The 115,343-nt window shown below is 73.2% G+C and carries 89 protein-coding genes and 2 tRNA genes (1 of these 91 only partly in view); 30 read left to right on the top strand and 61 right to left on the bottom strand.

Annotated features, from left to right (window positions below; genetic code table 11):
• Positions 1 to 31: 31 nt before the first annotated feature.
• From PCC79_RS09550 to lysA, 16 genes are all read right to left on the bottom strand, one after another.
• Positions 32 to 826: a F0F1 ATP synthase subunit delta gene (locus PCC79_RS09550; RefSeq protein ID WP_232547742.1), complete on the bottom strand. Its 795-nt coding sequence runs from the start codon at positions 824 to 826 to the stop codon at positions 32 to 34.
• Entirely contained in the window at positions 823 to 1,368 is a 546-nt protein-coding gene (locus PCC79_RS09555; RefSeq protein WP_232547741.1) for a F0F1 ATP synthase subunit B, read from the bottom strand. Before PCC79_RS09555 ends, PCC79_RS09550 begins: the two co-directional genes overlap by 4 nt.
• Before the next feature lie 14 nt (positions 1,369 to 1,382).
• Complete coding sequence (atpE, locus tag PCC79_RS09560) at positions 1,383 to 1,616, bottom strand: ATP synthase F0 subunit C (protein WP_232547740.1); 234 nt, start codon at positions 1,614 to 1,616, stop codon at positions 1,383 to 1,385.
• Between the two features lie 50 nt (positions 1,617 to 1,666).
• A complete protein-coding gene (atpB, locus tag PCC79_RS09565; protein ID WP_232547739.1) occupies positions 1,667 to 2,479 on the bottom strand; it encodes a F0F1 ATP synthase subunit A in 813 nt (270 codons plus the stop codon).
• A gap of 177 nt (positions 2,480 to 2,656) precedes the next feature.
• Positions 2,657 to 3,100 (bottom strand): hypothetical protein, encoded by a 444-nt coding sequence (locus PCC79_RS09570; protein ID WP_342371683.1) that lies wholly within the window; start codon positions 3,098 to 3,100, stop codon positions 2,657 to 2,659.
• The gene (locus PCC79_RS09575; protein ID WP_342371684.1) at positions 3,093 to 4,193 is read right to left on the bottom strand and encodes an MraY family glycosyltransferase; all 1,101 of its coding nucleotides are present in this window, start codon (positions 4,191 to 4,193) and stop codon (positions 3,093 to 3,095) included. The genes PCC79_RS09570 and PCC79_RS09575 overlap by 8 nt, the downstream gene beginning before the upstream one ends.
• Positions 4,194 to 4,934, bottom strand: a complete 741-nt coding sequence (locus tag PCC79_RS09580) for an L-threonylcarbamoyladenylate synthase (RefSeq protein ID WP_232547736.1) — start codon at positions 4,932 to 4,934, stop codon at positions 4,194 to 4,196.
• Positions 4,931 to 5,770, bottom strand: coding sequence for a peptide chain release factor N(5)-glutamine methyltransferase (gene prmC, locus PCC79_RS09585; protein ID WP_342371685.1), 840 nt, complete (start codon positions 5,768 to 5,770; stop codon positions 4,931 to 4,933). The genes PCC79_RS09580 and prmC overlap by 4 nt, the downstream gene beginning before the upstream one ends.
• Position 5,771: 1 nt before the next feature.
• The gene (gene prfA / locus PCC79_RS09590; RefSeq protein ID WP_232547734.1) at positions 5,772 to 6,845 is read right to left on the bottom strand and encodes a peptide chain release factor 1; all 1,074 of its coding nucleotides are present in this window, start codon (positions 6,843 to 6,845) and stop codon (positions 5,772 to 5,774) included.
• A gap of 102 nt (positions 6,846 to 6,947) precedes the next feature.
• The gene (gene rpmE, locus PCC79_RS09595; protein WP_232547733.1) at positions 6,948 to 7,157 is read right to left on the bottom strand and encodes a 50S ribosomal protein L31; all 210 of its coding nucleotides are present in this window, start codon (positions 7,155 to 7,157) and stop codon (positions 6,948 to 6,950) included.
• A 127-nt stretch (positions 7,158 to 7,284) separates the two neighbouring features.
• Positions 7,285 to 9,186, bottom strand: coding sequence for a hypothetical protein (locus PCC79_RS09600; protein ID WP_342371686.1), 1,902 nt, complete (start codon positions 9,184 to 9,186; stop codon positions 7,285 to 7,287).
• A 112-nt stretch (positions 9,187 to 9,298) separates the two neighbouring features.
• Entirely contained in the window at positions 9,299 to 11,275 is a 1,977-nt protein-coding gene (rho, locus tag PCC79_RS09605; RefSeq protein ID WP_332836143.1) for a transcription termination factor Rho, read from the bottom strand.
• A gap of 84 nt (positions 11,276 to 11,359) precedes the next feature.
• The gene (locus tag PCC79_RS09610; RefSeq protein WP_232547731.1) at positions 11,360 to 12,616 is read right to left on the bottom strand and encodes a glycosyltransferase 87 family protein; all 1,257 of its coding nucleotides are present in this window, start codon (positions 12,614 to 12,616) and stop codon (positions 11,360 to 11,362) included.
• The gene (gene thrH, locus PCC79_RS09615; protein ID WP_232547730.1) at positions 12,606 to 13,214 is read right to left on the bottom strand and encodes a bifunctional phosphoserine phosphatase/homoserine phosphotransferase ThrH; all 609 of its coding nucleotides are present in this window, start codon (positions 13,212 to 13,214) and stop codon (positions 12,606 to 12,608) included. Before thrH ends, PCC79_RS09610 begins: the two co-directional genes overlap by 11 nt.
• 3 nt (positions 13,215 to 13,217) lie before the next feature.
• Positions 13,218 to 14,516 carry a homoserine dehydrogenase gene (locus PCC79_RS09620; RefSeq protein WP_269779116.1) on the bottom strand — a complete coding sequence of 433 codons (1,299 nt, stop codon included), beginning with the start codon at positions 14,514 to 14,516 and terminating at the stop codon, positions 13,218 to 13,220.
• A 31-nt stretch (positions 14,517 to 14,547) separates the two neighbouring features.
• Entirely contained in the window at positions 14,548 to 15,957 is a 1,410-nt protein-coding gene (gene lysA / locus PCC79_RS09625; RefSeq protein WP_232547729.1) for a diaminopimelate decarboxylase, read from the bottom strand.
• Positions 15,958 to 16,089: 132 nt separating this feature from the next.
• Here lysA and PCC79_RS09630 point away from each other — a divergent pair.
• A tRNA-Arg gene (locus PCC79_RS09630) sits at positions 16,090 to 16,164 on the top strand.
• A gap of 16 nt (positions 16,165 to 16,180) precedes the next feature.
• Here the strand turns inward: PCC79_RS09630 and PCC79_RS09635 are convergent.
• Complete coding sequence (locus PCC79_RS09635) at positions 16,181 to 17,218, bottom strand: lytic transglycosylase domain-containing protein (protein WP_342371687.1); 1,038 nt, start codon at positions 17,216 to 17,218, stop codon at positions 16,181 to 16,183.
• A 159-nt stretch (positions 17,219 to 17,377) separates the two neighbouring features.
• On the opposite strand from PCC79_RS09635, the gene PCC79_RS09640 reads away from it, so the two are divergent.
• From PCC79_RS09640 to galK, 3 genes are read left to right on the top strand one after another with little or no spacing between them, the layout of a single operon-like run.
• The gene (locus tag PCC79_RS09640; RefSeq protein ID WP_342371688.1) at positions 17,378 to 21,445 is read left to right on the top strand and encodes a multifunctional oxoglutarate decarboxylase/oxoglutarate dehydrogenase thiamine pyrophosphate-binding subunit/dihydrolipoyllysine-residue succinyltransferase subunit; all 4,068 of its coding nucleotides are present in this window, start codon (positions 17,378 to 17,380) and stop codon (positions 21,443 to 21,445) included.
• The gene (locus PCC79_RS09645; RefSeq protein ID WP_232547726.1) at positions 21,446 to 21,622 is read left to right on the top strand and encodes a DUF6104 family protein; all 177 of its coding nucleotides are present in this window, start codon (positions 21,446 to 21,448) and stop codon (positions 21,620 to 21,622) included.
• Positions 21,615 to 22,730 carry a galactokinase gene (galK, locus tag PCC79_RS09650; protein ID WP_232547725.1) on the top strand — a complete coding sequence of 372 codons (1,116 nt, stop codon included), beginning with the start codon at positions 21,615 to 21,617 and terminating at the stop codon, positions 22,728 to 22,730. The genes PCC79_RS09645 and galK overlap by 8 nt, the downstream gene beginning before the upstream one ends.
• 3 nt (positions 22,731 to 22,733) lie before the next feature.
• Here the strand turns inward: galK and PCC79_RS09655 are convergent, their stop codons facing one another.
• A complete protein-coding gene (locus PCC79_RS09655) occupies positions 22,734 to 23,150 on the bottom strand; it encodes a hypothetical protein (RefSeq protein ID WP_232547724.1) in 417 nt (138 codons plus the stop codon).
• A 164-nt stretch (positions 23,151 to 23,314) separates the two neighbouring features.
• Here PCC79_RS09655 and PCC79_RS09660 point away from each other — a divergent pair, with 164 nt between their 5' ends.
• On the top strand, positions 23,315 to 23,563 hold the full coding sequence (locus tag PCC79_RS09660) for a WhiB family transcriptional regulator (protein WP_232547723.1): 249 nt from the start codon (positions 23,315 to 23,317) through the stop codon (positions 23,561 to 23,563).
• 20 nt (positions 23,564 to 23,583) lie between these two features.
• Here the strand turns inward: PCC79_RS09660 and PCC79_RS09665 are convergent, their stop codons facing one another.
• Both PCC79_RS09665 and PCC79_RS09670 read right to left on the bottom strand, forming a co-directional pair.
• Positions 23,584 to 24,219 (bottom strand): hypothetical protein, encoded by a 636-nt coding sequence (locus PCC79_RS09665; RefSeq protein WP_232547722.1) that lies wholly within the window; start codon positions 24,217 to 24,219, stop codon positions 23,584 to 23,586.
• Between the two features lie 145 nt (positions 24,220 to 24,364).
• The gene (locus PCC79_RS09670) at positions 24,365 to 25,825 is read right to left on the bottom strand and encodes a sensor histidine kinase (protein WP_342371689.1); all 1,461 of its coding nucleotides are present in this window, start codon (positions 25,823 to 25,825) and stop codon (positions 24,365 to 24,367) included.
• A 125-nt stretch (positions 25,826 to 25,950) separates the two neighbouring features.
• On the opposite strand from PCC79_RS09670, the gene PCC79_RS17405 reads away from it, so the two are divergent.
• Positions 25,951 to 26,025, top strand: a complete 75-nt coding sequence (locus PCC79_RS17405; RefSeq protein ID WP_416046553.1) for a 50S ribosomal protein bL37 — start codon at positions 25,951 to 25,953, stop codon at positions 26,023 to 26,025.
• Positions 26,026 to 26,104: 79 nt separating this feature from the next.
• On the opposite strand, the gene rsrA is transcribed toward PCC79_RS17405, so the two are convergent.
• Entirely contained in the window at positions 26,105 to 26,377 is a 273-nt protein-coding gene (rsrA, locus tag PCC79_RS09675) for a mycothiol system anti-sigma-R factor (RefSeq protein ID WP_342371690.1), read from the bottom strand.
• Entirely contained in the window at positions 26,377 to 26,997 is a 621-nt protein-coding gene (locus PCC79_RS09680; protein WP_342373612.1) for a sigma-70 family RNA polymerase sigma factor, read from the bottom strand. Before PCC79_RS09680 ends, rsrA begins: the two co-directional genes overlap by 1 nt.
• A 157-nt stretch (positions 26,998 to 27,154) precedes the next feature.
• On the opposite strand from PCC79_RS09680, the gene PCC79_RS09685 reads away from it, so the two are divergent.
• Genes PCC79_RS09685 through PCC79_RS09700 form a run of 4 tightly spaced genes read left to right on the top strand, consistent with a single transcriptional unit; the run spans position 27,155 to position 30,913 of the window.
• Complete coding sequence (locus tag PCC79_RS09685; RefSeq protein WP_232547718.1) at positions 27,155 to 27,757, top strand: DoxX family membrane protein; 603 nt, start codon at positions 27,155 to 27,157, stop codon at positions 27,755 to 27,757.
• A complete protein-coding gene (gene aroA / locus PCC79_RS09690; protein ID WP_342371691.1) occupies positions 27,754 to 29,016 on the top strand; it encodes a 3-phosphoshikimate 1-carboxyvinyltransferase in 1,263 nt (420 codons plus the stop codon). Before PCC79_RS09685 ends, aroA begins: the two co-directional genes overlap by 4 nt.
• Complete coding sequence (gene rsgA / locus PCC79_RS09695) at positions 29,013 to 30,041, top strand: ribosome small subunit-dependent GTPase A (RefSeq protein ID WP_232547716.1); 1,029 nt, start codon at positions 29,013 to 29,015, stop codon at positions 30,039 to 30,041. Before aroA ends, rsgA begins: the two co-directional genes overlap by 4 nt.
• 50 nt (positions 30,042 to 30,091) lie before the next feature.
• A complete protein-coding gene (locus PCC79_RS09700) occupies positions 30,092 to 30,913 on the top strand; it encodes an inositol monophosphatase family protein (protein WP_342371692.1) in 822 nt (273 codons plus the stop codon).
• 156 nt (positions 30,914 to 31,069) lie between these two features.
• On the opposite strand, the gene serA is transcribed toward PCC79_RS09700, so the two are convergent.
• From serA to PCC79_RS09730, 6 genes are read right to left on the bottom strand one after another with little or no spacing between them, the layout of a single operon-like run.
• Complete coding sequence (serA, locus tag PCC79_RS09705) at positions 31,070 to 32,260, bottom strand: phosphoglycerate dehydrogenase (RefSeq protein WP_342371693.1); 1,191 nt, start codon at positions 32,258 to 32,260, stop codon at positions 31,070 to 31,072.
• Positions 32,257 to 33,075 (bottom strand): ATP-binding cassette domain-containing protein, encoded by an 819-nt coding sequence (locus tag PCC79_RS09710; RefSeq protein ID WP_342371694.1) that lies wholly within the window; start codon positions 33,073 to 33,075, stop codon positions 32,257 to 32,259. Before PCC79_RS09710 ends, serA begins: the two co-directional genes overlap by 4 nt.
• The gene (locus tag PCC79_RS09715) at positions 33,072 to 33,917 is read right to left on the bottom strand and encodes an ABC transporter ATP-binding protein (RefSeq protein ID WP_342371695.1); all 846 of its coding nucleotides are present in this window, start codon (positions 33,915 to 33,917) and stop codon (positions 33,072 to 33,074) included. Before PCC79_RS09715 ends, PCC79_RS09710 begins: the two co-directional genes overlap by 4 nt.
• Positions 33,914 to 34,726 (bottom strand): ABC transporter permease, encoded by an 813-nt coding sequence (locus tag PCC79_RS09720; protein WP_232547713.1) that lies wholly within the window; start codon positions 34,724 to 34,726, stop codon positions 33,914 to 33,916. The genes PCC79_RS09715 and PCC79_RS09720 overlap by 4 nt, the downstream gene beginning before the upstream one ends.
• On the bottom strand, positions 34,723 to 35,676 hold the full coding sequence (locus PCC79_RS09725; protein WP_232547712.1) for an ABC transporter permease: 954 nt from the start codon (positions 35,674 to 35,676) through the stop codon (positions 34,723 to 34,725). Before PCC79_RS09725 ends, PCC79_RS09720 begins: the two co-directional genes overlap by 4 nt.
• Positions 35,677 to 35,687: 11 nt before the next feature.
• On the bottom strand, positions 35,688 to 37,247 hold the full coding sequence (locus PCC79_RS09730; RefSeq protein WP_342371696.1) for an ABC transporter substrate-binding protein: 1,560 nt from the start codon (positions 37,245 to 37,247) through the stop codon (positions 35,688 to 35,690).
• Positions 37,248 to 37,546: 299 nt separating this feature from the next.
• Here PCC79_RS09730 and PCC79_RS09735 point away from each other — a divergent pair.
• From PCC79_RS09735 to PCC79_RS09750, 4 genes are all read left to right on the top strand, one after another.
• A tRNA-Met gene (locus tag PCC79_RS09735) sits at positions 37,547 to 37,620 on the top strand.
• 688 nt (positions 37,621 to 38,308) lie between these two features.
• The gene (locus PCC79_RS09740) at positions 38,309 to 39,181 is read left to right on the top strand and encodes a hypothetical protein (RefSeq protein WP_342371697.1); all 873 of its coding nucleotides are present in this window, start codon (positions 38,309 to 38,311) and stop codon (positions 39,179 to 39,181) included.
• 3 nt (positions 39,182 to 39,184) lie between these two features.
• A complete protein-coding gene (locus tag PCC79_RS09745; protein WP_342371698.1) occupies positions 39,185 to 40,480 on the top strand; it encodes a pitrilysin family protein in 1,296 nt (431 codons plus the stop codon).
• Positions 40,480 to 41,820, top strand: coding sequence for a pitrilysin family protein (locus PCC79_RS09750; RefSeq protein WP_342371699.1), 1,341 nt, complete (start codon positions 40,480 to 40,482; stop codon positions 41,818 to 41,820). Before PCC79_RS09745 ends, PCC79_RS09750 begins: the two co-directional genes overlap by 1 nt.
• A gap of 61 nt (positions 41,821 to 41,881) precedes the next feature.
• Here PCC79_RS09750 and PCC79_RS09755 read toward each other — a convergent pair whose 3' ends face one another.
• Entirely contained in the window at positions 41,882 to 42,466 is a 585-nt protein-coding gene (locus PCC79_RS09755; protein ID WP_342371700.1) for a hypothetical protein, read from the bottom strand.
• Positions 42,467 to 42,593: 127 nt separating this feature from the next.
• On the opposite strand from PCC79_RS09755, the gene PCC79_RS09760 reads away from it, so the two are divergent.
• Entirely contained in the window at positions 42,594 to 44,267 is a 1,674-nt protein-coding gene (locus PCC79_RS09760) for an MFS transporter (RefSeq protein WP_342371701.1), read from the top strand.
• A gap of 19 nt (positions 44,268 to 44,286) precedes the next feature.
• Here PCC79_RS09760 and PCC79_RS09765 read toward each other — a convergent pair whose 3' ends face one another.
• From PCC79_RS09765 to PCC79_RS09775, 3 genes are all read right to left on the bottom strand, one after another.
• Positions 44,287 to 47,154, bottom strand: a complete 2,868-nt coding sequence (locus tag PCC79_RS09765) for a UPF0182 family protein (RefSeq protein WP_342371702.1) — start codon at positions 47,152 to 47,154, stop codon at positions 44,287 to 44,289.
• Positions 47,155 to 47,228: 74 nt separating this feature from the next.
• Positions 47,229 to 47,741 carry a PPA1309 family protein gene (locus tag PCC79_RS09770; RefSeq protein ID WP_425325630.1) on the bottom strand — a complete coding sequence of 171 codons (513 nt, stop codon included), beginning with the start codon at positions 47,739 to 47,741 and terminating at the stop codon, positions 47,229 to 47,231.
• Positions 47,738 to 48,787, bottom strand: a complete 1,050-nt coding sequence (locus PCC79_RS09775; protein WP_342371703.1) for a PDZ domain-containing protein — start codon at positions 48,785 to 48,787, stop codon at positions 47,738 to 47,740. The genes PCC79_RS09770 and PCC79_RS09775 overlap by 4 nt, the downstream gene beginning before the upstream one ends.
• A 102-nt stretch (positions 48,788 to 48,889) precedes the next feature.
• On the opposite strand from PCC79_RS09775, the gene PCC79_RS09780 reads away from it, so the two are divergent.
• Entirely contained in the window at positions 48,890 to 50,248 is a 1,359-nt protein-coding gene (locus PCC79_RS09780; protein ID WP_342371705.1) for a zinc-dependent metalloprotease, read from the top strand.
• 168 nt (positions 50,249 to 50,416) lie between these two features.
• On the opposite strand, the gene PCC79_RS09785 is transcribed toward PCC79_RS09780, so the two are convergent.
• Entirely contained in the window at positions 50,417 to 50,944 is a 528-nt protein-coding gene (locus PCC79_RS09785) for a M48 family metallopeptidase (RefSeq protein WP_342371706.1), read from the bottom strand.
• A 250-nt stretch (positions 50,945 to 51,194) separates the two neighbouring features.
• Between PCC79_RS09785 and PCC79_RS09790 the strand changes: the two genes are divergently transcribed.
• Positions 51,195 to 51,356 (top strand): DUF5679 domain-containing protein, encoded by a 162-nt coding sequence (locus PCC79_RS09790; RefSeq protein ID WP_232547702.1) that lies wholly within the window; start codon positions 51,195 to 51,197, stop codon positions 51,354 to 51,356.
• A gap of 210 nt (positions 51,357 to 51,566) precedes the next feature.
• A complete protein-coding gene (locus PCC79_RS09795) occupies positions 51,567 to 52,409 on the top strand; it encodes a hypothetical protein (protein WP_342371707.1) in 843 nt (280 codons plus the stop codon).
• On the opposite strand, the gene PCC79_RS09800 is transcribed toward PCC79_RS09795, so the two are convergent.
• The gene (locus PCC79_RS09800) at positions 52,367 to 54,415 is read right to left on the bottom strand and encodes an ATP-dependent DNA helicase UvrD2 (protein ID WP_342371708.1); all 2,049 of its coding nucleotides are present in this window, start codon (positions 54,413 to 54,415) and stop codon (positions 52,367 to 52,369) included. The two genes, PCC79_RS09795 and PCC79_RS09800, sit on opposite strands and share 43 nt — an antisense overlap.
• 94 nt (positions 54,416 to 54,509) lie before the next feature.
• On the opposite strand from PCC79_RS09800, the gene PCC79_RS09805 reads away from it, so the two are divergent.
• Genes PCC79_RS09805 through recD form a run of 3 tightly spaced genes read left to right on the top strand, consistent with a single transcriptional unit; the run spans position 54,510 to position 62,676 of the window.
• Positions 54,510 to 57,605 (top strand): exodeoxyribonuclease V subunit gamma, encoded by a 3,096-nt coding sequence (locus PCC79_RS09805; protein WP_342371709.1) that lies wholly within the window; start codon positions 54,510 to 54,512, stop codon positions 57,603 to 57,605.
• On the top strand, positions 57,602 to 61,024 hold the full coding sequence (locus tag PCC79_RS09810; protein ID WP_342371710.1) for a UvrD-helicase domain-containing protein: 3,423 nt from the start codon (positions 57,602 to 57,604) through the stop codon (positions 61,022 to 61,024). Before PCC79_RS09805 ends, PCC79_RS09810 begins: the two co-directional genes overlap by 4 nt.
• Positions 61,021 to 62,676 (top strand): exodeoxyribonuclease V subunit alpha, encoded by a 1,656-nt coding sequence (gene recD / locus PCC79_RS09815; protein WP_342371711.1) that lies wholly within the window; start codon positions 61,021 to 61,023, stop codon positions 62,674 to 62,676. Before PCC79_RS09810 ends, recD begins: the two co-directional genes overlap by 4 nt.
• Here the strand turns inward: recD and nudC are convergent.
• The 3 genes from nudC to PCC79_RS09830 are packed head-to-tail and all read right to left on the bottom strand — an operon-like array spanning position 62,669 to position 69,843.
• The gene (gene nudC, locus PCC79_RS09820; protein WP_342371712.1) at positions 62,669 to 63,565 is read right to left on the bottom strand and encodes an NAD(+) diphosphatase; all 897 of its coding nucleotides are present in this window, start codon (positions 63,563 to 63,565) and stop codon (positions 62,669 to 62,671) included. The two genes, recD and nudC, sit on opposite strands and share 8 nt — an antisense overlap.
• A gap of 42 nt (positions 63,566 to 63,607) precedes the next feature.
• Positions 63,608 to 66,778: an ATP-dependent DNA helicase gene (locus PCC79_RS09825; protein ID WP_342371713.1), complete on the bottom strand. Its 3,171-nt coding sequence runs from the start codon at positions 66,776 to 66,778 to the stop codon at positions 63,608 to 63,610.
• Positions 66,775 to 69,843, bottom strand: a complete 3,069-nt coding sequence (locus PCC79_RS09830) for an ATP-dependent DNA helicase (RefSeq protein ID WP_342371714.1) — start codon at positions 69,841 to 69,843, stop codon at positions 66,775 to 66,777. Before PCC79_RS09830 ends, PCC79_RS09825 begins: the two co-directional genes overlap by 4 nt.
• A 62-nt stretch (positions 69,844 to 69,905) precedes the next feature.
• Here PCC79_RS09830 and ligD point away from each other — a divergent pair, with 62 nt between their 5' ends.
• From ligD to PCC79_RS09845, 3 genes are all read left to right on the top strand, one after another.
• Positions 69,906 to 70,817, top strand: a complete 912-nt coding sequence (ligD, locus tag PCC79_RS09835; protein ID WP_342371715.1) for a non-homologous end-joining DNA ligase — start codon at positions 69,906 to 69,908, stop codon at positions 70,815 to 70,817.
• Positions 70,818 to 70,917: 100 nt separating this feature from the next.
• Complete coding sequence (locus PCC79_RS09840) at positions 70,918 to 71,148, top strand: DUF3107 domain-containing protein (protein ID WP_232547692.1); 231 nt, start codon at positions 70,918 to 70,920, stop codon at positions 71,146 to 71,148.
• Positions 71,149 to 71,270: 122 nt separating this feature from the next.
• Positions 71,271 to 72,842, top strand: a complete 1,572-nt coding sequence (locus PCC79_RS09845; RefSeq protein WP_342373613.1) for a DEAD/DEAH box helicase — start codon at positions 71,271 to 71,273, stop codon at positions 72,840 to 72,842.
• Between the two features lie 34 nt (positions 72,843 to 72,876).
• Here the strand turns inward: PCC79_RS09845 and PCC79_RS09850 are convergent, their stop codons facing one another.
• From PCC79_RS09850 to PCC79_RS09870, 5 genes are all read right to left on the bottom strand, one after another.
• A complete protein-coding gene (locus tag PCC79_RS09850) occupies positions 72,877 to 73,752 on the bottom strand; it encodes a hypothetical protein (RefSeq protein ID WP_342371716.1) in 876 nt (291 codons plus the stop codon).
• Complete coding sequence (gene trpS / locus PCC79_RS09855; protein ID WP_232547690.1) at positions 73,752 to 74,924, bottom strand: tryptophan--tRNA ligase; 1,173 nt, start codon at positions 74,922 to 74,924, stop codon at positions 73,752 to 73,754. The genes PCC79_RS09850 and trpS overlap by 1 nt, the downstream gene beginning before the upstream one ends.
• A 142-nt stretch (positions 74,925 to 75,066) precedes the next feature.
• Positions 75,067 to 76,395, bottom strand: a complete 1,329-nt coding sequence (locus PCC79_RS09860) for a Na+/H+ antiporter family protein (RefSeq protein WP_232547689.1) — start codon at positions 76,393 to 76,395, stop codon at positions 75,067 to 75,069.
• A 46-nt stretch (positions 76,396 to 76,441) separates the two neighbouring features.
• On the bottom strand, positions 76,442 to 77,290 hold the full coding sequence (locus tag PCC79_RS09865) for a PHP domain-containing protein (protein WP_232547688.1): 849 nt from the start codon (positions 77,288 to 77,290) through the stop codon (positions 76,442 to 76,444).
• A 66-nt stretch (positions 77,291 to 77,356) separates the two neighbouring features.
• Positions 77,357 to 82,114, bottom strand: a complete 4,758-nt coding sequence (locus PCC79_RS09870) for an NAD-glutamate dehydrogenase (RefSeq protein ID WP_342371717.1) — start codon at positions 82,112 to 82,114, stop codon at positions 77,357 to 77,359.
• A 131-nt stretch (positions 82,115 to 82,245) separates the two neighbouring features.
• Here PCC79_RS09870 and PCC79_RS09875 point away from each other — a divergent pair, with 131 nt between their 5' ends.
• Positions 82,246 to 82,719, top strand: a complete 474-nt coding sequence (locus PCC79_RS09875; protein ID WP_342371718.1) for a DUF2505 domain-containing protein — start codon at positions 82,246 to 82,248, stop codon at positions 82,717 to 82,719.
• Positions 82,720 to 82,738: 19 nt separating this feature from the next.
• Here PCC79_RS09875 and pruA read toward each other — a convergent pair whose 3' ends face one another.
• From pruA to PCC79_RS09890, 3 genes are all read right to left on the bottom strand, one after another.
• Positions 82,739 to 84,367 (bottom strand): L-glutamate gamma-semialdehyde dehydrogenase, encoded by a 1,629-nt coding sequence (gene pruA, locus PCC79_RS09880; protein ID WP_342371719.1) that lies wholly within the window; start codon positions 84,365 to 84,367, stop codon positions 82,739 to 82,741.
• 92 nt (positions 84,368 to 84,459) lie between these two features.
• Positions 84,460 to 85,263: a Ku protein gene (locus PCC79_RS09885; protein WP_342371720.1), complete on the bottom strand. Its 804-nt coding sequence runs from the start codon at positions 85,261 to 85,263 to the stop codon at positions 84,460 to 84,462.
• A gap of 5 nt (positions 85,264 to 85,268) precedes the next feature.
• The gene (locus PCC79_RS09890) at positions 85,269 to 85,736 is read right to left on the bottom strand and encodes a DUF6912 family protein (RefSeq protein ID WP_342371721.1); all 468 of its coding nucleotides are present in this window, start codon (positions 85,734 to 85,736) and stop codon (positions 85,269 to 85,271) included.
• A gap of 52 nt (positions 85,737 to 85,788) precedes the next feature.
• Between PCC79_RS09890 and PCC79_RS09895 the strand changes: the two genes are divergently transcribed.
• Positions 85,789 to 86,583, top strand: coding sequence for a helix-turn-helix domain-containing protein (locus PCC79_RS09895; protein ID WP_342371722.1), 795 nt, complete (start codon positions 85,789 to 85,791; stop codon positions 86,581 to 86,583).
• 16 nt (positions 86,584 to 86,599) lie between these two features.
• Positions 86,600 to 86,992, top strand: a complete 393-nt coding sequence (locus PCC79_RS09900) for a VOC family protein (protein WP_342371723.1) — start codon at positions 86,600 to 86,602, stop codon at positions 86,990 to 86,992.
• A gap of 81 nt (positions 86,993 to 87,073) precedes the next feature.
• Here the strand turns inward: PCC79_RS09900 and PCC79_RS09905 are convergent, their stop codons facing one another.
• Both PCC79_RS09905 and PCC79_RS09910 read right to left on the bottom strand, forming a co-directional pair.
• Positions 87,074 to 87,340: a hypothetical protein gene (locus PCC79_RS09905; protein WP_342371724.1), complete on the bottom strand. Its 267-nt coding sequence runs from the start codon at positions 87,338 to 87,340 to the stop codon at positions 87,074 to 87,076.
• A 191-nt stretch (positions 87,341 to 87,531) separates the two neighbouring features.
• Complete coding sequence (locus PCC79_RS09910) at positions 87,532 to 88,056, bottom strand: DoxX family protein (RefSeq protein ID WP_425325631.1); 525 nt, start codon at positions 88,054 to 88,056, stop codon at positions 87,532 to 87,534.
• 61 nt (positions 88,057 to 88,117) lie between these two features.
• Between PCC79_RS09910 and PCC79_RS09915 the strand changes: the two genes are divergently transcribed.
• A complete protein-coding gene (locus PCC79_RS09915; protein WP_342371725.1) occupies positions 88,118 to 88,555 on the top strand; it encodes a MarR family transcriptional regulator in 438 nt (145 codons plus the stop codon).
• 52 nt (positions 88,556 to 88,607) lie between these two features.
• On the opposite strand, the gene PCC79_RS09920 is transcribed toward PCC79_RS09915, so the two are convergent.
• The 13 genes from PCC79_RS09920 to hrcA all read right to left on the bottom strand — a co-directional run bounded on the left by PCC79_RS09920 (position 88,608) and on the right by hrcA (position 113,080).
• Positions 88,608 to 93,026 (bottom strand): FtsK/SpoIIIE domain-containing protein, encoded by a 4,419-nt coding sequence (locus PCC79_RS09920; RefSeq protein WP_342371726.1) that lies wholly within the window; start codon positions 93,024 to 93,026, stop codon positions 88,608 to 88,610.
• Positions 93,023 to 95,413: a transglutaminase-like domain-containing protein gene (locus PCC79_RS09925; RefSeq protein ID WP_342371727.1), complete on the bottom strand. Its 2,391-nt coding sequence runs from the start codon at positions 95,411 to 95,413 to the stop codon at positions 93,023 to 93,025. Before PCC79_RS09925 ends, PCC79_RS09920 begins: the two co-directional genes overlap by 4 nt.
• On the bottom strand, positions 95,413 to 96,687 hold the full coding sequence (locus PCC79_RS09930) for a DUF58 domain-containing protein (RefSeq protein WP_232547676.1): 1,275 nt from the start codon (positions 96,685 to 96,687) through the stop codon (positions 95,413 to 95,415). Before PCC79_RS09930 ends, PCC79_RS09925 begins: the two co-directional genes overlap by 1 nt.
• A gap of 8 nt (positions 96,688 to 96,695) precedes the next feature.
• The gene (locus PCC79_RS09935; protein ID WP_232547675.1) at positions 96,696 to 97,664 is read right to left on the bottom strand and encodes an AAA family ATPase; all 969 of its coding nucleotides are present in this window, start codon (positions 97,662 to 97,664) and stop codon (positions 96,696 to 96,698) included.
• 30 nt (positions 97,665 to 97,694) lie between these two features.
• The gene (locus PCC79_RS09940; protein WP_342371728.1) at positions 97,695 to 103,856 is read right to left on the bottom strand and encodes an Ig-like domain-containing protein; all 6,162 of its coding nucleotides are present in this window, start codon (positions 103,854 to 103,856) and stop codon (positions 97,695 to 97,697) included.
• Between the two features lie 25 nt (positions 103,857 to 103,881).
• A complete protein-coding gene (locus tag PCC79_RS09945) occupies positions 103,882 to 104,580 on the bottom strand; it encodes a hypothetical protein (protein WP_232547673.1) in 699 nt (232 codons plus the stop codon).
• Positions 104,577 to 106,217 (bottom strand): serine/threonine-protein kinase, encoded by a 1,641-nt coding sequence (locus PCC79_RS09950; protein ID WP_342371729.1) that lies wholly within the window; start codon positions 106,215 to 106,217, stop codon positions 104,577 to 104,579. The genes PCC79_RS09945 and PCC79_RS09950 overlap by 4 nt, the downstream gene beginning before the upstream one ends.
• On the bottom strand, positions 106,214 to 107,827 hold the full coding sequence (locus PCC79_RS09955; protein WP_342371730.1) for an FHA domain-containing protein: 1,614 nt from the start codon (positions 107,825 to 107,827) through the stop codon (positions 106,214 to 106,216). Before PCC79_RS09955 ends, PCC79_RS09950 begins: the two co-directional genes overlap by 4 nt.
• Positions 107,827 to 108,627 carry a PP2C family protein-serine/threonine phosphatase gene (locus tag PCC79_RS09960; protein ID WP_232547670.1) on the bottom strand — a complete coding sequence of 267 codons (801 nt, stop codon included), beginning with the start codon at positions 108,625 to 108,627 and terminating at the stop codon, positions 107,827 to 107,829. Before PCC79_RS09960 ends, PCC79_RS09955 begins: the two co-directional genes overlap by 1 nt.
• Before the next feature lie 218 nt (positions 108,628 to 108,845).
• Complete coding sequence (tgt, locus tag PCC79_RS09965) at positions 108,846 to 110,075, bottom strand: tRNA guanosine(34) transglycosylase Tgt (RefSeq protein WP_232547669.1); 1,230 nt, start codon at positions 110,073 to 110,075, stop codon at positions 108,846 to 108,848.
• Complete coding sequence (locus PCC79_RS09970; RefSeq protein ID WP_232547668.1) at positions 110,072 to 110,818, bottom strand: 16S rRNA (uracil(1498)-N(3))-methyltransferase; 747 nt, start codon at positions 110,816 to 110,818, stop codon at positions 110,072 to 110,074. Before PCC79_RS09970 ends, tgt begins: the two co-directional genes overlap by 4 nt.
• Positions 110,819 to 110,866: 48 nt before the next feature.
• A complete protein-coding gene (dnaJ, locus tag PCC79_RS09975; RefSeq protein ID WP_342371731.1) occupies positions 110,867 to 112,045 on the bottom strand; it encodes a molecular chaperone DnaJ in 1,179 nt (392 codons plus the stop codon).
• 18 nt (positions 112,046 to 112,063) lie between these two features.
• Positions 112,064 to 113,080 carry a heat-inducible transcriptional repressor HrcA gene (gene hrcA / locus PCC79_RS09980; protein WP_342371732.1) on the bottom strand — a complete coding sequence of 339 codons (1,017 nt, stop codon included), beginning with the start codon at positions 113,078 to 113,080 and terminating at the stop codon, positions 112,064 to 112,066.
• 128 nt (positions 113,081 to 113,208) lie between these two features.
• Here hrcA and PCC79_RS09985 point away from each other — a divergent pair, with 128 nt between their 5' ends.
• A complete protein-coding gene (locus tag PCC79_RS09985) occupies positions 113,209 to 113,859 on the top strand; it encodes a hypothetical protein (RefSeq protein ID WP_232547665.1) in 651 nt (216 codons plus the stop codon).
• Positions 113,860 to 113,863: 4 nt separating this feature from the next.
• Positions 113,864 to 114,715, top strand: a complete 852-nt coding sequence (locus PCC79_RS09990; protein ID WP_232547664.1) for an MBL fold metallo-hydrolase — start codon at positions 113,864 to 113,866, stop codon at positions 114,713 to 114,715.
• A 69-nt stretch (positions 114,716 to 114,784) separates the two neighbouring features.
• On the opposite strand, the gene PCC79_RS09995 is transcribed toward PCC79_RS09990, so the two are convergent.
• Positions 114,785 to 115,343 carry the 3' portion of an inositol monophosphatase family protein gene (locus tag PCC79_RS09995; RefSeq protein WP_232547663.1) on the bottom strand. It continues 212 nt past the right edge of the window, so the window shows 559 of its 771 coding nt (coding positions 213–771); its start codon lies off the right edge, out of view; the stop codon is at positions 114,785 to 114,787.

The following is a 115,343-nucleotide window of genomic DNA, read 5'->3' on the forward strand; positions in this document are numbered from 1 at the left end:
CTTCTTCGGATGGGTTGGTACGTGAGTGGGGTCAGCCCAGCTTGCGGTGGGCGTCGTGCAGGCGTCCGGCGACGGTGCCCTCGATGACCTCGTCACCGAGCGTCACCCGTGCCCCGCCGATCACCGACGGATCGACGACCACCCGCACGGTGACGTCGCGCCCGGCCTGGCGGCTGAGCGCGGTGGTGAGGCGGTCAAGCTGCTCGTCGGTGAGGGGTCGCGCCACCTCGACGGTCGCCACGGCCCGCGAACGCAGGTCGGCGGCGAGGGTGAGGTACTCCTCCACCGTCAGCGCGAACGTCCGGCGGTGGGCGGCGACGGCGCGCCTCGCCAGTTGCGCGACGACGGGGAGAACTCGCCCGTCCACCAGACCGCCGATCAGGTCGGCCCGGGCGGTGAGGCTGCTGCGTCGGTCGCTGATCGCCGAGCGGAGGTCGGGGTGCGCGTCCACCAGCCGCTCGATGTGGAACAGCTGGTCCTCCACCTCGTCCAGCTCGCCGTTGCCCTGCGCCGTCACGAGCAGGGCCCGGACGGCCTGGCGCTCGAGAGCGGCGACGAACTCCCGCGGCGTCGACCAGCGCGTCCGCGCGGTCTCGGCGAGCACGGCCACGGCGTCCGGCCCCGTGCGGGGGCCGAACAGCGCCCCCACCAGGTCGGCACGCGCGTCGTCCGGCGTCCCGGGATCGGTCAACGCACGCCGCAGCGCCGGCTGGACGGCGATGGCGTCCGCCAACTCGAACAGCTCCAGGGCGAGCGTGACGCTGGGCGTCCGCGCGTCCAGGACGCCGTCGAGGGCCGAGAGCCGGGAGGCGGCGGCGGCGCTCATGCGTGCTCCACCCCGGCGGGCTGCTGCTCGAGGTCGGCGATGAAGCGGTCGACCGTGCGGCGGGCGCGCTCGTCGTCGTCGAGGGACTCCCCGACGATCCGGCCGGCCAGTGTGGTGGCCAGCCCGCCCACCTCGGTGCGCAGCGCGTTGACGGCCGCGGCGCGCTCGGCGTCGATCTGTGCCTTCGCGTTGGCGAGCATGCGATTCGACTCGTCGGCCGCCTGCTGGCGCATGTCGGCGATGATCGCCGCACCCTGGGTCTTGGCCTCCTCACGGATGCGGGAGGCCTCGTCGCGAGCGGTGGCGAGCTGGGCGCGGTACTCCTCGAGCGCGGCGGACGCCTCGGCCTGCGCGGCCTCCGCCTTCTCGATGCCGCCCTGGATGGCGGCGGTGCGCTCCGCGTACGTCTGCTCGAACTTCGGGACGATGAACTTCGCGATCGCGAAGTACACGATCGCGAAGAGCGCCAGCCCGATCCAGAACTCCTCCCAGTGTTCGGGGAGGAGCGGGCCCAGCGGTGATTCTCCTGCAAGGGGCAGCATGGGCGATCCTCAGATCACTGCAGCACGAAGGCGAGGGCGATGCCGATGATGGCGAGCGCCTCGACCACGGCGAAGCCGATCCACGCGGTGCCCATCATGGCGCCACGGGCCTCGGGCTGACGCGCCGTGCCGTTGATGACCGATGCGAAGATCCACGCCACGCCGATGGCCGGGCCGAGGGTCGCCAGCGCGTAGCCGATCATGTTGATCGAGCCGTTGATGTTGATCTCCAGCAGAGTGGGGAGCATGGGTGTTGGTTCCTTTCGGACGGTTTCTTTCGGGCGAAAGACGGGTTGGGTCAGTGGTCCTCGGCGATCGCCGAGGCCACGTACTGGGCGGTCAGGACGGTGAAGATGTACGCCTGGATGGCACCGATGAGGAGCTCCAGGGCGAAGATCGCGAAGCTGAACAACAACGAGACGACGCCGGCGGTGGTCAGCAGCGGCACGGAGAACCCGGCCAACGGTTCCGTCGCCGTCAGCAGCAGCGTGCCACCCACGACGAACACGACGATGACCAGGTGGCCGGCGAACAGGTTGGCGAACAGACGCAGACCGAGGGTGAGCGGCCGGACGATGATGTTGGACAGGAACTCCAACGGGATGATGAGCCACCACAGGAACTTGGGGACCCCCGCCGGCAGCGTCGCATGCTTGAGGTAGCCGAAGAACCCGTGCTTGCGGATGCCCGCGCCGTTGTAGACCAACCACGCGATCAGCGCCAACGCCCAGACGTAGCCGATCTTCGACATCGTCGGGAACATGAACAAGAAGAACTGGCCGAACAGGTTGTTCACCCAGATGAACGAGAACAGCGCCACCAGGAAGGGCAGATAGGCGCGGAACTGGGGGCCGAGAATGTCACGCGCGATGCCGTTGCGGATCAGGTCGTAGAGCATCTCGCCCACCGCCTGCTTGCGCCCGGGGACGATCGTCTGACGACGCGTCATCCACCACCAGAACAGAATCACGAGGACGACGCTGAAGACGGCCTGGAACGCGTGGTTGTTCACCCAGTCCGGCAGCACGCCGGGCAGCAGGGGGCGTGAGTCGAAGCTGTGCTCCCCCGGCGGCCAGAACTCCGCCTCCAAGGGAGGGATCACTCCGCCCATGCTGCCTCCTCGACCCTCGTGGTGTGCGCGCCCAACCGAGCGCAACTCTGAGCGCCCTGCCTGGAGCAGGCGGTGCATGCGCGACACCCGCGCGGCGGGCGTGCGGGCAGACCGCCCGTCCATCGGGAGAAACCCTAGCAGCGCCCCGGAGCGGAGTCACATCAGCCGGGCGGAGATTCAGCCATCGTGGCGAGGCTCGTGGTAGGTGGGGATGCGGAGGCGGGAGTACACCCACACCTCGGCCACCAGCCAGCCCAGCAGGGCCCCGATGGTGCCCACCACCAACGCCACGTCATCCACCCAGGCCAGGGCGTCCACCCGGGTGAGCGCGACGCCGAGGAGGAGGCCGAACACGCTCACGCGCAGCACGTAGGACGCCAGGGATGCCCACAGCACCGTCCGCGGTGGGGCGTCCGCGACGGCGACCTGGACGCCGAGCCCGACCGTGTAGAACACCAGCGTGGCCCCCGCCCCCAGCAGGGCCGACGCCGCCGCGGAGGCCCCACCGGCCACGGCGAACCCCGCCACCACGGCCAAGGCGACCAGGTGGCCCCCCGCCAGCCCGCCCACCAGCAGACGCTGCGCGCGCCGGGCGGCGGGGCTCATCGGCTTGTCAGACACCCGCACCCACCTCGCGTCGGCGGAACGTCAACCCGGCCGCGAGGACGATGCCGCCCAGCAGCAGGGCCCAGGCCCACCACGCCTCGGTGATGCCGATCGCCACGACCCCGAACGCAATGACGGCCGACCACAGCCACAACAGCGCGACGGCGGCACCGTGGGAGTGCCCGCGCTGGAGCATCCGGTGGTGCAGGTGCTGCTTGTCGGCCTGGAACCACAGCTTGCCGGCGATCGTGCGACGGACGTACGCGCTCACCAGGTCGATGAACGGCAGCGCCATGGCGGCGACAGGCAGGATGAGGGGCAGGTAGGCGCTGGTGAACGCGGCCTCGTGGGCGTCGATGCGGGACGGGTCGAGCTGCCCCGTGAGCGAGATCATCGAGGTCGCCAGCAAGAAGCCCAACAGCATCGACCCGGAGTCGCCCATGAACATGCGGGCCCGGTGCACGTTGTGGGGCAGGAACCCCAGGCAGACTCCCACGAGCCCCACGGTGAGCAGGGAGCTGGTCGTCGCCCGCACGAGACCCTGTTCGAAACTCAGCAGGTACGCGTAGACGAAGAACGCTGCGGCGCCGATGGCGACCACCCCGGCGGCGAGCCCGTCGAGGCCGTCCATCAGGTTGATGGCGTTCACGCAGAAGACGATGACGAAGACGGCCAGGGCGATGGCGCTCACGTCGTCGAGGGAGATGATGCGGCCGGGCAACGGGATCCAGTAGAACTTCACGCCGTTGAGGACGACGATGCCGGCGGCCAGCACCTGCCCCGACATCTTCGCCAGCGCGCCCAGCTCGAACATGTCGTCGACGACGCCGACGGTCACGATGAGCACGCACGCCCAGAACACCGCCCACGCGTCGCGCTGCACCAGCTCGAACCGCCCCAACCAGGGGAGGTTCGTGGCCAGCACCAGCGACGCGGTGGTGCCGGCCAGCATCGCGATGCCGCCGAAGTACGGGATGGGCTTGGTGTGCACGTCCCGGTCGCGCACCAGCGCGACCGCCTGGTAGCGGAAGGCGACGCGGCGGGCCAGGCTCGCCGTGACGTAGGTGACCCCGGCGGCCACGAGGAGGACGAGCAGGTACTCGCGCACTCAGGCGCTCCCCTCCTCCGGTGCGGCCTCCCCCTGTGCGACCTGTTCGGGTACGGCCTCTGCGGGCACGGACGCCTCCGGCTCAGCCGCCCCCGGCTCGGGTTCGGGGATGAGCCCCGGTACGGCGTTGTTCAGGTCGGCCACGGTGATGCGCCCCTCACGAAGCACCCGCGCCTGCTCGCCGGTGAGGTCGACGATCGTGGACGGCACCGGCCCACTGCCGGGGCCCCCGTCGAGGTAGACCGCCACCGCATCGCCGAGCTGGGCGGCGGCGTCCTCGGCGGTGAGCGCGGCGTCCGCGCCGTGGACGTTGGCGCTGCTGACCGCGAGCGGGCCGGTGCGGCGCAGCAACTCCCGCGTGAGGTCGTGGTCGGGCACGCGGACGGCGATGGTGTCGCCCCGATCCCCCAGATCCATCCGCAAGGTGGGGGCCGACCGCAGGACGAGCGTCAGCGCGCCCGGCCAGAAGGCCTCGGCCAGCGCCCGGACGCGGTCGTCCACGCCCTCGGCGAGCGCCCGGAGCATGGGCACCTCCGCCACCAGCACCGGCGGGGGGAACTCCCGGCCACGCTGCTTGGCGTCCAACAGGCGCTGCACCGCCTCGGCATTCAGGGCGTCTGCCCCCACCCCGTAGACGGTGTCGGTGGGCAGCACGATGACCTGCCCCGCGGCCACGGCGTCCGTGGCGGCGTCGTAGGCCGCCTCGAGATCGGCCCCGGTGCTCCAGATGCGGTCGTTCACGGGGCCATCCTGCCAGCCCGGACGGCCGTGACGAACCGCGGCCTGCCGAGCAGGTCGCGCTCATCGCGCACGCGGACGAAGCCGCCGTGGCGCACGAACACCTCCGGCGCCGAGCGCTCCTGCACCTCCGCGTGCTCGGCACACACCCAGCCGCCGGGCCGCAGCAGGCGGGCCGCCACCCGGGCCACCACCCGCATCGCGTCCAGGCCGTCCTCACCCGAGACGAGCGCCTCGAGGGGGTCGTGGTCGCGGACGTCGGCCGGCATGTCGGCCCAGTGCCCGACCGGGACGTAGGGCGGGTTGGCGATCACGAGGTCCACCGTGCCGTCGAGCTCGCCGAACGCGTCGGCCATGTCACCGTGCGCCACCGTGACGCCCGTCCCGGCCAGGTTGCGCCGCAGGTAGCCCACGGCGTCCGCGCTGAACTCGACGGCATGCGCGTCGAGCCCGGGTCGCTCCGTGACCAACGCGAGGCTGATCGCGCCGGAGCCCGCGCACAGCTCCACCACGCGGGGTACGGCTGTATTCCCTTCGGCGAGCCGGTCGAGCGCCCAGCCGGTCATCACCTCGGTCTCGGGCCGGGGCACGAACACCCCGGGCCCCACCGCGACGCGCACGGTGCGGAAGAACGCCTCCCCGGTGAGGTGTTGCACCGGCTCCCCGGCGTGGCGGCGTCCGACCAGCGCGTCGAGCCGGTCGATCTGGGCGGGGGTGGCGTCCGGGGCCAGCGGAAGGCGAGCGGGCTCCGTGCCCAGCGCGTGGGCGACGAGCGTGCGCGCCTCCGCGGCCGACCCCAGCGCGGCGCTCACCCGGGCGACCAGGGCGGAGGGGCGCACCTCAGCCCTCCACGGCGCCGAGCCGCTCGGCGAGGTCGGCCGCCTGCAGGGCATCAATGACGGCCTGCAGGTCGCCGGCCAGCACCTGGTCGAGGTTGTAGGCCTTGTAGCCGACGCGGTGGTCGGCGATGCGGTTCTCGCCGAAGTTGTAGGTGCGGATGCGCTCGCTGCGATCCACCGTGCGCACCTGAGAGCGGCGGCTCGCGGACGCCTCCGCAGCCGCCTGCTCCTCGGCGTGGGCCACCAGCCGGGCGCGCAGGATGCGCAGCGCCGAGGCCTTGTTCTGCAACTGGGAGCGCTCGTTCTGGCACGTCACGACCACGCCCGTGGGTAGATGGGTGATCCGCACCGCGGAGTCGGTCGTGTTGACGCCCTGCCCGCCCTTGCCGGAGCTGCGGTACACGTCGATGCGCAGGTCGTCGGGGTCGATCGCGACCTCGGTGTCGTCCTCCAGGTCGGGCATCACGAGGACGCCGGCGGCCGAGGTGTGCACGCGGCCCTGGGTCTCGGTGACGGGAACCCGTTGCACGCGATGGACGCCGCCCTCGAACTTCAGCACGCCGTAGGGGCGCGGCCCCGCCCCCGAGCCGGTTGCCTTCACCACCAGGGTGAGCGACTTGTAGCCGCCCAGGTCGGTCTCGACGGCGTCGAGCACCTCGACCTTCCACCCCTGTTGCTCGGCGTAGCGGGCATACATGCGGAACAGGTCGCCGGCGAAGAGCGCCGACTCCTCACCGCCCTCGCCCGACTTGATCTCGAGCAGGGCATCGGCGCTGTCGTGCGGGTCGCGGGGGGCCAACAGGGCGGCCAGCCGTTCGGTGACACCGTCGAGGGCAGTCGCCAGCGAGGCTGCCTCGTCGGCGAACGCGGCGTCTTCGGCGGCCAGCTCCCGGGCCGCCGCCAGGTCGGCGGTCACCTGCTCGTGCTCGGCCAGGGCCGAGACGATGGGCGTGAGCTCGGCGTAACGACGCCCCGCGCGGCGCGCCACCGCCAGGTCGGCGTGGGTCGCGGGGTCGGCGAGCTGGCTCTCCAGGGCCGCGTACTCCTCACGCAGCCCGGCCGCAGCCTCGAACATGACCCCTCCTGTGTGTCGCTCGGCTCCCGATGGCGTGCGCCCGGTCGCGCAAAGCGCCGGGGGTGGGGATGCTCCCCCACCACCCGGCGCCCAGACGACGGCTTACTTCTTGTTGCCGTAGCGCTTCTCGAAGCGGGCCACGCGGCCGCCCGTGTCGAGGATCTTCTGCTTGCCCGTGTAGAAGGGGTGGCAGGCGGAGCACACCTCGGCGCGGATGGTGCCGTCGCCCTTGGTGCTGTGCGTGGTGAAGGTGTTGCCGCAGGTGCACGTGACCTGCGTCTCGACGTACTCGGGGTGGATACCCTGCTTCATGATTTCTCCTGGTGTCTCGTGCGGCCCGGGTCGCCTCAGTCGAGCTGGGCCCTGCGGAGAGCCGCGGCGTGAACCGGAACCGACCTCCCATTGTGCCGCACGCCGCGGCATTACCCAAACGCGCCGCTCACAGCTGCGGCATGCGGCGCAGGACGGTCAGGGGACGCGGCGCGGCGGTCAGATCCGCGACGCCCTCGGCGTGCTCGGGCGCGCCCACCGCGTCCGCCCCAGCCCCGAGCACCTCATCCAGCTCCGCGGCGAGGCGGCGCCCCGATCGCGCCAACCGGTAGCTGGGCGGATCACCGGGGTCCAGGTCGGCCATGGCGGCCCGTCCCGCCCCCCAGGACGTGAGCCAGCGCGGCAGCGTCCCCAGCAGCGCCCGGTAGCGCACCCAGCGGTGGTTGTCCCACCCCGTCGTACCCCCCGCGTAGTGGGGCTCGGTGAACATGCCCACCAGCCCGTCGGCCGCCGCCCCCCCCCGCGCGGCGAGGGAGGCGATGGCGGCGTCCGGCATGTGCAGATTGAGGCCGCCCTCCGCCGGGGTCTGCAGCACCCGCACGATGCGATCCCGCAGCCCGGGCGTCCCGAGCTGGCTCGCATCGGGCCACTCCCGCGACGTGGCGAACGCCGCGGCGAAGAAGGCCGTCAGCCCGGCCCAGCCGGCGGCGGGGATGGGGCGGTGGCTCGGCAGCAGCGGCCGGTTGTCGGTGGCGTACTCGATGTTCGCCGACTCGTCGGCGTCGGGCTCCCGCCCGGGCAGGAACGTGCCCAGGTGCACGGCGAAGGTCGGCCGGGTGGGCAGCGCCTCGTCGAACAGGTGGACGGGAAAGTTGCTGGTGAAGCCGCCGTCGGTGAACCACAGCTCGCAGAACTCCGGCGCCGGGCCGACGGCACCGCGCCGGAACGCGGCCACCGCCTCGGTGGTGACAGCCGATCGGCGGTCGACCGTCCACAGCGGCACGGCGGAGACCAGCAGGGGGAAGCTGACGCTGAGCCGCACCGAGACGACGACGGGCAGGTGGGCCGGATCCGGCAACCGGCGCAGCGGACGCGGCCGCGCGGCGGCCGCCGCGTCCTCGAAGGCCCAGGCGTCGTGGCGGTCGGCCGCCGCGGGGCGCGCGGGCGGCGCGGCATCGAGGGCGGCCATGACGTCGGGGCCGAACAACCGCTGCCAGGCGGCCGGCTCGTAGAAGAAGGCGCGCGACTCCCACGGCATCTCGTAGGGGCGCCCCTGGCTCAGGCAGGTGCTGACGGTGCGCAGATCGACCTCGCGCTGCCCCGGCGGCCGGAAGGCGGCCTCGTCCGAGCCCGTCCACAGGTGGCCGTGGAGCAACGGCCCCCGCCCCGTCCGGCCGGCCAGGGCGTCCAGGCGTTCGGCGAACCAGTCGGTGAAACCGGGCCCGTCGTGGGCAGCCTCGCTGCGCCCCGTGCACACCCCGAAGAGGTTGGCCGGCACCGCGCGCCCCAGCGTCGCCGCTGCGCCGACACCCACGACGACCACGACACCCGCCACGAGCACCACGCTCGCCAGCGCGGCCGTGCCCACCGTCGCCCAGCCGGTGGTGGCAGCCAGCGCCAACCACCAGCCGAGCAGGCCGGGAACGGCACCGAGGACGGCGTGCAGGGGCCACCCGGCCAGCAGGGCCAGCGACGCGCTCCCCCACCGCGCCAGACCGGACGTGCGGCGTCCGTCGCGGCCGTGCCCGCTCAGGGCGAGCAGCACCGGCAGCAGCGGGCGCGTGGCGGGCTGTGGCTGGAACAGGTCGGCCAGGCGCCCGCCGGCCAGCGTGTCGGGCAGCGCAGCGAGCCCGGCGAAGCCGCTGCCGGGAGCCCCGCAGGCGCGGCCATGTTCGGCCGCGGCGGCGAGGGCCGCCGCGATGCCGCCCGCCGACGAGCCACCCAAGCAGCGCAGCCGGTAGGTCTGGGCGAACCGGGCGAGCGCGCGGGGGTAGACGACGCCGGAGGTGACGCCGCCCTGCATGATGACGTCGCACTCGCGATCGGGGGCGGCCGGGCTGTCGGGGTCCATGCCGGCGATCCTGTCACGGGGCCCCGACAAAACCCGCCCGGACGCCAGCGCGCCCGCCCCCGGAGGATCGGGAGCGGGCGCGCTCAACCGGCGCGGCGGGCGCCAGGTCGCTTCACTCGGCGCTGGGCGTCGTGCGGCTGATGACGTGGAGGAACTCGAGGTTCGTCTGGGTCTTCTTGAGCCGGTTGATGAGCATTTCGAGGGCCGCCTGGTCCTCCAGCCCACTCAACACGCGGCGGAGCTTCCACATGATCGCGAGTTCCTCGCGGGTGAGCAGCTGCTCCTCCCGCCGCGTGCCGGAGGCGACCGCGTCGATGGCGGGGAAGATGCGCTTGTCGGCCATCTCGCGCCGCAGGCGCAGCTCCATGTTGCCCGTGCCCTTGAACTCCTCGAAGATCACGTCGTCCATCTTGGAGCCGGTCTCGACCAGCGCCGTGGCCAGGATCGTCAGCGACCCGCCGTTCTCCACGTTGCGCGCCGCGCCGAAGAAGCGCTTCGGCGGGTAGAGCGCGGCCGAGTCGACACCGCCGGACAGGATGCGGCCGGACGCCGGGGCGGCCAGGTTGTAGGCACGCGAGAGGCGGGTGATGCCGTCCAGCAGGATCACCACGTCGCGGCCGCTCTCCACGAGGCGCTTCGCGCGCTCGATCGCCAGTTCGGCGACGGTGGTGTGGTCGTCGGCCGGCCGGTCGAACGTCGACGCGATGACCTCGCCCTGCACCGAGCGCTGGAAGTCGGTGACCTCTTCGGGGCGCTCGTCCACGAGCACCACCATGAGGTGCACCTCGGGATTGTTCTGCGCGATGGCGTTGGCGATGGACTGCATCACCATCGTCTTGCCGGCCTTCGGCGGGCTGACGATCAGGCCACGCTGGCCCTTGCCGATGGGGGCCACCAGGTCGATGATGCGGCCGGTCATGTTGGTGGGCGTCGTCTCCAGCCGGAGGCGTTCCTGGGGGTAGAGCGGGGTCAGCTTGTTGAACTCGGGCCGGTCCTTGCCCGACATGGGGTCACCGGCGTTGACCGTGTCGATGCGCACCAGCGGGCTGAACTTCTGCCGCTCCCCCTCGCGCTGGGCGCGCATGGCACCGGTCACGATGTCGCCCTTGCGCAGGCCGTGCTTGCGCACCATCGACAACGACACGTACGCGTCGTTGGGGCCGGGCAGGTAGCCCGAGGTGCGCACGAAGGCGTAGCTGTCCAGCACGTCGAGGATGCCGGAGACGGTCACGAGGACGTCGTCGTCGGTGACGGTCGGGTCGGATTCCATCCGGTCGAACTGCCCCGCGCTGCCGCCCCGGCCGGTGCGCCGGTTGTTGTTGCGGTCGCGGTTGCGGCGCCGACGGTTGCGGCGGCTGTTGCCCCCGAGGTCATCGTCACGCCCGTAGTCGTCGTTCGCCCCCGCGTCGGACGCGGTCGCCTCCGTCCGCGCCTCACGGCTCTCGCGGTTGTTCTCGCCGCGGCCGCCCTCGGAGCGGTTCGCATCCGACCGGGCGTTGTCGGAGCGGTTGTTCTCCGAGCGGTTGTTCTCCGCGCGATTGCTGTCGGATCGGCCGTTCTCGGACCGCCCGTTTTCGGTTCGGGCGTTGTCGGAGCGCCCCCCACCGTCCCGGCCGCTCTCCCGGCCGCCGTCACGCTGCGCGTCGTCGCGCTGGTTGCCCTCACGCTGACCACCGTCGCGGTTGCGGCGTCCGCCCTTCTCCAGGGCGGCCAGGCGGGACGCGACGTCGTCGCCGGCACCGTCGGCGGGGGCGTCCCCACCCTCGGAGCGGGAACCGAGCCGGTCGAGGCCTGCCAGGCGGGAGGCGAGGTCATCGGTGGAGCGGTCGTCGGCGCCGGATCCGGGGGCACCCTGCTCGCGGCGGGCTCGGCGGCGGCCCGACGGCGCGTCCTCACGCTCGGCGACGGCCACGGTGCCGGCGGAGGTGGCCTGTTCGCGCGAGCCGTCGTTGTCGCGGGCACCGCCCCCCTGGGCGGAGCGGATCGCGGAGACGAGCTCGGCCTTGCGCATCCCGCTGGCGCCGCGCAGGCCCAGCGATGCGGCGACCTTCTTCAGGTCGGGCAGGAGCATCGAGTCGATGTTGGTCACGAAAGTCCTTTCGGGCACCGGCGTGGCCGGGCGAGGTGGAGGGGTTCCACCCGGGGGTAGTGGATCAGATCTTCGGCCGCGTCGTCAGGGCCGGCCGGGCCCGATCTGTGGGGCACCGCGCTCGTGCGCTCGCCCCGATGCTAGCACGGGCCTCCGCAGCGCCGTCGAATCACCCCGGCGCGCCCGAACGGCGAGCACACCGCACCACCCGATGAAGACCAACCCCAGCACCACCCCGAGGTTCACCACCACCTGCTCCCCGACCGAGTACGCCAACTCGGCACCGTCGCCCCCCGGGAGCCGGTGGAACGGCGCGTTGCACACCCACAAGGCGTAACCGAGGCCGAAGACGCGCAGGCCCGCGTTCAGCCCGGCATCGGTGAGCAATAGCGCGGCCAGCGGCACGATCCACACGTAGTGGTGCGACCAGCTGATCGGGCTGGCCAGCAGACTGGTGAGCCCTGCGACCAGGATCCCCAGCCGCTCCTCGGACGCCTTGTGCAGCAGCACGGCGATCGCGATCCCCAGCACCGCCACCACGGCGCTGACCACGAGCCCGCCGCGGCTGAGCTCACCGAAGAGCCGAGCCCACACCCCCATCACCGACTGGTTCGTCTTGAACAGGATCCCGCTGTTGATGCCCGAATCCCCGGCCAACAACCCACCCCAGTAGTGGAGTGAGCCGGCCGGCATGAGCGCCACCCCCAGCGCGGTCGCGCCCACGAAGGTGGCGAACGCCACCAGACCGGGGCGGCGGCGTCCGGCGAAGAACTGGTAGGCCGCCACGGTCGCCGGGGTCAGCTTCACCGCGGTGGCCACGCCCACCCAGAATCCCTCGGGCAGGAGACGGCGCCGGAAGACGCGGGGGCCGGGCATGACGTCGAGCACGGCGGCCGCCACGAGCAGACCGCCCAGCTGGCCGAAACCGAGGGTTTCGCCGACCGGCTCGGCCAGGAGCACCGCTGCCGTCGTGGCGAGCGAGAGCGGCCAGCCGCTGAGGCCCATGCGGTACAGGATCGCCATGAGGAGCACCACGGTCAGGGTGATCCACACCACCTGCGCCGCCGCCAGCGGCAGGAGCGTCAAGGGGACGGCGAAGAAGGCGGCGAACGGCGGGTAGATCCAGGGCAGCCCCTCGGCGTCGTAGATGTCCGTGCCCGCGAGGACGCCCTCGCCGGCGCGGCGGTAGACGTCGAGATCGATCATCCCCGGCGCCCACGGGAAGGCGGACCCCCCGGCGATGGTCGTCGCCCCCACCCACAGCCCTGCCACGAGCGGGGGCAGCAGCAGAATGACAGCCGCGCCCCACGCGCGCCGGGTCAGGCCCGCCTCACCCGACACGCCTGGCCGCCTCGTCGAAGGCCGCGCGCAGAGCGGCGTAGTCCCGCGCCACGGGGTACTGCGGGAACTCGGCCACGACATTGTCCGGCGGGCTGAAGAGGATCCCCGCCTCCGCCTGGGCCAGCATGCCCGTGTCGTTGTAGGAGTCCCCGGTGGCCACCACCGTCAGGTTCAGCGACTGCAGCGCGGCCACCGCCTTCGTCTTCTGGTCGCGCTGCCGCAGGCGGTAGCCCACGATGCGGTCGTCGGCCACGTCGAGGTCGTGGCACAACAGCGTGGGGTGCCCCAGCTGCGCCATGAGCGGCATGCCGAACGGGTAGAAGGTGTCGGACAGGATCACGACCTGGAACCGCGCGCGGAGCCAGTCGAGGAAGTCCGCCGCCCCGGGCAGCGGCCCCATGCCGGCAATCACGGTCTGGATCTGGCTCAGCGTGACGCCGTGGGCATCCAGCGTGCGCAGGCGGTGCCCCATGAGCTCGTCGTAGTCGGCGATGTCGCGCGTGGTCAGGCGCAGCGCGTCGATGCCGGTCGCCTCGGCGACGTTGATCCAGATTTCCGGGACGAGGACCCCTTCGAGATCCAAACAGGCCACCAGCACGGTTCACTCCCCCTCGACGCGCAACACGCGGATGCGTCCGGAGACGTCATCGGACGCCTCGAGCTCGGCCACGACGGCGCCCAGGTCGGCCGTCGACGCCACGTGGGTGGTGATGCTGAGACGCGCGTGCGCCCCGTCACCGGGCAGCGGCACCTGACGCACCTCCTGGATCGAGACGCCGCTGTGGGCCATGGCCGCGGCGACACGGGCCAGCACGCCCGGCTCGTCGCGGACGACGAGCGCCAGGTGGTGGCGGGAACGGACGCGTCCGGGGTCGGTGATGCCGGGGGTGCTGTAGGCGGACTCCCCCGGCCCGGCGACACCGCGGACACGGTTGCGCGCGGCGGTCACCACGTCGCCCAGCACCGCCGACGCGGTCGGCGATCCACCGGCACCGGGCCCCATGAACATGAGCTGACCGGCATTGATCGACTCGACGAAGACGGCGTTGAAGGCACCCCGGACGCCGGCCAGCGGGTGGGTCGCGGGCACCAGCGTGGGGTGGACGCCCACGGCGATGGTGCCGTCGGCGCTGAGCGTGCAGCGCGCCAACAGCTTGACCACACAGCCGATCTGCTCGGCGGCCTCGATGTCGGCCGCGCCCACCTCGGCGATGCCCTCGCAGTCGACGTCGTCGAGGTGCACGCGGGTGTGGAACGCCAGCGAGGCGAGGATCGCCGCCTTCGCCGCCGCGTCGTGACCCTCGACGTCCGCGGTCGGGTCCGCCTCGGCGTACCCCAACGCCTGCGCGTCGGCGAGCGCGTCGGCGTACTCGGCGCCGGTGGTGTGCATCTGGTCGAGGATGTAGTTGGTGGTGCCGTTCACGATGCCGGTCACGGCCGTCACCGCGTCCCCGACCAGCGACTCACGCAGCGGCCGGATGATGGGGATCGCGCCGGCGACGGCCGCCTCGTAGTAGATGTCGACGCCGGCCCGCTCCGCGGCCTCGAACAGCTCCCCGCCGTGCTGGGCGAGCAGCGCCTTGTTGGCGGTGACCACGGACTTGCCGGCGGCCAGGGCGTCCGTCAGCAGTTCCAGCGTGGGGTGGATGCCGCCCATCAGCTCCACGACCAGGTCGACATCGGGCCGCGCGACCAGCGCTGCGGCGTCCGTGGTGAGCAGCGCCGGGTCGACGCCGGGCCGCTCGCGTACGGTGCGTGTCGCGATGCCCACGAGGTCGAGTGGACGCCCCACGCGGGCGCGGAGATCGGCGGCCTGCTCCACGAGGATGCGCGCCACCTGGGAGCCGACAGTGCCGCACCCGAGCAGCGCAACCCTCACCGGAGCGCCCGGAGAACTCATCATGTTCGGTCTGGTTCCTTCGTCACAGTGGTCAGTCCTGCAGGCCGGCGTCGAGGGCCAGCAGGTCGTCCAGGGTCTCGCGGCGGACGAGCGGTGTGATCCTACCGTCCCGCACCGCGACGACGCCCGGGCGCGGGGTGTGGTTGTAGTTGGACGCCATCGAGCGGCTGTAGGCACCCGAGGCCGGCACCGCGAGCACATCACCGGGCGCGACGTCGGCGGGCAGGAACACGTTGCGGACGAGGATGTCGCCCCCTTCGCAGTGCAGCCCCACCACCCGGGAGAGCACGGGGGCGGCGTCCGACGTGCGGTTGGCGAGCACCGCCGAGTACTCCGCGGCGTAGAGCGCGGGGCGGATGTTGTCGCTCATGCCGCCGTCCACGCTCACGTAGCGGCGGGTCTGGCCCCCGCCGACCTCCACGGACTTCGTCGTCCCCACGGTGTAGAGCGCCGTGCCGGCCGGCCCGCTGATCGCGCGGCCGGGCTCGATGGAGAGGTGGGGCCGCTCCAGCCCGAAGGCGCGGCACTCGTGCTCGACGATGTCGGTGAGGTTCGTGGCGAGGTCGTGCACCGTCGCAGGCGTGTCGTCGATCGTGTAGGCGATGCCGAAGCCGCCGCCGAGATCGAGCTCGGCCAGCATGAGGCCGGTGGCCTCACGCACCTGGGCCATCAGGCGCAGGGTGCGACGGGCGGCGACCTCGAACCCGTTGGTGTCGAAGATCTGGCTGCCGATGTGGCTGTGGATGCCCCGCAGGTCGATGTGCGGGCTGTGGAAGCACCGGACGAGCGCCACCAGCGCCTGCCCACCCGTGATCGAGAAGCCGAACTTCTGGTCCTCGTGGGCGGTGGCGATGTACTCGTGCGTGTGGGCCTCGACGCCCGTGGTGACCCGCACCAGCACCTGGGCGTGCACGCCCAGCTCACCGGCCAGGCGTTCGAGGCGCCCGATCTCGTCGGAGGAGTCCACGATGATGCGGCCCACCCCCGAGGAGAGCGCGAGCCGGAGCACCTCCTCGGACTTGTTGTTGCCGTGCAGGCCGATGCGCTCGGCCGGGAAGCCGGCGCGCAGGGCGACGGTGAGCTCCCCGAGGCTGCTGACGTCGAGGTTCAGGCCCTCCTGCTCCACCCAGCGGGCAACGGACGCGCACAGGAAGGACTTGGCGGCGTAGTAGACGCCCCACCCCGCGAACGCCGATGCCCACGTGAGCGCGCGGCCACGGAAGTCGAGTTCGTCGATGACGTAGACCGGCGAGCCGCACTGCGCGAGGATCTCGGCTGCCGCGAGGCCACCGATCCGCACCTGCCCGTCCTCCTGACGTGCGGTCGTGGAACTCCACAGGCCATCCGCGAGCACGTTGGCGTCGGTCGGCTTCACCAGCCACACCGGCGCGGCGGACGTGGCGTCGGCGTGGATCGAGCCGGCGACGTGCATGTGGGTCATGGCCGTCCACTCTGCCAGACACGCCGGGCCCCTCGTGACGCACGTCGCCCGGCGGACGCCCGGTCCGGCCCGTTCCCGCCCCCCCCCACCGCAGTGCTAGTCTGGCCCACGGCCCGCTCGCGCGAGCAGCCGGCCCCCATAGCTCAGGGGATAGAGCACCGCCCTCCGGAGGCGGGAGCGTAGGTTCGAATCCTACTGGGGGCGCCATCGGCGCATGCTGGGGTCAGCCCTGGCTGGCGCGGGCGTAGCGGGTCGCCACCTCGGCCACGTTGGCGACGTAGGCATCGGAGCGGTTGTAGGTGAGAATCGCGCGGCGCCAGGACTCCGAGGTCGTCAGATCCCCGCTCGCGCAGAGGTAGCGCGCCGCGGCGAGCGCCGCATCGTCGATGTTCTGCGGGTCGGCCACACCGTCGCCGTTCGCGTCCGCACCCCACCGTGCCCACGTCGCGGGAATGAACTGCATCGGGCCCACGGCCCGGTCGAGCGCCGCGTCACCGTCGAGCCGCCCGCCGTCGCTGTCGGGGATGTGGGCCACACCCCCACCGTCGAGCGCCACGCCGACGATGGGGGGACGCACGACGCCGTCACCCCCCAGGACGGAGCCTCCGAAGGAGCCGTGCCGGGACTCGATGAAGCCGATACCGGCCAGCGTGTTCCACCCGAGCGAGCAGTTCGGCCGCTCGGTGGCGACCGTGAGGTCGGCCGTCCCGTAGGCGTCCAGGGCCCGCGCGGGGATGCCGGTGGCCGCCGCCGTGGCGAGGAGCCACCCCTCGTCCACGAGCAGCACCGGCCCCGACGTGGCCACGGGTTGGGTCGGTGCGCCCGTCGAGGCCGGTCCGCCGGGCAGGGGGGCACCGGTCGCCGCGCTGGTGGGCGTCCCGACGGTGCCTCCGGGCGCCACCGGGGTGCCGGGGGTGGATCCGGGAACGGGGGCGCCGCCGTCACCGGCCTCGCCATCTGACGCCTCGGAATTCCCCGCCGACTCCTCGCCCTCGCCCGCGGCGGCAGGTTGCGGCTCGTCGGGCAGCGGTGGCCGCTCGGGTGGCGGCGGCGCAGGCGTGGCCGACGAGGGAGTTGGCGACGGTGCGGGCGTGGCCAGGTCGGTGGGGCCGGGCGCCTGCAGGGCGAGCGCACCCCCCAGCAGCACCACGAGCGCCACCACGCCGACCACCACGCCCCCGCGCTGGGCCGCGGCGCGCCGCCGGGTCGACCGCGCGGCACGGGGGGGCTGCGCCTCGGCTCGTCGAGCGTGGGGGTGCATGGGCCCGACACTACCGCGGCGCGTCCCTCGCACCGGATCGGCGCTGGGCGGCTGGGCCGGGTCGGTTGGGGCGGGGGCGTCCGCCTCGCTAAGCTGCTCGGGAAGGAAAGCGCATCCGCGGTGCGTGCCATCCGACTCACGACACGGAAGAAGGCGAAAGTGGCGACGGCGCCCGGCGAGAGCCCACGAGACGACCTGTCCGAATTCGGTGCCAACGACTGGCTGATCGAGGAGATGGAGGCGCAGTACCGCACCGACCCCGACTCGGTCGACGAGGCGTGGCGCACCTTCTTCGAAGGGCGCGCCGGCGATGGCCCGGACGCCCCGGAGACCACCGACGGCGCCACCCGTGTGGGAACGGACGAGCGCCCGTCCCCGGCCGGCGCGACCCCCGATGCCGCACCCGCGGCCCAGACAGAGGCCGGGGCCCCGGGCGAGGAGGAGACCGCAGAGGAGGGGGAGACCGCGGCCGAGGAGGAGGAGCCGAGCACCGACACCACCGACCCGGATCTCGCCGTGGCCACGCAGGCCGCCACCGGCGAGGGGGATCCCCCGGCCGAGAGCGAGGGCGAGGAGGCACGCAAGCCCGCCCCGTCCGACCGGCAGCGCCCCGCACCGGCGAGCTCGCCCGCCTCCCCCGCGCCAGCCCCGGTGGCACCTCCGCGGGTCGCTCCCCCGGCGGGCCAGGACTCCGACTTCGTGCAGCACCTGGGCACCGCCCCGTCCGCGCCGCCCTCCACCCCGCAGCCCACCCCGCGAGCGGAGCCGTCCGCGGGGCCGCGCAACCCCGGCTCGGGCGGCAAGCTCTCGGCCAACCGGCCGTCCCCGACCGGCCCCGTCGGGGAGGACACCGAGCCCACGCGCACGGTGCTCAAGGGCGCTCCCATGCGTACGGCACGCAACATGGAGGCCTCACTCGCGGTTCCCACGGCGACGAGCGTCCGCAACATTCCGATGAAGCTGGTGATCGACCAGCGCGACATCATCAACAAGCACCTCGCCCGCACCACCGGCGGCAAGATCTCGTTCACCCACCTCATCGGGTACGCGATGGTGAAGGCCGTCGCGATGGTGCCGGAGATGAACAACGGCTACCTCGAGGTCGACGGCAAGCCGACGCTCATCACCAACCACCAGGTCAACCTCGGCCTCGCCATCGACCTGCCGAAGCCGGACGGCACGCGCCAGCTGCTGGTGCCGAACATCAAAGGCGCCGACCGGCTGAAGTTCCGGGAGTTCTGGCACGCCTACGAGGCACTGGTGCGGCGCGCCCGCGCCGGTGAGCTCACGGTCGACGACTTCGCGGGCACCACCGCATCGCTCACCAACCCCGGTGGCATCGGCACCAGCCACTCGGTGCCGCGCCTCATGGCCGGCCAGGGGCTGATCCTCGGCGTGGGCTCGATCGACTACCCGCCCGAGTTCCAGGCGGCGTCCGACCAGCGCATCCTCGAACTCGGTGTGTCCAAGATCACCACCTTGACGTCGACCTACGACCACCGCGTGATCCAGGGCGCGACGTCGGGCGAGTTCCTCAAGGTGATGCACGAGCTCCTGATCGGTGAGCACGGCTTCTACGACGACGTGTACCTCAGCCTCCGCGTCCCCTACGTGCCGCTGCGCTGGGCGTCGGACGACTCCGCCCACCGGCCCTACGAGGTGAGCAAGGGTGCCCGCGTCCTGCAATTCATCAGCGCCTACCGCGCCTGGGGTCACCTCATGGCCGACATCGACCCCCTGGAGTACCAGCAGCGCTGGCACCCCGACCTCGACCTGGACGCCCACGGCCTGAGCATCTGGGATCTCGACCGCGACTTCCCCGTCGGTTCGTTCGGGGGCCACTCGAAGGAGACGATGCGGCTGCGCGACGTGCTCTACACCCTGCGGGGAAGCTACTGCGGCCACGTCGGCGTCGAGTACATGCACATCCAGGAGGCCGAGAAGCGCCGGTGGCTGGAGGCCTACTTCGAGTCGCCGTTCGTGCGCTGGGATCGCGACGAGCACCTGCGGATCCTGGACAAGCTGAACGAGGCGGAGATCTTCGAGACGTTCCTGCAGACCAAGTTCGTCGGTCAGAAGCGGTTCAGCCTCGAGGGGGCCGAGTCCACGATCGTGCTGCTCGACGAGATTTGCGACATGGCCGCCAACTCCGGCCTCGACGAGGTCGCCATCGGCATGCCCCACCGTGGCCGCCTCAACGTGCTCGCGAACATCGTCGGCAAGAGCTACGGGCAGATCTTCCGCGAGTTCGACGGCCGCGTCGACATGACCCAGACCATGGGCACGGGCGACGTGAAGTACCACCTGGGCGCTGAGGGCCAGTTCACCTCGCTGGCCGGCAACACGATCCGCACCTCCGTGGCCGCCAACCCGAGCCACCTGGAGGCCGTCAACCCCGTGGTGGAGGGCATCGCGCGGGCGAAGCTGGACGCGAGCAAGGAGCCCGGCCGCTTCGGTGTCCTGCCCGTGCTGCTCCACGGCGACGCGTCCTTCGCCGGGCAGGGCGTGGTCTACGAGACGTTGCAGATGAGCCAGCTGCGCGGCTACACCACGGGCGGCACCATCCACATCGTGGTGAACAACCAGGTCGGCTTCACCACCGCGCCCAGCGAGTCGCGCACGTCGGTGTACTCCACCGATGTGGCCAAGGCGGTCGGCATCCCGGTCTTCCACGTCAACGGCGACGACCCCGAGGCCGTCGCCCGCATCGGACGCCTCGCGTTCGACTACCGCGAGAAGTTCCACTCCGACGTGGTGATCGACCTGGTGGCCTACCGCCGCCGCGGCCACAACGAGGGCGACGACCCGAGCTTCACCCAGCCGAACATGTACGACCTGATCGAGCAGAAGCGCAGCGTCCGCAAGATCTACACCGAGTCGCTGATCGGGCGCGGCGACATCTCGACCGAGGACGCCGAGGCGGTGATGGCGAAGTTCCGGGCCCGCCTGGAGGGCGTCTTCACCGAGGCACGGCAGGCCGAGGAGGACGACGAGGCCTACGCGCGGGTGCCGTTCTACCCCGCGAAGCTCGGCAAGAGCCAGGGAACCGCGGTGGACCACGCGGTGCTCGAGCGGGTCGCCCGGGCCCAGGTCACGTTCCCCGAGGGGTTCACCGTGCACCCGAAGGTGCTGCCGCAGATGCAACGGCGGGCCGAGGCGATCGTGGACGGTCCCATCGACTGGGCGACCGCCGAGCTGCTGGCGTTCGGCTCGCTCCTCCTGGAGGGCCGCACGGTGCGCCTCACCGGTCAGGACAGTCGCCGCGGCACATTCAGCCAGCGGTTCGCGGCGATCATCGACCGCAACACCAACGAGGAGTTCATCCCGCTCAAGTACCTCTCGACCGACCAGGGCCAGTTCCACGTGTTCGACTCGCTGCTCAGCGAGTACGCCGTCCTGGGCTTCGAGTACGGCTACTCCATCGCCTCCCCGCAGGCGCTGGTGTTGTGGGAGGCCCAGTTCGGCGACTTCGCCAACGGCGCCCAGACCATCACCGACGAGTTCATCAGCTCCGGCAACGCGAAGTGGACCCAGAAGTCCGGCGTCGTGCTGTTGCTGCCGCACGGGTACGAGGGCCAGGGCCCGGACCACTCCTCGGCGCGCATCGAGCGGTGGCTGCAACTGTGCGCCGAGAACGCCCTCGCGGTGTGTCAGCCGTCGACGCCGGCGTCCTACTTCCACCTGCTGCGGACGCACACGTACGTGAACTGGCACCGCCCACTGGTGATCCTGACCCCGAAGTCGATGCTGCGCCACAAGCGGGCCGTGTCGATGCCGGAGGACTTCACCGGTGGGTCCTGGCAGCCCGCCATCGCGGACGCGTCCATCACCGATCCGGCGGGGGTGCGCACCGTGCTGCTGTGCTCGGGGAAGATCAGGTGGGATCTGGAGGCCGAGCGGGAGCGGCGTGGGCTGGAGGGTGCGGTGGCGATCGTCCCCGTGGAGCGCCTCTACCCGCTCGCGACCGACAGCCTCGCCGCGGAGTTCGACCGATTCCGCCACGTCGACGACGTGCGATGGGTGCAGGACGAGCCGGAGAACCAGGGCGCCTGGCCGTTCCTGTGCCTCAACCTCCCCGGGCCGGTGAACGAGGCCGTGGGCGAGGGGTACGAGCTGCGCATGCGTCCGGTCGCGCGTCCCGCGTCGTCCTCCCCGTCCGTCGGCATGGCGTCGGTGCACAAGGCCCAGGAGGCCGACCTGCTCGACCGGGCCTTTGAGGGGCTGTAGATGTATTTCACCGATCGGGGCATCGAAGAGCTCGAGTCGCGCCGCGGGGCCGAGGAGGTCACGCTCGGCTGGCTGGCCGAGGAGTTGCGCACCTTCGTCGACCTGCACCCCGATGACGAGGACGCCGTGGAGCGGCTCGCCACGTGGCTGGCCCGAGGGGATGATGACGATGAGTGAGCCGATGACCGGTGAGGGAGCGCTCGGTGTCGCGCCGGGCCGGGTCAACCTGATCGGCGAGCACACCGACTACAACGACGGATTCGTGCTGCCGATCGCGCTGGGCGCGCGCGCCCGCGTCCGGGCCGTGCCCCGCCGCGACGACACGGTGGTCGTGTCGTCGACGCAGCTCGGGGAGACGGTGCAGCTGACCGACCTCTCCCCCACCCCCGGCCAGTGGTGGGGCTACGTGGCCGGCGTCGTCTGGGTGCTGCGGCAACGCGGCCACGCCACCGGGGGCGTCGAGCTGCACCTCGACAGCCGCGTGCCGCTCGGCGGCGGTCTGTCCAGTTCGGCCGCCATCGAGGCCGCCTCCGCGTTGGCCCTCGACGCGCTGTGGGGGTTGGGCCTGGACGCCGACGCGCTGGCCGAGGTCGCCCAGGCCACGGAGAACGACTTCCTCGGCATCCCCACCGGCCCGATGGACCAGCGGGCGTCCCTGTGGTGCACCGCCGGCCATGCGCTGCTGCTCGACTGCCGCACCCTGCGCGGCACGCAGGTGCCTTTCGCGCTCCCCGATGACCTGACCCTCGCCCTGGTCGACACCCACAGCCCGCACGTGCTGGCCGACGGCGCCTACGGCGAGCGACGCGCGGCCTGCGCCCGAGCCGCCGAGCGGCTGGGGGTGACCGCGCTGCGCGACATCGACGACCTCGACGCGGCGCTGGGCCGCTTGGACGACGACGTGCTCGTGCGGCGCACCCGCCACGTCGTGGGTGAGAACGCCCGCGTGTGGGACGCGGTGGCGGCCCTGGAGGCTGCTGACTGGCCCCGCTTCGGGGCGCTGATGACGGCCTCGCACGCCTCGATGCGCGACGACTACGAGATCACCGTGCCGACGGTGGACCAGGCCGTCGACTCCGCGTTGGCCAGCGGCGCTCTGGGCGCCCGCATGACCGGGGGTGGGTTCGGCGGCACGGTGCTGGCGTTGGTGCCGACCGGGGCCATGGCCGACTTCACCCGGCGCGTGGCCGACGACTACGCCGCACGCGGCTTCGACGCCCCCAGCGTCAGCACGAGCGTCGCCGAGGCCGGCGGTCTGGAACTCCGGGACGCCGCCGACGCCTGAGCCTCACCGGTTCCTCGGCCGGCTGCCCCGCCTCCGCTCCACCAGGGGCGTCACCGCCGGCCACAGCGCACCCACGACGGCGGCGAGACCCGCGGCCGCCCCCAGGACGGCCCAGGGCTGCACGAGCGTCGACTGGCCGAACGCGAGCAGGTGCAACAACCCGGCCGCGACCACGGGGCCCCGCGACCACCATGCCCGGCGCAGCCAGGCGATCCCCAGACCCACCACGACCGCGCCCCACACCGCGAGGCCCACGGCCACGTGACCGCTGAACTCGCCGTGGCCACTGGTCAGGGCGAGCAGCGCCAGCACGACGAAGAAGACGCCGAGCGCCAACGTCGCCCCACCGGCGACGAGGGCGCTGGCGGGGCGGCGGGCGGGGCCGGGGTCGGGGGGCGTCGTCGATGCGGGTGTCGTCATGGCGGGCCCACTCTAGCCGGGGGAAATCGGGGCCGCAGACCGGGCAATACGCCGCTGCCCCTTGTTTTCGGTGCCCGATCTTGGCAGCCTTGACAGGCGCACCGCTCCCCGCCCCGGGTGCGCAGATTGTTTTTCATCATCCGCACTCAAGGAGTGGTATCACCATGGACTGGCGCCATCGCGCGGCATGCCTGACCGAGGATCCCGAGCTGTTCTTCCCGGTCGGGAACACCGGCCCGGCGATCATGCAGATCGCCGAGGCCAAGAAGGTGTGCGCCCGCTGTGACGTGCGCGCTGAGTGCCTCGCCTGGGCCCTGGAGGCGGGTCAGGACCACGGAGTGTGGGGAGGACTGTCGGAGGACGAGCGTCGCGCCATGAAGCGTCGCAACGCCCGAGCCCGCGTCCGCGGCTGACCTGCCCGCCGGGGCGCGTCTCAGAAGCCGCCGCGTCCCCCGGGCCCCCCGGGGCCGCGGCCGCCGCCGTGCGGGCCGCCCCGCGGGGGCCGCTGACCCAGGAACCCCCCGAACCCGTTGCCCTGCCCGAACCCGTTGCCCTGCCCGAACCCGTTGCCCTGCCCAAACCCGTTGCCCTGCCCAAACCCGCTGCCTCGCCCGAATCCGTACCCGGAGCCAACACCACCAGGCCCCCAGCCGCCACCCGTCATGGTGCGCCGCCGCCCGAGTCCGAGCAGCCTGCTGAGCAGACCCGGCCGGCCGCCCAGACCGTCGCCCCCGGTGAGAGCGCTGAAGATGCCGGCTCCGATGAAGCCACCGGCGACGGACGTCAGCAGCGTGCCGCCCGCGGTCTGCTGGGCACCGAACAGACGCTGGAGCACCCCGGGTTGCTGCATCTCCAGGCGGGTCGCCGAGCGCGCGAGGCCGGACGCCGACGTGTCGGTGGGGGTGGCCCCCGCGCGACCCAGGGCCGCGAGCACCGTCTGCCGCTCGGCCGGCGTCATGGCGGCGAAGGCCTCGGTGTGGGCCTGCTCGATCTCGTCCGGGGACGCCGTGCGAAGCAGGTACTGGTAGCGCGCCACGGGGTCCTGGGCGCCGTACGCGGGTGCGTTCATCGTGATTCCCTTCGATCGGTCACCACTCCAGCATCGGGCTCCGACCTCGACGGCACCCCGGTGGTCGCTGTGCGCTTCCTGTGGGTGTTTCGCCCACGGCACCACGGCACCACGGCAGCACGGCGCCGGGCCCCGGGGCGGGCGGTCAGCTCAACGGCAGGGTGATCCGCGCCAACGTTCCGGCGGTGTCGGGCAGCGCGCTGAGCTCGAAGGTCCCCGACAGATCCTTGACGAGCGCCGTCACGATCGACAACCCCAGGCTGTGCGACGACGCCAGGTCGAACCCGTCGGGCAGCGGCAGGCCGTCGTTGGTCACGTCCACCACCAACATCTCGCCGCTGCGCCGTGGCTGCACCACGACATGCCCGGCGGATTCCCGGACGCCGTGCTCCAGGGCGTTCTGCAGCACCTCGGTCAGCACCAGCGACAGGTGCGTGGCGACATCCGCGGGCACCAGGCCGAACGACCCCCGGCGCTCCATGGCCACGGCGACGCCCGTGTTCGCGACGTCGCGCACCATCGCCATCAGCCGGTCCGCGACGTCGTCGAACCGCACCGAGGCGTCGAACCCCTGCGAGAGGATCTCGTGGACCACGGCGATCGCGGAGACGCGCTTCTGGGCGTCCGACAGGGCCCCGATGGCTTCGGCGGACGACGTGCGGCGCGTCTGCAGCCTCAGGAGGGCGGCGACGGTCTGCAGGTTGTTCTTCACCCGGTGGTGGATCTCGCGGATCGTGGCGTCCTTGGTGACGAGCTGCCGCTCGCGCGTCCGCAGGTCCGTCGTGTCGCGGCACAGGACGAGCCAGCCGTGGGGGGCGTCGTGGACGCACAGCGGCATGCTGCGCAGACGCACGATGCCGGCGCGCGTCTCCACCTCGGTCTCCCGCGCGCGGCGCGCTCCGAGCAATGGCCCCGTCACCTCTTCGACCGGTTCACGCCGCGACGCCATGAGGGCGGTCAGCATGCCGGTGAAGTTCTCGCCCAGGACGTCACCCGCCCAGCCCAGACGTCGGAAGGCGCTCACGGCATTCGGGCTGGCGAACGTCACGGTCCCGTCCTCCGAGACGCGGAAGGCGCCGTCGCCCACGCGCGGGCTGCTGAAGGGAACCGGGGCGTGCCCCACCACCGGGAACTCGGCGCGGTGCACCATGGCCAGCAGCAGACCGGCCACCTCGAGGTAGGTGTCCTCCAGGGCGCCCGGCGCGCGGACGCCCATGCGGTTCGTGTGGAGTTCGACAATGCCGATGCAGCGGCCCTCCCGCAGGACCGGCACCGCGTGCACGTCGACCGGGATGCCGGCGTGCAGCTTGTTGCCGCTCGTCATCGCGATCTCCCGGCTGAGGTAGGCCTCGGTGACGAGATGTTCGGGGTCGTAGGCGATCTCCTCGCCGACCACATCGTCCTCCAGGGCCGTGGGGCCGGTGGTGGGCCGACACTGGGCGGCCGCCCAGAACACGTTGTCGTCGACGTCGGGCACCCAGAGGATGAGGTCGGAGAACGACAGGTCGGCCAACATGTCCCACTGGTCGGTGAGCCCCACGAGCCAGCCGGTGTCGTCGTCGGACAACGCACAGTGCTGGGCCACGACGTCCGTGAGGCTGAGCATGCGCGCCATGATAGGACGTCCGCCTGGTGCCGCCCGCACCGCGCCACGTCGATTTCGCGGGCCCGGACGGGCATGACACAATGGCTCCTTGCGCCGTTCGGCGCGATCGACGTGAGGAGGCCCACATGGGTAAGGGTGGCCGCAAGCGCAAGGCCCGCAAGAAGAACGCAGCCAACCACGGCAAGCGTCCCAACTCCTGAGGCGACAGCCCGGGACGACGACGAAGGCCCCTCCCCGTGCGGGGAGGGGCCTTCGTGCGTCCCGGGTGTGTCGCGCGGGTCAGCGCGGCTCGTGGAACTCGATGCGCGTGTAGCTGACCTGGGTGATCTGGGTGACGATGCGGGCGCGCAGCGCGGGCGGGGCCACCTGGCCGGTGCAGGAGCGGTGCACGATCCGCTTCAGGGCGTCGACAAGATCGGCGACCTCCAGACAGTGCTCGCAGGCGTCGATGTGGTGGCGCAGTTCGTCGGCGGCCGTGTCGTCCAGCTCACCGTCCAGCAGGGCTTCGACGCGCCGGGCCACGGCGCGACAGTCGACGGGTTCCTGCGTCATCAGCGGCCCCCCGTCCCGATGCCCAGGGAGGCGGCGTGGTCGGCGAGCATGGAGCGCAGCTGCGTCCGGCCGCGGTTGAGGCGGCTCATCACGGTGCCGATCGGCGTCCCCATGATCTCGGCGATCTCCTTGTAGGAGAACCCCTCGACGTCGGCGAGGTACACGGCGAGCCGGAAGTCGTCCGAGAGCGCGTTCATCGCGTCCGTCACCACCGAGTCGGGCATGCGGTCCAGGGCATCCATCTCGGCGCTGCGCAGGCCGGTGGACGTGTGCTGCTCCGCGCGGGCGAGCTGCCAGTCCTCGACGTCCTCGCCGAACGCCTGCTGCGGTTGGCGCTGCCGCTTGCGGTAGGTGTTGATGTAGGTGTTCGTCAGGATGCGGTACAGCCACGCCCTGAGGTTCGTACCGGGGCGGAACTGGTGGAACGAGGAGAACGCCTTGGCGTAGGCCTCCTGGACGACGTCCTCGGCGTCGGCGGGGTTGCGCGTCAGTCGCAGGGCCGCGCCGTACAGCTGGTCGAGGAAGGGCAGCGCATCGCGCTCGAACCGGGCGGCGCGCTCGGCGTCGGTTTCCGTCTGGACGTCGACCACGGGGGTCTCGTCGGTGCTCGGGAGGTCCATCAGGTACGAGACTACCCCGGAGGTCGGCACCGGCGCGCGCCCCGGCGCGGCGGTGGGTGCGGGTGCCAGCGTCATCACGCCTGTCGCAACGGCCACGGGCACGCGGATATTCCGTTCGGTGTTCCCGGTCGTCAGTGACGGATGGTAGGAATGGGGCATGAACCTTCTGCGTGGTGTCGGCCGCATGTTGCTCGGCGGCTTCTTCATCGCGAACGGCGTGAAGGCCGTTCGCGACCCCGGTCCCTTCGTCGAGGCCGCCCAGCCGCTGGCCGACCGGGTGGTCCCGCTCGTCCAGGGCGCCCTGCCCCCGGAGGTGTCCGCCTACGTGCCGCAGGACACCAAGACGCTGGTCCGCGTCAACGGCGTCGCCCAGGTGCTCGGCGGCCTCGGGATGGCGACGGGCATCTCCAGCAAGGGGGGCGGCACGCTCGCGGCCCTCTCGATGCTGCCGCACGTCGTGGCGGCCAAGGAGGCCGGCGCGGACGCCGCGACCTCGCGCAGCCTGTTGGTGCGGAACCTGGCTCTGCTCGGTGCCGCCCTCGTCGTGTCGCAGGACACCCGCGGCAAGCCCAGCCTGCTGTGGAAGGCCAACGCGACCCGCGTCCAGCTCTCCCGCGACGCCGAGCGGGCCAAGAAGTCGCTGGCCAAGGACGCCTCGCACGTCGCCGAGCTAACCATGAAGGACTTCAAGCGCCTCAAGCGCGAGGCCCAGCTCCAGGCGAAGGCCGCCCGCAAGAGCATCGAGGGCGCTCTTCCGTGAGGCCCTGGGTCGCGCCGACCCCGGCCGGCCCGGTGACCGGGAGCCTCACGGTGCCCGGCTCGAAGTCCGCCACCGCGCGCGGCTACGTGTTGGCCGCGCTCGGTGACGGCCCGTCGGTGCTCACGGGCGTCCTCGACGCCCGGGACACGCGGCTGATGCGCGCCGCCCTCGCGTCGCTGGGCGTGGACGTGACCGACCTGGCGCCCGGCGTGGTGCGCGTCGCACCGCCGGCGGTCTTCACCCCCGGTGACATCGACTGCGGCTTGGCGGGCACGATCATGCGGTTCGTGCCCGCGCTGGCCGCGCTGGCCGACGGCCCGACCCGGTTCCGCGGCGATCCTGAGGCCTCCGCCCGCCCGGTGGCACCCCTGTTGGACGGCCTGGGGCAGCTGGGCGTCCGGGTCGACCACCCGGCCTCCGTGCCCTTCACCGTGCACGGCACCGGTGCGGTTCCGGGCGGCACGGCGCGCATCGACGCGTCCGCGTCCAGCCAGTTCGTGTCGGGGCTGCTGCTGGCGGCCGCCCGGTTCGACGCCGGGCTGGAACTGGTCCACGCGGGCGCGCGGGTGCCCTCGCCGCCGCACATCCGGATGACCCTGGCCATGCTGGCCGACCGCGGGGTCGTGGCGTCGGCGTCCGCGAACGACACCGCGTGGCGCGTGGCCCCCGGCCCGATCGCCGCCCGCGACGAGACCATCGAACCCGACCTGGTGAACGCCGCGACCTTCCTGGCCGCCGCGCTGGTGACCGGCGGTGCCGTGACCGTGCCCTGGCCGCGGCACACCGTGCAGGCCTCGGACGCGATCCTCGGCACCCTCGCCGCGCTGGGCGGGGAGGTCGACGCCCGCACGGACACGGTGACGGTGAGCGGCACCGGCACCGTCACGGGCGCCGATGTCGACCTCACCCTGGCCTCCGAGCTCACCTGCGTGGTGGCCGCGCTGCTCGCGCTCGCCGACCGACCGGGCAGCATCCGCGGGGTGGGGCACGTCCGCCACCACGAGACCGACCGGCTGGCCGCCCTCACCGCCGAGCTCGGCGCGCGGGGGGCCCGCGTGGCCGAGACCGCCGACGGGCTCACCATCGCCCCGGGCCGGCTCACCGGCGGGCCGTGGCGCACCTACGCCGACCATCGCATGGCCCACGCGGGTGCCGTCCTCGGGCTGGCCGTCGCCGGCGTGGAGCTGGACGACGTGGATGCCACCACCAAGACCATCGCCGACTTCGGCACCCTGTGGCACACCTTGGTGGCGGCGTGAGTCGCCGCCGCGCCGAGCGGGACGAGCAGGACGGCTACGGCCGCCCGCCGCGGCGGACGCGTCCCCGCACGAAGGACCGGCCCGACTACTCCGAGGCCGCGGTGGGGACGGTCGTCGGCGTCGACCGGGGCCGGTACACGGTGGTGCTCGGTGCCGAGGACGGGGGCGGGGACGGGGACGCCCCACGCACGGTGCTCGCCACCAAGGCGCGTCAGCTGGGGCGCAAGGGCGTCATCGTCGGTGACCGCGCCCGCGTCGTGGGCGACACCTCCGGCGAGGAGGGCACGCTGGCCCGGGTCGTGGAGGTGGTCGACCGCACCACGGTGCTGCGGCGGACCGCGGACGACAACGACCCGTTCGAACGCCCCATCGTGGCGAATGCCGACCAGCTCGCGATCGTCACAGCGCTGGCCGACCCACCGCCACGGATGGGCATGATCGACCGGATCCTCGTCGGCGCGTACGACGCGGGGCTGGAACCGTTGCTGGTGCTCACGAAGGCCGATCTGGCCTCTCCGGACGCGTTGCTGGCGGCCTACGACGGGCTCGACGTGGGCGCGGTCGTCGTCGAGCCGGGAGCCGACCTCACCGATTTGCGCGGCCTGCTCGCCGGTCACACCACGGTGCTGGTGGGCCACTCGGGGGTCGGCAAGTCCACCCTCGTCAACGCGCTGATCCCGGACGCGGCCCGTGCCGTCGGGCACGTGAACGAGGTGACCGGACGCGGGCGGCACACCTCCACCTCGGCGGTGGCGCTGGCGCTGCCCGAGCCGGGTGGTTGGGTGATCGACACCCCGGGCGTCCGGAGCTTCGGCCTCTCCCACGTCACGACGGAGTCGGTGCTCGCGGCCTTCGACGACCTCGCCGCGCTCGTGACCGAGTGTCCGCGCGGTTGCCGGCACGACTCGACCGCCCCCGAGTGCGCCCTCGACGAGGCGGTGGCCGACGGGCGGTTGCGGGCCGAGCGGCTGGCGTCCTTCCGGCGCATGGAGCAGGTCTGGATGGCCGAGCCGACCTACACGTAGGTCCGGGAGCCTCCCGCGGCGCGGGGGCGTCCGTGCGTAGGCTGGCGGCCATGCCCGAACGAAGCTACGTGGACGACCTGCGGCTGGGCCATGTGCTCGCCGACACCGCCGACCAGATCACCACCGCCCGCTTCCGTGCCCAGGATCTGCAGGTGTCGACCAAACCGGACCTGACGCACGTCACGGACGCCGACACGGCCGTGGAGGACGCGCTGCGCAAGGTGCTCTCGCGCTCCCGGCCCCGCGATGCCGTGCACGGCGAGGAGCGCGCCGACACGGGCTGGGGGCCGCGCCGGTGGGTGATCGACCCCATCGACGGGACCGCGAACTTCGTGCGCGGCGTCCCGGTGTGGGCCACCCTGATCGCCCTCATGGAGGGTGACGAGGTGGTGGTCGGGGTCGTGTCGGCGCCGGGGCTGCAGCGGCGCTGGTGGGCAGCCCGGGGCGCAGGGGCGTTCACGGGCAAGTCGCTCGCGAGCGCGACCCGGCTGCAGGCGTCGTCGGTGGGTGCGGTGTCGGACGCCTTCTTGTCCTACAGCTCGGTGCGCGGCTGGGTGGAGTCGGGCCGCGGGCAACAGTTCGTCGACCTGATGCGCGACGTGTGGCGGACGCGCGCCTTCGGGGACTTCTGGAGCTACCTGCTCGTCGCCGAGGGCGGCGTCGACATCGCCACCGAGCCCGACCTGGCGCTGCACGACATGGCGGCGCTGGACGTGATCGTCCGGGAGGCCGGCGGCCGGTTCACCAGCATCGACGGGACGCCCGGCGTCGCGGGCCCGGGGGCGCTGGCGACGAACGGGCACCTGCACGACGCCGTCCTGTCCGCCCTGGCCCCGGTGGAACCCACCCAGCCCCTCGAGCTCTCCGACTGACCGGTGCGCCGGCTGCGCCGGGCAGGCGCCGGGCAGGCGCCGGGCAGGCGCCGGGCAGGCGCCGACACGCTCACTTCGGCCCGACACGCCGGGTTGTAACCCGGCGTGTCGGGCCGAAGTGAGCGTGTCGCGGCCCCCTGCGGGACGCGGGAGGCCTCAGGAGACGTCGACGCGCACCGTCGCGGGCATCGCCCGGAGGGCCGCGAGGACGGCGTCCGACGGGGTGTCGGCGATGTCCAGGACGACGTAACCCACGTCCCCCCGCGTCGCGAGCGTCTGGTGCTCGATGTTCGTGCCGTGCTCGGCGAGAATCGTGTTGATCGTCGCCAGCACGCCCGGCACGTTGCGGTGCAGGTGCCGGATGCGGTGCGCCCCCGCGCGCGGAGCGGGGACCCCGGGCAGGTTCACGCTCAGCACCGTCGAGCCGTTCTCGGCGAAGTCGGAGAGCTTGCCGGCCACGAAGGAGCCGATGTTCTCCTGTGCCTCCTGGGTCGACCCGGCCACGTGGGGGGTGAGGATGACGTTGGGGGTTCCTCGCAGCACGTGCTCGAAGGTGTGGCCGTTGCGCCGCGGCTCGGTCTCGAAGACGTCCACCGCCGCCCCCGCGAGATGGCCCGAGTCGAGGTGCCGCTTGAGCGCCGCGGTGTCCACCACGAACCCGCGCGACAGGTTCAGGAACAACGACCGCGGGCGCATCATCGCGAACTCGCGCTCGCCGAAGAAGCCGCGGTTCGTGGGCCGGCCGTCCACGTGGAGGCTGATCGTCTCGGCCTCGGCCAACAGCTCAGCCAGGGAGCCGCACCGCACCGCGTTGCCCAGGGCGAGCCTGTCGACCACGTCGTGGAACAGCACGCGCATGCCGAGCGACTCCGCGACGACGGAGAGCTGCGAGCCGATGTTGCCGTAGCCGACGATGCCCAGCGTCCGCCCCCGCACCTCGTGGCTGCCGATCGCCGACTTCACCCACTCCCCCGCGTGCATCCGCGCGTTGTGGTCGGTCAAGTGCCGCGCCATGCCGATGATCTCGGCGATGGCCAGCTCCACCACGCTGCGCGTGTTCGAGTAGGGCGCATTGAAGACGGCCACGCCGGCCGCGGTCGCGGCGTCCAGCGCGATCTGGTTCGTGCCGATGCAGAAGGCACCGATGGCACGCAGGTCGGGGGCGTTCTCCAGCACGCGCGGCGTCACGTGGGTGTTGGACCGGATCCCCAGCAGCGACACCCCGTCCAGGGCCGCGATCAGGTCGTCCTCCGCCAGGGCGGATCCGACGGTCTCCACCTCGAAGCCGCGCTCGGTCAGCAGATCGACGCCGGACGGGTGGATGTTCTCCAGCAACAGGGCTTTCACTGCCCTGATTCTAGGGCCCGCCCGCCGAACCGGGGAATCGCGCCCACGAGCGCCCGGGTGTAGGGGTGCTGCGGCGCGGCGAACACGGACGCCGCCGGCCCGGCCTCCACAAGCCGCCCGGCCTGCAGCACCACCGCGTCGGTGCACACATGCCGCACCACGGCGAGGTCGTGGCTGACGAACACCAGGGTCAGGTCGAGCTCGGCCACCAGGTCCATCAACAGGTTGAGCACCTGCGCCCGGACGGACACGTCCAGCGCGCTCACGGCCTCGTCGGCGATGAGCACGTCCGGCCCCGGTGCCAGCGCCCGGGCGATCGCGATGCGCTGCCGCTGCCCCCCGGAGAACTCGTGCGGGTAGCGGGCCGGCGCGTCCGCGGGCAGCCCGACGGCGTCCAGCAGCTCCGCGACGCGGGCGCGGGCGTCCACACCCCCCAGCTCGCGGCGGACCGACCGGGCCCGCAGCGGCTCGGCGATGATGTCGCCCACGTTCATGCGGGGGTTCAGGGACGCCCGCGGATCCTGGAACACGATCTGGACCCGCGAGCGCAGGAACCCCAGCTCCCGCTCCGGCACGCCCGTGACGACGCGGCCATCGAAACGGACCTCGCCCGCCGTCGGCGTGTCCAGCCCTGCCATCAGCCGGATGAGCGTCGACTTGCCCGAGCCCGACTCCCCCACGATCCCCAGCCGCTGCCCGCGCCCGACCTGCAGGCTCACCTCGTCCAACGCGACCACCCGGCGCACTCCCCGGCCGTACACGCGACGCAGCCCGCGCACGTCGAACAGCGCGTCGGACGCCTCCGCCCCGCTCATCGCGGCCCTCGGCTCCGGGCGCGTCCGACGTGGTCGGCCACCGTCGGCAACCGCGAGCCGGGTACCACCAGGTCGAGCCGGGAGGTGGCGACCAACCCGGCGGTGTAGGCGTGGGCGGGGGCGTCGAACACCTGCTGGGCGCTCCCCCGCTCCACGACCGTCCCGTCCAGCATCACCGCCACGTCGGAGCAGAGTTGGGACACCACCGCCAGGTCGTGACTGATGAACAGGCAGGCCGCACCCTCGGCGTCCAAGACCTCATCGAGCACGCGCAACACCGTGGCCTGCACGGTGACGTCGAGCGCCGTCGTCGGCTCGTCGCAGAGCACCAGCCGTGGCGAGTTGATCAGGGCCATCGCCGTCATCACCCGCTGGCGCTGGCCCCCGGAGAGCTGGTAAGGGTAGGAGTCGGCGATCCGCGCCGCATCGGTGAAGCCGACGGCGGTGAGCATGGCGAGCACCGCCTCGCGCGCGCGGCCGGCGTCCGCGCCGCGGTGCAGCCGGAACGCCTCCGCCACCTGGCGGCCGGTACGCATCGTCGGGTCGAGCGCCGTCATGGGCTCCTGGAAGATCATGCTCACCAGATCGCCGCGCAGGCGGGCCATCTCCTTGTCGCGCAACCCCACCAGCTCCCGGCCACCCAACCGGATCGATCCGCGGACGCGTGCCGTGTCCGGCAGCAGCCCCATGACGGCCAGCGCCGTCACCGTCTTGCCCGAGCCGGACTCCCCGATCAGGCCGAGCCGCTGACCGTCCTCGACCACGAGGTCGACCCCACGCAGGGCCGGTGGGCGGCGTCCGAACGCCACGGTCAGGTCGGTGATCTCCAGCAGGGCGCTCATGCCACCTCCGCCAGCCGCGGATCGAGAAAGTCGCGCAGCCCGTCGCCCACCAGGTTGAACCCCAGCACCGCCACCGCGATCGCCACGCCCGGCCACCACGCCTGCAGGGGGTCGCTGAAGAGGAAGGTCTGGGCGTCCAGCAGCATCCGCCCCCACGACGGGGTGGTGGGCGGGGTGCCCAACCCCAGGTAGCTCAGGGCCGCCTCGGCGAGAATCGCGAGCGCGAACGACACCGATGCCTGCACCCCGATCAGCGGGGCCACGTTGGGCAGCACGTGGCGCACGGTGATGGCCGGGCGCGACGTGCCGCAGGAGCGCGCCGCCAGCACGAAGTCGGACGCCAGCACCGTCACCGCACCGGCGCGCGTCACCCGCAGGAAGGCGGGCACGGACGCGATGCCGATCGCGGCCATCGCCGTCTCGGTGGAGCCGCCGAGGGCGCTGGCGAACAGGATGGCCAGCAGCAGCGCGGGGAACGCGTACATGATGTCGGTGGCCCGCAGCACCACCTCGGCCGCGGCGCGCGGGAGCTGGGCCGTCAGCAGGCCAAGGGGCACCCCCACCAGCGCGGCGACCCCCACGGCGATGACGCCGACGTACAGCGCGGAGCGGGCGCCGACGAGCAGCCGGCTGGCGATGTCGATGCCCATCCCGTCCGTACCGAGCACGTGCGGCCAGCCGGGACGCTGCAGCGGCGGGGCCGACAGCACGGCGGTGGGGTCGAACGGCGTCCAGACGAACGAGACCAGGGCCATGGCCACGACGAGGCCCACCAGCGCACCGCCGATCATGAGCTCGAGGCGTTTCACCGGTCGGCCCCCGTCCGCAGCCGCGGGTCGATGAACACGTAGCTGATGTCGACCAGCGCGTTGATGAGCAACACCGCCAGCACCAGCAGCATCACGATGCCGCGCACGACGACCAGGTCGTTGGAGATGACCGAGGTCAGCAGCAGCGACCCCAGGCCGGGCAGCACGAACACCCGCTCGATGACGATCGCCCCCACCAGCACCGACGCGAGCTGCAACCCGATGACCGTGACCAGCGACACCGCGGCGTTCCGCAGGCCGTGCCGGGCAAGCGCGCGCCACGGCGTCCAGCCGATGGAGCGGGCGGTGCGGAAGTGGTCCTCCCCCAGCACCTCCAGGAAGGCCGAACGCACGTAGCGGATCAACACGGCGGCCTGCACGAGGCCGAGCGAGACGACCGGCAGCACGAGGTGGGACGCCCACTCCAGCGGGTCCGAGCGCAGCGGCACGTAGCCGTTGGCCGGCAACCAACGCAGCCCGATGGCGAAGACGACGACCAGCAGGATGCCCGCCCAGAAGGCCGGCACCGCCATGCCCACCTGCGCGAGGGCCGAGGTGAGGAAGCCGGGCCAGCGCCGCCGCTTCAGCGCCGCGAGGGCGCCCAGCGGCAGGGCGATCGCCGCCGCCAGCAGCAGGCCGAGGCCGGCCAGCCAGGCGGTCACGCCGACCCGCGGGCCGATGAGGTCGCGCACCGGCAGCCCCGAGAGCCACGACTGGCCGAAGTCGCCCCGCACCATGCCCCCCACCCAGGCGAGGTACTGCTCGGGCAGCGGACGGTCGAGCCCCAGCTGGGCCCGCCGCGCAGCGACCTGGTCGGCCGAGGCACCGTCGCCCAACAGCACGCGCGCGATGTCACCGGGTAGGGCCTGGGTGATGGCGAAGATCACGACGGACGCCACGACCAGGCCGAGCGCGAAGACGCCCAGCCGGACGCCGATGGTCCGCAGCACTCCGGCCGACCTCAGGCGCTCGCCATGGTGGTGACGTCGAACGACAGGGTCGTGGCATTGGGCGGCACGCCGGTGATCCCGGCTCGGGTGATGACGAGGTTCGGCAGGACGAACAGCCAGATCGCGGCGGCGTCCTCGCCCAGGAAGCGGGCCGCGGCGCGCATGCCGTCGACGTAGTCCGCCGGGTCGGCCTCGTCGGCGGCCCTGACGAGCGCGTCGAACTCGGGGTTGGCGTAACGCCAGTAGTAGTCGGGGTTGGCGAACGTGATGAGGTCGCGGGCCTCCACGTGGGAGACGATGGTGAGGTCGTAGTCGGCGTTGCCGTACACCGTCTCGATCCAGCGGGCGGGGAACTGCACCTCCTCGACCTGGGCAGTGACGCCGACCGCGGCCAGCTGGCTCGCCACGAACTGGGCGGCGCGGGTGGCGTACGGCAGCGCGGCGGGGCGCAGCCGCAGGGTCAGGGCGGGGTGGCCCGCCTCGGCGAGCAGCGCCCGGGCCGCGTCGGGATCATAGGCGTGGAGGCCGGAGAGGTCCTCGTAGTAGGGGTCGGTCGGCACCGACATGGTGCCAATGACCGTGCCCTTGCCGGCCCACACCGTGTCCACCAACGCCCGCTTTTCGATCGCCATCGTGAGCGCCTTGCGCACGCGGGGGTCGGCGAGCACGGGGTTGGCGTTGTTGACGCCCAGCACCACCTCGCCGTTGGTCGTCCCTTCCACCACGGTGAAGCGCGCCGGGTCGGCGAACTGGGGCAGCGCGTCGGGCGCCTGCAGGTTGGCGATGACGTCGATCTGCCCCGACAGCATCGCGGCGTTGAGTGCGTTGGCGTCGAGGATGTAGCGAATCGTCACCTCGTCGAAGTTGGCCGGGGTGCCCCAGTAGTTCTCGTTGCGGGCCATGACGATGGCGTCCCCCGGCGTCCAGCGCGTGACCGTGAAGGGCCCCGAGCCGGCGGTGGCGCTCGCGGCGCCACCGAAGCCGGCGGGATTGATCACGACCCCCGGCGTGGAGGACATCTCGTACAGCCACAGGTTGGACGGCCGCGCGAGCCGCACCTGGAGCGTCCCGGCGTCGACCGCGGTCACCTCCTCCACCACGGCCATGACGCCCTTGAGCCGGGACGCGATGCCGGGATCGGTGCGAATCCGGTCGATGTTCTGCGCCACCGCCTCCGCGGTGACGGGGCTGCCGTCGGAGAAGTGCGCGGCCGGGTTGAGGGTGAAGGTGTAGGTGAGCCGGTCCGGCGTCAGGTCCCACCGTTGAGCGAGCAGCGGCCGGAGCGCGCCCTCGGCGTCCACCCGCAGCAGCGTCTCGTACACGTTGTACAGCAGCGCCTGCGGGATCGCCGCGGCGGGGCTGGCGGTGGGGTCGAGCGTCGGCGGCTCGGCGGTCGCGCCGATGACCAAGGTGCGACCGCCGGCTCCGGGCGCGGACGTCTGGCCCGGGGCCGGTGACTCCGACGGGCGGGCGGAGCACGCTGACGCCGTGGCCGCGGCGATGATGCCGGCGACCAGGGGCAGCGACCGGCGGGAGAACCGCACCGGATCCTGGGGCGCTGACGGGGCCATGTGATCTCCTTGGACGAGAGCGTGGCGAGCGCGGTCAGCCTACCGTGCAGCGCGACCCGGCCGACGCACCGGCGAGAGGGGCTTGCAGGACGTGGCGCCGGCTCCCGGCCACCCGGCTGTCCGGCTGCTCTGGCCCCCTGCTGCCGGACCCCTGCTGCCGGCCTCCTGCTCCTGGCCCCCGGCTCTTGCCCCGCTCCTGTCGCCCCGCCGGGCCGGCTGGCCCGCGGGGGTCACTTCCAGCATGCATCAACGCGCCGATTTGGTGTGGGCGGGGATGGGGAGTAACGTTGCTCCAGCACCGCGGGGTGGAGCAGCTCGGTAGCTCGCTAGGCTCATAACCTAGAGGTCACAGGTTCAAATCCTGTCCCCGCTACGAAGATCGGAACGGCCCGCCCCCACCAGGGCGGGCCGTTTCGGTGTGAGCAGGGAATTTCCGCTCCCCCGCGTGCCCATGGTGCAATGTCGGTGTCCCCCGTGGGGGTGAACGACACCAACATCGCGGGGACTTAGGCTGGGCGGGCACATGTGTACGTCTGGGGTGGACGAGAGACTCGGGGGTCGAGGCGCCGGTGACTGGGGCAAAGGCACGTACCCGCACGCGGGTTCTGCTGGCTTCGTCGACGCTTGCCGCGTGCGGCGCGTTCTGTGTTGCCGCGCCCGTTCTGGCGGCCGGCACCGAGCCGACGCCCCCCCTCACCGCTGCCGCCCCCACCAGCCCCACCACGGACGAGTCGGCTTCCTCACCCACGCCCTCACCCTCCCCCACGCCCGAGCCGACGCCCACGGTCGACCCCGCGCGTGCGCCCTCCCCCAAGCACGTCCCCCCGCCCGCCAGCACGACCTCCCCACCGACGCCTGCACCCACCCCCACACCCGCCAGCCCCACGACGTCGGCGCAGCCCGACCCGGGGCGCCCTGCGTCGCCCGGGGACGGTGAGCCGGAGCCGGAGGCCGAGCCCACGCAGACCCCCGAGCCCGACGCTGGGGCTGAGCTGGGCGGGGACTTCGTCGCGCGTCCGTCGGCCCAGCTGGCCATCCCGGTGGAGGATCCTCGAACCGGGGTGGCGATCGCGATCGGCCCGCCGGCGGGTCTCGACCCCGCCCAGGAGTGGCCGCAGGTCACGGTCATCGACCGCGACGGCGACGAGCTCGCGCGGGCCGTGGTCGATTTCCGGGTGTGCGCCGCCCTGGACGCCCAGGAGCTGTGCGCGCGCGCCTCCGGCGCGCTCAGCAGCGACGTCCGCACGATCACCGGCCACAGCGACCTGATCGGACGCACCGTCCGCATCGCCGGCGCGGCAACGGGGTTGCGCGTCTGGGCCGGGGTGCAGTGCGGCCCCCCCCCCCCCACCCACCTGAAGGTCCAGGCGCACTGGATCGCCGGTGAGGGCTGGAGTGACAACGATTCCACTCCCCGCGACGGCCTCCTGACCCTGGTCAGCGACTGCCCGTCACCGTCCGTGATCGATCCCGAGCCCGAGCCCCCGCAGCCCACCCCGACGGTGACCCCCCGGCCCCCGGACCCGGCGCCGACCACCGCGGCGCCACCCCCGGTCACCACCCAGGGCGTCGGGCCCGCACCGGCCCCGACCACATCCGTGCCGCAGGATCCCCGCACGCCCGATCCGGCTCTGCCCACCTCCCCCGAGCCGGACGCCCAGGAGCCGACCCCGGCGCCCGCCCCGGCCCCCGTCGACGAGGGGACCGCTCCCGCACCGGCCACCCCGGCTTCCCCCGCTCCTGCCCCCACCGACTCCCCGGCGCCCACCCCCGTGGCCCCGACCCCCAGCCTGCCGCCGGGGGGCCCGGCCGCCCCCGGCTCCCTCCCGGACCAGTTCGCGAACTCACCCCTCATGCCCGTGCTGAGCGGCGGCATCGTCATCGCCGGCCTCCTGCTCGCGCTCGCCCCACCCCTGCGACGGCCGACCCCCTGAGGCATGACGGTTCCCGCGCGCCTCGGCTACCCCATCCACACCGCAACCCTCCCCAACGGCCTGCGGGTGGTGGTGAGCCCCGACCATGCCACCCCGGTCGTCGCGGTGAACCTGTGGTACGACGTCGGATCGCGCGACGAGGAGGCCGGGAGCACGGGCCTGGCCCACCTGTTCGAGCACGTCATGTTCCAGGGCTCGGAGCGCGTCGCCAGCGGCGAGCACCTCAACCTGCTGCAGACGGCGGGGGCCACCTGCAATGCGACGACCTGGTTCGACCGCACCAACTACTTCGAGACCGTCCCCACGGGCGTCCTCGACCTGGCCCTCTGGCTCGAGGCCGACCGGATGGGTCGCCTCCTGCCGGCCCTCACCCAGGAGAATCTCGACAACCAGCGCGACGTGGTGAAGGAGGAGAAGCGGCAGCGCTACGACAACGCCCCGTACGGCGATCTCATTGAGCGCCTCCTGGCCCTGTCGTTCCCCCCCGACCACCCGTACGCGCACCCGGTCATCGGGTCGATGGACGATCTGGATGCGGCCTCACTCGAGGACGCGCACGCGTTCTTCACGCGATGGTACGCCCCGGGCAACGCCGTGCTGACGCTGGTGGGCGACATCAAGCCCGCCGACGGCATCGCACGGGCCCGCGCCTGCTTCGGTGACGTGCCGGCGCGGCCGCTGCCCCCGCGGCGCCGCGCCGAGCCGCTGCCGCCGCACAGCGGGGTGCCGCGGGCCACCACGGTCGCGCCGGTCCCGGCCTCCACGCTCTATGTCGCCTGGCGGACGCCGGCGCTCGGCTCGCGGACCAGCGACGCGGTCGAGCTCGCGCTGGAGGTGCTGGGCGGGTCGGACACCTCACGCCTGCACCGCCGGCTCGTCCGGACCGATGCCACCTGCTCGGCCGCCGGCTCGGGCGTCATCGGCCTCGCCCGGGGCAACTCCCTGGGGTTCGCGCTGGCCCGCGCGCTCGAGGGCGCGGACCTCGCAACCATCGAGGCGTCCTTCTGCGACGAGGTCGACCGGCTGTGCGACGAGGGGCCCAGCGAGGCCGAACTCGCGCGCGTGCGCGTCCAATACGAGCGAGCCTGGCTGGCCGAGTGCTGCCGCGTGGAGGCGCGCGCCGACCTCATCAGCGCGAGCATGCTCCAGTTCGATGACCCGGATCGGATCAACCGTCGCCTCGCCGACATCGCCTCACTCGGGCCCGACGAGGTGCGCGATGCCGCCCGCGCCCACCTCGCCAGCAGCCAGCGCGCCGTGCTGGAGTACCACCGGGGCGCCCTGGGAGGGGGGTCCTGATGGTCGGACGCCCCCGCATCCGCGCGCCGCGCCGCTGGTCGCTGCCGCCCGGCCGCGCCCTGCGCCTCGACAACGGCCTGCAGGTGCTGGTGTACGACCGTCCGGGCCAGTACGTCGTCTCCGCAGCGCTCGTGCTCGACGCCCCGCTGACCAGCGAGCCCGCCGACCGGGAGGGCGTCGCCGCGCTCGTGGCCGCAACCCTCGACCAGGGCACCGCGCTCCACCCCGGCACCACCTTCGCCGACGCGGTGGAGGCCTGTGGGGCCCTGATCGGCGCCACCGCCGCCCACACCCACACCGTCGTCCACCTCGACGTGCCTGGGGCTCGGTTGGCGGACGCCGCCCCCCTGTTCGCCGAAGCCGTGATGGCACCGCAGCTCGGCGACGATGACATCGCCCGGCACGCCCGCCTGCGGCTCGCCCACCTCGACCAGCTGCTGGCCTCGTCCTCCGACCGGGCCAGCCTGGGGCTGCGCCACGCGGTGCTGGACCCGTCCAACCGCGCCCAGCGGCTGGCCGCGGGCGAGCGCGGCACGGTCACGGCCGTCACCGGGGCGGACGCCCGCGCCCACCATGCCCGCTGGTACGGCCCGAGGGGGGCGACGCTGGTGGTGGCCGGCGACTTTCCCGCAGCGGGCCTCGACGCCCTCCTGGCGGCGTTCGCGCCTTGGCAGAACCCCGGGCAGCCGGCCCCGCTGCACGAGACGCTGCGCCCCGGTCAACCCGGCGCGTTCCTGCTCGACCGGCCCGGGTCGGTGCAGGCGGACATCCGGTGGGGCTGGTTCACCGTGGATCGGCTCGATCCGCGCTGGTTCGCCCTGCAGATCGCCTCCCACGCCCTGGGTGGGGCCTACCTCAGCCGGTTGAACAAGGTGCTGCGCGAGGAACGCGGGTTCACCTATGGGGCGGGGCTGATGAGCTCGCCGCAGCGCGGGGGCGGGTTCACGACCACCCACGGTTCCTTCCGCAACGAGGTCGTCGGGCCGACGCTGGAGCTCCTCGGGCCCCTCCTGGACGTGGGCGCGGCTCCGATCACGGCGGCCGAGGTGGCCCGGGCGCGCGACTACCTGGTCGGCGTCACCCCCCTGCGCTACGCGACCGCCGGTGGCCTCACCGACGCGGTCGTCACCCTGCTGGGCGCCGGCCTCGGGCCGAACTTCATCGACCTCCAGTTGGACCGGTGGCGCAGCGTCACCCCGGAGGATGCCACCCGCGCCGCCCACGAGCTGGTGCGCCCGGACGGCGGCACGCTCGTCGTCGTCGGGGACGCCGCGGCGCTCGCCGCGCCGATCCGTGCGGCCGGCTGGAACCCCGTCGTCCTGGGCCCCGACGCCGCCTGATCGGGCCCACCGCCCCACGTCGGTCGATCCCCGAGGTCGCTGCCCGGCGCTGGGCGGGCGGTCACGCGCCGCCCCGGCAAGCCAGTACGGACTCGACGGCATCGATCGTGAACGCGATGATTCGTTCGGGCGCCTCGCCCCGGTCGAGGGCGCTCACGCCGGCGCTGAGCAGCGCGCCGATCGCGCTGCGCACAAGGTCGGCATCGCCCACCCGCAGGTCATCGAGGGCGGCGCGCACGAGGCTCTCCACCTCGGCGTGGCGGGCGGCGATGCGGGCCCTCGCCTGCGGTGAGAGGGAGGCGCTGGCCAGGGCGGCCCGCCAGGCGTGGCGGCCGCCGACCGCCTGCTCGAGGTTGACTCGCACGTAGGCGCGGATCCGGGCGCGGGCGTCCTCCCCGGCCTCGGCGACCGCGCTCGAGACGGCCCCGACCCACTCGGGCAGGTGCCTGGTCGCGACCGCCTCGATGAGATCGTCCGGGCCGTTGACGTACTTGTACATCCCGTTGCGGGAGAGGCCGACGCGCTGCGCGACGAGGGCCACCGTCAGCCGCCCCGACTCGAGGAGCAGCTCCTCGGACGCATCGATGAGCGCACTCTCCATGCTGGCGCGGTGCTCGCGCACCGTGGGGCCCGTGATGCTCGGCATGCCCGCCCCCTCATCCGGTCGTGCGGGCAACCCGTTGCAACCCGTCCCCGCGAGTGTAGGCTGTGACCGTCTTGGGGACAGGGTGTCCCCAAAAAAGCGGAGGTCTGACACCTCCCAGGAGTCCTTCGTGCCCAAACTCTCTGTCCCCGCCGGTCACGTCTCCGGCCGCCGGAAGTGGTACGGCCTGGCAGCCCTCGCCGCCGGCCTGTCGCTCATCGTGCTCGACGGAACGATCGTCGGTGTCGCACTTCCGGCGATCATCGCCGACCTCGGGCTCGACCTCGTGGACGCGGAGTGGGTCAACAGTGTCTACGCCATCGTCTTCGCCGCCCTCCTGCTGTCGTTCGGCCGGCTCGGGGACCGGACGGGTCGCCGCCGCGTCTTCGTCCTCGGCGTCGCCCTCTTCGCCGCGGCCAGCGTCACCGCCGCGCTCGCGACCGACGTGGGCGGCCTCATCGCCTCGCGGGCCGTGCAGGGAATCGGGGGCGCGATGGTGTTGCCCGCCAGCCTGTCGAGCGTCAACGCCACCTTCCGCGGCAAGGACCGGGCAGCCGCCTTCGGCGTGTGGGGCGCGGTGATGGCCGGCATGGCCGCGGTCGGCCCGCTGCTCGGTGGCTGGCTGACCACCGCGCTCGACTGGCGGTGGATCTTCTTCGTCAACGTGCCGCTCGCCCTCATCGTGGTGGTCGCGGCCCTGCTCGTCGTCGACGAGACGCGGGCCGACGGCCCCCACCCGCCCGGCTCCGACGTGGTGGGGTTGCTCACCTCCGCGCTCGGCTTCGGTCTGCTCGTCTTCGGGCTCATCGAGGGCAGCGACCTGGGTTGGTGGCGCCCCACCGCGCCGCTGGAGCTGGGGCCGGTGACGTGGCCCACGACCGCACCGATCTCGGCTTCTCCCGTCGCGCTGGCGCTGGGAGCGGTGTTCATCGTGGCGTTCCTCCTCAACGAGCACCACCGCGCACGGCGCACCCTGTCGGCGATCCTCGACCTACGCCTCTTCGGCATCTCGACGTTCTCCTGGGGCAACGTGACGGCCCTCACCGTCGCCGTCGGCGAGTTCGCCCTCGTGTTCGTCCTGCCCCTGTACCTCGTCAACGTGCTCGGGTTGTCGATTCTCGGGGCCGGCGTCGTGCTCGCCGTCATGGCCGCCGGCGCCTTCGTGGCAGGTGCCTCCGCCCGTCACCTCGCCGCGGCGATGAGTCCACAAGGCGTCGTCGTGCTCGGCCTGGGCCTGGAGGTCGTCGGAGTCGGGGCGTTGGCCCTCCTCATCAACGCCACGACGCCGCCGTGGCTGGTTGCCACCTGTCTGGGGGTGTACGGCGTCGGCCTGGGGCTCGCCGCCGCGCAGCTCACCTCACTGATCCTGGCCGACGTGCCGACGGCGCGCTCTGGCACGGGCTCCGCCACGCAGAGCACCGTGCGGCAGGTGGGCAGCGCGCTCGGCAGCGCGGTCGCTGGAACCGTCCTCGCCGCGCGGCTCTCGAGCGTCCTGCTGGCCCACGTGACCGCGGTGCCCGGGGTGCCGGGGCCGGTCGCCCAGCAACTCGCGGACGCGACCACGCACTCGGCCGGTGGCGCCATCGCCGCGATGCGGGCGTCCGGGACCGACGGTACCCTCGGGGCGCTCGGGCCGCAGGTCGTCGACGCCCTGTCGGCCGGCTTCGCCGACGCCGCCAGCACCTCGATCGGGGTCGCCGCCGGGTTCCTCGTCCTCGGACTCGCCGGCGCCCTCTTGGTCGCCCGGCGTGTCGACCGCGCCGCACCCCGACCCGAGGAGACGCGGGTGACGACCGCCCCGTAGGGGGCGGCCGTCCGGGCGGTCAGCGGCCCATCGAGCGCAACGCCTCCGCGAGCGCGGCCTTGGCCTCGTCGGTCCGGGCCTGGTACTCGGCCAGGTCACCGTCGCGGAGTGCGGCGTCCGCCGCCGCGAACGCGTCCTCGGCGCGGCGCAGCGCAGCCACGGCCGCCGCCTCGTCCACCGGACCGGTCGGTGCCTCCTCCGCGGTATCGGTGCCGTCGCCTGCCGCCACGCCACCCTCGCTGCCGTCGACGGGCAGCTCGCCGGTGTCGGCGCCCGCGTCCCCGCCGAACACGGCGTCCAGGGCCTCCTGCAGCGTGCTGCCGATGCCCACGTACTCGCCGAAGCGCACCACCACGAACGTCAGGGCCGGGTAGGCGCCAGCCGAGCCGCTCCGCTCGGTGTAGATGGGCTCCACGTACAGCAGTCCGTTGCCCATCGGCAGCGTCAGCAGGTTGCCGAAGCGGACGGCCGCCGAGCCCCGCGTCTGCTGGTAGGGCAGCAGACGCTCCGCGACGGCAGGGTTCTGGGTGATCGCGTTCTGCGTCTGCCCCGGCCCGTCGATCTGCTGGGTGTCCGACATGCGCAGGATGCGCAGTTGGCCGTAGTTCTCGTGGGAGGCGTCGGCGTTGACCGACAGGTAGGACGCCAGGTTCTGGCGGTTCCGGGGCACGAACACCGCCGTCTGGCTGAAGATCGGCTCCGCGTCCCCCGGCCAGCGGATCGACAGGTAGTAGCTCGGCTCGCGCTCCTGGTCGGAGGTCTGCACCGGGTCGACGGGGATCTCCCAGACGTCGGTCGAGTCGTACCAGACCCGCGGATCCGTGACGTGGTAGCGGCTGAGGATCTCGCGCTGCACCTTGAACTGGTCCTCGGGGTAGCGCAGGTGCGCCAGGAGGTCGTCCGAAATGTCCGCGCGCGGGCGCACCGTGCCGGGGAACACCTGCTGGTAGGTCCGCAGCAGCGGATCCTCCTCGTCCCAGGCGTAGAGGTCGACCGTGCCGTCGTAGGCGTCCACGACGGCCTTGACCGAATTGCGCATGTAGTTGATCGGGGCGTCGAGCTGGGCGACGAGCGAGGTCGTCTGCGTGTCGGTCGTGGCGCGCTGCAGCGACACCCGCTGGCTGTTGGGGTAGGTCGACGACGTCGTGTAGCCGTCGACGATCCACACCAGCCGGCCCCCGACGATCGCCGGGTAGAGATTGCTGTCGATCGTCAACCAGGGCGCCACCTTCTGGACGCGCTCGCGCGGCGTCCGGTCGAACAGGATGCGCGAGTTGGCGTTCACCCGATCGCTCAGGAGGATGTTGAGGTCGGTCATGCGGGTGGCGAAGACCAGCCGGCGCCAGTAGTCGCCCATCGGGACGCCGCCCAGTCCCTCATACTGGTTGTACTGCTCCCCGCCGCCCTGCGCACCGCCCGGGGTGTCGAGCTCGATGGGGTCCTGCTCGGGCAGGCGCCCCACGATGGCGAAGTTGCTCGACTGCTCACCGAAGTAGACGCGCGACTGCGTCTCCTCGATGGCACCGGCCGGCGGGATGTCCCGGGTGATCCAGACCGGCTCGCCGTTGCTCTGACGGCGGTTGCCGTACGCCGAGACGAAGCCGTGGCCGTGGGTGAACACGGTGTGGATGTTGTTCCAGTTGGGGTCGGGAATCGCCTGCGGGTTGATCTCCCGGGCGGCGATGACCACGTCGGTCGCCTGGTCGTCGATGGTGTAGCGGTCGATGTCGAGCATGCTCGGGAACGTGTAGTAGCCGCGCACCTGCTGGAGCTGCTCGAAGGTGGGCGCCACGACGTTCGGATCCATCAGGCGGATGCCGGGCAGGGCGGCCGCGTCCGCAGCGAGCTGGCCGGGCTGCACCTGGGTGACGGCCTCGTACTCGGTGATCTCGGCGTCCGCCACGCCGTAGGCCGCCTTCGTGGCGGCCATGTGGTCGGCGATGTAGGGGCGTTCCAGGTCGGGTTCGTTCGGACGCACCTGGAGACCCTGGACGACCATCGGGTAGATGAGCGACAGGATCAACCCGGACACGAGCATGAGGACGACCCCCGCCAGCGGCAGGATCGACCGGTGCGCGAATGCGTTGACGAAGAACAGCGTCGCCACGAGGAACGAGATCACGGCGACGACCAGCTTGGCGGTGAGGCGGGCGTGGGCGTCGGTGTAGTGCAGGCCGGTGAACAGGGTGCCGGAGTCGAGGAGCAGCCCGTAACGGTCGAGGAGGTTCTGCAGGCCGTAGACCACGAGGATGGCGGCCGCCAACAGCGACAGGTGCGTCGACGCCGCCCCACCCTGCTGTTCGATGGTGTTGCGGTTGGGCGTGAGGTTGCCCATCGCGAAATGGACGGCCGCAGCGGCCACGAGACCGAAGAGCAGCGCGCTCATCAACAGCGAGGCGCCGAGGCGCCAGATCGGATACTCCAGCATGTAGAACGACGCGTCGAGGCCGAAGACCGGATCCGTCACCCCGGCGGGCTGGCGGTTCAGCCACGCCAACACCGGCAACACCTGGGTGGCCGCGGACAACCCCGCCATGCCGCCGAACAGGAGGGCCGGGACCACCATGGTCATGGTGATGTTCTGTTCCAGGAGTTCGCGGTAGCGGTCGAGCACCGCGGACGCCCCACTCCGACGATCCGTGGGCCGCAGGCGGTGGGCGAGATACATGTTGCCGAACAAGGCGCCGCCCATGAGCAGCGTCGCGACCGCGAATAGGGCCACCTGCGTGAGGAGTTGCGTGGTGAACACACCCGTGAAGCCGGTCGAGTCGAACCACAGCTTCTCGCTCCAGATGCTGGCATAGGCGATGAAGGCCGCCACGAGGAGCGCCACCGCGACGACGGTGGGCAGCAGGGGGCTGCGGCGGGTGGTGTTGTTCGCTGGCACGGGTCGGGCTCCTCGGGTCAGTCGTGCGCGGTCAGGAGGGGTGGGCCTGGGTGGCGGGTCGGTGGGGCGGCCGGTCAGGCCTGCAGGGTGGCGGCCAGGGGTTCGACCAGGCCGGGGACGAGTTCGGCTCCTCCGAGGAGCTCCTCGGGATTGCTGCGCAGGCGGGCCAGGCCGTGGCGGGCCCCGTCGCGGGTGACCCCGACGACGACGCGGATGTCCTGGCGGGCGGGGTGAGCGGCGACGAACGTCGCGGCGGCGTCCGGGTCGTCGGGCAACTCCCCCTCGAGGGAGGCGGGCAGGAACGTGCGCTCCAGGCTCAGCGCGACGCCGGCCACCGTGGGGGGCCACGTGATGTGCGCCAGGGCGTCCACCACGTCGTCCCCGGCGTGGAAGCCGTCCTGCTCGACGGAGCTGAGTGCTCCCTCGGGGAGGTCGTCGGAGCGGGGCAGCTGGCCGGCCAGGGACGGTTCGGCCGCCAGCAGCTCGGCGGTGGGCACCAGGGCGAACAGGCGCGCCGGGGCGTCCCACCCGCCATGGGCGACGTGCCGCTCGATCTCCAGCAGCGCCGCGATCAGGGTGTCGGTCATGCGCAGCCCTCCACGGCTCCGGTGTCGTCGCCGGCGGCGAGGGCGTCCAGCGCGGCGATCGCGTCGTCGAGGTTCGCGACGCTGACGAGGCGCAGGGGGGTCGGCGTGTCCGCGATGTCGGCGCAGTTGGCGGCGGGCAGGACGAACACGCTGGCACCGTCGCGCTCGGCCACGGCCAGCTTCTCCACGACACCGCTGCTGCGACTCACGTTGCCCGCCCCGTCGAGCACCCCCGTGCCCGAAACGCTGAGATCGCCGACGAGACCCCCGTCGGTGACGCGGTCGAACGTCGCGAGCGCCAGCATGAGGCCGCCGCTGCCACCGCCGATCGTCGGGTCGAGGTGGAAGATGACCTCGGGGGTGTAGCTGAACCCCATGGTGAGCGTGCCGCCCCACACCGGCACGGTGGGAGACGTGTTGGACGAGGTGGTGTCGATCGTGACCGACAGGTTCTCCTGCCCCCGCAGCACCGTGAGCGTGACGGGCGCACCGACAGGCCGGTTCTCGATGGCGGCACGCACCTCGGCGTCCGTGGCGCGCGGCACGTTGTCCACCGCCAGGACGAAGTCGCCCGGAACCAACAGATTGACGGCCGGGCCGGCCTGGGCGACCGTTTGCACCATCGGGATCTGTCGGACCTCGACGCCAGCGGCGCGGAGCGCGGAAGCCGCGGCGTTCGTCTGGGCGGCGGCGAGGCGCTGGACGTCGCGCTCGCGCAGCTCGGCGATGGTGGTGCGGGTCGGGTAGTGCCATTCGCGGAGCACGGCGTCCCGGTCGCGCGCCCAGTGGGCGTAGAGCACCTCGGGCAGGGTCACCGTGCCGTCGAGGGGGGTGACGCTGACGGTGGCGGCCATGATCTTGCCGGTCGCCGGGTAGGTGGGCACGCCATCCACTTCGACGATCGGCGCCCCCTCCGCGGTGCCCAGCAGGTCGTGGCTGGTCCCCGGAGCGTAGGTCACGAAGGGCGTCGGGCTGAGGGCGATGGCGATCGCGAGAACCAGGAACCAGACTGCGGACACGGCGGCCGTCCACGTCTGCTGGGTCATGGGCGCGATCCTACCGTGCGCGCCACGGGCCCTCCGGGCGCCTTGCGCGGTGCGCGAGAATGGGGCTGGAACCGAGTTCCGGAACCGAAGCGAAGGAGAGTCATGCCCGACCGCGACGAGCCGAACCCGATGGAGGAGTTCTTCAAGCAGTTCGGCCTGCAACCCGGTCCAGACGGCAACTACGACCTGAACCAGCTCATGGGCCCGCTCCAGCAGGCCATGCAGCAGTTCAGCCGGCAGATGGATGCGATGGGCTCCGGCGACGGCAGCCACGGGCTGAACTGGACGTTCGTGCGCGACATCGCGCGCAAGGTGACGGCCGCGTCCGGCCCCGATCCCTCGCCCACGCCCGGGGACGCCTCGGCCGTGCGCGACGCGGTCGGTCTCGCCGAGCTGTGGCTCGACCAGCACACCGCGTTCGGCCGCAGCGCCGCCACGGCGGCCGCGTGGAGCCGCGCCGAGTGGGTGGAGGCGACCATGGTCACGTGGCAGGAGCTGGCCGGGGGCGTCTCGGCATCGCTGGCCGAGGCCATCTCGGGGGTGGTGCAGCGCCCCGAGCCCGAGTTCGCCGGCATGGCGGGCTTCATGGAGCCCCTCATGCGGCAGGCGGCGGCGGGCATGCTCGCCGCGCAGGTCGGGCAGGGCATCGGGCAGCTCGCCACGGACGTGGTGAGCGTCTCCGACCTGGGCTTCCCCCTCACCGAGCGCCCCGTGGTCGCGCTGCTGCCGGCCAACGTCGCGGCCTTCGCCGACGGTCTGGACCAGCCGCTGGAGGACGTGCGGCTGTACCTGGCGCTGCGGGAGACGGCCCGCCAACGGTTGTTCGCCAACGTCGGCTGGCTCGGGCCGCAGATGCTCGCCCTGATCGGCAAGTACGCCCGCGACATCACGATCGACGCCGCCGCGTTCGAGGAGGCCATCGAGTCCCAGCTGTCGGGCGGGATGACGCCCGAGGCACTGCAGGAGTTCGGCTCGACGGTCGCCGGGCGGCTGTTCCAGCCTTCCCTCACCCCCGACCAGGTGGAGACCCTCGCGAGGCTGGAGACGCTGGTCGCCGTGGTCGAGGGATGGGTTGACGACGTGGTCGCGCAGACGACCGCCGGTCTCCTCCCCCGCGCCGAGGCGCTGCTCGAGGTCGTGCGCCGGCGTCGGGCGTCCGCCGGCGCGGCCGACGCGGCCCTGAAGACCCTGCTCAACCTGGAGCTGACGCCCCGCCGGGTGCGGGACGCGGCGAATGCCTGGGCCGCCCTGCGCTCCGCGCGCGGGGTCGAGGAACGCGACGCCGTGTGGGCGCACCCCGACCTCATGCCCACCGCCGCCGACCTCGACGACCCGCTGGGCTTCGCCGAGCGCGGCAGCAAGCCGGCCCCGGCGGGAGACGACCTCGACGCCGCACTGGCTGCGTTGTTGGAGCAGGAGGGCACCCCCGGCTCGGACTCCGGGCCCGACTCCGACCACTAAGACCCGGACGGCCGGGCTCGGACTCCGGGCTCGGCCACCCGGGCTCGGGCGACCGCGCTTGGGCAACCGCGCTTGGGCAACCGCGCTTAGACGACCGGACTTGGGCGACCGGGCTTGGGCGATCTGGGGCGCGGACGATTCTCTCGCTGCGAGAGCCACGGGCAGGTCTCAGGGTGCCAGGTGCTGGTGGGCCACCTCCCATCCCTCCAGGAAGCCCCGCGCCCGGTCGACCTCGGGGTAGGACCGCTCGAGGCGGCGGAAACGGGCGCTGTGGTTGGGCTCCTCGAGGTGGGCGAGTTCGTGGACGAGGACATAGTCGACGACCCAGGCCGGCATGACGGCGAGGCGATCGCTCACCCGGATCTCCCCCGTGCCCGCGGTGCAGGAACCCCAGCGTTGGTGCATGTTGGACACGAATCGCGCCCCGAACACCGGCTGGGGTCCGCGGGCCATGGGGGCGATGTGGCGGGCATACAGGGCTCGGGCCCGCTCGGTGAGGTCGTCGTCCGCCCGCGGCGCGCGGCCTCCCAGCTCCTTGGCGAGGAAGCGTTCGACCAGCGCCGGCACCGCCTCGTCGCGCTGGCGGGGGCTGAGCCGCGCGGGGACCACGACGACGAGGCGCCCACCCTCCCGGAAGGCGCTCATGGTGCGCGTGCGGCGCGCGCTGGTCCTGATCTCGTAGCCCTCACTGGTCACGCCGCTCACTCTAGGAGCGGCCTCCGACGTTTTCTGCGACGCATGTTTGACCCGCTGCGCAACCGGCGGGTAGGTTGGGCGCCAACAGGACCCCCGGGGCACCGGGCAGCGCGCAGGGGAAGGCGCGCCGCTCGACACTCCGGGGGTCTTGGCCCATCCTTTGCCGGTCGGGCACCCGTGGGTGCCCTATGCTGGCAGCGACAAGCCGGCCGGCTCGCCGGGCGGAACCACGAAGCATCAGGAGGACCACGTGTCGGACACCTACAGCGGAAAGTTCTACTGCGTGAAGTGCAAGGACCACCGCGAGGCCGAGGGCGCCGTGTCGGTGAATGAGAAGGGCACCCGCATCGCGAAGGCCAAGTGCCCCGAGTGCGGCACCAATCTCACGCGCTTCCTGCCGAAGTCGGCCTGAGACAGCGCGCACGGCGCGGGCGTCGGGGATCTCCCCGGCGCCCGCGCCGTTTCGCGTCCGGCTTCGGCAGCCCCCACCGCCCGGATCGACGAATCGGGATGGCCCCCGCGTGCCGCGACGCCCGACCAGGTGTTGGCCGTCCGGGCCCCGGTGTTGGCAGTGTGATCAAACCCCTGGTCCCCAGCGCCGCGACCGGCCACGCTGGCGTCCATGAGTACGCTCCTGCGGTTCGCCTCACCCGTGACGGTCGCGATGCGCAGCCCGACCGACGTGCAGGTCGGCCTCGACGCCGCCGTGTCCCTCATCCTGCCCGACGCCCCGGCGGACGCCGACCGCGCGGTGCGCGCGTTCAGCACGTGGTGCACCCCCGGCGGGGCGGCCGCGGCGGCGCCGGCGGTGGATCCGGGGTGGATCGACCAGGCCGTGGACGCCCTCGAGGCGGCCGGGCTGCTCGTCGCCTCCCCCGCCCCCACCGCCGCCGTCACCCTCGTGGGCTCGGGCCCGCTCGGCCCCGCATGCGCCGAGATGCTGGCGGCATCGGGCATGACGGTGGTCACGCCGGCCGACGCCCACCCCGACGCCTGCGCGCCGGGCCGGCCGGTGGTGGTCCTGGGGGAGACCATCGAACCTGACCGCACCCTGCTGCGTGGGCTCGTCGAGGCCCGGCTGCCCCATCTGGTCGTACGGTGCGAGCCGGAGCGCACCGTGGTCGGGCCGTTCGTCGACCCCGGGCGGTCGGCGTGTCAGCGCTGCGTCGACCTCGTGCGCCGCGACCACGACCGTCGGTGGCCCTACCTGCTCACGCAGCTGTGCCGCCTCCGGGTGGTGCCGGACGCCGGCGCCGCGGCCTGGGCGGGCGCCACCGCAGCGGCCCAGCTCCGCGCCTGGTTCGCGTCCGGTGCGCCCGACACGCTCGGCACCACCCTGGAACTGGACCACCAGTCGTGGACCCTCGGTGCCCGCCGCTGGCCCCGGCACCCCCGCTGCGGGTGCGGTCGGGACGCGGAGGCTCAGCGGTGGGCGTCCACCACGGCCAGCACGGCGTCGCCGTAGCGGGCCAGCTTGGTCGCTCCGATCCCCGCGATGCCGCCCAGGGCGTCCCGGCCGCTGGGTTTCTGTTCGGCGACGGCGAGCAGCGTGGCATCGGTGAACACGACGAAGGCGGGGACGCCGGCGCCGTCCGCCTCCGCCTTCCGCCAGCCCCGCAGCGCCTCCCACAGCGCCTCGTCGAGGTCGGACTCGCACGTGGTGTGGCGCCCCAGCTTCCGCTCGGCCCCGGTGGCCAGGCTCCGCCCGCAGACGCGGCACGTGCGCGCCTGCGCCGATCCCTTGCCCCGTCGCCGACCGGTGGGCCGATCGGACGCCGCCGGCGCCGCCACCAGGCCGTCCAGGAAGCGCGTCGGCGACCGGCGTTGCCCGGTGCCGCGGCGCGTCGTCGAGCCCGACACGCGCAGGTGCTCCCGGGCGCGGGTGACCCCGACGTAGAACAGCCGGCGCTCCTCGGCGATGTCGTCGGGGCTGGTGGCGAGCACGAACGGCAGGCTGCCCTCGTGGGCGCCGACGATGGCGACGGCGTCCCACTCGAGGCCCTTGGCGGCGTGAAGGCTGCTCAGCGTGACGCCCTGGCCGTCCGGGGAGTGCTGGGCCACGGCGCGGGCGTCCAACTCGGCGAGCAGGTCGTCGCTGGTGGCGTCCGGGTGCTCCTCGGCGAACGCCGCCCCCAGCCCGGCGAGGGCGTCCCAGCTCTCCCAGCGCTCGCGGACGGCACCCTGGCCCGAGGGCGGGTCCGGCGTCCAGCCCAAGCCGGCGAGCACGGTGCGCAGGGCGTCCGCCGGCGGGTCGTCGGTCGTCCGCGCCGCGGCGGCGAGGCCGCGCAGGGCAGCACGCACCTCCGCGCGCTCGAAGAACCCCTCGCTGCCGCGGGTGACGAACGGGATGCCCGCGTCCGCCAGGGCGGCCTCCAGCGGCGGGCTCTGGGCGTGGATGCGGTAGAGGACGGCCATCTCGGGGTAGGGGGTGCCGGCGGCGTGCAGACCAGCGAGCCAGGCGGCGACATCGGCGGCCTCGTCGGCCTCGCTGGCAGCCATCGTGAGGATCGGTTCGGGGCCGGGGGGACGCTGGGCGCGCAGGTCGACGCGCGGCCCGTGACCCGCCATCACGCGGTTCGCCAGCCCGACCACCTGGGGGGTCGACCGGTAGTCGCGGACCAGCTCGATGCGGGTGGCGTCCGGATGACGCCGGTGGAACCCGGTGAGGAAGGACGCCTGCGCGCCGGCGAACGAGTGGATGGTCTGGGCCGGGTCGCCGACCACGCAGATCTCCTCCGAGTCGCCCCGCCACAGGTCGAGCAACGCCTGCTGCAACGGGCTGACGTCCTGGTACTCGTCGACCACGAAGTGGCGATAGGTGCGTCGCACCTCCCCCGCCACGTCGGCATGTTCGGCGAGCAGGCCGGCAGTGCACAGCAGGATGTCGTCGAAGTCGATGACGCCGCGGGCAGCCTTCACCGCCTCGTAGTGGGCGAAGACCCGGCCCACCTCGTCGGGGGCGAGGCTCGCGACGCTGCGGCCCCGATTCGCCGCGAGCGCGGCATAGTCGGTCGGTGTCACGTTGCTGACCTTGGCCCAGCTGATCTCACCGGCCACGTCGCGCAGCAACGCCGTGTCGGGGCTCAGCCGCTGCCGGCGCAGCGCTGCGGCCACCATGCCGGCCTTGTTGGACTCGACGGGCGGCAGGTCCGAACCGTAGGCGCGCGGCCAGAAGTACTGGGCCTGGCGCAGCGCGGCCGAGTGGAACGTCCGCGCCTGGACCGACGGGACGCCCAGGCGGCGGAGTCGCCCCCGGAGCGCGCCCGCCGCGCGCGTGGTGAACGTCAGCGCCAGCACGCTGTTGGACGCGAACGCACCACTGGCCACGCCGTAGGCGATCCGGTGCGTCATCGCGCGCGTCTTGCCGGTGCCGGCACCCGCGAGCACCACCACCGGGCCCTCGAGCGCGCTTGCCACCAGGCGCTGCTCGGGGTCGAGTCCGTCGAGGATCTCCGCGGGGTCCGCCGTCACGGGAGCACAGCCTAGTGGCGCCCTCCGACAACCCGGTCGCGACGGAGCGGGCCGCGCAGGATTGTCGGTGGGGCCGTTTAGGGTGGTGCGCACGATGAACGAGTTGGTCCTCCACACCGCCGACGACGCCGCGACGCTGGCGTCGGAGTTCGTCGCGCGCGTGGCGATTCCGGGGGACCCGTTCGCCCGGCCCCTGGTGCTCACCCCCGGCGCCGGGATGGCGCGCTGGTTGAGCCAGCACGTGGCGGTGCACAGCGGGGCGGAGGGCATCAGCGCCGGGCTGGACGCCCAGCGGTTCAGCGCGCTGGAGTCGCTGCTCGGTGGCGTCCCCACCGCGGACGACCCCTGGGCGCCCGAGCGCCTGGTGTGGGCGATCCTGGACGTGGCGTCGTCCAGTGATCCCGAGCTGGCTCCGCTCGCCGCCCACCTCGACGCCAACGACCAGCGCTACGCCAACGCCCTGCGGCTCGCGCGCATCCTCGCCCGGTACGCCGACCACCGCCCCGGCCTGCTGCGCGACTTCACCTCCGACCCGGACGCGGCGGCCGGCTGGGGTTTCGACGGCTGGCAGGTGCACCTGTGGCGACGCCTCCACTTTGTCATCGACGGGCCGGACCCCCTCGCCCGCCGGGCCGCGCTGGCGCGGCGGCTGACCGAGGGCACCGCGCTGATCCCCTGGCCGGCCGTGCACGTGTTCGCCCCGCGCGCGGTCACGCCCGTGCAGTGGGGGCTGCTGCGCACGGTCGCCGCCTCCGTGCCCGTGGAGGTCTGGCTGCCCTCGAGCGGGCCGGTGGACACCGCGAACCCGGTCGGCCGCGCGCTCGGCCGGCGGGGCCGAGCCTGGCGGACGGGCTGGGAGCGGATCGCCGACCGCACCGAGCACCACCCCGGGGCTGCGCCGCCCGAGACCGCGCTGGGGCGGCTGCAGGCCGCGCTGAGGGCCGGCACCGCCACGGTGCCCGGCTGCACGGACGCGTCCGTCAGCCTGCACGGCAGCCACGGCCCGGCGCGGCAGGTCGAGGTGCTGCGCGAGGTGGTCACCGGCATCCTCGCCGACGACCCGACGCTCGAACCACGACACGTGGTGATCGCCACCCCGGATCCCGCGGCACTGGCACCGCACCTCGCGGCCACGTTCGGCTCGCCGACGTCGACGGGCGACGAGCCCCACCCCGGGAGCACCCTGCGGGTGCAGGTCGCCGAGGGGTCGGCCGCCGACGCGAACCGCCTGTACGGCCTCCTGCTCGACCTGCTGCGCCTGCCGCATGCCCGCGCCACGGCCTCGCAGCTGCTGGCCCTGGCCACCCACCCGTTCGTGTCCCGTCGTTTCGGGATCGACGCCGACGACGCCGAGCGCCTCGAGGAGCTCTTGGAGCGCTCGGGCGTCCGCTGGGGCATCAACCCCGCCCACCGGGCCGGTTTCGGCCTGGCCGGCGTGCCGCAGAACACCTGGCAGCTCGGCGTCCAACGGCTGGCCCTGGGGGAGGCGTTCAGCGGCGACCGCCCGACCACCGTGGGGGTGGTGGCCACGGTCGACGACGTGACCTCGACCGACACCACCTTGATCGGCGCTCTGGCCGAGCTCGTCAGCCGGGTGTCGCGCATCGTGCGGGCGTGCTCCGAGCCAGGCACCCTGGCCACGTGGGCCGAGCGTCTGCGCGGCGCGGTCGACCTGCTGGCCGATGTGCCGTTTACCGAGGGCTGGCAGCTCAGCCAGGTCTGGTCCGCGCTCGACGCCATCGAGACCCGCGGTGCCTCCTCGGCCACCCCGGTGGGGTCGGCGGACGCGCTGGCGCTGCTGGAAGGCGAGTTCGCCTGGCGGGTCACCCGCCCCACCTACGGCAACGGCTCGCTCGTCGTGTGTTCCCTGGAGGCACTCGCCCAGGTGCCGCACCGCGTCGTCTGCCTCGTGGGCCTCGACGAACGGACGTTCCCCCGCCGCTCGCTCGGTGACGGGGACGACCTCCTCGTCCGGCACCCCGAGCCGGGTGACCCGGACCCCGGTGCGGAGGACCGTCAGGCGATCCTCGACGCCGTCCTGGCCGCATCCGAGCGCCTCGTGGTGGTGTACCAGGCACACTCCGCCCACACCAACGAGGACCACCCGCCGCCCGCCGGTGTCCTGGACCTCATCGAGGCCTTCGGCCCGGACGCGGTGTGCGACGAGCCGCTGCAGTCCTTCGCGGCGGCCAACTTCTTCCCCGAACCGCGTTCCTTCGACCGGGGGGCGCTGCGCGCGGCGCGTGCCCTGGCGGGGCCGCGGACGACGGGCCCGGACGTGTGGGCGGTTGGCCACGTGCACCGCCCCGAGGAGCTGACCGCGATCGACCTGCCCGCGCTGGCCGCCCTGCTCAAGCACCCCGTCCGGTCGTTCCTGCGCCAGCGCACCGGGCTCACCCTCGGCGAGGACGACCCGACGGCCGAGGAACTGCCCCTGGACCTCGACTTCCTCACCGAGTGGCAGATCGGCAACCGCATGCTGGACGCGTTGCGCGCCGGCCAGCCGCTGCCCGAACTCGTCACCGCCGAGTGGCTCTCCGGCGACGTGCCGCCGGCGCGCCTCGGCGGGCGCGCCATCGAGCGCATCTCCGCGACGGTGGAGCGGATCCACGCGGACTTCGCCCGTGCGGCCGACGGCGCCACGGACGCCCACGTCGTCGACCTCCCCGTCGACGGGGTGCGCGTCACCGGCCGCGTCACGACCCGCGGCGGGCGGGTCGCGGACTCCCTGTACGCCCGGGTGGGCCCCCGGCACCTGGCGGAGGCCTGGGTGCGCTGCCTGGCCCTGACCGCTGCCACCGATGAGCGCGTGGACGCCGTGCTCGTGGGGCGCCGCGGCCCGGAACGACTCGTCGCGCCACCACCGGAGCTGGCCCGCTCGCTGCTGGGTGACCTGGTCCACCTCGCCCGCCACGGTGGGGAGCGCATCCTCCCGATGCCCCCGAACGTGGCCCACCGCTGGGCGGTCGTCCGCGCCCGGGGTGAGGATCCGTTGGCCGAGGAGCGGCTCCTGCAGCGCGACTGGCAGCGCGACCGCGACTCCGCCTGGTCTGCGGTGCTGCCGGCGGGGCACAAGCCTTGGCGCGTGCCCCGGGAACCCGATGATCCGTGGGGTCACCCGGAGGAGGAGTCGACGCTGGGTGCGCTGGCGGCCATCGCCTGGGCCCCCGTGGTGAGGGCGAGCGCATGAGCGGGTTCAACGAGGCCGCGACGTTCCACCTGACCGGGCCCCTGCCGCGCGGGGTGACGGTGCTGGAGGCCTCGGCGGGGACGGGGAAGACCCACGCCATCGCCGCGCTGGCCACCCGGTTCGTCGCCGAGGGCGCGGTGGACATCTCCGCGTTGCTGCTTGTCACCTTCTCCCGGGCCGCGACCGCCGAGCTGCGGCTGCGGGTCCGCACGCGCCTGCGGGAGTCGGCCGAGGCGCTGCGCGCGGCCACCAGCGGCGTCACGCCCGGCGACGCGGTGGATCGTGCCCTCACCGACGGGGTGCCCCCCGAGGAGGTCGCGATGCGCGCGGCGCGCCTGGAGGCCGCATTCGCCGACGTGGACCGGGCCACGATCATGACCACCCACGAGTTCTGCCACGCCATGCTCCGCGGCCTCGGCATCCTGGCACCGCAGACGCCCCAGTCGCACCTGACCGAGGATCTGGGGTGGCTCGCCGACGAGGTCGCCGCCGACCTCTACGTGCAGCGCTACGCCCAGGGCGACACCCCGCCCCCGTTCCCGTTCGCGGGCGCCGCGTCCGAACGCGACGATCCCGGCGCCCGGGAGATCGCCCGCGCCGCCGTGCACGACGCGGCCCTGCTCGGCGGCACCGACGCCCCGGGCGCGGCGGGCGAGCGGGCGGCCTTCGCGGCGGCCGTCCGGGCCGAGGTCGATCGCCGCAAGGGCCGCCTGCGTCTGTTCAGCTTCGACGACCAGCTGACCCGGCTGGACGCAGCGCTGGCCGACCCGCGCACCGGAGAGCTGGCCCGCACCCGGCTCGCCGAGCGGTTCCCGGTCGTCCTCGTCGATGAGTTCCAGGACACCGATCCGGTGCAGTGGAGCGTGCTCCAGCAGGCGTTCGCACCCTCCTCCACCGTGGTGTTGATCGGTGACCCCAAGCAGGCCATCTACGGCTTCCGCGGCGGCGACGTGCACCTCTACACGAGCGCCACGCGGGAGGCCGGCGCCCTCACGACGCTGCGCACGAACCACCGGTCCGACCCGGGTGTGGTCGCCGGCGTCGCCACCCTGTTCGAGGGCATCGCCCTGGGTGAGGACATCGACGTGCCGGCCGTGGCGGCCGCCCGAGCGCCCCGGTTGCGGGGGCGTCCGGGCACCGCCTGGGAGCGGGGCGTGCAGCTGCGCACCCTGGAGGCCGAGAAGGCCATCAGCCCGTGGCAGGCCGGTGACGCGATCGCCGCCGACCTGGTGGCGGTGGTGACGGACCTGCTCGGCCCGGACGCCCCGCTGCGCCGGGCGGACCCCGCTGCCGCAGGACTGCGGCCGAAGGACGTCGCCATCCTCGTCCGCTCGAACGGGCGGGGAGCCGATCTCGCGGCCGCCCTGACGTCGGTGGGGATCGCGGCGACATTCTCCGGCACGTCGAGCGTGTTCGCCTCCGACGCCGCCCGCGACTGGCTGACGCTGCTGCAGGCGCTGGATCGCCGGCGGCGTCCGTACCTGCAACGCGCCTGGTTGACGTCGTTCGTGGGGGCAACGGTGGCCGATCTGGCCCGCGCCGACGACACCCGGACGGCGGCCTGGTCGCTGTGGCTGCACACCTGGGCCCGGGTGCTGGGGCGCGGTGGCGTCTGGGCGCTGCTCGCCGCGATCGAGCGCGACACGGACCTCTCGGCGCGCCTGCTGGCGTGCCCGGGCGGGGAGCGCAGGGTGACCGACCACCACCACCTCGCCGAGATGCTGCACGAGCGGACCACGGCCGGCACCCCGGCCCGCCCCCGGGAGCTGGCCCTCTGGCTGGCGCGCGAGATCGAGCGCGCCTCGGGTGACGCCGAGCGAACCCGGCGCCTGGAGACCGACGCCGACGCCGTCCAGATCATGACGATCCACCGGGCGAAGGGCTTGCAGTGGCCGGTGGTGTTGCTGCCGGACGCCGGGGCCTCGCGCAAGGAGCCGACCGACCGGGGTCAGGCGCTGATCGTGCCCGGCACGGACGGCCGCACGCTCGACGTGGGTGGGCGTCGCGGCGCGGGGCGTCCGGATCGCTGGGAGCGCTGGCTGGTCGAGGAGGGCGATGAGGCGCTGCGGGCCCTGTACGTCGGGCTGACCCGGGCCGAGTCGCACGTGGTGGCCTGGTGGGCGCACCACTGGAACACCCCGACGGCGCCGTTGCACCGGCTGCTGCAGGCCACGCGTTCGGCCGACGCACCCACCCGGCCCCGCCTCGCCTACCCCACCGACGACCTGCCCGCCGGGGGCAGCCCGCGCTTGGTGGACTGGTTGGCCGGCACCCAGGTCGGCGTCACCCTGCTCGGCGACTCCGTCACCGTTTCCGGGGCGGACGACCAGAAGTCACCCGCCACCGCGGTCGCCTGGCCCGGGGCGGCGGAGCGTCCCGCGCCGTCGGACCTCGCGGTTCGGGCGTGGCGGCGCACGATCGACCGGGGGTGGCGCCGCACGTCCTACTCGGGCCTGACCGCCGATGTCCACGAGCTCGCGCACCCCATCGCCGAGGGACCCTTCGTCTCCGACGAACCCGACGAGGCGGGGCCGCCGTCCGGACCCGGGACGCCCGGCCCGGCGGAGCCGACTGCCCCGTCGGCCGATCCCCGCCTGGCGCAACCCTCACCGATGGCCGCGCTGCCCGCGGGCCCGGCGTTCGGCAGCCTCGTGCACGAGGTGTACGAACACGTGGACGCCACGGGCGTCGATTGGCGCGACCGGCTCGCCGGCGCCGTCGAGGCGGCGCTAGTGCGGTGGCCGGTGGGCGGGGTGGATCCGGCGGAGCTGGCCGAGGCGATAGCCCCCACCTTGCTGACGCCGCTGGGAGATCTCGCCCCGGGTGCGGTGCTGCGCGACTTCGGACCGGGCGACCGGCTCAGCGAGCTGGACTTCGAATTTCCCCTGGCCAACCCGCGCGCCACCGTGGCCGACCTGGCGGAGCTGCTGACAACCCACCTGGGCGCCGGCGATCCGCTCGCCGGCTACGCCGAGCGGTTGGCGCACCCCCTGCTGGCCGAGCAGCAACTGCACGGCTTCCTCACCGGGTCCATCGACGCGGTGTTGCGCCTGGCCGGGCCCACGCGCCGGCCCGGTTACGTGGTCGTCGACTACAAGACCAACCGGCTGTCGGCGCCCGGGGAGGCGCTGACGCTCGGGCACTACACCCCCGCCGCGATGGCCGAGGGCATGATGGCAAGCCACTACCCCCTGCAGGCCCTGCTGTACTGCGTCGCCCTGCACCGCTTCCTCGCCCAGCGGCTGGCGGGTTACGACCCGGAGCGCGACCTCGCCGGGGTCGCCTACCTGTTCGTGCGCGGCATGGCGGGTGCGGACACCCCCGTCGTGGGCGGGGCGCCGCTGGGCGTGTTCACCTGGCACCCCCCCGCGGAACTGGTGCTCGCCGTCTCCCGTCTGCTCGCCGGAGGTGCATCGTGACCGACACCGCAGTCAGCGCCCGTGGCCTGCTCGCGGAGTTCTCCGCGGCAGGCGTTCTCGCCTGGGCCGACGTCCACCCCGCCCAGCAGCTCACCCACCTGTTCGGCGAAACCGACGAGCGCGTCCAACTGGCGATCGCCCTCACGGTGCGGGCCCTGCGCTCCGGGTCGATCTGCCTCGAGTGGTCCCGCATCCGCGACCTCGGGCTCGGCGAGGACGCCGTCGCGGAGGTGCCGCCGGAGCTGTGGCCGGAGGAGGCCGGGTGGCTGGCCGCCCTGCGCGCCAGCCCCGCCGTCCGGGTCGGCGACGGCGGGCCGGGTGAACGCCCCCTGCGCTTGGTCGACGACGCGCTCTACCTCGAGCGGCACTTCGGCGACCAGGAGAGCGTGCGCCTGGCGCTGTTGACGCGCCTGGCCGGCACCGGTGACGACACGGGTGCGACGGGGCAGGACGACGCGATCACGCTGGCGCTCTCCCACCGGGTGTCGGTGATCGCGGGCGGCCCCGGCACGGGCAAGACCCACACGATCCGCCGGCTCATCGAGCAGCTGCGGGTCGACGAGCCGGACGCCCTCGTGGCGCTGGCGGCCCCGACGGGCAAGGCGGCCGCCCGCATGACCGAGTCCTTGGCCCCGAGCGCCTTCACCGCCGTCACCCTGCACACGTTGCTGGGGTGGCGGCCCGGCTCGCGCAACCGATTCGTCCACGACGCCACCAACCCGCTGCCCCACGACGTGGTCGTCGTCGACGAGACGTCTATGGTGTCGATGCTGCTCATGGCGCGCTTGCTGGCGGCACTCAAACCCGCCGCGCGCCTCGTGCTCGTCGGGGACCCCGACCAGTTGGCCTCCGTTGACGCCGGCTCGGTGCTCGCCGACATCACGAAGGCCCCCGCCACCCGCGGCGTCGTGGCCCGGCTCGAACGCAACTACCGGTTCGACGGCACGATCGCGGCCCTCGCCCGGGCGATTCGCGCCGGCGAGGCCGACGCGGCGCTCGGCGTGCTGGCCGACGGGGGCGAGCACGTCTCCCTGGTCGACGGAGCGGACGCCGCCGCGTCCCTGCGCGAGCGCGTGGTGGGTCCCGGCGTGCGCCTGCTCGAGGCCGCGGCGTCCGGCTCGGTCGGGGCCGCCCTGACGGCGCTGGAGGAGCACCGGTTGCTGTGCGGCCACCGGCGGGGGCCGTTCGGCGTCCAGCACTGGACGCGGCAGGTCGTGTCCTGGCTGGCGGAGGCCGCGCCGGGGTGGGCCGCCGACGGCGAGCTCGCCGTGGCCCGCCCGGTCATGATGACGGTCAACGCCCCCGAGTTCGGCCTGCACAACGGCGACACCGGCGTGGTCATCGCGGGGCCGGACGGCCCACGCGCCTGGTTCCGGGAGGGGACGACCGTCGTGAGCCACTCACCGTTCGTGCTGGAGGGGCTCGCCACGCTGCACGCCATGACGGTGCACAAGGCCCAGGGCAGCCAGTTCGGTCACGTCAGCGTGGTGCTGCCCCCCGTCGGCTCGCCCTTGCTCACCCGCGAGCTGCTCTACACCGCGGTGACGCGCGCCGAGCGCTCGGTGCTGCTGCTGGGCAACGAGGACGCCGTCCGCGAGGCCATCGGCCACCCGGCCCGCCGCATGAGCGGGCTGGCACGCCGACTCAGCTGAGGTCGCCCTCCCGCCACGCGGTGATGATGCGGCTGGCGATGGAGGCGCTCGTCGGCAGCGTGATGTCTCCCGACGCCACCGCCGCCTCGAGCTCGTCCCGTGCGTAGAACCGCGCCCAGGCGATCTCGACGCCGTCGACGCGAATCTGCGCGTCGGCCGTGTGGGCCACGAAGCCGAGCATGACCGAGCGTGGGAAGGGCCAGGGCTGGCTGCCCACGTAGCGCAGCGCCGTCAGCCGCAGCCCCGCCTCCTCGGCGATCTCGCGGTGCACGGCCTGCTCCAGCGATTCGCCGGCCTCCACGAAACCGGCCAGGATCGACACCCGGGTGGGCTCCCACACGTTCTGGTGGGCGAGCAGCAACCGGTCGTCGGGGTCGAGCACCGCGACGATCACCGCGGGATCGGTGCGGGGGAACCGCTGGCGCTCACACGTCGGGCACCACCGCAGGTGGCCCCCGTCGTGCACCTCGGTGAGGGTGCCGCACTGCCCGCAGAAGGGCGCCACCCGGTGCCAGTTGACCAGGGCCACTCCCGTGACGGCAACGTCGGTCAGGGTCTCGTCCAGCTCCGGCGCGAGATCGCGCAGCGAGGCGGTCTCCCCCACGTCACCGAGCACGTCGGCCTCGGTGACGAACCAGGCCCGGCCCTCGACGAGGCCGACGAGCAGGTGGTGCTCGGGGACGTACGGGCCGGACGGTCGCTGCCAACGCAGCCCGACACGCCCAGCGGTCGTGGTCGAGGCGGTCGTGGTCGAGGCCGTCACGGTCGAGCGCGCGTCGACGCCGAACACGCGGCTCTCCGGATGCGCCCACAGCGCGGCGACCCAGGCCGGGTCGGACCGCCCGTCCGCTGCGCGATCCAACACACTGCTCGGCACCCAGGGCTCCATGACGCCCCAACCTAGTGCCGGCTCTCCACCCGGCGCCGGATCTCAGGCCCGTGCCCCGCCACCGCCCCGTGCCGCCCCGGTCGTCCGGGCGACCATCGCGTCCAGCGCCTCCCGCCCGGGCAGATTCGTGGGCCGGATGACGGCACCGGTGGGCACGTCGTGGAACACGGCGTCGACCTCGGCGACGTCCACGCCGGTGATCTCCGCCCAGGCGAGCCGGTAGACCGCGAGCTGCAGCGGGTCGGCGCCGGCCGCATGGCCGGTCTTCCAGTCCACCACGCAGGCGCGGCCGTGCTCGTCGAACACCGCGTCGATCCGGCCCCGCACCACCTGTCCACCGAGGAACAACGCGAAGGGCACCTCGGTCGCGATCGGCGTCGCGTCCGCGTACGGACCCTCCTCGAACGCCGCGATCAGCGCCGCCAGGTCCGCATCGGTGTCGGCCTCGTCGTCCGGGGCGTCGACCAGCAGGCTCGCCGCGGTCGCGAAACGGCGCTCCAGCCACGCGTGGAACCGCTCGCCCGTCCGGGCCGCCGGGCGCGGGGGCCGCGGCATGGGGCGGTTCACCTGCTCAAGGTACGCCGGGGCGTCGCGTCCCAGCGCGATCAGGGCCGTGGCGGACAGGTACGGCGGCCAGACCGTGCCCCCGCCGCGGCGCCGCGCGCGTGCCTCTGCGAGCAGGACGTCCGCGGCCGCGTCCCACGTCGCCACCTGCGCCGCCTCGTCCAGGGGGAGCGGCTCGTCCTCGGGCATGCGCGCACCGGAAGAACTCTCGGCGCGGTACCGCGCCACCGCTTCGGCCGCCCGCAGCCGCCGGGCGCGGGACTCCGGGTCGAGCGCGACGGGCCACCCCACCGCCCGGGCCTGACCGGCGAGCGGGTTCTCCGCCGACACCTCTCGATGGTCGACCTCGGTGGCGAAGCGCTCCAGCACGCGGAGATAGGGCGAGTGCGCCCGGGCGCGGAGCAGGTCGGTCCAGGCGTGCGTCGTCGCCACCAAGTGCTGCCGGGCGCGGGTGACGGCCACGTACGCCAGCCGGTCATCGGCCCTGCGCGCCTCGGCCTTCAACGCCTCGGCGTAGTCCTTCGCCGCGGCATCGCTCATCTCGGACACCTGGGCGATGTTGGCGGCATCCCCCCGGAGGTCGGCGGGCAACACGGCGGCGTTCTTCAACCAGTTGCCCTGCACCCGGTCGGACGGGAACACCTTGTCGGCGAGGGCCGGAAGGAACACCAGCTCCCACTCCAACCCCTTGGCGCGGTGAATGGTGAGCAGCTTGACCGAGTTGTCCGCGGTCGGCACCGCCTGCTCCAGCCCGACGCCCCTCTCCTCCTCCGCGCGCAGCCAACCCAGCAGGCCGACCAGCGAGCCGTCGCCGTCGATGTCGGCATAGCCCGCGACCTGCGCCACGAAGGCGTCCAGCTGCCGCAACCCGTCCGGCCCCCGCAGCCCACACTCCACCTCCAGCCCCAGCGTGGCGATGACGCGGCGCACCAGATCCGTCACCGGGGCGTCCGCCCGCGCGCGCAACGACGCGAGCTCGGCTGCCGCGGTCGCGAGGCGGCGGCGCCCGTCCTGCGAATACGGGCCGTCGCCGAGATCGGCGAGCGCCTCGGCCAGGCTCGGCGCCCGGGCCGAGGTGGTCTGGTCGATGATCGCGGCGATCTCCTCGGCGGCCGATGCGTCGTCGTCCGGACGGTCGGCCCCCGCGAGGTCGCGCGCCCGGCGGCCCAGCACGGCGAGATCCGCCGGCCCGATCGCCCACCGGGGGCCGGTCAGCAAGCGGATGACGTCGGGGTTGGCGGTCGCGTCGGCCAGGACGCGCAGCGTGGCCACCACGTCGGCCACCTCCGGCACCTGGAGCAGCCCGTCCAGGCCCACGATCTCGACCGGGACGTCCCGGGCGGCGAGCGCCGCGTACAGGGGCCGGATGTGGGCGTTGCGCCGGGCGAGGACCGCGATGTCGGACCAGCGCCGCACCAGGCCGGCGTCGACGGCCCCGGCGATCCGGTCGACGACCCAGTCGACCTCGTCCGGCCACGTGTCGAACGAGGCCACCGCGATGTCCCCGGGCGGGGTGCCCTCGGGGGCGACGAGGTCGACGTCGATGCCGTCCCACTGCAGCTCCTCATCGGCGCGCAGCGGGGCGGCGAGGGCGTTGGCGGCGTCCAGGATCGTCTGGCCCGAACGGCGGTTGACCGTGAGGGCATACCGGGTGGCGGGGGTGCCGTCGGCCCGCGGGAACTGCTCGGCGAAGGTGATGATGTTGGCCGCCGCGGCCCCGCGCCAGCCGTAGATGGCCTGGCACGGGTCACCGACGGCCGTCACGGGGTGGCCGCCGCCGAACAGCTCCGCCAGCAGCTGGGACTGCGCGCTGGAGGTGTCCTGGTACTCGTCGAGCAGCACCACGGCGAACTGGGATCGCAGTGCCTCGCCGACGGCGGGAACGGCGCGCGCCAGCCGGGCGGCCACCCCCATCTGGTCGGCGAACTCCACCGCGCCGAGCGAGCGCTTCAGGTGCTGGTAGTCGTCCACCAGCCCCGCCAGTTCGACCCGTTCGGCGGCCATGGACGCCGCCGTCCGCATCGAGGCGTAGAGCTCCTTGCGCCGCGACATCGGCGAGCCCGCGACGCCCGCGGCAACGTCCTCGGCGTGCTCGAGGAGGGCACCGGTCGGGACGAGGTGGGCGGACAGCTCACCGTCCAACCCCAGGACGCGCTCGGTCACGCTGTCGGGCCGCAGGCGTGCGACGTGCCGGAAGGGGCCGGGCGCGGCGGAGACCGCCCGTGACGCCAGCCGGAACCGGGCCGCACCGGTGATGAGCCGGGCCTCCCCCTCCACCCCGATCCGCAGGCCGTGGTCGGCCACCAGCCGGGCTGCGAAGGCGTCGTAGGTCATGATGAGCTGCTCGCCGGCGTCGTCCAGTCCCTCGGCGTCGACCACCTGGGCGCGGGCGAGCGCGGCGCGGACGCGGCCGCTCAGCTCGGCGGCCGCCTTGCGCGTGAAGGTCAGGCCCAACACCTCCTCGGGCCGCACCCGGCCGGAACCGACGAGCCACACGACGCGCGCCGCCATTACCGTCGTCTTGCCCGAGCCCGCGCCAGCGATGATGACGCCGGGTTCCAGCGGCGCGGCGATGGCGGCGAGCTGCTGCTCCGAGAACGGGATGCCGAGCGCCTCGCTCACCTCGGCCGGGTCGGTGAAGCGCCTCATGCGATCACCTGGCCGCTGCGTGCCGGGCAGCTGGACCGCACGGGGCAGTAGGTGCAGTGCTCCCCCGCCTGGGCGTCGAACCGCCCCGCCTCGAGCACCGCACACGCCCGGGCCACCTGGTGGTGGACCCAGGTGGGGTGCGCCAGCTCCTCGGGGTCGTCGGTCAGGTGCGGTTTCTCGGTCAGCGACGGCTGGCGGAACTCCTTGGGCCACCCCTCGCCGTCCTCCACCCGCAGGTACACCAGGCTCGCCCCCGCGCTCGTGGTGCCGGCGTCGCGGAAGCCGCCCGCCTCGATGGCGAGCTGGTAGACCCCGATCTGGGGCGTCACCTCGGCGGCCTTCTGCGTCGGCGCGGAACGGCCGGTCTTGAAGTCGACCACCTTCAGCGCACCGTCGGAGCGCCGCTCCAATCGGTCGACCGCGCCGACGAGCTGCACCGGGCGGCCGTTCACCGTCACGTCGGCCGAGAACGGCACCTCGACGCCCACGAGGTCGGCGTGGTCGTGGCCGGCCTGCCAGTTGAGGAACCGCCGCACGGCGGCGTCCGCCTCGGCCCGCTCGGACGCCGACAGCCACGCGGCCGGGAACGGGATGGACGCCCACACGGCGTCCAGCGCGGCCGCGACGTCGTCGGGCGCGAGCTCGCCGGACGCCGCCCGCTCGGCCACGGCGTGGATCACGGAGCCGAGGATCGTGCGGATCTCCCGCGGGGGCTCGGCGCGCGCCTCGCGGCTCAGGAAGTACTTGCGCGGGCACGTGAGCAGCGACTCCACCTGGCTGGGGCTGAGCCGGATGGGCCCCTCCCGCGCCGGGGCCACGGTGCTCGTGGGCTCGTGGACGCCCCACCACCGCGCCGGATCGGCGTCCGGCGCCAGGGCGAACCCCTCGTCATCGGTCGCGTCGGCCAGCACCGCCAGGCGCGCTGCCGCGGCCTCGCGCAGGGCCGGGGACGCCGCGTCGTCCTGCGCGGTGCGGCGCAGCTCGGCCACCAGCTGCCGCAGGGTGTGGAGCGCGGGCGGCGTGGACACCAGGTGGCGGGGTGCGACGCCGAGCTCCGCGAGGAACCGCGAGGGGCGGTCCTCCTCGCCCTCGGTGCCCTCCACGGCCGTCACGATGAGGCGGCCCTCCGCGCGCGAGCACGCGAGCAGGAACAGCCGGCGCTCGGTGGCCACGAGATCGCGCGTCGTCAGCCCCAGGGCCAGCTCGGGCCCCGCCGCGGACGCCCCCAGCCGCTGCGGGTCGAACACCGAGCCCCGCCGCCGCACGTCCGGCCAGATCCCCTCCTGCACCCCGGCCACGACCACGAGCGACCAGTGGCGCCCCTTCGCGCGGTGGGCGGTCAGCAACCGGACGCCGCGCCCCCCGACCGCCGACTCCCGCTGGGAGTCCGCCGGGATCTGCTGCTGGGCGACCTCGGCGGCGAACCAGGAGACCCCGGGCCGCCCTCCGGGCCCCTGTGAGGTGCGGGCGAGGTCGAAGAGCGCGCACACGGCGTCCAGGTCGTGGTGGGCGCGGGCCGAGGCGTCGCCGCCACGGACGGCGTCCGCGCGCAGCCGCTCGGGCCAACCGGTGCCCGACCACAGTTCCCACAACACGGCCTCGGGTCGCTGCTCTCGGGCCACCAGCGCGGTGGCCCGGGCCAGCAGGTCCCGGCGCGCGGCGAGCTCCTCGTCGGCCTCGGGCACCGCCCGCACCCCGGCGAGCGCCTCGGCCACCAGCGTCTCGGTGGGCGTGCCGGCGGCGGCCGGGTCGGCCGCCCGCAGCCGGCGGCCGACCGCGCGCAACCCCACCGCGTCGTACCCGCCCCACCCCGAGAGCAGCAGCCGGGTCGCCTGGTCGCCGTCGGGCAGGCCGCCCGCCCCGGCGACCTCCAGGCCGAGCAGCAGCGGACGCACGGCCAGCTCGGAGGCCAGGCCGATCTCGTCACCCGCGACCTCGACCGGGATGCCGGCGTCGATGAGGGCTCGCGCCAGCGGGGGCAGCTGGGTTCGGCCGGCGCGCACCAGAACGGCCATGTCGCCCCACGGCACCTGGTCGTCGAGGTGCGCGGCGCGGAGCTCGGCCGCCAGGTGGCGGGCGTGGGTGGCCTCGTCGGGGAAGGTCATCACCTCCACCCGCCCGGCACCACCCCCGGTGACCCCGCGATAGGCCGCCAACGCCTCGCGCTCGACGGCGGGGGCACCCAACCGGCGGGCCACCGCGGCGCAGGCGGCCACCTGGGCGGGCGGCCGGCGGTGGGCGTGCGGCAGCGTCACGACGCGGGCCGCCGGGAAGAGGCGAACGAACTCGGCCGTGGCCCGCGGGTGGGCGCCACGGAACCGGTAGATGGCGGTGTCGGGATCGGCCAGGGCCACGACGGGCACGGCGTCACCGGCCAGCGCGCGCACCAGGCCGATCTGCGCGGCGTCCAGCTCGCACCAGTCGTCGACGAGCACGGCGGCGTACTCGGCGCGCACGGCCTCCAGCACGCCCTCCTGCTCCAGCAGCAGGCGGGCGCGGTGGACGAGCTCGGCGTAGTCGATGACCCCCTCCGCGTCCAGCACGTCGAGGTACTCCCCCATGAACGCCCCGACGGCCGCCCAGCCGAACTCGCCGGACGCCGCGCCGGCACCCGACAGGTCCTCCGGATCCAGCCCCAGCTGCCGTGCCCGGGCGAGGACGGCGCGCACCTGCTGGGCGAAGGCGCGCGTGCCCAGGGCCGCGTCCAGCTCACCGGGCCACGGGGCGGGGCTGCCGCGGAGCAGTTCGCGGATGCGGAACTCCTGCTCGGGCGCGGTGAGCAGCCCGGGGCCGGCGTCGTCGGGGGCGGCGAAGCGCGCCACGAGCGTGAGGCAGAGCGCGTGCACGGTCATGACCTGCGGGGCGAGCGTCGTCCGGCCCGCGGCCCGCACGATCCGGTCCCGCAGCTCCGAGGCCGCCTGCCGGGTCAACGCCAGCACCAGCGCCGGCCGCTCCGCCGCGCGGATGCGGCCCGCCACGGCCTCCACGAGCAGCGTCGTCTTGCCCGTGCCGGCCGCACCCAGCACGAGCACCGGACCGGTTGGCTGGGCCATCGGGTTGCTCACGCCTGCCATCCCACCACACGCCCCTGACAGTTTCCGCGCGCCCCCGCCCGTAGGCTGCCCCCATGGCGGACGTGATGACCGAGGTGGACGGCCAGACCCTCAAACTGAGCAACCTCGACAAGGTGCTCTACCCGTCGGGATTCACCAAGGGTGAGGTGATCGCCTACTACCACGCCGTCGCGCCGACCATGCTCCGCCACCTGGCCGGACGCCCCGTCACGCGCATCCGCTTCCCCAACGGCACGCAGGCCGCGTCGTTCTTCGAGAAGAACGTGCCCGCGGGCACGCCCGACTGGGTGCACGTGCACCACGTCGACGGCCACCGCGAGGACATCGACTACCCGGTGGTCGACTCGCTCGCCTCGCTCGTGTGGCTGGCCAACCTTGCCGCGCTCGAACTCCACACCCACCAGTGGCGGGTGGCCCCGGGGGCGACCACCACCGAGCTCACCGACGCGCTGCCGGTCGACCAGCTCGTCGTCGACCTCGACCCCGGGCCCGGCGTCACGATGCCCCTGATCGCCACGGCGGCGCTGCTGGTGGCCGGCGAACTCGGCGCCGACGGCCTCGCCTGCGTCGTCAAGACCTCGGGCAGCAAGGGCCTGCAGGTGTACGCCGCCCTGGAACCCGCGCCGGCGGGGGCCGTCATCGCCTATGCCCGGGCCCTCGGGACGCGGCTGGCGTCCGCCCACCCCGAACTGTTCCTGACCGAGATCGCGAAGGCTGCCCGGCCCGGAAAGATCCTCGTGGACGTCAACCAGAACCTGGCCGGCCGGACGACCGTGTGCGCCTACTCCCTGCGCGCGAAGGACGCCCCCACCGTCTCCACGCCGCTGAGCTGGGACGAGGTCGAGGACGCCACCGACGGGGCACCGCTGCGCTTCGAGGCCCGCGACGCCCTGGCCCGGATCGACGAGCGCGGCGACCTGTTCGCGCCCTTGCTGGACGGGCCCCGCGGAACCCTGCCCGGCTGACCCACCCACCCCCGCCGCGCCCCGCCGTTCGCCGCGGGCGAAGCGGGGCAGAACTGTCCCGGGCCGCGGCTAAGGTGGCGCTCGAGCTTAAGGAGGGCCCATGGAGGTCAAGGTCGGAATCAGCCACGTCCAGCGCGAGGTCTCGTTGGAGACGAAGGCCACCGCGGCCTCCGTGGAGGAGGCCCTGGGGGTCGCGCTGAAGGACAACGGTGTGTTCACGCTCACCGACGACAAGGGGCGGAAGGTGCTCATCCCGGCGGCACAGATCGCCTACGTCGACCTTGGCTCCGAGCACGCCCGCCCGGTGGGGTTCGGCGCCGTCAGCGCCTGACACGGTAGGATGGCTCAGGCGCGCACACCCGCGCGCCCCCGCCACCGTGCGTGCCCCGAGTGAGAGCACCGCGTGCGGCGGTGTTCGTGCCGGCCCACGCCGGTGAAGAGTGAGGCACTGAACTGAGCGAGAGCGCCCTGCCCCAGGCAGAGACCCAGACGACCTTCGACGAGTTGGGCGTCCGGCCCGAGATCGTCGAATCACTGGCCCTGAAGGGCATCATCCACCCCTTCCCCATCCAGTCGATGTCCATCCCCATCGCCCTGGCGGGCACCGACATGATCGGTCAGGCCCGCACCGGCACCGGCAAGACGCTGGCCTTCGGTGTGTCGCTGCTGCAGCGGGTCGCCGTCCCCACCGACGAGGCCTACGCCGACCTCGAGCACCCGGGCAAGCCCCAGGCGCTGGTGATGACGCCGACCCGTGAGCTGGCCCTCCAGATCGCCGACGACCTCGCGGACGCCTCGCAGGTGCGCAAGGCCCGCATCCTCACCGTGTACGGCGGTGTGGGGTACGAGCCGCAGCTGGATGCGCTGGCGTCCGGCGTGGACGTCGTGGTGGGTACGCCCGGCCGGCTCCTCGACCTGGCCAGCCGGCGCTCCCTCGACCTCTCGCACGTCCGCGTGCTGGTGCTCGACGAGGCCGACGAAATGCTCGACCTCGGCTTCCTGCCCGACGTGGAGCGGCTGATCGCGCGGACGCCGGCCTCGCGCCAGACGCTGCTCTTCTCCGCAACCATGCCGTCGGCCATCGCCGGCCTGGCGCGCATGCACATGAGCCAGCCGGTGAACATCCGCGCCGAGGCGCACGACGCGAAGGCGACCGTGCCGGACACGACCCAGTTCGTGTACCAGGCGCACGACCTCGACAAGCCGGAGATCGTCGGACGCATCCTGCAGGCCGACCACGCCGGCAAGGTGATGATCTTCACCCGGACGAAGCGCGCCGCGCAGCGCCTGGCCGATGACCTGGAGGAGCGCGGGTTCGCCGCGACGTCGATCCACGGCGACCTGTCGCAGGTGCTGCGCGAGAAGGCGCTGACCCGGTTCCGGGAGGACCGCGTCAAGGTGCTCGTCGCCACCGATGTCGCCGCGCGCGGCATCGACGTGGCCGACATCACCCACGTGATCAACTACGAGTGCCCCGACGACGACAAGACCTACGTGCACCGCATCGGACGCACCGGCCGCGCCGGCGCGAAGGGCGTCGCCGTGACGTTCGTGGACTGGGCCGACGTGACCCGCTGGAAGGTCATCAACAAGGCGCTGGAGCTCGACTTCCCGGAGCCCCAGGAGACCTACTCCACGAGCGAGCACCTGTTCACGGATCTCCACATTCCCGAGGGGACGAAGGGACGCCTGCGCGACGCGAAGCCCCGCGAGCCGCGCGACGAGAAGCCCCGCGAGCGCAAGCCCCGCGAGGAGCGCGCGCCGCGCGAGCGCAGCCGCCGCCGCACGCGCAACGGCCGCCCCGTGGACGCGGGTGAGGCCCCCGCGGCAACGCCCGCCGTGGCCCAGGCCGATGCGCCTGACGCCTCCGCGTCCTCTGCCCCGACCGGCGGGGCTGGCGAGGCCGCCGCCCCGGCAGCGAGTGCGGGGCGTGAGGGCGCCCCGCGCCGGCGTCGTCGTGGTGGCCGCGGCCGTAGCCGCGGTGGCGAGTCGTCCGGCGCCGAGGCCGCTGCCCCGACGGAGTGACGTCGACACCGTGAGCCCGACGCAGTGACCCGGTTCAGAACCGGTCGGGCTCCTCGGCGTTGAACACCAGTTTGGCGCCGTCGGCGGTCTCCACGACCAGGCGGTCGAACCCGCCGGCTCGGCCCGGCACCACCCGCACCGTGTGGTCCTCGAACAGCCGCCCGACCTGGGTCGCCGGATCCACCGAGCGTCGCTTCTTGGTCTGGCGCAGCCAGCGGCGGCCCTGGGCCACGACGCCGAGAACCAGACCGTGACGCGCGTAGAGGGCGACCTCCTCGCCGGACGGCGTGACCCCGTAGTCGAGGCGCACGGTGTCCACCAGCGTCCCGAAACCGAACGGCACCCGCTGGCGGGCGAGGGGCTCGCGTCCGCTCGTGGCCACGACGACGGCGGCGGCCCGATCGGCCTCCGCCTCGGCGTGGGCCCACCAATCGGCCGGCACGACCACCTCGGCGAAGCCCGGGAGGGCCCCGGCCCGCGCGCGGAGCGTGGCCACGACCCGTTCGGTCTCGGCCTCGGTGAAGCCGGCCAGCACGTCCTGGTCGACCGGGTCGTCGGCCTCGCCCCGCACGGCGACGACCGCAGCGTCGCGCCCCTCGATGCGCCCGGTGCCCAGCGCCAGCACGTCCGACCAGGGACGCCGACGCCCCAGCATGGCGTAGCCCGCCGAACTCACCTGCACGATGCCGGACGCGACCGCCTCCGCGGCGAGCACCACGGCCATGGCCAGCAACGACACCACGATCACGGCCAGCACGATGCTCGGCACGTTCGGGGCGCGCACGGCGTCCGCCACGGCCGCCACCGCGGCGGCGCCGAACCCGAACACGGCCACGGCGCTCCACACCGCGCGCCGGGTGGTGGCGGTGCTGATGAGCCACTCCGCCTCGGTTGCCACCGACGTCGCCATCAGTACGCCATCCCCATCGCCTCGCGCACCTCGCCCAACGTGGCGTCGGCGATGGCGTTGGCCCGCGCATTGCCCTCGCGGAGCACGGCCATGACGTGGTCGGGGGCGGCCTCGAGTTCGGCGCGCCGCGCCCGGATGGGGGCGAGGGTCTCGTTCAACACCTCGATGAGGTACTTCTTGAGTCCCCCGCCGCCTCCGTTGCCGATCTCGGCGGCGATGTCACCCGGGTCGCGACCCGTGCACAGGCCGGCGATCGTCAGGAGGTTCGCCACCTCGGGGCGGCCCGCGGGGTCGTAGGTGATGAAGCGGTCGGAATCCGTCACCGCGCGCTTGAGCACCTTGGCTGTCTCGTCGGCGGTCATCCGCAACTCGACGGTGTTGCCCCGGCTCTTGCTCATCTTCGTGCCGTCCGTGCCGAGAACCAGGGAGCCCGACGAGAGCAGCGCCTCCGCCTGCGGGAAGACGGGTGTGTCCGCCTGAATACGCCCGTATCGCTCGTCGAAGCGCCGGGCCACCACCCGAGTCTGCTCCAGGTGCGGCAGTTGGTCCTTGCCGACGGGCACGAGGTTGGCCTTGCAGAACAGGATGTCGGCGGCCTGGTGGACGGGGTAGGTGAGCAGCAGCCCCGACATGGGCCGGCCGCCCGTGGCCTCGTGCTCGGCCTTGACGGTGGGGTTGCGGTACAGCTCGGAGTCGGTCACGAGCGACAGGAACGGCAGCATCAGCTGGTTCAGCGCCGGCACCTGGCTGTGGGCGAAGATGGTGGTCCGGGCCGGGTCGATGCCGATCGACAGGTAGTCGGTCACAAGCGACTGCACCCGCTCGCGCAGCGGGCCGGTGCCGTCCCGGTCGGCGATCACCTGGTAGTCGGCCACCAGGATGAGGGTTTCGACGCCCGCCTCCTGCAACCGCAGCCGGTTCATCAACGAGCCGAAGTAGTGGCCGATGTGGAGGTGCCCGGTGGGCCGATCCCCGGTGAGCATCCGGAAGCCCGATGGGTCCTTCGCGATCTGCTCCTCGATGGCGCGGCTGCGCTGCTCGGAGCGCCGCAGGGACGCCTCCGACGTCGAGGACGCCAGCGCGTCGGCCGCGGCGTCCGCCTGATGGGCGTCCTGGGTCGCGTCCTCGGTGGTGTCCTGAGTGGTGTCCGTCGTGGTGACCTGGTCGGTCATGGAAGGTCTCCTGTTCTGGAAGTCCCGCGAGCATGCGAAACGGCCGCCCGCTGGACGGCCGTCGTGCAAGGTCGATCAAGCAGCCGTCATCACGGCTGCCACGCACCCCGCTGCTTCATGACAGCCACCCTACCGGGTCGCCTCACAACACGAGGGCCGCAACCCACCCGGCGAGCAGGAGCGGGATATTGTAGTGCAGAAACGTCGGGATCACCGTGTCGCGCACATGGTCGTGCTGCCCGTCGGCCGCGAGCCCCGCGGTGGGCCCCAGCGTCGAGTCGGACGCCGGCGACCCGGCGTCGCCGAGCGCCCCCGCGGTGCCGATGAGCGCCACCGTGGCCAGCGGCGAGAACCCCAGGGTGAGGCAGAGCGGCACGTAGATCGTCGTGATGATGGGGAGCGTCGAGAACGACGACCCGATGCCCATCGTGACCAGCAGGCCCACGAGCAGCATCGCGAACGCCGCCATCGCCTTGTTGTCGCCGAACACCTGGGCGGTGGCCGTGACGAGGGGCTCGACCTGCCCGGAATCCTGCATCACCTGCGCGAAGCCCTGGGCGGCGATCATGATGAACCCGATCATCGCCATCATCTGGATGCCGCGGTTGAAGACCGAACCCGACTCGCCCCAACGCACCACCCCGGTGGCCAGGAACACCGCGAAGCCAACGAGCGCCCCCAGCAGCAGGGAGTCCGCCACGATCTGGATCACCAGCGCCAGCACCACGGCCACCAGCGCCACCGCGATGCGGTACCCGCTGACGGGGCCCACGGCGGGGGTGTCCTCCTCCCCCGCGACCGGCAGGTCGGCATAGGCCCGGGGCCGCCGGTAGGTGACGAAGACCGCCACGAGTAGGCCCGCCACCATGCCGAGGGCGGGGATGCCCATGGCCTGGAGGATGTTGATCCCCGTCGTGTCGAGCCCGGCCTGGGAGATGTTGCCGAGCAGGATCTCGTTGAGGAAAACGTTGCCGAAGCCGTAGGGCAGGTACATGTAGGTCGTGACGAGGCCGAACGTCAGGATGCACGCCACCGCGCGGCGGTCGATCCCGAACCGGTTGAACGCCACCAGCAGCGGGGGGATCAGCAGCGGGATGAACGCGATGTGGATCGGCACGACGTTCTGGCTCATCACCGCGGCGGCGAGCACCACGCCCAGCAGGCCCCACTTCAGCCACCGCGTGCGTCGGACGCCGGCGTCCGGACCCGCCTGCCGGGTCACCCAGCCCGCGAACGCCTGCGGCAGACCCGAGTGGGCGATCGCCACGGCGAACGCGCCGAGCACGGCGTAGCTGAGCGCGATCGATGCGCCGTTGGCGATGCCGGCCGTGAACGACTCCATGGTCGCAGCCAGCCCCAGGCCGGCCAGCAGGCCGCCGACGATGGCGCCGATGATCAGCGCCATCACGACGTGGACTCGTGCGAAGGCGAGCACGAGCATGAGCAGGACGGCGAGCACGACAGCGTTCATGCGGGGCTCCAGATTCGTGGATCGGGGCAGGGACGGAGGGGTAGGTTCACGGGCGTCCGCCCCGCGACCGGATGCGGCGCACCACCTCGGCGTACGTCTCCTCGGGCGTCGTCTCCACGCCGAGGGGGTTCCGGGTCTTGCCCAGGCCGTGGTAGTCGCTGGAGCCGGTGGCCAGGAGCCCCAGGCCGGACGCCAACGTCCGCAACGCGGCGCGGGTCTCGGCGTCGTGATCGGGGTGGTCCACCTCGACGCCGTCGAGCCGGTGCTCGTAGGCCAGCTCGGTGAGGTAGGGCGCGGGCAGGTCGGCGCGCCGGCCGCGTCCCCACGGATGGGCGAGCACGGCGACACCGCGAGCGCCGTGCACCAGGTCGATCGCGGTCGTCAACGGCGTGCTGTACCGGTCGACGTAGGCCGGCCCGCCCTCGTACAAGAACAGCTCGAACGCCTCGTCACGGCCTGACACGTACCCCTTCGCCACGAGGGCGTCGGCCAGGTGGGGCCGGCCCAGGGAGGCCCCGCCCGCCTGGGCCAGCACGTCGTCCACGGTGAGCGGCATGCCGAGCTCGGTGAGCTTCGCGACCATGGCCGGCACCCGGTCTGAACGCCCCACCCGCACCCGTGCGAGCTCGTCGAGCAGCGCATGATCGTGCGGATCGCAGCCGTAGCCCAGCAGATGGACCGACTTGCCGCCCAGCTGGGTGGACATCTCCAGGCCGCCCAGCACCTCCACGCCGACGGACTGCCCCGCCAGCTTCGCCTCGCGCAACCCGTCGAAGGTGTCGTGGTCGGTCAGCGCGATGGCGCCCAGCCCGGCCTCGGCCGCCTTGCGCACCAGCTGGGTGGGGGTGTCCGTGCCGTCGGAGACCAGCGAATGCGTGTGGAGGTCGATGCGCATGCCCCCAGTCTCCCCGATGACCGCGCGGCACCCCGCGGGGGCCCACGGCTCGGAAACCGCCCCCGCCTACACCAACAGCGTCCTGATCGTCCGCAGCGCCACCGACATCCGCGCCAGCGTCGTCTCCTCCGCCGTGATCTCGCGCAATTCGGACGCCTCGCGCTCCACGCCACCGGCGGTGGCCTCCCAGGCGGCGACGATCGCGGCGGCGTCCGCCCCGGCTCCCCCCACCCGGAGCGCGGCGCCGGTCAGGTCCGCCTGCAGGCGGGCGAGGTCGTCGCGCAGGGCGGCGCGGGCCATCGTGTCCCACCGGTCGACCCGCGGCAGCTCGTTGACCCGCTCCAGCACGAGGTCGAGCCCCAGCCGCTCGGCCACCGTGAAGTACACCCGGGCGACCAGCGCCAGGTCTCGCCCACTCTCGCGGGCCAGCTGGGCGATCGACAGGGCCAGGTGCAGGTAGCGGGCCTGGGCCACCCGGGCCGCGAGCGCGTCGGGCACGCCTGCGCCGGCGAGCGCGGCGCGCTGGGCGTCGATGTCGGCGCGCTGCCGGGGGGTGCAGACGTCCGCCAGCTGCTCCCGCAGCACCGTGACGGCCTCGGTGAGCGCCGCCGCCTCACCCTTGATGTCGAGGTCTCCACGCCGGTTGTGCAGCAGCCACCGGGTGGTGCGCTCCACCATCTGCTGCAGCTCGACGCGGATCCGCAGCTCGGTGTCCGCGGCCACCCCCAGATCGGTGAGCGCCATCTCGTCGCGGGCGACGGCGAGGATCGTCCGCGCCGCGAGCTGCGCGCGGATGATCTCGGTGACATCGGACGCCGTCTCCTCCGCCAGCCGGTGGTAGGCGCTCGGCCCCTGCGAGTTGACGAAGCGGTTCACCGTCACCATCGTCACGATCTCGCGCCGCAGCGGGTGCGCCGCCATGGCGTCGGCGTACCGCTGGCGCAGCGCGCGCGGAAAGTAGGTGACCAGCCGGTCGGCCAGGTAGGGGTCGTCCGGCAACGGGGAGGCCAGCACCAGGCCCTCGAGCCGGATCTTCGTCCAGGCGAGCAGGCTCGCCAGCTCCGGCCGGGTCAGCGCCTCGCCGTGCTGGAGGCGGCGCTCCATCTCGGCCCGGCTCGGCAGTCCCTCCAGGTCACGGTCGAGGAGGCCGTCCGCCTCGAGCCGCCGCATCCACGCCTCGTGCGCGCCGGCCATGCCCGGCCCCAGCGCCGCGACGGTCGACAGGGCGATGTTGGAGTCCACGTTGTGGGCCAGCACCAACTGCGCCACCTCGTCGGTCATGGACGCCAGCAGCTCGGCCCGCGCATCGGGGCTGAGAGCGCCGCGCGCCTCCTCCGGCTGCAGCAGGATCTTGATGTTGACCTCGTGGTCGGAGGTGTCGACCCCGGCCGAGTTGTCGATGAAATCGGTGTTGATCCGGCCGCCGGCCCGGGCGAACTCGATGCGGCCCGCCTGCGTCCACCCGAGGTTGCCGCCCTCGCCCGCCACGCGCGCCCGCACCTGACACCCGTCGAGGCGCACCGCGTCGTTGGCCTTGTCGCCGACGTCGGCAGGGGACTCGCCCGACCCCTTCACGTAGGTGCCGATGCCCCCGTTCCACAACAGATCCACCGGCGCGGCGAGCAACGCCCGGATCAGTTCGTTCGGCGTGAGCGAGCGGACGTCGTCGGCCACCCCCAGCGCAGCGCGCGCCTCGGCGCTGATCGGCACCGACTTCGCCGTCCGGGGCCACACCCCACCCCCGGGAGAGATCAACGCCGCGTCGTAGTCGGCCCACGACGAGCGCGGCAGCGCGAAGAGGCGTTCGCGCTCGGCGAAGGACGCGGCGGCGTCCGGATTCGGGTCGAGGAAGACATGGAGGTGGTTGAACGCCCCCACGAGCCGCGTGTGGGTGCTGCGCAGCATGCCGTTGCCGAACACGTCACCGGCCATGTCGCCGATGCCCACGCAGGTGAAGTCCTCGGCCTGGCAGTCCACCCCGAGCTCGAAGAAGTGCCGCTTCACCGACTCCCACGCCCCGCGGGCGGTGATGCCCATCTCCTTGTGGTCGTAGCCGACCGAGCCGCCGGAGGCGAAGGCGTCCCCCAGCCAGAAGCCGCGCTCCACCGACAGAGCGTTGGCGATGTCGGAGAACGTCGCCGTACCTTTGTCGGCCGCCACCACGAGGTAGGTGTCGTCGCCGTCGTGGCGCACCACGTCCGGCGGCGGCTCCACTTGGCCGTTGACGAGGTTGTCGGTGAGGCTCAGCAGCGAGCCGATGAAGATCTCGTAGCAGGCGACCCCCTCGGCCAGCCAGGCGGCCCGGTCGATGCGCGGATCGGGCAGGTGCTGGGGCACGAAGCCGCCCTTGGCGCCCACCGGAACGATCACGGTGTTCTTCACCATCTGGGCCTTGACGAGACCGAGCACCTCGGTGCGAAAGTCCTCGCGACGGTCCGACCACCGCAGCCCGCCGCGGGCCACCGCGCCGAACCGCAGGTGCACGCCCTGCACGCGGGGGCTGTACACGAAGATCTCGTGCGCCGGTCGCGGCTCGGGCAACAGGGCCAGCTCGCGCGGGCGGATCTTGAACGCCAGCGCCGGCCGGTCGGCCGCGAACGCGTTGGTGCGGACGATGGCCCGCAGCACGGCGACGAACATCCGCAGGATGCGGTCCTGGTCGAGCGACTCCACCGCGTCGAGGGCGTCGAGGATGCCGGCGATCTCTGCCTCGAAGTCCTCGACACGGGCCGCCTCGGTGGCGTGCTGGGCGGGGTCGAACCGCGTCTCGAAGGCGGTCACGAGGGCGCCCGCAATGTCGGGGTTGGCGTTGAGCGCGGCGGCGACGTAGACCTGGCTGTACGGGGTGCCCGCCTGCTGCAGGTAGCGGGCCATGCCGCGCAGCCACGCCACCTGCTGCCACGCCAGGCCGGCCCGCATGACCAGCTTGTTCAGCTCCCCGGCGTGGCAGACCCCGGTGTAGGACGCCTCGAACGCCTCCGCGAACCGCACGCGGTCGTCCGACCGCCAATCCTGGAGCGTCTGCCCGGCGGGAAGGACGAAGCCGAAGTCGTAGAGGTAGACGCGGCGTCCGCGCAGGTCCCATTCATAGGGGCGCTCGTCGGTCACGTCGACGCCGAGGGCGTTGAGGTGCGGCATCACGCGCGTCAGCGACATGGGCTCCGCGGTGATGACCTTGAACCGGAGGTCGGCGGGGTCACCGGGATCATCGGGGGAATACAGCGCGAACCGCAGATCGCCGGGCGCGGCCAGCTCGTTCGCGAGGCGCAGGTCGGCCAGCGCCTGCTTGGCGGTGTACGCCGCCTCGTACGCCTCCCCGAACTCGACGCCGCGCTCCTGGGCGGGCAACTCGTCGGCGGCGTCGTTGAAGTCGTCGTCCCAGATGCGCGCGGCGTGGGCCACCTCGGCCTCCAGCGCCGCGAGGTCGACCGCCGGCTCGGGCGCCCCGTCGGGCCGCTTCACCACCAGCAGCAGGCGAGCCATCGAGCTCTCGTTGACGAGCGCCCGGAACTCGACCGATTCACCGCCCAGGCGCTCCCGCAGCAGCGCCGTGATGCGCTCGCGGATGACGGTGCGGTACCGGTCGCGCGGCACGTACACGAAGCAGGACCAGAACCGGCCGTGCGGCGCCCGCTGCACGATCAGGCGGGCACGGCGCCGCTCCTGGACGCCGGCGATCTGCCGCACCAGCGCCGCCAGGTCGGGCACCGCGTCGGCGAACCAGTGGTCCCGCGGCAGGCTGGCCATGGCATCGCGGGCGAGTTGCCCCGAGTGGGAGTCCTCGGCCAGGCCGAGTTCCTCCCACACCCACGCCGCCTTGTCCCGCACCAGGGGGATCCGCTCGATCGGCTCGAGGTAGGCCCGGGTCGTCCACAACCCCAGGAAGCGGCGCTCGCCGACGAGCACGCCCCCGCGGCTGTAGGTGCGCACGGCCACGTAGTCGAGGTGGTCGAGGCGGTGCACGGGCGCGGGCCGGGAGTCCTTGGTGACGACCAGGATCTCGGGGCTCTGCGTGATCTGGGTGGCGTGGAAGGGGTCGGGCGCCTCACCGCGCAGGATGCCCAGCCCACTGCCGGGCACGGCGGTGAACGTGTCCCCGTCCACCGTGTAGTCGCGCGCCCCGATGAACTCGAAGTGGTCGTCCGCCAACCATCGCAGCAGCTCGGTGACCCGCCGCACCCAGGCCACACCGACGGGCTGGGGCGTGTCCTCCAACCGGGCCACCGCCTCCGCCAGCCGGGTCGCCATGGCGGCGGTGTCGGCATGGACCACGCGGGAGGCGGCGAGCCCGGCGTGCAGCCGCTCGACCAACCCGGGGAGGAGCTCGTCGGCCGCGGAGCCGAGCGGCGGGTAGGCCTCCACGGTCAGCCAGGACTCCGGGCGGGTTCCGGCCCCGCCCACCGCGCGGAGCTCACCGGCGTCATCGCGGCGCACGGCCAGGATCGGGTGGTGGACCGATCGGATCGTCCAGTCCGCATCGGCGAGCACGGCCGTCACGGTGTCGACCAGGAAGGGACGGTCGTCGGTCACCACCTGCACCACCGTCGAGCCGCCCGCCGACCAGCCGTCGCGCGACTCCAGCGGGGTGAAGGCTGCCACCAGGTCCTCCTCGGGTCCCCGACGGGAGCCGGCCTCCGCCTGCGCGGCAAGCAGGCGTCCGGCCACCTCCGCCGCGCCGCCCGGGGGTGTGTCGGCACCCGCGAGCCACGCGCGGGCGAGCGCGGCGGGACGGGGCCGAGCACCGTCCCCCGCGAGCACCGCAGCCCGCGAGAAGATTTCGGCCACTGCGGCCTCGATGTGGGAAAACTTCTCGCCGACGTTCATTCTGGCGCGCCTCCTTGCGTGTCCCGACCCAATGAGCCTACCGCGTCGCGGCGGCTGCGGCGGCGCGACGCCCCCGCGTTCGCGGCGCTCCCGCTTGTGCTCGGGGTGGGCGACCCGGTAGGCAGAGGGGCATGAAGCTGTCCGCACGCCAGACCTACCCCGCCACCCCCGCCGAGGTGCACGCGATGCTCACCGACGAGGCGTTCCTCACGCAGATGGCCACCGAAGCCGGTGCCGTCGAGCAGCGCGTCGTCGCCACCGCGGCACGCACGGCCGTGGAGGTGGCCGTCCCCTCACCCGCCGAGGTCAGGACCTTTCTCGGCCCCCACCTGACGCTGGTGCTGGACACGGCCTACGGCGACGCGGACGCCGACGGCGCGCGCAGCGGTCAGCTGACGATCACCGTGCCGGGCGCGCCGGTCACCGCAGGGGCCGCGTTCCGCCTCGTCCCGACCGCGTCGGGCACCGAACTCACCTACGACGGCGACCTCACCGTGAACGTCCCCCTCATGGGCCGCTCCATCGAGAAGAAGGCGGCCCCGGAGATCCTGGACGCGCTCGCCGCGCAGGAGCGCGCCGGGCAGCGCTGGCTGCAGGGGCGCTGAGCCGCGCGGCGGCGTCCGCTCAGCCCATGTGGGGGTAGGACGTGGACGTCGGCGCGACGAAGGTCTCCTTGATCGCCCGCGGGCTCGCCCAGCGGATCAGGTTCCACATCGAGCCCGCCTTGTCGTTCGTGCCGGAGGCGCGCGCCCCGCCGAACGGCTGCTGGCCGACCACGGCGCCCGTGGGCTTGTCGTTGACGTAGAAGTTGCCCGCGGTGAACCGCAACCGCTGCGCCGCCAGCTCGATGGCTGCCCGGTCGGTCGCCAGGATCGACCCGGTCAGCGCGTAGGCACTGGCGCCGTCCACGAGATCGAGCACGGCCTCGAAGTCGTCATCGTCGTAGACGTACACGCCCAAGATCGGGCCGAAGTACTCGGTGACGAAGATGTCGGCGTCCGGGTCGGTCGAGGTCACGATCGTGGGGCGGACGAACCAGCCCACGGAGTCGTCGTAGGTGCCCCCGGCGACGACCTCCATGCCCTGGTCGGCGTGGCAGGCGTCGATGACCTTGCTGAGCTTGCGGAAGGCCCGCTCGTCGATCACGGCGCTGGTGAAGTTGGACAGGTCGCGGACGTCGCCGACGGCGAGGGCGTTGGTTTGGGCGACGAGGTCGTCCTTGATGGTCTCCCAGAGGCTGGCGGCGATGTAGGCACGCGACGCGGCGGAGCACTTCTGCCCGGAGTACTCGAACGCGCCGCGGATCAGGGCGGTCACGGTCATCTTCGGATCGGCGGACGGGTGAGCGACGATGAAATCCTTGCCGCCCGTCTCCCCCACGAGCCGCGGGTAGCTGCGGTACTGCGCGATGTTCGCTCCGACCTCCTGCCAGAGCCCCTGGAAGACCGCCGTCGAACCGGTGAAGTGGATGCCGGCGAGGTGCGGGTCGGCCAGCACGACCTCGGACACGTCCTTGCCGTGACCCGGAAGCATGGTGATGACACCGTCCGGGAGGCCCGCCTCGCGGAGCACCTCCACCAGGAAGTGGGCGGCGTACGTCTGCGTGAGCGCCGGCTTCCAGACGACGGTGTTGCCCATGAGCGCCGCCGACGTCGGCAGATTGCCCGCGATGGCGGTGAAGTTGAACGGGGTGATCGCGTAGACGAAACCCTCCAGTGGCCGATACTCCATCCGGTTCCACACCCCCGGGGAGTTCTCGGGCTGTTCGGCCATGATCTGCTGGGCGAAGTGCACGTTGAAGCGCAGGAAGTCGATGAGCTCGCAGGCGGCGTCGATCTCGGCCTGCTGGACGGTCTTGCCCTGCCCGAGCATCGTCGCGGCGTTCATGGTCGCGCGGTACGGCCCGGCGATCAGCTCAGCCGCACGGAGGAAGATCGCGGCCTTCTCGTCGAACGGCAGCGCCTCCCAGGCGGGCGCGGCGGCGAGGGCGGCGTCGATCGCCGCGCGGGCGTCCGCCTGCGTCGCGCCGCGGAGGGTGCCGAGCACGTGGGCGTGGTCGGACGGCATGCACACCTCGAGCTCCTCGCCCGAGCCCGGGCGCCGCTCCCCGCCGATCCAGGCGTCGAGCGCCACCGGCGGTGCCGCAGCCAGTTCCGCGAGGCGCACCTCGAGCGCTGCGCGCTCGGCCGATCCGGGCGCGTAGGTCAGCACGGGCTCGTTGACGGGCAGGGGAACTCGGGTCACGGCGTCCATGGGCCCATGGTACGGCGCACGGCGCCCCACGCTCCCCGCTCTCGACCGCCTGAGGTGGACATTCGCGCGCGAGCCGGCATCCCGACGCCAAATCAGCCCGTCTTGGCCGCCTGTTCGCGACGCTTCTTCGCCGCCTCGACCGACGCTTTCAACGCGGCCACCAGGTCGACGACATCACCGCCACCGGTCTCGGCCTCGGCCGCCTCGGGGGCCGGAGCGTCCCCGAGCTTGGCCGCGACGACCTGCTCGAGGGCCTCGCGGTAGGAGTCCGTGAACGCATCCGGTTCGTAGGGGGCGGTCAGCTGGTCGATGAACATCTTCGCCATGTCGACCTCACCCTTGGACGCCTTGATCTCGCTGTCGGGCGCCGCGAACGACCCGTCGCGCAGCTCGTCGGGCCACAGGAGGGTCTGCATGACGAGCAGGTCGTCCGTGGCGCGGATCAGCGCGAGGGACTCCCGCGAGCGCAGCGCCACCTTGACCACCGCAACCTTCTTGGCCTTCCGGAGCGCCTCGCGCAGCAACACGTACGGCTTGGCCCCGGGGCCCTCGGCCTCGAGGAAGTACGACTTGTTGTGGGCGGTGGGGTCGATCTCGCCGTCCTCGACGAACTGGACGATCTCGACCTGCTTGGCCGTCGGCAACGGCAGGTCCTCGAAGTCGGACGCCTCGAGGATCACCATGCGACCGTCGGCGGTCTCGTAGCCCTTTGCGATCTCGGAGTAGGGGACCTCCTCGCCGCAGACCTCACACACGCGCTTGTACTTGATGCGGCCGCCGTCGGCAGGGTGCACCTGCCGGAACGTGACGTCCTTCTCCTCCGTCGCGGAGTACAACTTCACCGGGATCGTGACCAGGCCGAAGCTGACCGCGCCCTTCCACAAGCTCCTGGGCATGGTGCCTAGTGTGACAGGCGTTCCCACTCGGTGGAACCGTGCCAGAGCAGGTCGACGTCGGCCAGCAGCGGACGGGTCGCGTCGGCGTCCCAGGCGTCCGCCAGGTTCAATCCGGCCACCTGGTCGCGCACCGACGCCGCGAGCGCCGCGCCGTCGGCGTCGTCGGTGAAAAGGCTGGTGACGCGTCCGTAGCCCGTCGGCGGCAGGGTGACGGCGCCGAGGTCGGCGTCGGCGCTGTCGTCGACCGTCAGGGTGGTGGTGTCGCACACCGCGACGAGGCGGACGCCGTGGTGCAGCAGACCGTCCAGCGCCGCGATCTCCAGCAGCGTGAGGTCGGCGTCCTCGTCGTCGCCGCGCGCGATGCCGAAGGTGGCCAGGAACCCCGGCGTCGCGGCGAACCCGCGCCCCGCGCGGTCGTCGCCGGACGCCCAGGCGGCGAGGTCGGCGGGGGCCAGGGGCACGAAGACGAGCATGGCCCCCAGCATGGCACGTGGGTGCGCCGGAAACGGCGTACCGTTCCCGGGCATGGGGTCCGTCACGCGTCCGATGCACCCGGCATTGCGCCCATACGTCGCCAGCTGCGTGGGGTACGACTACCGGCTGCCGACCGACGCCGTGCACCACGGCTTGCCGTCCTCGGCCCTGACCGTCATCTTCGCCTTCGACGAACCCCTGGACTGCGGGTGGGGGACCGAGGCGGCGTCCGCCCGGTTCTGGACGCTGGCGGCGGGCCTGCACACCCGGCCGTCTCTGATCCGCACGCACGGCAGCCAAGTCGGGTTGCAGCTCGGCCTGACCCCCCGTGGGGCGCGGGCGCTGCTCGGCGTCCCGGCGGCACCACTCGCCTCGACCCTGGTGTCCGGTGACGAGCTCGGCGCTGCCCTGCCGCGGTGCTTGCACGAACGGCTGGCTCCGCTGAGCTGGGCGCGACGCTTCACCGTGCTCGAGGAGCATCTGTTGGAACGCCTCGGGCGCGCCGGACGGGCGGGCCACCGTACGGCGGAACTGGGGTGGCGACGGCTGACCGGTGCGCCGCGTCGTGTCGAGGAGGTGGCGCGCGAGCTGGGCGTCAGCCGCCGCCACCTTCGGAACCTGTTCATGGCGGAGTTCGGCCTCAGCCCCAAGGAGGTGGCCCAGGTCGCGCGCTTCGACCGGGCCCGGACGCTGGCGACCAACGGTGTCCCGCTGGCCGAAACCGCGGCCGCGGCCGGCTACGCCGACCAGGCCCACCTCACCCGCGAGTGGCGTCGCTTCGCTGGCCTGACCCCGACGGCCACGCTTGCTGAGTTCCCAATCGTGCAAGAACCGCTGATCGGGTGAGGGCACAGTGGTGCTCATGACCACACCACAGCTCTATGCCTGCCTCAGGTACCGCGACGCGGACGCCGCCCTCACCTTCCTCCACGCCCTCGGGTTCACAGAACGGCTCGTCGTGCGCGACGACACCGACGCCTCCGTCGTCCACCACGCCCAACTCCAGTGGCGCGACACGGGCGGCGTCATGTTCGGCTCGGCCGGCGTGGGGGCGGATTGGATCAAGCCGGGCAACGCCACGGTCAACCTGGTCGTGGCCGATGACGCCGAGGTGGACGCCGTCCTCGCGGCGGGGCTGGCCGCCGGCGGGCGCGTCCTCAGCGAGCCCGACGCGGCACCGCACGGTGGCCGTAACGCGGCCTTGGCGGACCCCGAGGGCAACGCCTGGAACTTGGACAGCTACCCCGGCGTCTGAGGCTCAGGCGCAGACACGGCGAACGCCCCGGTCCAGGTGGACCGGGGCGTTCGGGTGAGCCGTGGTGCGGACGCCTCAGCTTCAGGAGGAGGCCTTCTCCTGCTCGTCGGCGTCGCGGGAGGCCTGCTTGCCCGCCGTGCGCAGCGCATCGGTCACCGTGCGGACGTTGCTCGTCAGCCGCCCGTTCCAGTCGTTGCGGAACCGCTGCGCGTCGTTGCCGACCCACTTCACGGAGTTGAGCTGCTTGGTGATCGCCTTGGCGGCGTTGTCGATCTCGTCCGCCTTGCTGAGCATCAGCTTCGACAGCGCACGAACGCCAGCAATGTCCATTCCGACCATGCCCGACATGGTGTCTCCTTTCGTCTGTCGGCCCCCCACCGGACCCACTGGTTCTGTCTCTCGATCGCGACCCGGTGTCGCTTCGATGAATTCAACCTACGAGGGGTTCGCCGATCGCACCGTGGGGAGCACTCCCCCGGCCCACGCGCCGACGGCGCACCGGCCTGCGGGCAGGTCGGGCCGGCAGGAGCCGGTGAGGGTCAGCGGCGCCCGCGCACCTGGGCCCAGACGCGGCGCCGGTCGCGCCATGCGCTGGTGGACCACAGGGCCCAGAGCACGAGCACGGGCTGGAAGAACAGCCGGGTGAAACGCGCCTGGTCGGTGTCGAGGCCGAACCCGTCGGTCTGCGTCACGTACTGGGAGATGTTGCCGGGGAAGACTGCGACGAAGAAGGCGGCCACGATCCAGCCGAGCGCCGGCCGGAAGCGCAGCGGAACGAGCACGAGGGCGGCTCCCAGCAGAAGCTCGACGACGCCGGAGGCCACGACCACGAAGTCGGGGTCCAGGGGGATCCACGGCGGCACCTGGGCCTGGAACTCCTGGCGCTGGTGCGTCAGGTGGCCGAAGCCGGCCCCGAGGAGCGACAGGCCCAGGGCGATCCGGCCGATGTAGCGCACCACCTCTCCCAGCCCCCGCCGCGGGGGGGGCTGGTTCTGCCCGGCGGGGTGGGTCTCGGGCGGCGTGGCGCCGCGGGTGTGGTTGGGCTCATGCGTCGGTGAGATCATGCGAAAAGTGTTGCGCACAATTGGATTGCGCACAACACAAACGGCGTGTGACCATGGAGCCGTGCAACCCGACCTCCGTCTCGACCAACAACTCTGCTTCGCCCTCTATGCGGCCTCCCGTGCCACCACCTCGACCTATCGCACCGCTCTGGCCGACATCGGGCTGACCTACCCCCAGTACCTGGTGATGCTCACGCTGTGGGAACAGGACGGGGTCACCGTCAGCGAGCTGGGCGAGCGGCTCCATCTCGATTCGGGCACCCTCTCCCCGCTGCTGGGCAGGCTCGAGGCGGGGGGCCTTGTCTCCCGGTCGCGCAGCGCGCAGGATGCACGGCTGGTGCGCGTCAGCCTCACCCCCGCGGGGTCGGCACTGCGGGCGGACGCCGAGGCGGTGCACTGCGCCCTGCTGGAACGCATCGACATGGAACCCGAGGAACTCCTGACGTTGCGCACCCTGGCCCGCAAGCTGATCGACTCGATCGAGGCGAACTCCGAGTGACGGCGACCCACGGCGTCCCACGGGGGCCGGGCCCTCACGCCCAGTCCGCAGGTCAGTCCGGCACCGCCACCTGACCCAGCTCGGTGCGGCCCAGGGCGACGAGGAAGCCGCGACCCGCCGGGAACTGCGAACTGCGCGCCCGCATGGGGAAGTCGGTGCGGTAGACGAGCTGGCCGTCGCCGGAGTCGGGCTGCAGTGCCAGTCCGCGTCGCGACACCTTCACCGCCGCCATCAGCCCGTAGCTGCCGCCCAGCGCCGACACCTCCCCCTCGCTCACCACGAACACGTCGTTGGCCAGCGCCAGCGCCACCAGCTCCGACAGGGTCGACTCGGCGTCGGAGTTCGCCAGCTCGTCCACCGCCTCGAGCACGAGCACGAGCTTCAGCGGCGACCCTGCGCCGGACGCCTCCAGCTCGCGCAGGTCGTCCATCAACTGGGTCGCCATCTCCGCGACCTTCTCGGTCCCGACCGCCGCGTGCGTCCAGTTCTCACCCTGCGCGAGGCCGACGCGGCGCCCGGTGAGCAGCACCGTCCGCCAGGCGGGGTCGCGCCGCCGCAGGGCCCGCACCAGCGACCGGACCGCCGTCGTGCGCCCCGACCCGGGCGGACCCGAGACGATGAACGAGCCGGTCGGGTCGAACGTCCAGGTGCCCAGGTCGTCGCTGCGCACGCCCAGCACGGGACGACCGTCCACCTCGGCCGGCAACTCGCCGAACCACACCTGCTCCGGCAGCCGCCGGATCGCCGGGGCGGGCGTCACGCCTGCGCGCTCCATCGAGTTGCGGAACCCGCGGGCCGCCCCGGCCCGGGCGGCCACGTCGGGGCTGTCGCCGAGCAGCGCGACCTGGATCTCGCGGTCGGCGTAGATGCCCCGCCCCGGCGGCGAGTCGGGCGTGAGGATGTCGTGGGGGACGCCGACGAAGCCGTAGTCGTTGACGTCGGCCATGCGCAGCACGACGCGGCTCTGGATCGCCGCAGCCAGCGCGGTCGGCACCGAGTTGAGCCGATCGGCGGTCACGAGCAGGTGGACGCCCAGCGGCCGACCGTCCCCGGCCACCTGGATCAGCGTGTCGAACACCCACGCGTTGCTGGACACCTCGTAGGCGTTGCGCATCGCGCCGACGTTGTCGAGCAGCACCAGGATGCGCGGCTCCTCGGAGGCGTCCGCCAGCCGGCGGTACTCCGTGATGGTTGAGGCGTTCACCGCCGCGAACCGCGCCGCGCGGTCCTCGCACACGTCCCGCAGCCAGGTGACGAGGCGCTGCACCCGCTCCTCGTCGGAGCCGACGATGATGCTGCCCACGTGTGGCAGGTCCTCCAGCATCGCCAGGCCGCGCGAGCCGAAGTCGAGCCCGTAGACGTGGCAGGGCCCACCCCGCACGGTGTATCCCGCCGCGATGGCCAGCGTCCGCAGCAGCGTCGACTTGCCCGAGCCCGACGCCCCGAACACCGCCATGTTGCCCTCCACGTCGGGGTGGAAGGCGATCGTCGGCTGGGCCTGGGCGTCCGCGTCGTCGGCGATGCCGAACACCAGGGCGTCGTCTCGGCGCCGGCTCGGCAGGGAGCCCAGCGCGTAGTGGGGCAGCAGATCGGGCAGCCACGGCTTGCGGGGCGCCGGCAGCTCGGCGCGCTCGTGGGCAGCGGTGATGGTGTCGACGATGCGCGCGATGTCGTTGGGCCCCAGATCGTGGGTGCCCGGCTCGTCGAGGGGTTCGTCCGCGCTGAACGGCCGCTCCCACGGCACGGACCGGGAGAACCCCAGCTCACGCACCGCGATGTCGGGGGCCGCGACCACCTGGCCGGTGTGCCCACCCACGTAGCCGGTCTGGAACGTGATGAAGCGGCCCGGGCCCGTCTTCGAGATGGCCCGGCCGGGGGTGTCCTGGTCGAAGTAGGCGGCGTTGGGGATGCCGAGGACGTCGGTGGAGTCGTCGATGTCCGCCACGCGCAGCGCCACGCGCAGGTTGGTGTTGGCCAGCAGGTTGCCCTTGATGACGCCCGCGGGGCGCTGCGTCGCGAGAATCAGGTGCAACCCCAGGGAGCGCCCCCGCTGGGCCACGTTGACGACTCCGTCCACGAAGTCGGGTACCTCCTGCACCAGCGCGGCGAACTCGTCGACGATGATCACCAGGCTGGGCGGGGCCGCCGCCGGGTGGGTCTTCTCGAGGGTGACCAGATCCTTCGCCGCGTACCGGTGCAACACCTCCTCGCGGTGGCGCAGCTCCGCGGCCAGCGAGGTGAGCGCCCGGCGGACGCCGTTGGAGTTCAGGTCGGTCACCAACCCCACGGTGTGCGGCAGGTCGTTGCACTCGGCGAAGGCCGAGCCGCCCTTGTAGTCCACGAGCAGGAACGTCAGTCGCTCGGGGCTGTTGGACGCCGCCATGCCCAGGATCCACGTCTGCAGCAGCTCCGACTTGCCCGAACCGGTGGTGCCGCCCACCAGGGCGTGCGGCCCGTCGGCGCGCAGGTCGAGCTGGTGCAGGCCACCCGCGTTGACGCCGAGCGTGGCCCGCAGTTGGGCCGGCTTGCGCGGCAGGACGGCCGGTGCGTAGGGCCCCGAGAACACCGACCGGTTCTCCAGCCACCGCTCGACGACGAACGACGGCTCGTCGCCCAGCCCGGTGCCGACCAGGTTCAACCACGAGATGCTGCGCGGCAGGTCCGAGCTGTCCTCCGACAGCCCCGTGATGTCCTCCACCGGCGCCAGCCCCCGCGCGAAGGACGCCGCGGCGTCCGCCTCGAGGGTCTCCAGCCGCACCGGTGCCACCAGGTCACCGGTGCACAGGTAGCCGACGTCGCCACTCGGGGCGTCGGTGACGTCCACGAACGTCCGGCACGCCGCCGGCAGCTGCGCGACCTCTGGCGCGACCCACACCACGTGGACGCCCTCGCGCCAGCCCTTCTCGGCGAGTTCGGTCAGCCGGGCGAACTCCACGGGGGCGTCGTGCTCGACCACGAGCACGAACACCGGCGTCTTGATCGCGACCGAGCGGAGGTTCTTGTCGGTCGCCCGGCCGGCGGCGAGCTCCGTCAGGGCCGACACGAGCTGCGTGGCCCCGCCGTCGGTGGCCGCGAGGTGGGGCACGTCGACCGGGCTGCGCGGGCCGTCGGTGTGCGGCAGCCACTTCAGCCAGTCCCAGTCGGGCGCGGTGCGCGCCGACGCCACCACGCCGATCGCCAGTTCCTCCGGGGAGTGCAGCGCCGCGGCCTGGACGACGAGCGCGCGGGCCAGCGCCGCCGCGACCGGCCGGGGGCCGGCGACGCCGACGCCGCCTTCCTGGGCGGGCTGGACGATGACCGGCACGTCGTGGACCTCGCGCACCGGTTCGAGCGCCGCGCCCAGCTCGTTGAACAGCTCGCGCGGCGCCTTCTTCGCGCTCGGCATCTCGATGACGCTGCGGTGCGGCACCGTCCCTGTACCCACGCGCAGTTCGGCCCAGCCGGGTGAGTCGGTCCGGCGCGACCACAGCAGCGGGCTGCGGTCGGACGCCGCCGCGACGCATTCGCCGGCCGAGGGATTCTCCAGCCGCCGGCTCATGATCTCGCGCTGGTTCGCCTGCCCGACGTCGTGACGCAGGGTGGCGATGTCGAAGCGGAAGAGCCGCAGCGCCTCCCGGTGGTCCCGCCGCCCGGAGGCGCGCGTCTCCAGCCAGTGCGCGATCATCATCAGCGGCATCATCATGATGAAGATGACGGTGATCCACGTCTGGGTCACGGCGAAGAGCACGGCACCCATCAGCAGCGGCACGAGCACCATCGCGAGGGGGAAGTGGTCCGGACGCGGCCGCTCGGGTGGCTCGGGGGCCTCGAACTTGTCCCCCGGAAAGATCTTCACCAGGCGCGGGGAGCGGATGAACGGCACGGCGCTGCCCTCGGCCCGCCCCTCGGCTGCCTCGTTGCGCAGCAGGCGCACCACGAAGTCGGTGTCGCCGACGCTCACCCGATCACCCGTGCGCAGGTGTTCCCGGACGGCGGGGGCGTCGTTGACGGCCATGCCGTTCGCCGAGCCGAGATCGGCGACCTCGACGACGTCGCTGACGTTCAGCCGCACGTGCTGGCGTGACACCATCGGGTCCGACAACCGCACCTGGCAGCCCCGTCCGCGACCCACGACGTTGGATCCGGTGTGGAGCGGGTGGTCGCGGCCGGCGTCCGGCCCCGCCACCACCCGGAGCACCGCCGCCGGCGCGCTGCGCTCGGCGACGAACTGGTCCCCCGCCCGGGTCAGCGACACCCGTTGGCCGGAAAGCAGGCCACTGTCGACGATGGGCAGGCTCGGGTCGAGGCCACGCCCCCGGGCACCGCCCAGCGAGAGCGTCAGGTCCGCGGGTGGCACGGCACCCTCGGGGGTCGCCGGATCGGCCACGGCCAGGAACTCGGCGACATCGTGCACCGTGGCGGTGCTGTCGCAGGTGAGGGCCACGTCGACGGGGTCGGTGGTGCCGCGGTCGAGCTGCAGGCGGAGCTTCACGGACGCCTCCCGGTGGGCGGGGTCTCAGGGGCAGGAGCGGACGGGGACGTGCGAACGCGGCGGGCCCGCGCCTCCCGGGCGAGCGGGACGAGCGAGCGGGGGTTGAGCGCGGTGGCCCACCGGCGCCACCAGGGCAGCCCGGCCACGGCGGCGGCGCGGGAGGCCATCACATCCTCCCAGTAGCCCGCCGTCGCGTCGGCGTCCGGTTCGGCCGAGCCGAACACGACCCGGTCCGCACCCTGCGCCAGGGCGACGGCCTCCGGCGAGCCCACGGCGCTGGCTTGCTGCAGCCGCGTGGCCTGCGCCGGCACGGTGGCGCCGAGATCGCGCGCCCGGTCGACGTACTCCATCCAGCCGCCGACGACGCGGGTCGACTCGGCGCCCCGGGTGCGGCGGCGGTGCCGCCGCCAGGCCTTCAACCCGAGGACGGCGATCGCGAACGCCAGGATCACCGCGAGCGGTGGCCCGACGACCCGGAGCACCGCGACGACCAACCCGAGCCAGTCGTAGGGCAGGTCGGGTCGCTCCAGCAGGTCGCCCGGCGCGCCGGTGTTGAACAGCGAGTCGAACGAACCGGGCGGCTGCACCGGCGCCGGCGGCGGCACGTTGACGGCCGGGCTCTGGTCGGTGGTGCGGGGCGGTGTGGTGTTCGGCTGCTTGTCGCGGCTCGGCGTGAACGTCTCGGTGGGTACCGTCACCCAGCCGCGGCCGGCGAGGCTGACCTCCACCCACGCGCGGACGTCGCGGCCGCGGATGATCTCGTCCTCGCCCACCGCGCCGCCCAGCACGACGCGGGCGGGGTAGCCCAGGGCGTTGAGCATGAGGGCGTAGCTGGCGGCGTAGTGCTCGTCGCTGCCCACCAACTCGGTGGTGAAGGTGCCGAGCCGCCCGAGCCCGTGGCCCGGCAGGTACTGCTGCTCCCCCGCCCGGGTGCCGTTGCTCCAGAAGCCGTCGGTGCGCAGCACCCGGGCAATCTCGGTGGCCCGAGACCAGGGGTCGCCGGCGGCCGCCCCGATCCGGTCCGCCGCCGGGGCCATCGCGTCGGTGAAGGCCGGTGGGACGACGACGGGCCCCTCGGGGGCGGGCAGGCCGTCCAGATCGGTGGGCAGGGCGACCGACGTGACCGAGATCTCGTCGCCCTCCTTCAACCGGTCGGGCACGACCCCCTGGCCGGTGCCGATGTTGTAGCGCACCGAGGCCCGGTGGTCGCGCGCGTTCTCTCCGGCGAACTGGATGTCGGTGGCCGGGCCGGCGGCGGGCAGCCACACGTTGAGGTCGCTCGTGGCGGCGTACCCGGCCAGCACCGTGATGAGCACGGTGTTCGTCGGCCGGTCCGGTGCGCCCGGGATCACCGAGCCGATGCGACGGAACCCGCTGCGCGGGTCGCCCGGCGCGCCGCCCGAGGCGCTCCACACCGTGCCGGCGTAGTCGTCCAGCACCGCCATGCGCACCAGCGAGCCCGGCGCCGCACCCGCCACCCGGAGCAGCGGCTCGTCGTACAGGCGCTGCCCGTCGGAGGAATACTTGCGGAAGCCGGCGAGCGGGGAGGGGAACTTCTCGACGTCCAGCGGCGGCTGCACGTAGGTCCGCAGCACCACGCGCGGCGTCTGGTGCGGCCCGGGCAGCAGCGCCGCGACGCCGACGCCACCGGCGACCGCCACCGCCAGCAGCAGCGCCGCGCTCACCCACCGGGTGGTGCGCGCCATGCCGGTGCTGGCCAACGTGCGGCGCCGGCGCTCGCGCACGACGAGCCAGGCGAAGCCGAGCACGGTCGCGCCCACGCCCACGAGGCCGCGGTTCGCGCCCTCGAACGTGCCGACGAGAATGACCAGTGCCAGCAGGGCGACCGGCACCACCAGCGCGGCCCCGGGGGCGCTGGAACGCCGCGCCAGCAGATACCCGGCCACGCCGGCAACCAGCCCGCTCACCCACACCAGCACGACGTACGGCCCGTCGCCAGCCACGGGCGGCACCGTGGTGAGCAGGTCCTTCCAGCCGGTGACAGGCAGCGTGGTCAGGCCGGCGATCGTGGCCGGTGACGGCAGGACGCCGGCCACCAGATCCTCACGCAGCGCCACCGCCCCACCCAGCAGGTAGTTCGTGACCAGGGCCAGGCCGAACGCGACGGGCCACGGCCACCGCAGCCGGTTCGTGAGGTGGGCGAGGGCGGTGCCGAGCAGCAACGCGAGCGCGGCGACGGCGAGGTAGCGGCCCGAGCTGAACGTGGTGGCCAGCCCCAGGAAGGCGACGAGCCCCAGGGCGAGGCCGAACGCGGCGTCCACGAGGTCGTCCACGCCGGGCCGCAACAGCGTGAGCGTCTGCGACAGGGTGCGGCCGGACGTCGTGCTCGCGGCCGCACGCTCGCCGCCCGGGCGGATGACCTGCATCACTGTGTCACCCCGCCCAGCAGGACGAGCGGCAGGTCGGCCAGGTCGGCCAGGGTCACGACCGTGATGCCACCGGTGTCGCGCAGGGCCGGCTCCGCGGCGGCGTCCACCCGGACGACGACCATGCGCACCTCGGGCGCCAGGTGGGCCCGGGCGCGCTGCAGCGTCTCGAAGGGGGTGTGGGGGCCGGTGACGAGGACGACGGCGCTGACGTCGGGCGCGAGGGTGTTGAGCCGTGCGGTGGACGCCTGGAGCGTGGGCAGGCCGAAGTCGGCTCGGCTGTAGGTGTCGAGGGCGAGGTGGGGCGCCGGCGCGATGGCGGCGTGCTCGCCGCACACCACGGTGGTGTCCATCTCGTCGGCCAGCGCGCGGAGCGTCACGGACGCGCCGACCGACAGTGCGATCTCGAACTCCTCGGGGTCGGCGTAGGACGCCTCGGCGACGTCCACGACGATGGCGAGATGGGTGCGCCGCGTGTCGAGGAACTGGCGGACGAGGAAGGCGCTCGTTCCGGTCGCTCCGGAACGCTTCGCCGAGCTCCGCCAGTGGATGTAGCGGCGGTCGTCGCCCGGCACGTACTCGCGCAGGGTGTGGAAGGCGAGGTCGCTCATCGAGACGTCATTGGTGGTCTGGCCCTCGAGGTCGCGCAGCAGCCCGGCACCCAGCGAACCGAGCGCCACCGTGCGGGGGTGGACGAACAGCTCGATCCGCTCCGTCCACGCCAGCTCGCGGCGCAGAAGGCCGAAGGGGTCACCACGCTGGGTGCGGACGGGCCCGACGTCGATCACCCCGCGGCGCGAGGTGGGGATGACGACGAGGTCGTCGAACGCGCCACCGGGCCGCAGCGCCGGCAGGGTGAACCGGGCCGCGGACAGGCCGACCGGCACCTCGAGTCCGACGGGCAGCAGCGGCGTCCGGGCGACGTTCACCACGTGCAGGCGCCCGGCGGCCGACTCCCCCACCCCGAGCCGCACGGGGTCGAGCTCGAAACCGACCTCCAGCTGGGTGCGTCCGAGGGTGAACAGCACCGCCAGGCCGAGCAGGACGAGCAGGCTCGCGCCGAGGATGCGGAACTCCTGCCAGCCCAGCGCCCACCCCGCCACCAGGGCCCCGACGCCGAGGGCCAGGCAGGCCCAGCCCAGGCCCGACACGATCGTCAGGCCGCGGCGCAGCGCGGCGACCCCCGGCCGGGCGGCCTCGGCCGCGCGCGTGGCGCCCGTCGCGACGCGACGGGCCAGGGGCGCGAGCCGGGGCGGCAGGAGTGTGGCGGGCACGGGCTTCCTCAGTGGACGCGGTCGGCCGGGGCGGCGACGGCGGCGAACAGGTCGTCGATGACGCTCTCCGGGCTCACCCCGGAGAACTGCGCCTCGGCGTTCAGCAGGAGGCGGTGGCTCATGATCGGCACCGCCAGGTCGGCGATGTCGTCGGGGATGACGTAAGAGCGTCCCTGCGAGAGCGCCCACGTCTTCGCCGCGCGGACGTAGGCCAGGCAGCCGCGCACCGAGATGCCGAGTTTCACGTGGGTGTGGCGGCGGGACTCCTCCGCCAGGTGCCCGACGTAGGCGAGGATCGCCTCCTCCACGTGCACCTGGTTGGCGAACGCGGCCATCTGCGACACGGCGTTGGCGGCGATGACCGGCGCGACGTCGGCCGCCCTGTCACGGTTCGCGGCCTGGGCGAGCAGCTCCACGGTGACGTCGAGATCGGGGTAGCCGACCGAGCTCTTCATGAGGAAACGGTCCAGCTGCGCCTCGGGCAGCCGGTAGGTGCCGGCCTGCTCGATCGGGTTCTGCGTCGCGATCACCATGAACGGACGCCCCACGGCGTGGGTCTCTCCGTCGACGCTGACCCGGGACTCCTCCATCACCTCCAGCAGCGCCGACTGCGTCTTCGGCGAAGCGCGGTTGATCTCGTCGGCCAGCACGATGGTGGCGAACACCGGCCCCTGGTGGAACTCGAAGGTTTGTTCCTTCTGGTCGTACACCGTGACGCCAATGAGGTCACTCGGCAGCAGGTCGGGGGTGAACTGGATGCGGGTGTGCGTCCCGTCCACGGTCGCGGCGAGCGACTTGGCGAGCACCGTCTTGCCCGTGCCCGGGTTGTCCTCGAGCAACAGGTGCCCCTCGGACAGCAGACACGTCACGGCGAGCCGGATGACCCGTTCCTTGCCGCGGATCGCCACGCCCACGTTGCCGACCAGCTGGTCGAACGTCTGCGCGAACCACGTCGCCTGCTCGGCGGTGATGCTCATGAGTCCTCACTCCGTCTCCTCGATCAAGATTTACCACTTGACGCTGCCGATGACGCCGCCGCAGTTTGCGTAGACGTAGGTGTCGTAACCCGTGTACGGCGCGGGGGTACCGTCGTAGTTCCCCGTGAAGGTGTATCGCCAGCCAGTTCCCCCGCTGGCCAGATAGATGTGGCACTGATAGCTCTGGCCCTCGAACCCCGTCGTGGTGATGCCGATCCTCCGGCAGCCGCCTCCTAGGTAGTACCCGTTCGGGCACCCGTCAGGGAAGCCGACGTCAGGGCCCTGCCACACCCGGACCGTCTTGGGCGGGGGCGGAGGCGACCCGGTCGTGACCCGCTGCGTGACGGTGCGCGACTCGCGTCCGCCGGCGGGGTCGGACAGCGTCGCGGTCACCGTCACGGTGCGGTCGTACCCGACCTCGCGGGAGCCGACGCCGGCCCGCAGCGACCCGGCGCCCTGATCGCGCGCCGAGCCCCCCGCGTCGTCGGAGACGGTGAGCACGGCGGTGCGTCCGTTCCCGCTGCCGGTGGCCGACCAGGTGACGGTGTTGCCGCTGGCGCTGGCCTGCAGCGTGGGGGCACCGAGGGGGCCGTACGGCGTCGCCGAGACCGGGGCCGACTGGCTGCAGGCGTTGTTCTCGTTGCAGACCTTCAGGTACATCGAGTAGCCGGTGCCGTTGGTCAGCCCGCCGACGGTGATGCCGTTGAAGGAGGTCGACGAGGTCGCGCTCCCCGAGGCCATCGTGCGTGGACCGCCCGCGCCGTGGAGCGTCACGGTCGAGGTGGAGCCCCGCGGGGGGGGCACGGTGTAGGAGACGCGCAGGGTGCCATCGGCGCCCGTGGGCGTCGCCGTCCACCCCGCCCAGGCGGCCGGCTTGCCGGTGGCCCGGAACTGGGTGCTGACCGGCGCGGACGTGTGCGCCGCCCCCCCGGTGGCGTTCGTCGCGGTGACCGCATAGGTGTAGACCGAGCCATCGTAGGCCACCTGGTCTCCCAGCGAGGTGCCGGTGACGCCCGTCCACGTCCGCGCCCCGGCGCTGCCGCCCGAGCGCGTCACCGTGTACGTCACCGGACGCGGGCCCTGCGGGTCGGCCCCCGGCCACGACACCGTCACCTGCGCGCTCGACCCGAGGTCGCTCGAGCCCACACTCACCCCGGACATCACGGGACGCCCCGAGCTCTGTCCCGTCGTCGAGGTGGGCTCCTGGCTCGTCCCCGCGTTGTTCTGCGCCACGATCGTGAAGGTGTAGACGGCGTTGTTGTTCAGCCCGCTCACGACGGTGCTGGTCGACCCGCCGGGCACCGGCTGGCTCTGCCCGCCGTAGGTGATGACGTACCGCGTCACCGGGGAGCCGCGGTTGAGCGCCGGCTGCCAGGCGAGCGTCACCGAGCCGTCGGTGGGGTTGGACGCGGTGAAGCTCGGCACGCGCCCCGGCGCCTCGTCCGGAGTCACCGACGGCCCCGGGTCGCTCGGCTCCGACCAGCCGGCCCGATTCCGGGCCCGTACCTGGAAGCTGACGGGAACCCCGTTGGCCAGCCCGGTGATGTCGCAGCGCGTGGCGCGGCCGCAGTTCACCGTCTTGCCCCCGCCGGTCACCTCGTACTCCAGGATCGGCGCCCCGTTGTCGGCGGGCGGGCTGAACGTCACCGAGGCGGCCTCGCTGCGCAGTTGCATCGAGGGTTGCGGCGGAGCCATCTTGTCCGGCACGCCGAACACGGTGACGCGCAGGGTCGCCTCCACGTGGCGGTCGGTCCGGCCACGGTCGGCGAGGTCGCTCGCCACCACCCGGAACACCATGACGCCGTGCGAGCTCTCCCGCGGTGTGACGGTGAAGCGACTGCCCTGGAACGACGTGTCGGCCTCCATGCCGCCCACCCGCTCGAACGAGACGATCGTCGGCTCGGGCTCGGCCAGCGGCGAGGAGAGCTGAATGGTCTGGCTCACGGCCGTGCCGGCCTGCACGTCGGTGATGTCGGAGACCACCAGCCGCGGGCGCGGGGCGGCCACCACCTCGATGCCCATCTCCTTGGCGGTGTCGGGGAAGCCGTCGACCGCCACCCGCAGCACCCCCAGGTCCCCCGGACGCGCGTTCGAGCCGGCCACCACGGTGACGACCTGGCCCTGCGCCGTCGCGGTGACGTCGCGGACGCCCTCGGCCCAGTCCGCGGTGAACGCCAGGCCGGCCGCCTGGGCCGGGTCCGGCGTCCACACGCTGCAGATCGCCGCGATACGCAGGTCGACCGCCGGGCCACCCTGCACGAGCCGCTGCTGGAACGGCGGGCAGCGGAGCACCGGCGTGGCGGAGCCGACCTGGACGGGAATCGAGATCACCGCCGTCTGCGTGAGCGGGTCGTCGGGGCCGCCGTCGCGCACCTCGAAGGTGACCGCCGCGGGGCCGGAGTAGTCCTCCACCGTGGTGAGCGTCAGCCGCGTGTCGCTGTCGGGCGTCACCGTGACCTGCCCCGGTGAGGACGCGAGCGACTCGGCCACCGTGATCGTCACCGGGGTGCCGCGCGGGGCGCGGACGTAGTCGTTCACGTCGAAGGAGAAGGTGCTGTTGGGCGCCACCTCGATCTGGCTGCCGTCGACCAGGTGCGGGACGCCGCTGCCGCCGGCCGGCACGAACAGCACCGACGCCGACGACGCGCCCGTCGCGTCCGTGACCACGTAGGTCACCGCCTGGGGCCGTTCCCGCAACGGGATCGTCACCGTGCCCCCGTCCACCGTCGCCTCGGGGTTGCTCACCGCGCTGATGCGCATCGCCGACTTGGGCCCGTCGGGGTCCCACGTGCGGCGCAGGGCGTCCACGGTGGCGTTGACGCCGTCGGCCTCCGCGACCTCGTCGTAGGTGCGCGGCGGGTTGAGGTAGCCGTCCTGCGCGCGCACTGTCACCTGCGCCGCGGGCCCCACCCCGCCCGAGTTGCGCAGCGCGTAGGCGAACTGGGTGGGGGCGTCCGCACCGCGGGGCGTCCGGGCCAGGATCGGCCCGGCCGGCCCACCCAGGGACACGCCCTCGGGCACCTCGTTGCCCATGTCCTCGAACGGGACGACCGTCGGCGGATCGACCTCATCGAACATGTCATTGCTGAGCGCGTGCAACTGCACCTCGGTGTCGGGCGCGGCGATCACGGTGTCAGCCACGGCCACGGGCGCCTGGACGGCCCCCGGTTCGGTGATCGCGACGCGCACGAGGCCCGTCTCGGTGGCCCCGTGGGCGTCGGTCACGCGGTAGCGGAACACGTCGGTGCCCCCGTTGCCCTCACCCGGATAGGCCTGGTAGGTGAGCGCGTTGGGGCTGAACCCGAGCACGCGGCCCTTCGTGGGCGCGCTCGCCAGGCCGAGCACCGTCACCGTGTCGCCGTCGGCATCCTGCCGCCACGGTTCGATCGGGATCTCGATGGTCTGCCCCGCGCTGACGCGGGCCTCGAGGTTCTGCGGCTGCGGCGCGGTGTTGGGGTTCTCCTCCGACGGGGCCGGGGTGACGGTGACGTTCAGCACCCCCGTCTCCGGGGTGCCGGCGGGCGCCTGGGCCTGGTACTCGACGCGCACCTGCCGCTCGGCCGCGAGCTCGGCCGGCGCCACGTAGCGCACCTGGTCGTTGACGACGTAGGCGTGGCCGACGTCGCCCTGCTCCTGGCCCTGGGGCACGTTGGGGTCGATGACGCGCAGTTCGCCGCCCGGCAGGTCGGGCGCGTTGCGATCCAGCTCCAGCGGCTCCCCCGACGTCGAGGAGTCGTTCTCGAGCACCGGCACGAGCACCGAATCCCCCACCCGGACCGTCGTGAAGTCGTCGTTGACCACCGCGGCGTCCTGCGGCGGGCGGGGCAGTTGGGTGACGACCACGCTGCCGGTCACCGGCTCCGAGAGGCCGTTCGTCATCGTGTACGTCACCACCTGGGTGGCGGGTGACAGCGTCTCGACGCGCGGCATGATCCGCAGCCATCGGCCCTTCAGGACGGCCGCCTGCAGCTGCCCGCCGTCGGCCCCCGTGTCCTCAGGCACCGCGGCCAGCACCGTGAGCACCGAGCCGGTCGGGTCGGTGTCGTTGGCCAGCACGTCCACCATGACGCCCGCCTGGCCGCGCACCGTCACGTGGTCGGGGGCGGCGGTCGGCCGGCTCGGGCCGGGCTCGGCCATGTCGACGCGGATCTGGCCCTGCGCGAACTGGGCCGAGCCGAACTTCGCCGTGTAGTCGAGGAAGTAGGTGCGGGCCGCGGCGGCGGTCACCGTCACCTCGCCGGAACGCAGGTCGGTGTCGACGGTCAGGCCGTCGGCACCCTGCACCGGCGCGGCCAGCTCAAGGACGGCCCGCGGGTTCAGCGGGTCGGCTCCGGGCAGGTCGTTGCCGAGCGGCGAGATGACCAGCGGCTTGCCCACCTCGCCGCGGACGGCATCCGGCTGGGGGACGGGGGCGTCGCCCTCCGTCGCGCGATGGCCGAGCACCTTGACCTGCGCGACGCTCGGCACCAGCTCACCGCGTCCGTCGGACAGGTTGACCGCGAGCGGCACGAGGGTGGTGTCATCGGCGCGGTCGGCCGTGAACGTCACGCGGCCGTCGGTCGTGATGCCCGCCACACCGAGCGAGGGCGCCTCGACGCTGTGCACCGCCACGGGGTCGCCGTCGGGGTCGCGCCAGTCGGCCGTCACCGGCATGACGAGGGTGCCCCACGAGGCAACCGGATGGGTGCGCTCGGGCGCGCCGGGCCGCAGGTGGGGCTCACCGTTCTCGGCCTCGGAGCGCACGTCGACGGTCACGGTGGCGCTCGCCGACGTGCTGCCGTTGTCGATGCTGTACTGGAAGCTCGTGGCCGTGGCGTCGGACGGCAGGGTCACCAGCACCGTCTGGCCGTCGGGTGCCACCTGCGCGGACGCCCCCGACGACGGCTGGGTCACGCCCGTCACCGTCAGGATGCGGCCCAGCGCATCGGTGTCGTTGTCGAGCACGTGCGCGACGGTGGTGCGGCCGGGGCGGGCGCCGATCGTGTCCGGGTTGGCCGTGGGCGGCTCGTCCTCGTTGGGGCGCGCCTCCTGCTCCGGATCCCCGTCGTCGGTAGCGGGCAGCGGTTGGGCGTCGGTCCAGTTCTGGACGAAGCGCTGCTCCTCGAAGCTGTAGACCTTGCCGTCGGAGGTGTCGTTCAGCAGGATCAGCCCGTGGTTGGTGCGGAAGACCGGTGCCACGAGGGGTACCCCCTCCAGCCCGCCCTGCGCGACACCGGGCTCGCCGTCGCAGGAGCGGACGACGACGCCCGGCTCCCCCGCCCACGCGGCGAACGTGCAGCCGCCGAGCACCACGGGCACCGCCGGTGCGTTGCCGTTGCCGTCGGCCAGCGGGGCCAGCCCCGAGCGGTCGGCGGCGAACAGCCCGGACGCCGTCGCCACCGCCACCGTGTCGGCGGCCTCCGAGGCCCGCTGCAGCCGGGAGCGGGGGTCGGCGTCCACCGCGACGACGGCGCCATCGGGCAACGTCAGGGCGCCGGCCTCGGCGTCCAGCACCGCGACACCCTCGCCGACGGCCGCCACCTGCACCGCTGCGCGCGGCGCACCCTCGGCGTACTGGGGCTCGGCGAACGCGAGCCCGTCGGGCCGGAGGGTCACCGACCGGCCGTTGCTCGACACGGCGTGCACGACGCCGTCGACGCCGATGCTCAGCCCACCCTCCTGGCCCTGCACCGCCCCGGGGGCGGCCCCCCCCAGCTCGGCGACGACCTTCTGGTTTGCGTCCACGGCACCGAGGTCGACGGTGGTGTCGTCCTCACCGAAGCGCCCCGCCCACACGTTGCCGGTCACCGGGTCGAGCACCGCCACCGACCCGGCGCGCAGGTCCAGCAGCGAGGTCGGCGCCAGCGTGATGCCCCGCTCGATCTGGTGGGCGACCCCCGCGGCGTCCACGGGCGTCACCCGCCCCGAGAGCAGGTCGCGGGCCACCACGCGCGACTCGTCCTGCACCACGTCCAGGGCGAACGAACCCGCCCCCTGCGTGCCGCCCGCCGGCCCCAGCAGCCCATCGAGGGACTCCACTGACTTGTTGAGCCGGCCGTAGAGCGCCTCGGCGTTGTTGGTCACCCAGATGCCGGAGTCGTTGAGGTTGAGTTTGCGGACGGGGTAGCCCGGGGAGAGCAGCGCGAACGTCGCCAGCACCACCAGCACGGTGACGAAGGCGGCGGCGGGCAACCAGCGCGTTGGGGATTTCACGGTTCAGGTCCTCGGTCGGGCTCGGTCACTGTAACCCAGGCAGCAGGTCGAGGTCGTCGGCCGTCACGATCCGGGCCGCCATCGCGTATTCGACGAGCCGCGCCTTGCGCGAGGAGGCAAGCTTCGTCGGGCCGCCGTGGAGTCCGCGGACGCCGAGATCGGCCAGCTTGCTGCACACGTTGTCGAGCTTGCGGTTGAATTTCGTCACCGGCCACCCCAGCCGGGCCGCGGCGGCCGCCGACTGGGGCACCGCCCCCGCCCCGCGGTCGCCCCGGCGCAGCACGTCCTCGCACAGGGCGACGATCAGCAGCTTCTGGTCGGGCGTCAGGCTGACGCGTCCGATGGTCGTCGAGCCGTCGTCGGCCGGCTCGGGCTCGGGCCCGGTCGGCGTCAGCACGGCCTCGTCCAGGTGCAGCTCGAACTCATACGTCGTCGAGCCCGCCGTGAACCACACCACCGTGTCGCGGAACACGATCGGCATGGACGCCCCCGGCGCCAGCCAGGCCTGCACCCGGCCCTCGTCGTGGCTCACCGTCGCCGTCAACTGGGAGCCCACGTTGGTGAGCCACCACAGCTGGTGGCTGTGCACGAGCGACAGGAACAGGCGGTGCAGGAACGGGTTGTCGTCGTCGATGACGACGTCGGCCTCACGGCCGATCGTGAACGGCACCTCGGGGTCGGGGGTGTAGAGCTCGCCGCAGAAGTCGAGGGTGATCGTGGTCATGCGCAGGTCTCCTCGGGCCAGTCGCGGGTGAAGTGGCTGCCGTCGACGCGCAGCACCTTGACGGCGATGCAGGTCTCGGTGGGGGCGTCCAGGGTGATCTCGGGCACCTCGACGTCGCGGGGGGCGTCCTCGCCGCGCACCTGCACCAGAAAGGTGTCGCTGTCGAGGGGGTTGTCGTAGGTCCAGGCGAAGTGGACGCTCTGGTCGGCCCGCTGCCCGCTGACCACCGGCATCCCCGGCCGGGCCACCTGCCCCAGATCGGGACGCGGCGCGCTCGGGGTCGCCGTCGGCTCGCCCACCGCCTCGAGGCGGTTGCCCCCCACCGCCCAGAAGGCCACGACGGCCACCACCATCAGAGCCATCGCCCCCAGCGCCGCCAGCCCCCACCGGAATCCTGCGGCGCGGCGGCCCGCGCCGTCGTCCGCCGGGTCGGGCAGGGCGGCGTGGTCGTGGCTGGCCGGGCGGCGGTACGCCGTGTCCGGGTCGGGCTCGGGCGCGCGTTGGGCCGACCGGACGACGCCGCCACGCAGCAGCGTCGCGGGGTCGTCGTCCGGCGCGGTTCCCCCGCCAAGGGTTTCAGCGCGCTGGGTGGCAACGCGTTGCGCTGCGCCCTGCTGGGTGGCAACGCGCTGGGATTCGACACGCTGGGGTTCGACGCGCTGGGGTTCGACACGCTGGGGCTGGCGCAGGCGGGTGGCGTCGTCGCCGGGCCGCGGCGGCCGTTCCGGCGAGGTGACGCGCGTCGTGCCGTCGTCGGGTGCGGGCACGGCGGCGGCGTCCTCGGCCAGGACGATCTCGGTGCGGGCCAGGCGCAGCTCCTGCTCGATGGCCTGCAGCGAGCGCGCCAACGCCAACGCGGATGCCGGCCGCACGTGGGCGTCCTTGGCCAACGCGGTGCGCAGCAGCCGTTCCAGCGAGGTGGGGACGTCGGAGCGTCCGGTGGAGGGGGCGGGCACGTCGCGGATCCGCTTCATCAGCGCGTAGGTGGAGTTGTCCCCGCCCGGCACCTCGAACGGGGAGCGCCCCACCAACAGGTGCCACAGCGTCGCCGCCAGCGAATAGACGTCGGAGCGCACGGTGGCGGGCCCGGTCACGTAGAGCGTCTCGACGGGCGACCACGGCACGGACACCCCTGCGTCGTCGTCGTCCACCTCGCTCACCTGCGCGGCAATGCCGAAGTCGGTGAGGCCGGGCGTGCCGTACTGGCTGGTCAGGATGTTGGCGGGCTTGATGTCACGGTGGAGGAGCCCGGAGCGGTGGGCGGTCTCCACCGCGGAGCTGATCTGGATGCCGATGCGCAGCACCTCGGCGACGGAGAACCGCTCCTTGCGGGCCCGCTCGGCCAGGCTCGCCTGCGGGTAGAACATCATGACGAGGTAGGGGTGCCCGTCGCCGGTCGTGCCGGCCGCGTACACCGGCACGATGTGGGGGTGCTCGAGCTGGGCCATGGCGTTCGCCTCGGCGGCGAAGCGGGCGGCGCGTCCCGCCGACAGCCCGGCCTCGCGCAGCACCTTGACCGCCACCTTGCGGGCCGGCATCGCCTGGGAATAGAGGTAGACGTCGGCATAGCCGCCCGAACCGAGTTTGTCGAGGAACGCGAGGCCGGGGATCTCGGGGGGCGGCAGGGTGGCGCTCACGGTTCCACCTCGAAGGTGAGGTCGAACACGCCCGCCAGGATCACCCGCGTCCCCGGCTCGATGGCCATCGCGTCGTGCGCCCGCAGCGTGACGGGCTCGGCACCGGGTAGCACGACCTCGGTGCCGTTCGTGCTGCCCAGGTCCGTGACCAGGACGTGCCAGTAGTCGAGCCGGATCGCGACGTGCTGGCCGGAGATGTCCCGCTCCGGGTCGGGGATCTTGACCAGGTTGGGCTGCTCGTCGCTCCACCCCTGCGGCAGACGCGGGTGCCGGCCGAGAATCGCGCCGCGGTCGAGTCGAACGGTGTCGCCGTTCGCCAGGCGCAGGACGCCGAGCGGCGGGCGGGGCACCTCGAACGGCTCCTGCGCCGCGAGCGCCTGCCCGCAGACGCGGCAGTTGCCGGCGTGAGCCGGGCTGAGGTGGCCTCGCGGACACCGCGCCGCGACGACGAGCGGGCCGGTCGCAGCGTGGTCCGGCAACTGGTCGCGGTCGACGGTGAGTTCCGGCGACGCCGCCGCCTCCGGTTCGACCGGCCCCGACCCCGAGGGTGGGGCGCCGACCGGCGCGGCGGGTGGGGCACCGACCGCCCGGTCGGGCGGCGCGGCGACCGGGGCGGCACCCATCTCCCACGGCAGGCCGGCGATGAAATCGGGCCGGCTCGGCACTCCCGAGGAACGGTTCGCGCTCTGCGGTGGGTCGGCGTCGGGGTCGTCCCCGACCGGAGTGGGAGTCGCGGGGGGGGGAGTCCCAGGGGCGGGAGTCGCGGGAGGGGGGAGCGGTGCCTGGTTCTCCGGCAGGTTGCCGGTGTGCGGGCTCGCCATGGTCTGCCCGGCGTGCTCGCCCCTGGCGGGCACACCCTTTACCGCACCGACGGACGCCGCCTCCCCCGGTTCGGTCCCGGGCACCTGGGTGGCGCCGAAGAGGTGGTCGAAGTCCGGAACCGGGCCGGAGGCGTCCTCGACCCCGGCCTCGTCCTGGCCTTCCGAGGCGTCCTCGACCTCCGACCCGTCCTCAACCTCCGGCCCGTCCTCAACCTCCGGCCCGTCCTCGCCGCCCGACGCCTCCTCGGCCCCCGATCCGTCCTCGACCCCTGATCCGTGCGGGGACTCGAGTCCGTCCTGGAGCTCGCTCGGGGAATCGGGGGCATCGGGCGCGTCCGCCGGTTCGACCGGCGGGGGCGCGGCGGGTAGGGAGGCGGCGGTGGCGACGGTGACGGACGCCGCCAGGACGACCCCACCGATCAACGGCAGGGTGGGGCCGTCGTGGTCCGCCACGGTGACGGTCGCGGAGTCGGCGCCGTCGAGAAAGCGGTTCTCCCACAACCCCACGGGGGTCACGACCCCCGCACCGGGGACGTCACCGCGGGCGCGGCCGCGCACGACGACGCGCACCCCGGCCGGCGTGGCCTCGGCGACGGCGAAGGTCGCGACGGTCCGCAGCCCGAGGCTGACGAGCACGTCGAGCACATCGTCGACGGTCGCCTCGGGGCGGGCGAGCGCGGCATGCACGGCTGGCACCAGCTCGTGGCCCGGGGCCAGCCCCAGCAGCGCCACGATGCGGCCGGCGCACACCGCCGTCGCGGTGCCCGGGACGTAGGTGAAGGACGCCATCAGCGCTCCTCCCCGTCCGACGCGCTGGTGGCCGGTCCGCGATCCCGCGGCTGGGTGTCGTCGTCGGCGGTGTCCCATTCCCCCTCGACGTTGACGACGATGGCGGTCACGTTGTCGCGTCCGCCATGCCGGACGGCCGCGTCGACGAGGGCGCGGGCCGCAGGCTCGGCGTCGGGGTGGGTGGCGAGGACGTCGGCGATCACCAGGTCGTCCAGCTCGGAGTTGAGCCCGTCGGAGCACACCAGGAAGCGTTCCCCGGGCGTCTGGGGCAGCAGCCACAGGTCGACCTGGGGCTCACCGGGCATGCCGAGGCTGCGCGTGATGACGTTGCGCGCCCGGTGGGTGCGGGCCTCCTCGGGCGTGATGACGCCCTCGAGCACGAGCTCTTCGGTCTCGGAGTGGTCGATGGTCGCGCGGGCGAGCTGCCCGGCGGCGGCGCGGTACACGCGGCTGTCGCCCACGTTGAAGATCGCCCAGTGCGGCTCGCCCGCCACCGTGACGACGGCGACGCCGGTCACGGTCGTGCCCAACCCGCGGGCGTCGTCGTGGCGGCGTCCGTGGGCCACGACCGCCCCGTTGGCGCGGGTGATTCCGGCCACGAGATCGGCCGGGCGCAGGTCGCCCTGCGCGTCCAGGGTGCGGAGCTCCTCGATGACCAAGCGGCTGGCGACATCGCCCGCGGCATGGCCCCCCATGCCGTCGGCGACGACCCACAACCGCTGCCCGGCGAACGCATTGTCCTCGTTCAGGCGTCGCACGCGCCCCACGTCGGTCGCGTGCGCACTCCGGATCGTGAGCATCGATCGTCCCTCTCCACCGCCCGGCGGCCCTGCCCTGGCCCGTCTTCGCCCCGAGGCTATCAACAGCCACCGACGAATTCGGCCTCCGCGCATGGGGAGGACTCCCCATGGGGCATTTGGACCCGAGGAAATGGCGCCATGGCGCCATTTCCTCGGGTCCAAATGCACCAACAGCGCTGCCGCCCCCAACAACTGCTGCCCGCGGCGTCGGGGATCCGCTAGCGGCGTCGGGCGAACCAGCGGCCCAGGAACTCCGTGCGGTAGGCGTCGAACTCGCCTCGGCCCAGCGCGTCCCGGATCGCGTCGACCAGGCGCACCGTGAACCGTTCGTTGTGGATCGTCGCCAGCGTCGAGGCGAGCATCTCCTTGGCCTTGAACAGGTGGTGCAGGTACGCCCGGGTGTAGTGGGCGCACGTGTAGCAGTCGCACCCCTCCTCGATCGGGCCGAACGCCCGCCTGCTCGCCGCCGTCAGGAGGTTGTACCGGCCGTCCGCGGTGTAGACCGCCGAGTTGCGCGCCACGCGGCTCGGGTTGACGCAGTCGAACGTGTCGGCCCCGTTTTCGATCGCGGTGAAGAAATCCTCCGGCTCGGAGATGCCCAGCAGGTGCCGGGGACGCTCGGGCCCCAGCTCGTCGGCGCACCAGCCGACGATCGTGCCCAGGTTCTCCTTCTCCAACGCGCCACCGATGCCGAAACCGTCGAACCCGCGCCCGTCCACCTCCAACTCGGCGAGACCGCGGGAGGCCCGGCGCCGCAGGTCTTCGTACTGCGCTCCCTGCACCACGCCGAACAGCGCCTGGTACGGCCGGTCGGCGCGGGCGTCGGTCAGCTCCCCGTGGGCCCGCAGGCAGCGCTCGGCCCAGCGGTGCGTCCGCTCCACCGAGCTCTCCTGATAGGCGCGGGTGTTCTTCAAGGTGGTGAGTTCGTCGAAGGCGAAGATGATGTCGGCCCCCAGCTCGTGCTGGACGCGCATGCTCACCTCGGGCGTGAAGCGGTGCCGGTCGCCGTTGAGGTGGGAGGTGAACGTCACCCCGTCCTCGTCAACCCGCGCCAGGCGCTCCTTGCCTGCGGCGATCACGTCGTCGTCGGCCACGCCGGCGGCGTCCATCGCGAGCACCTTGCGGAACCCCACGCCGAGGCTCATCACCTGGAAGCCACCCGAGTCGGTGAACGTCGGGCCGGGCCAGTTCATGAAGGCCCCCAGGCCGCCGGCGGCGTCCACGATGTCGGCGCCCGGCTGCAGGTAGAGGTGGTAGGCGTTCGCCAACACGGCCTGGGCCCCCAGCTCGGCGACCGACTCCGGCAGGACGGCCTTCACCGTCGCCTTGGTGCCCACCACGACGAAGGCCGGGGTGCGGATCGTGCCGTGGGGGGTGGTGATGACGCCGGTGCGGCCGCGCCCGTTGGGCAGCTCCGCTCCGCGGGTGAAGCCGAAGGCTGCGCTCACTTCGCCTTGCCCACGCGGCGCTGCAACGCCTGCAGCTGCGCGACGGCCACGACGCCGGCGCTGGAGGTGCGCAGCACGGCGTCGCTGATCAGCACCTGCCGCCCGCCCGCGGCCTCGAAGGTGGCGATCTCCGCGTCGGTCAGCCCACCCTCGGGCCCGACGATCACGAGCACGTCACCCTCCTCGGGCACCGCGACGCGCGGAAGCGGCGCGCTGGCACCCTCGTGCAGGATCAGCGTGAGGGCCACCTCGCGTGCCAGCTCGGCCAGCTCGCGGGTGGTCATGGGGGCGGCGATGATCGGGACGCGGAGGCGCCGGCTCTGCTTGGTGGCCTCGCGCGCCGTCGAACGCCACCGGCCGGCCTGGCGCTCCTCGCGGTCGGGCGACCACTTCACGACGGAGCGGGACGCCTGCCACGGGATGATGCGGTCGACGCCCACCTCGGTGAGCATCTCGACGGCCAGCTCGGCGCGGTCGCCCTTGGCCAGGGCCTGGGCGACGATGTAGCGCACCGTCGGTGCCTGGGCGGTGAGCACCTCGGCGACCTCCAGGGTGACGGACGCCTTGTCGGTCGCGGTCACGGGGCCGCGAATCGCGGTGCCCGCCCCGTCGGAGACGACGATCGTCTCCCCCACGCGGATGCGACGGACGGCCGCCGCGTGACGCCCCTCGTCGCCACCCAGGGTGAACGTGTCACCGACCCGGCAACGGGTGAGATCGGCGAGGAACAGCGCCTCGGTCATCGTCTCGGGTTCCTCTCGCGTCGGTGTCTGGGTTCGTTGGGTTCGACCTCAGCCGTCGAAGGCGTCCTTCAGGCGGCTGAAGAAGCCCTTGGGGCCGCGGTCCACCGTCGCCTCGGGCCGGTTCTCGTCGCGGGCCGTCGCCAGTTGGCGCAACAGCTCGCGCTGGTGCTCGTCCAGCGACGTCGGGGTCTGCACCAACAGGGTAACCCCGAGGTCGCCGCGGCCGGCGCCACGCAGGCGCGGCACGCCGCGGCCGTCCAGCACCAGCCGGGTGCCCGACTGGGTGCCGTGCGGCACCTCCAGCTTCACCCGCGCGTCGGCGGCATCGGCACCCTCTACCTCGGCGTCGATCGTGTCGATCCACACCTCGGTGCCCAGCGCCGCCGCCGTCATGGGCAGCTTCGCGACCATCTCGAGGTTGTCGCCGTCCCGACGGAACACCGGGTGCTGGCTCACCGCCAGCTCCACGTACAGGTCGCCGGCCGGTCCGCCGCCGGGCCCGACCTCACCCTGGGAGTCGAGGTGCACCCGGTTGCCGGTGCTCACCCCGGCGGGAATCTTCACGTTGATCGTCCGCGTGCTGCGGACGCGGCCCTCCCCGGAGCACTCGCCGCACGGGTTGGGGATGACCGTGCCGTAACCCCGGCACGTCGGGCACGGCTGCACCGTGCGGATGTCGCCGAGGAAGCTGTGCTGGACGCTCTGCACGTCGCCCTGCCCGTGGCAGGTGCTGCAGGTGACCGGCTCGCCGCCGTCCGCCGCACCGCGGCCGCTGCACGAGGGGCAGACCACCGCCGTCTCGACCCGGACCGGCTTGGTCACCCCGAACGCGGCCTCGGCCAACGACAGCGAGAGGCGGACGAGGGCGTCCTGGCCCTTGCGGACGCGGCTGCGCGGGCCGCGCTGACCCTGCGCGCCGAACATGGCGTCGAACAACCCGCCGACGTCGAAGCCGCCCGCGCCACCGGGGAAGCCGAAACCACCCATGCCGCCGGCCCCGCCCCCGCCGCCCGAGCGCAACGGGTCGCCGCCCAGGTCGTACATCTGGCGCTTGGAGGAGTCCGACAGCACGGCGTACGCCTCGCCGATCTGCTTGAACGTCTCCGCGCTCGCCGGGTCGTCGGCCACGTCCGGGTGGTACTTCATGGCGAGCTTGCGGTACGCCTTCTTGATCTGCTCGCTCGATGCGTCCCGGGGCACACCCAGGACCTCGTAGTAGTCGCTCAACGTCGTCCTTCTCGGGTATCAGCCTTCGGCCAGGAAGCGGCCCACGTACCGCGCGACGGCGCGCACGGACGCGATGGTGGACGGGTAGTCCATGCGGGTGGGGCCCACGATGCCGAGGGTCGCCCACACGTCGGAGTCCGCACCATACGCCGACGCCACCACGGACGTCGACTGCAGGGGTGCGTAGGGGTTCTCGTGACCGATGCGCACGGTCACGTCGTTCGGGGTGCTGGTCTCCCCCAGCAGGCGCAGCAGGACGACCTGCTCCTCCAGCGCCTCCAGCACCGGCTTCACGGTGGTCTCGAACTGGTCGCCGAACCGGGTCAGGTTGGGGACGCCGCCGACCACGACGCGCGTGCTCGCGTCGGCGCTCACCATCTCCAGCGCGGCGGCCGTGACGGTGGCCGCCAGTGGCCCGAGCGTCGGCGGTAGGGCGTCGGCGAAGGTCGCGAGGCGTTCTACGGCCTCCCGCGGGGACGCGCCCAGCAACAGCTCGACGAGTCGCGCCCGGACGAGCGCCAGGTCGGCGTCGTCCACGTCGCCCAGCAGGATCGGCCGCTGCTCGATGCTGCCCGTGCTGGTGACCACCATGGCCAGCCCGCGGTCGGGCCCGAGCCGCACGATCTCGACGTGGCGGATGGTCGAGGTCGTCAGCACCGGGTACTGCACGATCGCGACCTGCCGCGTCACCTGCGCCAGCAGCGCCACCGTGCGGCGCACCACGTCGTCCACGTCGAGCGCGCCCGAGAGGAACGTCGTGATGGCCCGCTTCTCCGCCAGCGTCAGCGGCTTGACCGCGGCCAGCCGGTCGACGAAGAGGCGATAGCCCTTGTCGGTGGGGATGCGGCCTGCCGAGGTGTGGGGCTGGGTGATGTAGCCCTCGTCCTCCAGCACGGCCATGTCGTTGCGGACGGTCGCCGGGCTCACGTTGAGGCTGTGGCGCTCGACGATGGCCTTCGAGCCCACGGGCTCCTGGGAGGAGACGTAGTCGGTGACGATGGCACGCAGGATCGCCAGCTTGCGGTCGTCCAGCATGTCGCCCCCTCTCGTGACCCCTCGCGGTGTCCGTGCCGCAGGCCCGCCCCGGGTCGGGGCTGGCACTCGCGCGCAGTGAGTGCCAAGCTTACGCCACCCTCGCGGTGGCGCCGGTTACGCTGGCCGCCGTGCCTGCGTCCACCCCGTCCCCCGCCGCGCTCCTGGGGGCCACGACCGCCGTCTTCGGCGCCCCCGTGGCCGCCGCCGCGTTCGGACGCCTCAGCTACGGCGACGCGTTCTGGTGGGTGTGGCTGGTCGCGGTCGTGACCGGCGGGTGGGCCCTCGTCACACTGACCGCCCGGCGCGCTGCCGGCGTCACCCGCATCTTCCTCGTGGCCCACCTGCTCATGTTCCTCGGCATCCCGGCCGTGCTGTACGGCTGGCTGCTGGGGCGGCAACTGCCCCCCGTGCAGGCGCCGGTCCTGCTCGTGGCACTCGGGGTCGCGTGGGTGGTGCTCCACGGCTGGGCCACGCGGCCCGACCGGCTCGGCCCGCCGGGTTTCGCCGGCACCCCGATGACCACGGGTGCCCTGGTCGCCCTCCATCTGCGGCCCTACCCGCGCGTCGTGGTCGTCTACGCGGCCGTCTTTCTCGCCCTCGCCGTCCCCGGCGTGGCGCACTTCGACGCCGCGGCCGCCGACCCGGACGCCGCGCGGCCCGCCACGCTGGCCCTGCTGGTGGGGTCGGGACTGCTCGAGCTCCTCCTCGCGTCCGTTCGGATCGGACGCGGCCGCCGGCTGTCCGGGCGGCCGGGGCCGGACGCCACCTCGGTAGGCTGAGCGGATGCTGTTCAGCCTGGGCCCCTTCATCCCGGTCGCCGACCGGGTGTTCGTCGCGGTCGCCGAACCCGAGGCCGTGAACATCGGCCTGGTGGTGGGCACCACGGGCGCCCTCGTGATCGACACGGGCAGCACCCCTGCCCAGGGTGCCGCGATCCTCGCCGCCGCGCGGGCCGTCGCCGGCGACGTCCCCGTCACCCACGTCGTGGTCACCCACGCCCACGTCGACCACCACGGGGGCCTGGGCGGTTTCGCGAGCGTGTCGTCCCATGCGCATCGCGGCCTGGCCAGCGCCATCGCTCGCACCGGTGAACAGCACGACCTACTGCGCGATCTCGGCCTCACCGCGGACGACCTCGTCGCACCCACCCACACGTTCTCCCTCGCCACCACCCTCGATCTGGGCGACGCCCACGCCGAGGTCGTCCACTTCGGGCGCGGGCACACCGACCACGACGCGGTCGTGATCGTGCCCGCCCGCAAGGTCGTGTTCGCCGGCGACCTGCTGGAGCAGTCGGCGTTTCCGTCCGTCGGGGAGGATTCCTTCCTGGCCGAGTGGCCCCGCACGCTGGACGGCACGCTCGGCACCCTGCGCCGCGACACCGTCATCGTGCCCGGGCACGGCAGCGTGATGGACCAGAGCGGGGCCTTCATCCAGCGCGCCGAGCTGGCGTGGCTGGAGTCCCAGGCCGGCACGCTGTGGGACGCCGGCACCGCCGCCGCGGACGCCTGGCCCACCACCGACGAGTGGCCGCTCACCCGCCAGGAGGCCGAGGCGGCCCTGACGGTTCGGTTCGCCCAGTACGCCGCGGCCGGACGCCCCCGCGCCCGCACGCTGCCCCTGCTGGGCCGCTGACGCGGAAGCCGCCCCTGGTGGGCCGCTGACGCGGAAGCCGCTCCTGCCGGGTCGCTCAGGTGCCGGCCGTCAGCGCGTCGCCGCGTGCTCCTGCAGGGCAGCGAGCACGTCGTCGCCAGCAGCGGCCAGGAGGTATCGGCCGTCCTGCCCGGGACGCCACGGCGGCTCGGCACCGGACGAGGCCGCCACACCGCCCAGCTCGGTGAGCATGAGCGTGCCGGGCAGGTGGTCCCACGCGTGCTGGCTGGTGTAGACCAGCGCGTCCACGTCCCCCTCCAGCAGGCGCGGGTAGTCCACCGCACAGGCGCCGCGTGTGCCCGTAAACTGCAGGTCGGGGTGGCCGTCGCCACGGAAGCGCTTGCGCGTCGCCACGCGCCACGGCCGGTCGGGGGGCGTCAGGGCGGGCAGGGCCACGCCGTTGCGCGTCACTCCGGCCCCCTTCTCCACGGCGTACATCTGTTGGTGCACGGGCTGCCAGATCCAGGCTCGCGTGGCCTCACCGTGGCGGGTCTCGGCGAGCATGACGCCGAAGTCGGCGTGCCCGTGGGCGAAGTTGCGCGTGCCGTCGACGGGGTCGATGACGAAGGCGTGCGCCGCGCCCGGGAGGCCCGCGGGGAGGTCGGCGTCG

Source organism: Propioniciclava soli (assembly GCF_038502305.1).
In the GTDB taxonomy this organism is placed as follows: domain Bacteria; phylum Actinomycetota; class Actinomycetes; order Propionibacteriales; family Propionibacteriaceae; genus Propioniciclava; species Propioniciclava soli.

Bases quoted from the DNA above. Each gene is read 5' to 3' on its own strand.
- PCC79_RS09550 (WP_232547742.1), bottom strand. From the start codon at position 826: ATGAGCGCCGCCGCCGCCTCCCGGCTCTCGGCCCTCGACGGCGTCCTG.
- PCC79_RS09555 (WP_232547741.1), bottom strand. From the start codon at position 1,368: ATGCTGCCCCTTGCAGGAGAATCACCGCTGGGCCCGCTCCTCCCCGAA.
- atpE (WP_232547740.1), bottom strand. From the start codon at position 1,616: ATGCTCCCCACTCTGCTGGAGATCAACATCAACGGCTCGATCAACATG.
- atpB (WP_232547739.1), bottom strand. From the start codon at position 2,479: ATGGGCGGAGTGATCCCTCCCTTGGAGGCGGAGTTCTGGCCGCCGGGG.
- prfA (WP_232547734.1), bottom strand. From the start codon at position 6,845: ATGTTCGAGGCTGCGGCCGGGCTGCGTGAGGAGTACGCGGCCCTGGAG.
- rpmE (WP_232547733.1), bottom strand. From the start codon at position 7,157: ATGAAGCAGGGTATCCACCCCGAGTACGTCGAGACGCAGGTCACGTGC.
- PCC79_RS09600 (WP_342371686.1), bottom strand. From the start codon at position 9,186: ATGGACCCCGACAGCCCGGCCGCCCCCGATCGCGAGTGCGACGTCATC.
- PCC79_RS09620 (WP_269779116.1), bottom strand. From the start codon at position 14,516: ATGAGTTCTCCGGGCGCTCCGGTGAGGGTTGCGCTGCTCGGGTGCGGC.
- lysA (WP_232547729.1), bottom strand. From the start codon at position 15,957: ATGACCCACATGCACGTCGCCGGCTCGATCCACGCCGACGCCACGTCC.
- PCC79_RS09635 (WP_342371687.1), bottom strand. From the start codon at position 17,218: ATGCACCCCCACGCTCGACGAGCCGAGGCGCAGCCCCCCCGTGCCGCG.
- PCC79_RS09645 (WP_232547726.1), top strand. From the start codon at position 21,446: ATGTATTTCACCGATCGGGGCATCGAAGAGCTCGAGTCGCGCCGCGGG.
- galK (WP_232547725.1), top strand. From the start codon at position 21,615: ATGAGTGAGCCGATGACCGGTGAGGGAGCGCTCGGTGTCGCGCCGGGC.
- PCC79_RS09655 (WP_232547724.1), bottom strand. From the start codon at position 23,150: ATGACGACACCCGCATCGACGACGCCCCCCGACCCCGGCCCCGCCCGC.
- PCC79_RS09660 (WP_232547723.1), top strand. From the start codon at position 23,315: ATGGACTGGCGCCATCGCGCGGCATGCCTGACCGAGGATCCCGAGCTG.
- PCC79_RS09665 (WP_232547722.1), bottom strand. From the start codon at position 24,219: ATGAACGCACCCGCGTACGGCGCCCAGGACCCCGTGGCGCGCTACCAG.
- PCC79_RS09670 (WP_342371689.1), bottom strand. From the start codon at position 25,825: ATGCTCAGCCTCACGGACGTCGTGGCCCAGCACTGTGCGTTGTCCGAC.
- rsrA (WP_342371690.1), bottom strand. From the start codon at position 26,377: ATGACGCAGGAACCCGTCGACTGTCGCGCCGTGGCCCGGCGCGTCGAA.
- PCC79_RS09680 (WP_342373612.1), bottom strand. From the start codon at position 26,997: ATGGACCTCCCGAGCACCGACGAGACCCCCGTGGTCGACGTCCAGACG.
- PCC79_RS09685 (WP_232547718.1), top strand. From the start codon at position 27,155: ATGAACCTTCTGCGTGGTGTCGGCCGCATGTTGCTCGGCGGCTTCTTC.
- PCC79_RS09700 (WP_342371692.1), top strand. From the start codon at position 30,092: ATGCCCGAACGAAGCTACGTGGACGACCTGCGGCTGGGCCATGTGCTC.
- PCC79_RS09710 (WP_342371694.1), bottom strand. From the start codon at position 33,075: ATGAGCGGGGCGGAGGCGTCCGACGCGCTGTTCGACGTGCGCGGGCTG.
- PCC79_RS09715 (WP_342371695.1), bottom strand. From the start codon at position 33,917: ATGAGCGCCCTGCTGGAGATCACCGACCTGACCGTGGCGTTCGGACGC.
- PCC79_RS09730 (WP_342371696.1), bottom strand. From the start codon at position 37,247: ATGGCCCCGTCAGCGCCCCAGGATCCGGTGCGGTTCTCCCGCCGGTCG.
- PCC79_RS09745 (WP_342371698.1), top strand. From the start codon at position 39,185: ATGACGGTTCCCGCGCGCCTCGGCTACCCCATCCACACCGCAACCCTC.
- PCC79_RS09750 (WP_342371699.1), top strand. From the start codon at position 40,480: ATGGTCGGACGCCCCCGCATCCGCGCGCCGCGCCGCTGGTCGCTGCCG.
- PCC79_RS09755 (WP_342371700.1), bottom strand. From the start codon at position 42,466: ATGCCGAGCATCACGGGCCCCACGGTGCGCGAGCACCGCGCCAGCATG.
- PCC79_RS09770 (WP_425325630.1), bottom strand. From the start codon at position 47,741: ATGACCGACACCCTGATCGCGGCGCTGCTGGAGATCGAGCGGCACGTC.
- PCC79_RS09775 (WP_342371703.1), bottom strand. From the start codon at position 48,787: ATGACCCAGCAGACGTGGACGGCCGCCGTGTCCGCAGTCTGGTTCCTG.
- PCC79_RS09780 (WP_342371705.1), top strand. From the start codon at position 48,890: ATGCCCGACCGCGACGAGCCGAACCCGATGGAGGAGTTCTTCAAGCAG.
- PCC79_RS09795 (WP_342371707.1), top strand. From the start codon at position 51,567: ATGAGTACGCTCCTGCGGTTCGCCTCACCCGTGACGGTCGCGATGCGC.
- PCC79_RS09805 (WP_342371709.1), top strand. From the start codon at position 54,510: ATGAACGAGTTGGTCCTCCACACCGCCGACGACGCCGCGACGCTGGCG.
- PCC79_RS09810 (WP_342371710.1), top strand. From the start codon at position 57,602: ATGAGCGGGTTCAACGAGGCCGCGACGTTCCACCTGACCGGGCCCCTG.
- nudC (WP_342371712.1), bottom strand. From the start codon at position 63,565: ATGGAGCCCTGGGTGCCGAGCAGTGTGTTGGATCGCGCAGCGGACGGG.
- PCC79_RS09825 (WP_342371713.1), bottom strand. From the start codon at position 66,778: ATGAGGCGCTTCACCGACCCGGCCGAGGTGAGCGAGGCGCTCGGCATC.
- ligD (WP_342371715.1), top strand. From the start codon at position 69,906: ATGGCGGACGTGATGACCGAGGTGGACGGCCAGACCCTCAAACTGAGC.
- PCC79_RS09840 (WP_232547692.1), top strand. From the start codon at position 70,918: ATGGAGGTCAAGGTCGGAATCAGCCACGTCCAGCGCGAGGTCTCGTTG.
- PCC79_RS09850 (WP_342371716.1), bottom strand. From the start codon at position 73,752: ATGGCGACGTCGGTGGCAACCGAGGCGGAGTGGCTCATCAGCACCGCC.
- trpS (WP_232547690.1), bottom strand. From the start codon at position 74,924: ATGACCGACCAGGTCACCACGACGGACACCACTCAGGACACCACCGAG.
- PCC79_RS09860 (WP_232547689.1), bottom strand. From the start codon at position 76,395: ATGAACGCTGTCGTGCTCGCCGTCCTGCTCATGCTCGTGCTCGCCTTC.
- PCC79_RS09865 (WP_232547688.1), bottom strand. From the start codon at position 77,290: ATGCGCATCGACCTCCACACGCATTCGCTGGTCTCCGACGGCACGGAC.
- PCC79_RS09870 (WP_342371717.1), bottom strand. From the start codon at position 82,114: ATGAACGTCGGCGAGAAGTTTTCCCACATCGAGGCCGCAGTGGCCGAA.
- PCC79_RS09875 (WP_342371718.1), top strand. From the start codon at position 82,246: ATGAAGCTGTCCGCACGCCAGACCTACCCCGCCACCCCCGCCGAGGTG.
- pruA (WP_342371719.1), bottom strand. From the start codon at position 84,367: ATGGACGCCGTGACCCGAGTTCCCCTGCCCGTCAACGAGCCCGTGCTG.
- PCC79_RS09885 (WP_342371720.1), bottom strand. From the start codon at position 85,263: ATGCCCAGGAGCTTGTGGAAGGGCGCGGTCAGCTTCGGCCTGGTCACG.
- PCC79_RS09890 (WP_342371721.1), bottom strand. From the start codon at position 85,736: ATGCTCGTCTTCGTGCCCCTGGCCCCCGCCGACCTCGCCGCCTGGGCG.
- PCC79_RS09895 (WP_342371722.1), top strand. From the start codon at position 85,789: ATGGGGTCCGTCACGCGTCCGATGCACCCGGCATTGCGCCCATACGTC.
- PCC79_RS09900 (WP_342371723.1), top strand. From the start codon at position 86,600: ATGACCACACCACAGCTCTATGCCTGCCTCAGGTACCGCGACGCGGAC.
- PCC79_RS09905 (WP_342371724.1), bottom strand. From the start codon at position 87,340: ATGTCGGGCATGGTCGGAATGGACATTGCTGGCGTTCGTGCGCTGTCG.
- PCC79_RS09910 (WP_425325631.1), bottom strand. From the start codon at position 88,056: ATGATCTCACCGACGCATGAGCCCAACCACACCCGCGGCGCCACGCCG.
- PCC79_RS09925 (WP_342371727.1), bottom strand. From the start codon at position 95,413: ATGCAGGTCATCCGCCCGGGCGGCGAGCGTGCGGCCGCGAGCACGACG.
- PCC79_RS09935 (WP_232547675.1), bottom strand. From the start codon at position 97,664: ATGAGCATCACCGCCGAGCAGGCGACGTGGTTCGCGCAGACGTTCGAC.
- PCC79_RS09945 (WP_232547673.1), bottom strand. From the start codon at position 104,580: ATGACCACGATCACCCTCGACTTCTGCGGCGAGCTCTACACCCCCGAC.
- PCC79_RS09955 (WP_342371730.1), bottom strand. From the start codon at position 107,827: ATGGCGTCCTTCACCTACGTCCCGGGCACCGCGACGGCGGTGTGCGCC.
- PCC79_RS09960 (WP_232547670.1), bottom strand. From the start codon at position 108,627: ATGCTCACGATCCGGAGTGCGCACGCGACCGACGTGGGGCGCGTGCGA.
- PCC79_RS09970 (WP_232547668.1), bottom strand. From the start codon at position 110,818: ATGACCGAGGCGCTGTTCCTCGCCGATCTCACCCGTTGCCGGGTCGGT.
- hrcA (WP_342371732.1), bottom strand. From the start codon at position 113,080: ATGCTGGACGACCGCAAGCTGGCGATCCTGCGTGCCATCGTCACCGAC.
- PCC79_RS09990 (WP_232547664.1), top strand. From the start codon at position 113,864: ATGCTGTTCAGCCTGGGCCCCTTCATCCCGGTCGCCGACCGGGTGTTC.